Genomic DNA, 115,343 nt, shown 5'->3' with positions numbered 1-115,343 from the left:
AGCTACCCAAAGGGTGAGGTAGCGCTCAAAAAACCCCAGCGTTCTTGCTTCCTGAGGAGTATTCTGAGTGTTATTTTTCATCGGAAATCACCTCTTTTTGAGTGGGTTGGAGATTGCTTTTAGAATTGACGCTTGACTTGCCCTGATTTTCACAGGCTTTGCTTCTTTTGCATATTTCTTTTAGAAGACGGGCGTCCTTTCGGGCTTGCTCGCTTTTTCCAGCAAAGTTGATGACCCACGCCAGGGCTTCCCTCGATGTAGGGGAAGCTTCATTTCCCGAAAGGAAACAGCGAACCCATTTCCCATCTTTCCGGGTTTCAATCAGGCCGGCCTGCCTGAGGATGGATAAGTGTTTGGAAACCGTGGAAGGGGAGAGCTGCAGAAGCTCTGTGAGATGACAGATGCAGTATTCTCCCTGGCTCAAAGCCAGAACAATGCGAATGCGGCTTGGTTCAGCAAGTGCTTTGAAGATGGTTACCAGGTCGTATACTTCGTTTTTCATTTCGTCGTTTTCCCAAATATCGAAATGTTTTGCGAAGCATTTTAGCAGGATTCTTGCAGATGGTCAAGTGGGTTAAAGGTTTTTCAGGAGCCGTTGCGTAGGTTGGATACTGCACATTATTGCTCTAAATCACTTTTAGCAAAAGCTCAAGTAAGAGCCAAAGATGCAGTGCTCCTTTAAACACTGCGAAGTGAAGTAGTGGGAAGGGGGAAGTATGAGCACAAGTTCTGAAGGCTTGCCGAAAAGCTTTTTCCTTTGCTTGGGGAATGAGTTTTCGATCCTTGCAGGTATGGTGGGAAAGCTTAGATTTTAAAATAGTTTGTGCTTCCGCTTTGGAGAAGGTGATGGAGAAGAAAGTCAGGAATTCAAGGCAAGACAGAGAAAACCACTCCAGAGAATACAGAGCTTTGGTCCTTGATGGGATATGGTTTAAAGAGCGTAAGCGAAAAAAGGAAATGGAACTGGTAGCTTTGGGAGTGAGTCTGGTGGCAGCTCTGAAGTAGGGCATGAAGCGTTGCTCCTTCTCTGAGGGCAGCTCCTACCGGGAGAAACTCTGGATTACAGTTACAGTGTATCCTGAAGCAAAGAGAGATATATCTTTCGCATTTTGGAAGGACTCTGGAGGGAATGCTTTAGAAGATTTACTGGCAAATCTTTGAGGTGGAGAGCTTCCAAAAAGCACAAAGGAAACGGGAGCTTTTCTGCAACAAGTGGCAGTGTGAAAAACCCACAGTAATGAAGCACTGCAGAAACGAAAAAGAAGGCTCTTTACCTCTTGGAGTCTTCCCTATCACCCGAAGTAGAGAGTGATCTTCAACACTGTAAGTTGACAATGCCGAGTTTTGGCTTGAGCTTCCTGCTCATTGCTTTCATTATTTATAATAAGGTTATAATGGCAATTTCTCTCACCTTTAAAAGGCGGGCTCTCTTGCTTTTATCATCTGCAAAGGTAGCCCGAAAACTATCCGAAAGGATAGATACTGACCAAAGATGGCAATCTAATATGCTGGATGCGCATATAAAGAAGGAAAAGAAAGCATCAGTAGACCAAAACCTATTGATTACCAGCACCTGTATAAAAAGCGGACCTATCAAATAATAATGCATACGGATGTTTTGCTGAATCCAATGATTGAAAGCCTCTTTTATGAGGTGGTTGATTATTTGTTCAGCATAAGGAGCCTATCAAAGAGGGGATTGGTAACTACCATAACTGCAATTGATAGAAAATAAAGAAAGGGTGAAAGCATGGAACCCAAAATAGCTGTTACTGATATCTTGGACTTGTGCAGGTTGTTAGGCATAGAGGAAGCAGTAATGCGCGAAGAAGAACCGATACCGCCGAATGTATCACTTGAAATATATCTGGCAAAAATGGAAAACCTAAAGATGAACATATTAAGACGCTTGCTTGATGCCAACATTCTAAAGTTCGAAGTAGAAGAAGATAAAGTAGTGCTGGAGCTGGTTATACAATAGATTTTTTCTATCCAATCTTTACCGCAGAAAAACGAGGAAGGAGGTTTGAAGCGCTGCCCTTCACCCCGGAAGGAAACCATGAATTGGAAAACAAAATAGCTGCATTCTCACCACTTTCACAAATCACTTCTTCTGGAGAAACTGCAGGATGCAAAAAGCACTGCTCTGCACAAAGCAGGCACCCATTTCCAAGGATATGCAAAGAACTGTTGAGCAGCTTCCAGGCAACTTGAAAAAAGCTTCCTCTGTAGACCAGGCAGCTTCCTCCCACCTTTAAATGGTGGACTTTCCCTTTCACGAGGGAAGCTTACGTGAATGTAGAGATTACCCCCAGCGTCTCTGTGGCACCTTCTTCAGAGGCTTAATTTGGTTGGTCCGGTCCCGACAAAGGCGATCAAGCGCTTTCTGTTTAGTGCAAGGGCTTTGTTCGGCTCAAACCCCGGGTTTTTTCTCATTCCCCTTGCCGGGCTTTTGTTGCGCTTTGGGGAAAACTGGGTTGTGGGTTCATTCCTTAAGTTCTATTTTGAGGAATATCTGGTATTCCTTGGCATCCGGGGGTTCAGGTGAGGTTCGGGCAGGCAAAATGCGCAAAATCACCATCCGGTATGCTCCGAAAATCATCTCCTGGGGCAGCTGGGATTCAACGATTTCCACATCCATTTCTTGGTTTCCGATTTTGAGGCGGGCAATCACCCCTCCTTCCCAAAAACACTCCATCCCCTGCGGACAGCGGGAGTCCTCAACAATTCCTTGAAAAGAAACCCTTACGTTGCTTCCTTCAACCACCACCTGCTCGCCGACTTTAATGCTGAACTCCTCCCCGGGTCGCACCCGTGCACCCTGGGTGCAGCCTAAAGTCAGTGACAAACTGGCTACCAAGAGCAAGGCCATGCAAAACCCCGTAACGCGCGGGCTTTTGGCCTGCTTGCGCGCACGAAAAAGCCACTTGCGCACCAATTTCCCCCCTTGCACATTGCTGGTTTCGTGCTCAGGGATATTCCCAGCCCTCCTTTGCCTGCAAGTAGGCTTCCCGCAGGCTTTCGCTCATCAGGCACCAGGCAAAATAGTCTGCTTCCCGGTCTTCCCGGAGCAGTTGGTGTTCGTGTCCCAGCATGAGGGGGCGGAAGAAGTGGTTCCAGTGCAAAAGAAAATGCCCCAGCTCATGGAGGACCACCTGGGCCTGTTCCGGCTCGCTCAAGCGCTCGTTCACACAGATGTGGGGCTTGCCTCCCGGAATTTGCACCAGCATACCCCGCACTTCGGCAAGGTCCCACCAGTCAACCACAACTCCCTGACTTTCGGCAAGCATCACCGCTTCCGGGAGGGAGTTCACCTGGTCAAATTGTTTCGCCCGCTCTTCCACGATGTATCCAGTCCAGAACACCATTAGCCTTCTTGCTCCTTAACTCTGCGTTTTCTTCTTTGCTTTTTGCCTTTGCCTTCCTGCTCCAGCAGAAATTCGAGATACGAGAGAATGTTCTGCTTGGCTTGAGGCGAGAGCTCGGAAACCCGCGCAAAAAAGAGAGTGTCAAATTCTTCACTGGTTTCCTGGAGTTTGAAGTTTTCATCTCCGCACTCAGCAAGCAGTCTTCCCAGGTCGATTTTCAGCACTTTGGCGATTTTCTCCAAAGTTGCCAAGCTGATGTTTTCCATTTTTCCCCGCTCGTAAAGCGAAGTGGTGGTTCGGGAAACCCCACACAGCTCTTCCAGGTCGCGCAGAGAATAACCCCGCATTTTGCGTATTTCCTTAAGCTTTGCTCCCAGCTTCTTCCTGTCAAGCATGTTCATCAACTCCATAAAATTTTTCTGGTGCACACTTCCATTTTGGTCAAAGAACATTGACTTTTTGTATAAAAAATCATATAAAATTGATGAAAGCTGTTTTCAAATAAAGTATTTCATTCCCAAGACACAGTCAAGATTATAAGACCGAGGGTAGGGGAAGTCAACCACAAAGGGATAAACCTCGCCTTTTAGCCCCGAAAGGCACCCCTTGTCCCCAAAGTGTGCAGTTTTTGGAAGCTGTGTCGCTCTTTCTGAGTAGTTTATGGAGGAAGAAACTGCACTGTGCAGTGCACAAAGAAAGGAGTGCTCAAAAATGCAAACTTTTATCAAGCTACCCCATGAAGTAGTGGTGAGGCTGGGGGAAATTGCTTGTGAAAGAAAGTGTCCTTCCGTGTTTCCAGTTTACCTAGCCCTACTTTTTCATGCTGACCGGAAAGGCAAGTGCTTTCCCAGTTATGGGCGGATAAAGGAAGTGTCGGGGATAAGCTCTGATGCATCAGTGAGAAAAGCCCTGCGCATTCTTGAAGAGTGCGGCCTGATCAGGAGGGAGAAAAGGCACGGTATGCACGGAAACAGTATCTACTACCTCCAAACTTCACTCAATGAAGAAACACTCAGTGAAGAACACACTTCAATCAATGAAGAATGCACTTTGCTCAATGGAGAACACACTTCAATGAGTGAAGCGCCAAACTTCAATCAATGTAGTCCTAAACTTCAACCATTGAAGAGCCAAACTTCAATGGTTGAAGAGGAACTATATTCATTTAACTATAACCATTTAACTATCTCTCATTTAACTAAAGGGAAAAACGAGAATGAGAGAGAGAAAGCAAGAACTTACCAACCTTTTGCTGAACGAGAGAAATGGGAGAAGAAAATCAAAGAAGCGATGAGCGCTTTGCTCGGCAGAGATATTGTTCCCTTAGAGCAGTACTTCTTAGAGAAAGCCCTTTTTTCCATTCCCGGTGAAGAGCTTCTGCAGTTTCTGGAGGAGCGCTACCTCAGCCACCCCCAGGAATTCAAAGAGCAGGGCCTTTTCATCCTGGAGGAAATCAGCTGATGAGTACCCCTGTTTCCTCACCTCCATGCTGTATCTTCTGCGGCAGGCCTTTCAGGGAGCAGGCTCTTCCTGAGCATCTGCTTCGGCTTCCCGGAATAGGGGAGAAGTTGCGTTACGTTCCCCAGTGTGACTGCTACCGCAAGGAAAGAGAGAAAGAAGAGAGGAGGCGCAGAGAAGAGGAAGCCCGCCGGCTGCAAGAGGAGCACTTTGCGGAGCTTTTCAAAAGGTCTCGCCTAGCTCCTCGTTTTGCAAAAAGGACCCTGTCCAGTTTTCATCCCCGGGACGCCAGGCAAGAAGAAGTGCTCCAGGTCTTTAGCGATTACCTGTGCTCTTTTGGGGAAGTGCGGAGCAAAGAACTCAACGGCATTTACCTTTTCGGTGCTCCTGCCCGAGGCAAAACCCACCTTGCAGCAGGTCTGGTGAACGAGCTTTTACAGCAGGGTGTGTTCTGCATTTATGCAAAGTGTGCGGAGCTTCCGCCTTCCCTGCGTGCGCACTTTCGGGATGGCGAAAAAGAAAAGGTAATTACTCCCTTGCTGGAAGCAGAGCTTTTGGTGCTCGATGATTTAGGAGCGGAAGAGCGCCGGGACTGGTTTTTTGATGATTTATACCGCATCCTTGATCACCGCATGGAGTGGCTGCTTCCTACGGTAATTACCTCTAACCTTTCACCTGCGGAAGTGTGTGCGCGCTACGGAAAAAGAATTGCTTCACGCATTGAGAGAATGTGCAAAATCCTGGAGGTCTGAAAGGAGGATAAAGGGATGGAAAGAAGCTTTGAAAATCGGGTACAACTTGCCTGCCGGCTTTGCGTCCGTGCCCTGGTGATTGAGGGGCAGGGTCCGGAAATCAGGCTGTTTCTGGAGGGAAAGACCAGCCGGGGGACGGTTTTTGTCCCGGCCATCATCCGGGGTGAGCTTGCGGAGCGGATGAAAGAGGAAATCCTTTTCTGGCAGGAGGGAGACCAGGTGTTCCTGGAAGGGGAACTTGACTGGGAAAGCCGCTGGGACGGAAACCGGCCTCGCTACTTCCTCCTTGTCAACGTTTTCGAAGCCCAAAAGGTGGAAGCTTTTTGAGGTGTTCCGGTGCGCATTTTGAGCCTTGACCCGGGAACTCGCAACTGCGGTTATGCGGTTTTTGAGGAGAGTAAGCTCCTTTGCGCAGGCTGTATAAGGACTAATCCACCGGTGTATGCTGGACTTTTAGAGCGTGTTTCTGCTTTGTGCGGAGAATACACGCCAGAGGTTGCGGTAGTCGAGGGTGCTTTTCAGCGCTCTCGATACGCAAACCCACACATTGAAGCCGTAGGCATTATCAAGGCGGTGCTGGAGCAAAGAGGAGTAAAGAGAGCAACCTATGCGCCCTCTACCTGGAAAAAGCTCCTGCTTGGAAACGGCAGGGCGAAAAAACAGGAAGTGATGCGCTTTTTGAGCGAAAGGGGTTACAGCGCAAAGAACACTCACGAAGCCGACGCAGTGGCACTGGCACTTACCTACCTTGGGGAGGTTGCAGGAAGTGGATGAGCGGGAGGCTGAATATTTCGAAGAACTGCTCCGCAGTGAAGGTCTGTATTTAAAGCGCCACCGCAGGGAAGTGCAGGCTTTTTCCTGGGTGCTTGAGCAAGCAACATACGAAAAAGAGGACGCAGAGGACAGCGGTTGCGGGGAAATTGAGATTCCTTTTCGGGTGCTCTCACCCATGCAGCAGGAGGTAATTTACTGCCTGTTTTACGACATGCGCAGCCTGAACGAGACGGCAAAGCATCTGAACATTTCGCGAAGCAGTGTGAAGGTGCACCGGGACCGGGCGCTTAAAAAACTGCGGGAAGAGTTGGAAGAAAGAGGAATGACCGGCTTACAGGGAGCATTCGGAAAAGCCCGCTCTTTTGAAAGTGAATGAAGGGCAAATAAGTTGCCGATTTGACATTGTGCGACATAGGGTTTTTGGGTTGGACTGGTCCAAACTTAAACTTCTGGAGGAGGAAGTTGCTTACGCGGATGCGGGGAACAATCCCTGCATCCTTTTAGTTTTTCTTGGCAAAAGAAAAAACCCCGCTTTTAGAGGTGGGAGGAGGCTGCCTCAAGCGGGGGTGCTGAGTTGAGATTTTCGGCATCACTGCTTTAGGTAGAGTGGAGCTGATTCTGCCTTCCCGAACCAGAAAGCGCAGGTGTTTTCCCAGTCGGGGATTGAGTTCAAAGAAGGAGTACCCTTCCTGGGCCAGCTCCAGGAAAAAGAGCCGTCCTGTGGTCCCAAAACCCTCGACAACCACTTCGGCAGAACTGGGAACCAATTCCCGGAAGGTGGCGATTCCTTTTGCTGAAATGGGCAGGGAAAGGTTGCAGTAGACCTGAGAAGGAGAGCGGAGAGCAAGCTGAATGGCATATCTTCCGGGGTCAATTCCCCAGGCAAGAAGTTCCAGAGAGTGGGTCATGGGGATTTTCTCTTTTTGTCCTCGGGGAGAAGGAAGGGGGAAGGGGATGACAATTGACGCTATGGTCTCCAGGGAGCAACGTTGAGCCGGTCTTCTCCCCTTCCCACTGCTTAAGCATTTTTATTTGAAGGTAGAATAACCTATTCATCCTGAACCGGCACCGGTTCTGCCGGTGCCGCCCTGAACCGGCATCGGTTCTGCCGGTGCCGCCCTGAACCGGCATCGGTTTCGTCGTTGCCGCCCTAAACCGGTGTCGGCTTTTTCGACACCGCCCTGAACTGACCGAAATCAACGATTTCGGTCATCCCGAACTTGTTTCGGGATCTCTTTGTTTCAGGGTCTCATTATTTCAGCATCCCCTTATTTCAGGATCTCTTTATTTCAGCCTGCCTGGCTTTAATCCGAGCCCTGAGATGCCGAAATAAATTCGGCATGACAAACCTTAGATTCCCCTTGTTGTTTCGGCATCTCCTTATTTCGGGGTTTCATGGTTTCAGTATCCCTTGTTTCAGGATTTCAAAAGCCCGTCAAGCTAAACTGACAAATGACGTTCTCACGTCATGCTGAACTGACCAAAATCAACGATTTCGGTCATCCCGAACTTGTTTCGGGATCTCATTATTTCAGGGTTTCCTTGTTATTTCAGCATCTACGAGTTTCAATCCCTTATAGGGACGCTACAAACGTAGCGTGCGGGATTGTCAGCAACACGAGATTTTATTCGTTTCAATCCCTTATAGGGACGCTACAAACGGATACTATTTCATCAATATGTATCTTTCTGATTTGTTTCAATCCCTTATAGGGACGCTACAAACGCAAGAGTAGCTGCAGAAAGAGCTGCAAGGTATGCAATGTTTCAATCCCTTATAGGGACGCTACAAACCGTTTATATTAACGGTTTTTGGATTTGCTACACCCATGTTTCAATCCCTTATAGGGACGCTACAAACGCGTTGTCGTTGCCGAAGGTTCAAAAGCGTGGGCATAGTTTCAATCCCTTATAGGGACGCTACAAACAAATGTGGTGTCCCTGCTCGATAGCGGGCTTTCCCTGTTTCAATCCCTTATAGGGACGCTACAAACGCCTTGTGGTACTTCGCTCCTAAACTCATGCACTGGCGTTTCAATCCCTTATAGGGACGCTACAAACCGTAAAAGGGTTATAAATAAAGGCTTTTTAAAATCGGTATTCACTTGTCAAGGTGCGTATCTGAAAGCATTAAAACATGAACTAATCCCCATGTCAAGAGCCATAGAACCCATTTTCAATTTTCTGTCGATCCCCAGGGGTTTTCCGGTTACCGGACATCGACAGAAAAATCACTCTTCAACCACCCCAAAAATACCCGAAAACCCGCATAAAAAGCCATACAGAAAGCAAAAATGCCCTCAAACCCTCATCAAAACTCAATCATAAGCCATTCAAAGAACAAATCGAGAACCATTTTCTGTCGATGTATTAAAACACTCTACTTAAGCACCTTTCAGAAAGAGAAAAACCCCAGAAATCGTGAAAAAGATGCGAGGTCAGGTCTTTACTTTTTGGGTTTTAGGGGATGCTGAAACAGAGAGACCTCGAAATAAGGGGATGCTGAAACAAGTTCAGCATGACAAAAATGGGAAATTTGTCAGTTAAGTATGACTAAAACGTGAGATGCCGAAATAGATCCTGAAACAAAAGACCCTGAAGTCCCTCATGCTGAGCTGACGGTAGGTTCGTCATTCCGAACTTGTTTCGGAATCTCGGGGTTTGGGTTAAACAGTGAGACCCTGAAACAAACAGACCCCGAAATAAAGAGATCCTGAAATAATGAGACCCTGAAACAGACCCCGAAATAAGGGGATGCCGAAACGAGTTCGGCATGACCGAAATCAAAGATTTCGGTCAGTTCAGGGCGGTGTCGAAAAAACCGACACCGATTCAGGGCGACACCGACAAAACCGGTGTCGGTTCAGCGTGACCGAAACCTTCGGTTTCGGTCAATTCAGCACGGCCTTAATTGTATTAAGGCCGGTTCAGGATGACAAAAGCTCCGCTTTTGTCAGTTCGGAATGACTGAAATCAACGATTTCGGTCGCTTCAGGGTGACAGCTTCGCTGTCAGCCCAAGACGGCTCTGATTGTATCAAAGCTGATTCAAGGCAATGGTGCAGGGCGCTACCGGTTCAATGCAAGCATTAGAAAATTTCAGAACCCGGGAAGCCGAGTTTCAGAGTACCGGCGGCTCTTGAAAAATTTTTGCTCCCTCTTGCCATTCCTGAGTGTTTCTCTATACTTTACTTAATCGGTTTAGTAAACCGGTTCAGGAAGGAGGGAAACGGGTGGTAACCATAGCTGAAATTGCCAGATTAGCAGGAGTATCCAAAACCACAGTCTCCAATGTACTCAACGGGAAGACGAACCAGGTGAGCGAAGAAACCAGAAAGAAAGTCCTCAAAATCATCGAAGAGTCCGGGTATTTTCCCCATCAGGCAGCCCGGGCATTAAAGTCGAAGCGCACCCGGACCATTGGGCTCCTTTTTCCACACATGCCCCTGCGCCTTTTATCTAATTCCTTTTTCTTTCCAGGTTTTTTGACCGGGGTGGCTGAGGCCTGTGAGGAGTTTAGCTACCAGCTCCTGGTTACCACCAGTTTCAAAAACTGCGATACCGATTTTCACTATGAGCGGCTCCTGAAAACTCGAAGTGTTGACGGCTTAATCGTCAGCGACATTTTTCACCATGACTCCCGCTTTGCAGTGCTCAAGAAAGCCTCAATTCCTTTTGTAAGCATTGGTAAACCAGAAGGCGGGGAGATAGAGGAAATCTACTGGGTGGACCACAACCAGGAGAAAATAGCTGAGAGAGCCGTTGACTACCTAATCGGCTTGGGACATCGGGATATAGCTTTTATTGGTCTTTCCTTGAAGCGGGTTTACACCGCGCAGAGGTTGCGGGGTTACCAGAGAGCGCTCAGGAAAGCCGGCCTTCCTTTCCGGGAAGAGCTTATCCTTTGTGAAGAGATGTGGCACGAAGAAGCAGAACGCAAAATCAAGGCCTTTTTACGGAAACTTTCTTCTTTCACGGCTATTTTCTCAATCGGCGGCAACCTTACCCTCGACTGTTTGCGGGTGCTTGAAGGGCTGGGGCTTTCCGTGCCTGGGGATGTCTCGCTCCTTGGAAACATTGAGGTTGAAGGAAAGAGGTTCTTAGGGATTAACCTTTCCGGGGTGAGGACCTATCCCAGAAAGCTGGGCTACGAGACGGCGAAAAACCTTATTAACCTTATCGAAGACAAACCAGCCCCAAAAAGCCTGGTATTGGAAGCCGACCTGGTAGAAGGTGAATCCTGCAGGAGGATTGGGTAGCACCGGGAGGCCTTGCTCTGGCAAAAAGGAGTCAACTATAAATAATGTGTAACTGGAACAAATTTTTCACCTTTCCTGAGCATAGCAAAGATAACCCTCAACAGCTTGTTACAGAGGGCAATCATTGCTTTTCTGTGGGGCATTCCCTCACCTCTCTTTTTCAAGTAATAAGCTCTAAAGTACTCATTGCAGCGCATAACTCCACTTGCCATGAGGTAGAGACATCTCCGCAAAGACTTAGAGCCCCTCTTGCTGATTCCACCTCGAGCATACCGGGAACCAGACTGTTTGATAGAAGGGTCAATACCTGCATAGGCAGCCAGTTTCCTTCGGTTTTCAAACCTGTGTATATCCTTGACTGCAGCCAGAAAATGAGCCGAGGTGATATCACTGACTCCTTTGATGGATTTGAGGAGTTCCAAGTTGTCTTTCTGGTTCTTTTGGATTTCCTCGATGAACTGTTTGGTAATCTCCTGGAGCTTCTGGTTGAGGAACCGGAGCATCTCCACTTCATGTTTGATGATCAGGGCATAGTTGGTGGTGGAGATACCGATGGAATCTCTGGCAAGTTCCAAGAACTGTTCAGCACTGAGAGATGGTTTTCTTCCTCTTGCTTTGAGCTTTCTGAAGACAGCCTTCACTCTGCCTGGGGAGGCTTTGAGAACCGAATGGGGAGTGGGAAATTCTTCAAGTACCGAGAGCAGGAAATCGGTGAAGATGTTGCGGTGAGCCACCAGTTCCGGGAAGACCACCACCAGGTGTTGTTTGAGCTGGGTCTTGGTTCTGGCAATCTGTTGAGTGAGGCTTTCCCTCACCCTGGCCAGGGCAGCCAGGTCATCCAGCTTGTCAGGGATGAAGTGAGGAATCACTTCCAGGTTTTTGAGCAGAAACCTGGCGATGGTGAGGGCATCAATGCGGTCAGTTTTGGTATTGCGCAGGGTGATGCTCTGAGAGAACTTTTTGATGAGGGCGGGGTTGATGAGTGCCACCGGGTACTGGTTGGTAATCAGGAAGGCCAGGAGGTTGAGGTGGTAACTCCCAGTAGACTCCACACCAATCAGGGAGTTGGGATAGGAGCTAATAAGCTGGCTGAGGGCAGTGAATCCCTCCAAGTTCATATGCAGTTGACCTTCACTGAGCACCTGCAAAGAAGCATCGATGATTGCATAGGTGAACCTGTCCCTGGAAACATCAATGCCTATGAAATACTGCCAGGAGTTTTTGTTCATGGCCAGACCTCGCAAAAGTTATTTTTGGTTTTTCGTCCCAAGTCCTATCTCCCGCTTGACAGTGGCTTGGTAGCCAAATCAACCAATAGGGACTTTAGGGACGGGGGACAGACTCCTTTTGAAGCTCTAAGGCTTAGGGGAACATGGTCCTCTGTCCCTTTTAAGTTTATACCATAATTATTCGTAGGAGGTGGGAATGAGATTAAAGCTACGTTGATAACCGCTTTCGGTTTACTGGTATTGGTAAAAGATGAAAGGTTGGGAGATTGTTAAATTTTAAAATCCTGAAAGGGGAGAGGATAAAAATGAAGGCCTTGAAGATTGGGCTTATAGTTTTTATGTTGGTGCTTTGTGGCTCTTGGGTGCTGGCGCAGGAAAAAATTACCATTACCGTACAGGACTACTTCGACCCAGCAGGCGGCATGGCAAAGTTTATTGATGAAATGGCAGTGGAATTTGAAAAGAGCCATCCCACGGTTAAGGTAAACCACGTGTATATTCCTTTTGCTCAGCTTCTACCAACCATTTTGCAGCAGTCCCTGACCAAGACGGTACCCGAGCTGACCATGGCAGACAATCCCTGGGTTCCTCAGCTCATCAAAGCTGGCACTTACAAAGATATCACTGAAAAGGTAGAAGAGTGGGGTTGGGAAAATTGGGAAGACTTCTTTAGGGGGCACCGAGAAGTTACCAGTTCTGAAGGAAGAATTTACGCCTTTCAGATTACCACCAACAACCTGGCTCTCTTTTATCGCAAAGGTTTGCTTGAGAAAGCTGGCATTTCCCAGCCTCCAGCGACCTGGCAGGAACTCAAAGAGCAGTGCAAGAAAATTAAAGAAGCGCTTGGGATTTACGGCTTCGCTTTTTGTGCTACTGCTTCTGAAGAAGGTACCTGGCAGTTTGAGCCCTTCCTGTGGAGTAACGGCGGAAGCCTTCTCGAGCTGGACCAGCCTGAAGCCATTGAGGCATTGCAGTTTTTGACTGACCTGGTTAAAAACGACTATACCCCAAGAGACGTGGTGACCGTATCTGGCCAGGGCGATGTGACCCAGTGGTTCATCAATGCCGAAGTGGCCATGATGGTAAATGGAAACTGGGAGTTTGGCTGGCACCTTACCGAAGACGTGATGCAGGAGCTGGGCGATGTGGAAGTGGCTACCCTGCCTGTGCCCCAGGAGGGTATGAAGCCAGTAGTTCCTTTTGGTGGCGAGTGTTTTGGTATTAGCAGCAACATCGATCCTGCCAAATACGACCTGGCCTGGGAATTCCTGAAAGCTCTGGCTTCTCCTGAAAGCATGCTGCAAGCAAACATCAAGCACGGAGGTTTGCCCACCCGGGCTTCGGTAGCAGAAAAGATTTTAGCTGAGCGACCCATTCTTAAACCCTTCCTGGAACAGGCTCAGTACGCTTTGCCAAGGCCGCTGGTGGGTGGTATCGATAAATATCCCGATGTCTCCTCCACAGTCTGGGTGGCGGTTCAGAAGGCGTTAACGGAAATGCTTACTCCTGAGGAAGCACTTAAAGAAGCAGCGAAGGCCATTCGAGAGCTTTTCTCTCCTGAGGAATACGAGATGTACAGAAAAATGGCCCGGGAGCTTCTGAACGAGGCGATGGGCAAATAAACGCAGATAATCGCTTATCCCCCGGGGTTAGCAGCCTCGGGGGGAAAAGAAAGGAGCCGTTTTCATGAGGCTTTCCCCGTGGAAGTCGTATCTTTTCCTTGTTCCAGCTCTGGTATACGTCGGGGTTTTTGGCGTGTATCCTCTGGCTTACAACTTTCTGCTCAGCCTGAAGGACGTTACCCTGATTACCTACATAGGGGGCACGTCGCAGTGGACAGGTTTTGCCAATTATGTTGAGACTCTTCAGGACCCTGTGTTTCAAAGGACTCTTACCAACACCCTTATTTTCACCGGTTTATCGCTTCTTTTTCAGTTCATAATCGGTTTTTTGCTGGCCCTGCTTTTCAACCGCTCTTTTCCCTTGAAGGGCTTACTGCAGAGTTTGATAATGGTGCCCTGGGTTTTGCCCATCATCGTGAGTGGTTCCTTTTTCAGGTGGTTTTTCAGTGACCGAGGAATGGTTAACGGCTTTCTCCTGTCCTGGGGCTTGATCGAGAAACCTATTCCCTGGATTACCAGCCAGCAGTGGCCAATCTTTTCAGTGACTATGGCTAACATCTGGTTGGGTATTCCCTTTAACTTTGTGCTACTTTATACCGGGTTGAGAGGCATCCCCTTAGAGCTTTTTGAGAGCGCGGACATTGATGGTGCTAACTGGTGGCAAAGGGTCTTTTTTATCACCATACCCCTTTTGAGACCAGTCATAATCACTACCTTAACCCTTGGTTGCATCTTCACGGTCAAGGTTTTCGACTTGGTCTGGATTATCACCCAGGGAGGTCCGGGAGATGTTTCGCATCTTTTAAGTACGCTTTCCTATTCTCTGGCTTTCAACAAGTTCCACTTTGGGCGTGCCTCTGCGGTGCTGGTCATCATGCTGGTTTTGATAACCGGTCTCACCATGCTTTTGAATTCCATTCGAGCAGAGGAGGAAGGAAGCCTTGGCTAAAAAGAAGCGCAGGAAAGAATGGACATGGACCTTGATTGCCCTCATTCCAACCGTGCTAATTATTATGCCGTTGTACTTCATCGCTATTGGGGGCTTCCAGACGGTTGCTGAAATTTTCCACCGTCCCCCTTACTGGTTTCCTCCCCATCCCACCCTGGCTTTTTACAAGAGTGCTTTAGTTACTCTTGCCCCGTACCTTAAAAACAGCCTGATTATTGCTCTGGGAAACCTGGTTTTGACGTTGGCGGTGGCACTGCCTTCAGCTTTTGCTCTGGCCAAGTTCCGCTTGAAGTGGGGAAAAGCAACCTTTTTCTTACTGGCTTTTTCCCAGATGCTCCCTGCAACAGCGGTGATCATTCCTCTTTTTCTCATTTTTAATAATTTTGCTCTCATTAATAACTATCTCAGTGCTATACTGGGCATTGGAATATTCACCATCCCCTTTGCAACCATTATCCTGCGGGCTTACATGCAGGCCATTCCCACCGGTCTTGTGGAGGCTGCCTTTATTGATGGTGCAAGCCTTCTGCACGTTTTTCGCAGCATTATCATCCCCCTTTCCAGTCCGGCTATCGCTACAGCAGGCATTTTAACGCTTATCATGGGCTGGGGGGATTTCATCGTTTCTCTCTCTTTTTTGAAAGACCAGGCCATGCAACCCATGAGCATTGGCCTTTACAACTTCATCGGTCAGTATGGAGTACAATGGAATAAGTTGATGGCAGGTAGTATGATTTTTGCAGTGCCACCCCTTGTGGTGGCGCTTTTGGCTGGGAAGTCCATTGTCGCTGGCCTCACGGCTGGTGCTTTTAAAGAATAGCTGGAGGTGATACACGTTGATGCTTTTTAAAAAAGAAGGTAATAAGTTGATTGCCACTTCAGGAGGGGAACTCATCTGGATTGAGCCCTATGGCAAAGATTGCCTGCGTTTTCGTTCCTCAGCGCGGGGAAAAATTGACCCCCTTGACTGGACCCTGCTTCCCCAGGAAGAAGTCCCGGTGGAAATCCAGATAACCGAAGAGGGGGCAAGCATCAAAAACGGGAAAGTAACGGCTCGCATAGACTCCCAGGGCAGCGTGTGCTACCTGCGGGAAGATGGAAGGATGCTCCTTGAGGAGCTCTGGATAGACGGGCGAGTCAAAAATGCTGACCTGCTCAAGGCCCGCATCTACAAGGCAAGGAGTTCAGAGCTTTTCCGCACCTCACTTTACTTCAAAGCCCACCCTGAAGAGCACTTCTACGGCATGGGTCAGTATGCCAATGACTGCCTGGACCTCAAGGGTTGCGTTTTGGAGCTTGCCCAGCGCAATACGCAAATAAGCGTTCCCTTTCTCCTTTCTTCCCGGGGTTACGGCTTCATCTGGAATAACCCTGCTGTGGGAAGGGCAGAGCTTGCCAAAAATCACACTCTCTTTTATGCCGAAGCCACCCGGCAGATCGACTATCTGGTGATTGCCGGGGACACCCCAGAGGAAATAATGAAAAAATATACGGCAATAACCGGAAGACCACCCCTCATCCCCGACTGGGCCCTGGGTTTCTGGCAGTGCAAGCTCCGCTACCGCACCCAGAGTGAGCTGCTGGAAATAGCCCGAGAATACAAGCGGCGTGGCCTTCCCCTTTCGGTCATCGTGATTGACTTTTTCCACTGGACCAACCAGGGAGACTGGAAGTTCGACCCCCGCTACTGGCCGGACCCGGAGGGAATGGTAAAAGAGCTTAACGAGATGGGTATTCAGGTCATGGTCTCCATCTGGCCCACGGTGGACATTCACAGCGAAAACTACAAGGAAATGGTAGAAAAAGGTCTTCTTTTGCGCACCGAGCGCGGAATACCGGTTCTTTTCACCTTCCGGGGCATCACCAGTATCTTTGATGCTACCAACCCTGAAGCCCGCAAATTCATCTGGGAAAAGGTGAAAGAGAACTACTACCGTTACGGCATCAAAATGTTCTGGCTGGATGAAGCTGAGCCGGAGATGGTGATGCCCGGCTTTGAGTACGACAACGTTTTCTCCTACGATTACGATAACGTTCGCTATTTCCTGGGTAACGGCCTGGAAGTGAGCAACATTTATCCTTTCTTCTATGCCTTGGCCTTTGAACAGGGTTTGAAAGAAGCCGGGGAACAGGAGGTAGTGAACCTGGCCCGCTGTGCCTGGTTGGGGAGCCAGCGCTTAGGGGCTGTGGTCTGGTCGGGAGACATTCCTTCCACTTTTGAGTCCCTGCGCAAGCAGGTCAAGGCCGGGCTTAACATGGCGGTGTGCGGCATTCCCTGGTGGACCACCGACATCGGGGGCTTTTACGGTGGTGACCCTCAAGACCCCTCCTTCCGGGAATTGATTGTGCGCTGGTTCCAGTTTGGCGTTTTTTGTCCCATCTTCAGGCTGCACGGTTTCCGACTTCCCTATCCTGAAAGGCCCCACGACTGCCCGGCAGAGGAACTCACTGGAGGCCCCAATGAAGTCTGGTCCTTTGGCGAAGAAGCTTATGAGATTATCAAAGAATTGCTCTTTTTGCGGGAGCGCTTGAAGCCCTACATTGCCGAAGGAATGAAGAAAGCCCACGAAGAAGGAATTCCCTTCATGCGGCCGCTCTTTTTTGACTTCCCGCAAGACCGGGAGGCGTATCTTATCGAGGATGAGTATATGTTTGGCCCTGACCTTCTGGTAGCACCGGTCCTTGAAGAGGGGGCGCGCACGAGGCGAGTATACCTTCCGCAAGGAGCCCGCTTCCGTGATGCCGAAAGCGGCACCACCTACCAGGGTGGACAGTGGATTGAGGTTGAGGCTCCGCTTTCCCGCATACCGCTTTTTGTGCGCGATGGTGCCCAACTTCCCATCAAAGGGTAGCTGAAGAGCCGGAAGCAGGTACGCTGGAGTCCCTGTTTCCGGCTTATACTTCTCGAAGCCAAGCGGCCCTGAAACCCGCAAAACCCTGTTTGCAAGAGCAAGTTCCTCAGTGTCGAGTTTTTTTGACATGCAGCGCACGAGCTGGTAAAATAATTTATTCATTAGGCTAAGGAATTGCGGCTTTTGGGGTGGAAATGCTTGGAGAAAACCATTTTCGAAAATTACCGGCTTCTCATCCAGAATCTTCCCGATGGGTTTGCCTATCACCAGATAGTGCTTGATGAACAGGGACAGCCCATCGATTACCTTTTTCTCGAGGTTAACCCTGCTTTTGAGGAACTCACCGGCTTGAAGCGAGAAAAAATCCTGGGTAGGCGAGTGACCGAAGTCTTGCCTGGGATTGAACGTTCGAGTTTCGACTGGATTGGCACTTATGGTCAGGTGGCACTCACTGGCGAAACAATGCGCTTTGAGAGTTTCTCCGAGCCGCTTTCCCGCTGGTTTGAGGTTACCGCCTACAGTGATAGAAGAGGTTTCTTCGCTACCATTTTCCGAGATATTACCGAGCTAAAGAAAACTCAGGAACGGCAGCAAAAGCTCCTTGATGCGATACCGTATTCCGTTTTGCTCCTGAACCGGGAGCGGCGTATTTTGGCCCAGAACAAAGTCACCAGGGATGTAGCAGGATCGAAAGTAGGCGATCTGTGCTGGTTTTCTTTTCATGGTACGGAGACACTTTCGGAAGAAGAGCGCGAGGAATTCGAGAGAACTGGAGTTTTGCCCGCTTCTGCCCGTTGCATTTTTTGTCGGGCTGATGAAGCCCTGGAAAAACAGCAAACAATTGTTGAGGAAGTGGAAATTAGAGGAAGGGTTTATGAGACAGGCTGGGTACCCGTGGATGGGGAGACCTATCTCCACTACAGTATCGACATCACCAAATACCGGGAGATGGAGCGCACATTGCGCAGAGAGCGGGACCGACTGAGGGAGTATCTGCGAATTGCCGACATTATCTTTGTGGTGCTCAACCTCCAGGGAGAAGTGGTGCTTATAAATCAAAAAGGAGCGGAAATCCTGGGCTATCCGCAAGAAGAAATCTTAGGCAAGAACTGGTTTGATTTTTTTATCCCGGAGCGCTTGCGAGACAAAATCCGAAATGTTTTTCAAGGGGTGGTGGCTGGGGAAATAGAGCAATTCGGGTACTATGAAAATCCCATCCTGGACCGCTACGGGAGGGAGCGGTTGATCGCCTGGCACAATACACTCCTTAAAAACGAACAAGGGCAGATAGAGGAAGTTATCGCTGCTGGCCTGGACATCACCGAAGCCCGCAAGATGGAAGAAAAACTACGCTATCTTTCTTTCCACGATTCACTGACTGGCCTTTACAACCGTGCCTTCTTAGAGGAAGAGTTTCGGAGGCTGGATGTGGCCCGGCAGCTTCCCCTCAGTGTTATTATGGTGGACGTTAATGGCCTGAAGCTGGTCAATGACACCTACGGGCATCAGGTTGGTGACCTGCTTCTCCGGTCTGCAGCCCGGGTTTTGCAAATCGCTGTCCGTGAAGAAGACATCATAGCCCGCTATGGTGGGGATGAGTTTGTGATTTTGCTGCCTCAGACTACCTATGAAATGGCTCAGGAAATCGCTCTTCGAATCCAGAAAACGCTGGAGAGGACACGAGTGTGCGATGTGCCGCTCTCTTTGGCCCTGGGTGTGGCTACCAAAACTCGAAAGCGAGAAAGCGTAGCCGAGGTTTTGCGCAAAGCCGAAGATGAGATGTACCGTCAGAAGTTGGCTGAAACCAGGAGTACCCGCAGCACTATTATCAACACTTTGCTTAAAACTCTGGAGGCAAAGAGTCAGGAGACCAAGCAGCACGTTCTGCGCATGCAGGAAGCAGGAACTGCCCTGGCCCAAGCATTGGGGTTGCCTCACTCTGAGGTGAACCGCTTGAAGCTGGCCATCCTGCTCCATGATATTGGGAAAATAACCATTCCGGAAGAGATTTTGAAAAAGCCTGGGCCGCTTACACCCTCTGAGTGGGAAATGGTAAAGAAGCACCCTGAAGTGGGCTATCGTATTCTCCTGGCCACACCGGAGTTTGCTCAGGTGGCCGAGGAGGTCTACTCGCACCATGAGCGCTTCGATGGCACCGGATATCCCCGGGGTCTCCGAGGGGAGGAAATTCCAATTCTGGCACGCATCATCGCTGTTGTCGATGCTTATGACGCCATGCGCTACGGCCGCTCTTATAAAAACCCTTTAGAGCGGGAAGAAATCATTGCTGAGTTCCGGAGAAACGCTGGGAAACAGTTTGACCCCAAACTGGCCGATATCTTCCTCGTCCTTTTTGAGCAGGGGGCTTTTGACTGAGCTTTTTGGCTGGAGCTTTTCCGGGATTTCTGCACACTGATTTTTGCCTTCGCTGCCTTTCCAACACTTGCTTGCGCTTCGCTCAAAAAGCACCAGCTGGGGCTTGATGGCTTGTTTCCTTCTTGATTTACTATTATTCCAAGGGGGGTGAATAGTGTGAGGTAATTTCTGAGGATTTGCTCTCTGGCAGTGAGTCTGTGCCTTCTTGTTTTGGTCTTTCAGGGGTGTGTTGCCACGTATGAGGGAGAGACTCCGGCTCAAACAGAAACAGGAGTGGAATCCAGCGAGGAAATAGAGGCAGTCATCGCTGGGTACTTCAGCGCTCTTGCTGCCGGTGACCGCGAAGCACTCGCAAATTATCTTCATCCCTGGAGTCCTCTCTGGGATAACCTTGAAAACATTCTTGGGGAATCAACTGTGCTCCAAGCTCAGCTTCAGGCTCCGGGTTGCACCATGGGTGAAGTAAAGGTGGAACTTGGCAGTCTGGACGTCCAGGGTGATACTGCTTATGCAACACTTGAGTGAGTAAGCGTGTGTCTTTACTGTGGGAGCGACGAGTGCTAGGAAGAAGCTTGTCCGTCCCTTGCTGGTGAAGAAACAACTCTTCAAAAGTGGAACGGCCGGTGGTACGTCTACTGGGTTTGAATGTGGGCACCACACCAGGGAGGCGAGGACACTCTACCTCCCTGGTGTGGTAAGTGTATTTTGTTTACTGCACCGTCTTTCTTCCTTCCCGGAACGCTTTGAGGTTTTCTTCCTCTTTCTTGCCCCGGAAGACCTTGATGATTGCCTGTTCCCAGAGTTTTTCTTCCTGAATCGGGAAAACAGCGCTGAAAGCTCCAAGCAAAAAGGTATTTGTGAAACGCACGTCGCCGAGCTTCAAACTCATTTCAGTAGCCGGAACAGTGATCAGCGTAAAACCAGTCTCCTCAAGCAACGAGGGAATGTCCTGGGGGTACTCGGCGGCGCTGGTTCCTGGAGGGTAAAGGGATAGGGGATTTAGGATTATCGTCCCCCCGATTTTGAGGTAGGCAATGTAGCGCAGAGCTTCCATTTGTTCAAAAGCAATCATGAAGTCCGCTTCACCGCGCTGAAGGAGCGGTGCGTAAGCTTCCTCACCAAAGCGAAGATAGGTGACCACGCTTCCTCCCCGCTGGGCCATGCCGTGCACTTCCGATTGACAGACCATGAGTCCTTTTTGAAGCAGGACTTCAGCAATGATTTCGCTGGCTCTGAGAATGCCCATTCCGCCCACGCCGCAGAGAACGATGCTTCCCCGCATCAGGCGTTCACCTCCTCGATGGCCCCAAAGGGACAGAGCGTAGCACATACCCTACATCCTGCACAGCGCTCAAAAGCGATGCGTATAGTTTCTCCTTTTTCAATAGCCGGACAGCCAATGCTTGCACACAGACCACACAGAAGACAGTACATATCCTCTATGGCCAGGGGAGAGTTCCTGATTTTCTTTTTGAGCTGGCAGAGCCCCTCAGCCACAAGCAGGGTGGGATGGGGAGCTTCGAAGGCTTCATGAAGGGCGTTCTTCAGCCTCTCGAGGTGGTAAGCGTTGATTTTCTCGACCCGGGGAACTCCTATTGCTTTGCCCAGGGCCAGAAAGTCTAAGCGAACGGTTTCCTCTCCAGAGAGCGTTTTGCCCGTTGCCGGGTGTTCCTGACCCCCGGTCATGGCAGTGGTTCCGTTATCGAGAATGAGGACCACGATGGGGGTTTTATTGTATACCGCATCAATGAGAGGAGGGATGCCGTTGTGGACGAAGGTGGAGTCTCCAATTACTGCCACTACGGGAAGCTCGGGGTGGGCGCGCTTTATTCCCTCAGCTACCGATATGGATGCCCCCATGCAGATGCAGGTATCCATGGCCGAAAGTGGAGGTAGAGTTCCCAGCGTGTAGCAGCCGATATCTCCGCATACAGTGGCTCCCAGGTCCTTGAGCACCTTGAATACCCCACGGTGAGGACAGCCAGCGCACAGAACCGGTGGGCGGGGGAGCAGGCGTTCATCGAAAGTTACGTAGTCTCTCTTTTTTTCAGGAAACAGAGCTTCCACAATGATATCCGGGGTTATTTCCCCAATGCCTGGAAAAATCTCTCGACCGGTAACGGTTATCCCAGCAGCCTTGATTTCCCGCTCCCAGATAGGGTCAAGCTCTTCAAGCACTAGGAGTTTCTCCACCTTTTGGGAAAACTTACGGATTTTTTCAAGAGGTAGCGGGTGGCTAACTCCAAGCTTCAGAACCGAGACCGAAGGTGCCACTTCTCGCAGGTAGCTGTAGAGCACTCCTCCGGTAATCACCCCGATGGAGGGGTCTCGAAGTTCCATTCGGTTGAGGGGTGTTTCTTCTACCCACTGCCGGAGTCGCTCCATGCGCCGCTCAAGCTCGCGACGCCGGGAGCGGGCGTAAGCGGGGATCATCACGTACTTGGGCGCACATTTTGCATAAGGCCGTACTGGTATGGTCTTGCGTTCTCCCGGGATGACCACGCCCCGACTGTGGGAGATGCGGGTGGTGGAGCGGATTAAAACTGGGGTGTCGAACTCTTCGGAGATTTCAAAAGCCAGGCGGGCAAATTCCAGCGCTTCAGCGCTACTTGATGGCTCCAGACAGGGCACCTTGGCGAAGAAAGCATAATTGCGTGAATCCTGCTCGTTTTGGGAAGAGTGCATTCCGGGGTCGTCAGCCACAATGCATACAAAACCAGCGTTTACCCCGGTGTAGGCGAGGGTCATTAGTGCGTCACTTGCCACGTTCAGACCCACGTGCTTCATGGTGGCCAGGGCCCTTTTCCCTCCGATTGCGGCTCCTGCGGCCACTTCAAAGGCCACCTTTTCGTTGGGACACCATCGGGAGTGGACTTCGCGGTACTCGCTCAGGAACTCCAGGATTTCCGTGCTGGGGGTTCCGGGGTATCCGGCAGCGACCTCCACTCCCCCTTCATACGCTCCTCGGGCAAAAGCCTGGTTACCAAGCATTATTGTCCTGCACGTTTCTTTACCCAAGGTTTGAACCTCCTGACGATTTTTCTGGATTTTACAGGGAAGCGGAGGTAAAGTCAAATTCCTTGTTGCGTGAAGCGCAGAGCCCGATTTCTGGATAGGCGTAACCATATGCATTTCTGGTTTACGGGGTGAGCGAGATGAAATGCCCGGTTTGTGGTGTAGAACTGAAAATGGCAGAGTACCAGGGTGATTGAGATTGGCGCTGGAGACATGAATCACCTGGACGACCTGGAGGTTTTCTAAAAGAGGCAAGGTAGCTTTCCGGAAATCCCTGATTTCGTGCTTGAGGTCATTATTCGTGGAGGCAGTGTCGCGGGTGTCGTAGAAAAGGACGGTGATTTTACCCAAAAGATTTTTCTCGGTGAATGGTTCATTGTCCTGGGAGACGACTCAAACGGTACTATTGAAACCTCCAACCTCGAGCGCGACGAGTGGGAAAGCGAAGAGACAAAAGGAAAAAGAACAAAAAACCCAAGATCCTTCCTTGTGCCGAACATGGTTGAGACCTCCCTTTGAGTGGTGCGGTTTTCTTTCTATAGCCAGAAAAAAGGGCAGGGATTCTCGGGTAAATCGTTGAAACATTCAAGGCGGGGTCAGGTGACCCCGCCTTCTTTTTTTCACCATACTTCAAAGAGGCGCTTTTCCTGGTAGATCCTTCCATAACGATCCTTTACTGTGACAGTGACCGTATGGAAGCCGGCTTCGAGGGTGCTGGGAAGTGGAGCCGAGAAGGTATGGGTAGAACCAACTGGGCGCATCCAATCGGGTAGGTCGTTTGCGTACCAGTTCATCATGGGGTCAGGAAGAGAGCGACGAGTCATGGCCTGGGTTTCCTTGTTGTCGATGCTGCAGGTGACTTCCACGGCATCACAGAAAACGTTGGCCACCACATGGACACCCAGGAGGTCTCCTTTGAGGAAGATTCCCTCGGGGAGTGCTGGGTCCTTGAGCCGTCGTTCTACCCGGTCGGCGATAAAGAACGAGATATTCAACTGGTCATCAATGGCTCGGCCATAGATTTTATAGGTTTCTTTCCATTCGTTTCCTTGGAATTCGAAGATCATGTAGCCTTTGGGGGCTGCGTCCCGCTGGTAAGAGAAAGGTATTCCGTACTCATCTTTAGGGCCGCTCCACCAAGAGCCACATCCAGCGCCAGCGATAATCTGGGGGAAAGGAAGATTTGGGGACCAACCGTCGATGGTCGTATCGGGATAGAGTCGCTCCAGAGTATGAGTGTGGCCAGCAAGGAAAAGAACTTTGCGTCCTTCAAGGATTTTGAAAAGGTCTTCCCGGTTTTTCACCTGGTGTTTTTCAGCCGCGCGGTCCATGTAGGAAATGAGAGGAATGTGCATGGCGATAACGACGAGATTCTCCGCTGGCACCATGGCGAGGTCATTCTTGAGGAAGGTAAGCTGCTCTTCGGAAATACCACCGTAGTACGCCTTGCCATCCCAGATGATGCTGTCGAGGACCACGAAATGAACCTTACCCACGTTGAAAGCGTAGTAGGGAGGCATCACTTTTTTGGTAAAGGTTTCGGTGCTATAGGCATCGTTTTGAGAGTCATAATTCATGTCGTGGTTTCCCAGAACATAGAAGGTGGGGATTCCCATTTCTCCCATAACCGTGAGATAACGGTCATAGAGCCCCAGCACATCGTTGACGTTGTCTCCAAGCATAAGCGCAAACGAGGCATCGACACCCTGGAGTTCTTTGACCAGAGAATCCCGCAGGTATCCGATCTCCCGATGGTCGGTCACCTGGGTATCGCCGATGGCGATCATTTTGAAGGACTCGGTTTTTTGTCCGGGAAGAAGTTGAAAATCTACCGAGACGGGAAGGTTTCCTGTGGGAGCGAATCCTTTATACTCCTGGATAAAGTCAGGTGATCCATTGGGTCGGTGGACGTAAAAAAATTGGGGAATGTTCTTCTCATTCACCGGAAGAGTATACTCTGCAGGTTTGATCACAAAAACCACCATCTCGTTTCGCACGGGAAGGGTGTAACGCCCTGTTGCGTCGGTTTGGACTACCTCAATTCCATTTGACACACATACCCCGGGGATACCCTTTTCGCCAACATCAAAGGTTCCGTTACCGTTTGCATCCTCGAACACCACGCCCTGGAAGGTTTCCTGGGCTCCTGCCAGGTTCGCCCACAACACCACAACGCACACCAGAACAATCCACCATCCGACTCTGCGCTGCATTGCTATACCTCCTTTCTAAGGTTAGAAAGAGCATAAAACCAGTCCTTTAAGGGAATATGAAGGGGAGATAAAATTTTTTTTAACCGGATTCTTTGTTGTGCCGAAATGGATCTGGTAATTTTCACAATTTTGCCGTAAGTTATCCATTTTTTAGTCGAACCTTGCTGGTAGGATATTCGTAAAATCAAGAAAGAGGTGGTAGCGATGCGGAAAAATCTTTTTCTGGGAATGGTGTTAACCGGTCTTTTGGTGCTGGGGTTTTCGGCTTTGGCACTGGCACAGAACAACTGGGGGCAGAATCTCACCGGAAAAACCGAGTTGATTGCCGGCAAGGTCCTTGCGGTTGACCTTACTCCCCCGAATACCAGTTTACGCCTTCAGGTAGGTGAGGAGGTTCTCACGGTGGAACTCGGTCCGGCATGGTTTGTGGACGATTTCTCTATAAAGGCTGATGACGAGGTCACCATCGTGGGGGAACGGACCGGTGAAAATGTTCTGGTCGCTTACAGTGTGAGCAAAAGTCAGGATGGTAACGCCGTAACCCTGACCCTGCGCGATGCCAACGGGAAACCGGTCTGGAGTGGAACATCTGGGCCTCAATCGGGCAACCAGTATCAGAACCGGAATCGGGTCACCCTGCAGAACGGAGGGAATGGCAATGGTAACGGGAACGCCCCCGGCCAGGGTCGCCAGAGTGGCCCCCAGGATGGAAGCGGTAACCAGTGGGGCCAGAATAACCGGAACCAGTCCGGCCAGCAGGGTGGTAACGGCGGAAGAAGATAAACTCGGTTTGAAGTAGGGCCAGTCAAGCGGGAGAGGATGTCCTCTTCCGCTTTTTTATTTTTCCATCAGGAAAAATTCGAATGTACCGGCTGACTACGTCTTGGAACTTCTGCGACCATAGCTCCAGTCCATCGTGAATATTGTCTTTTCGGAGGGTGAGGGCGATAATAGGGTTTACCGGTCGATCATCGCTGTTTGAAAGAATGAAAAACGGGAGATTGATAGGTATAGAGTTTCTTTGCACTGGAAAAACCCTCCCCGAGAGACCAGGTCCTTTGCCATCCTCGTCGAAGGCCTGGACGTCCCATTTGTTGGGGTCATTACCCATTGGTTCTTTATAATATTCCTCCCGAAAAACGGGATTTACCAGAAAGGATTCCTGAGGAAAAGTTTCTCCCTGATGGAACAGTCCAGAGTTGAAACTTTTTCCGCCAGAATGCCTCTATGGGACCAAAGCCACCCTTTGGCACCCACCGCTACTGTTTCAGAATCTTTGCTCTGGGTACCATGGTCAGGCCGGATCCGAAAATGACTCGCAAAAGACTTTTCAAGGGAATGGACCAGCACGTTCTGGCTCAGGCCCAGTTGGTGGGTTTGTATGGGAAAAAGGAGCCGGCGCGAAGAAGGGATTCTTGCCGGGAAAAGAAAGGGTAACCGGGTTTACCAAATGGTTTAGAGGATGTGGGGAAACCTTTTGGTATGCCTTCTTGGTCCAGGTCTTTGCCTATATTGTTTCAGTCATCCCCGTTCTGACTGAATGTGTCCAGTAGTAATTCATGATTTCGCTTTCTGGCCCACTGTCTGGCGCCTCCGCGAAGAATTGGATTTTCCGACCGGAGCAACAGTTCGGCCATTTCGTCTTCCTCGAAGTGGTCGAGAACTTCAAGTAGATTTTCCTCCACACCTGGTGGACAGTGAACGACAAAAACTCGTATGCCCCGGCGATGATGACGATGTCTTTTTGCGATAGTGCTTCACACAGGACCTCAGGTACTCTTGGACCACCAATTTGACTCAGGACCCAGGCGGCGGTCTTTTCCAGGCCAAGGTTTTCTCCCCGAAGGGTCACAGGAAGGGGTTCCGCGGCCCGGATATCGCCGATTTCTCCCGGGGTATAGGCCGCACCCATCCGCACTTGAGGAATATCGTGCTGCAGCGCTTCACAAAAGACTTCCACCACCGCAGAATCCTTGGTGTGTAAAAGGGTTCAGGAAGCCTTCCACCAGAGGTCGGAATTTTCGGTATTCATTTTCCGGAAACTTCGATCAAAGGTTGTATTGCTCTGGGGTTTCCGATTTTGCCCAGAGCTTCGGCACTGTCCTCGCGCACAAAAGGGTCTTTACTCTCGTCCCGACGTGCCCCAAAAGGGGCCTCGCTCTCTTTAAGGAACTCATCACGAAACGCTATGCCTCGTTGCCCCCAGAGAACATTGGCGACCTCAAAGGAGATTCCAAGTCCTTGTCCAGGGCTTTGAGGGCCTCCCGGAGTTTCGCCCGCTCTCGATCTGCATCTTTGCCCGAGCATCCCTCAAGGCCGAGGACAGAGAATAGGACTCTCTCCGTTTCACCACGGGCACCTCCAAGGATCATGGAAAATGACTCAACGGGACTGTAGGGGGAGGGGAGGATGTTCCCTTTCTCCCTTTCAGCAACTTCTCCAAGGAGTCGAAAGGCAAACTCTGGAGACTAGAAAGCGGGAGGTTCTTTGGGGTTCCCGACTCCCTGTACGGGGAGGACTCCAAGGATTCCATCATTCTCGTTGTAGAAGAAGACCCCGATTCTATTGTACCGACTGAGGGTAAAGAAGCCCGGGGTGTAGTGCCTGAGGGGAAGCACCTGGGGATTTTCCTGGAACCCGGGACGGGCCCATCCCCCCACCTCCCACTGATAACAGGTGTTGTCAAAGCCGAAATGGGTGACCTCCACGGGTCCCCCCAGCGCTCTCACGAGAATGCGAGATCCCGAGAGACCCCGGACAGTACAGAGACCCGGAATCGTTTCTTCCCCAAGAACCCGGGACCCAGAAAGCACGATAGTCCCAATTCTCCCGTCGTTCTCATTTCCGATAATGACCCCAATCTTGCCATACCGGGCAATCATGAGCATGAAGAGCCCATAGTGTGGAATCGGGTAGTACTTTGGGTTTTGGGCAAACTCTGGACGAGCGAAACCCGCCACCTCGTCATGAAGGTACTTTCCCTTGGCCCAGAGGCCAACCTCAATCGGCTCCCCGAAAGAGAGAATCTCGAACTGTCCATCTCGCATGGTCACTCTCCCGAGTCCGGGGACCTCAAGGCCTTGGAAAGGTCCACCTTGAAGGACCTGAAACGTCACCTGCCCATCGTTCTCTCGCAGGAAAACAGCGTATATTTTCTCATAGCGGGCAAGAACCAGGAGAAGGGTTCGGTAGTGAGGAAAAGGGAAATACTGAGGATTCGCAGCAAATTCCGGACGGGCCCATCCCCCAACTTCAGTATGAAAGTAATACTGCTTCCCGGGATCCCATCCAGCGATGAAATCGTTCTCCCGCACCTCCACGCCTGAAGTCTGTAACTCGGGCGTCCCCGAAGAATCGAGGAGAAGATAGGAAACCTCCACGGGTTTTGCCGGGTCCATGGCTTGGACCTCAAGAACGTAGTCTGTGGCCCACATGAGGCGATAGTCTGGGTTTGGATGAGCGATGAGGCGAACAAAGGATGGATCGTCAATGATGACAACATCCTGAGACGATGCGAGGGCCATACCTCCTGCAAGGAACCCAAAAAGCACAAGAACAAGGGAAACGTATCTCATTCCTCGCCCTCCTTTGTCTGCACATTCTTACTCTGCATCATACTGGACTTCCCCCAAAAGGTGGAAGCACTGTTATTTTACTCTAACTCGTATTGTCTTTCAAATTCCTCTTTTCTCCTCTACCCCAGTGTGGAATAGTCTTTCTGAGTTATAGAATCCCTCAATGGAGACAAAGAGACTCAGTTTTACTTCTTCTTGGGTCTTGTATTTTCTTCCGATGAGTTCGGTCTTTAGGGTCTTAAAGAATGATTCCATCACCGCATTATCGGAACGGTTTCCTTTTCTGCTCATGCTGGGGATCACCCCGTGTCTTGTGGCAATCCTCGGATACTGGATAACTATACTGAATCCCCTGATGGGGTGATGGGGAAGGGGACAAGCCGGCTTTCTCCGTTCCAAAGCTTTTGAAGGACCCAAAGGAGGAATTCCTGGTTCAGTCTCTCGTTGGCATCTCAGCCTCCCACTTTCTGGGAGTAGAGGTCCATGATGACCGAAAGATACAGCCACCCCTCTTTCCTGGGGATACAGGCGATATCAAAACAGCAATAGAATCTGGTCTCTCAGCCTGGAATCCCTGGTGTACCGGATTGGGAGTTTTCTTGAGGGCATGAGCCGAATTGGTGGTGACCCGATACCGCTTCCGAGTTCGTGTTGCATAGTCATACTTCCTTATCAGTCGAATTATCCGGTTTCTCCCCACCTATAGCCCTTCTTCGTGAGGAAAGCAGTCATCCTGGGACTCCCATACATACTTTTCCTTCCCTCAAAAGCCTTCGTGGTGGCCGTAAGGAGTTCTCGATTGGCTTTAGCTTCCTTCGATTCGCCGCTCCTTCAAAAAGGCGTAATACCCCCTCTACCCTAACCTGCAAGACTTTGACTCAACCTCTCCACCGAAAAGGTAGCGGTGGGTATCCAGAAAAGAGAATTTCATTTTGGTGTCTTTGAGAAAAGTTCACGCGCTTTTTTGATAGTCTTTTTCTTCAGCAACCCTTTTGAGCTCTTTTTCTCATTAGCGCACATAGGCCTCATCCTTTCGAAGGTTTCCCTTTCCAGGAAAAGGGTCCTGTGGTTCTTCTCGGAAAGTCCTTTTCCACGTATAGATAAGACTTTCCCCAATACCAAAGTCCCTGGCGAAACCTGTGCTACACTCTACTTCCTTTCCTGAACAAGACGCAAAATCGAGAGCTTCACTCTCGGTCATACTTTCTTCTTTCCATTTTCTGACACCTCCAGTTCATGATGCTCTCCTTTTCTTTGCCTCCACTCAACCGGGGGAAGGTCATCTTCTGACTCAGGATTTGAAGTTATTGGAGGTTTTTTTGAGTCTTGGTACTAAGGAGGCAGAGAGGGAGATGATAGGTTTATGAACTGAGGATGGGAAGTTGGAGATTGGATTCCATTTTGGCCAAGGTTACAGTTTAGAGATTGATCGGGTGAAACAGTGCGGTCGGTCTGAAAAATAGGCTTCCTATATGGGTTGAGTTCTCAGCACTACGCTCCAGGAGGTAGGGTATATCTGGTCGTCTCGTCAAGCAGGGTAATATACGTGGCCGAGAGGGGCGATGGTGGAGCTTTCCTGATCGGCTCAGCGCTTTTCTCCGTATCTTCAGCTTTATTACCGAAAGTGCCTTTTGGAGGGGTGCAACACGGCAATTGTGGCTTGGACAAGGAGAATGTTAGAAATCCTCTGACACCCTTTCGACGAAGAAACGGTTTATGAGGAAAGACCGGTGAGGTTTTCTCTTCCGCCCTCGCAAAATTTTAACCACTGAGCTCTTGTCAAGGATAGGGGATGGAGGGTCAGATAGTTTCGATGTGTACTCAAAGGCATGGAGAGAAGTATAAGAATGACTCTCGACTGGCTATCTCATCAAAGATTCTTAGGATTCAAATTTTTAAAGGAAATTTTGGGATGAGAAACTCAGAGGATTAGCAAAAGGGTTACGACTCGTTTTTCAGAGAAGAGGTTTTGTTGCCCTTTGGGAGTTGCCGTAACACAAAATAGAATATGCCACCACAAAATACGTGTTTCTGAAAAAAGAATTCGGGTTTTGTGTAAATTTGAAGCCTCTCAACTAGTAAGTTCAGGAAATTCTCACTGAGGGGAGTGCTGAAAGGCTGGCGGTTTGGACCATTTGCAAGGTGGGGTGAAGGAGTTCGGGCGTGCCTGAGGTATGGAAAGGAGCCTTACCTGGCTATCCTTGATTTTTGCGAGATGACCCGTATCCAGGTTATTGCCGTATAGGGAGTTTTACCAGAGGTGTATCAACTTGGGTAGGATTTCCCACAAAAAAGGCTATGTTCCGCTGAGAAGGCATACGTTAATGAGAATGCTTCCAGTTTGAATGATGGTCTGGAGGAGCGGTTCGTAGACATCAAGAGCCGCATTGGTATCGGTAACTGGGTCATGGGGAAGGATGTTGAGAAGAGCATCCTGCCTATAGATGGAATGGCCGTTCTCTCGCCAGTTTTTGACATTGCTTGCGGCAAGAGAAAGGAGAATAGCTAGCGGATAATCAGGCCTTACGGGTTCACAGTCAGTAACTCCCAGGGCTTCATAATTCATAGCGTGGTCAGAAAGGGTGGGACTAAAGGGGTTGTTTCCCACTGTCAGTGTTCTCAGAGTGGCAAGCTTCCCTTTGCAGGAATCTGGGTCGTTAGATTCGAAACAACCGATGATTTCCTCCACCAGAGTTTTACTTCGCTCAAGGAGGAGAGTTATCTGCCGAAGGGTTGGGTCGTTTTGACCGAGTTCCTGAAGGAGAATGACTTTATATGCTTGCGCGACTGAACCCGATACCACTCCAGGGAGTTGCACCGACCAGTTGAGAGCGTCATAGAGGTAATCGAGGAGGTCAACGGTGCTTGAAGCCAGTCCCAGGGTAAAACCAAATTGCTGGATAAGGCTTTTCTGGTTGGTAAGGTAATCTCCAAGTCCTTCAGAAAGGGCATCAGTGAGGTAATCATCCGGAGAAACACCGAAAATGGAGAAAGCACTCACGCCATAATCGATCACCGGTAGGGAAGCATTCACCACATCGGGGTTTAGTCCGGCCAAGTATTCTCGAACGGTTTTCCCACACAGGAAGACCTCGGTTTTCCCTTCGAGGGCGGATAAGACCACTGCCTGGAGTGCTTCGTTTTTGTAATTGGCCCAGTTTGCAGGAAAAACCCAGACGGTTTTCTCCCTGACCTCGGTTCCCTTGCGGGTTCTTATGAGGAACCGTTCTGGACGGGTGAGGGTTGCGGCTTCAAAGGCTACTCCCCATTCATCTTCGGGAAGGTACGGTGGCTCCCGTTTCCTCCAGGCAGGATTGGCCGATTGTCGACCGAGGAAGCGGCCATCCTGACGGAACACTTCCATATCCCTCTGGCCATCGAGGCAGGTGAAGTAAAAACGGGTACAGTCCTCGGGAAGGATGAAAACCGTGTCACTTGCTTCGACGAGGTTGAGGGATTTTCGCTCACCTTCTGCAAAAATGCCAGCAGGGTAAAGGTCGGTTACTGGGGTGAACTTCCCATAGGTTTTTCTATCCCCTGTATCAAGAGCCAGCCACCGGTTGGGAAGGAATACCCATTCGGTCCCCGAGCGGGTGTCTTTCACCTTAAGTCCTAAGACAAACCAGCCGGGTTTATTTCCGGAATTGTCATGGAGAAGGACGATGTGGTCGAGGTTTTCGATAGCCCGTCCGGTAACTGAAAAGATATCCCGCCGTCCTCGTTCAAAGGGGTTACCGCTATGGAAGAGCCGCATAACCCCTGAGCCGTACCGTACACCTTCCCGCTCCTCGGGTTCATAGAGAGCAAGGAACACCTGGGCATCGGTACCAGCATTTTCCAGGTCTCCAGTCAAAACCTCCACTTCGTAGGTGGCGGAGTTTTGTCGCGCAAAGGCAGGAGGAATGGTGAGGCGCCTGCCGCCAATAGTTCGTCTTTGGTCCACAGCCACTTCTTTCGTGACACTTGTCGTTTGCCAACGGTCATCGGTAACCTTAAGAGTCACCGGCATGATCTGAGGCACAGAAAAGAAATGGGCAAATTCTCGTGCTTCAATTATGGCTGAACCAGGCCAGGACCACTCGTACTTGATGATCACCCCATCAGGGTCGGAGGAAGCGCTTCCATCAAATGCCACGCTCCTGAAATAGTGCATTTCATCTTCGGAAATGAGGAAGTCTGCTACCGGATGGGCGTTGGGCGGGAGGGTCAGGGTGAACCGGGGTGGAGTGAATCTCCAAGGTTCCACTACTTGCTGGATGGTATTCCCAGGAAAAGCAAAGGAGATATCCCAGCTCCCTCGAAGGAGTGGAGCAACGATCCGTGTTTTTGGACTCCCCAACCTTGCCTGGAATTCGAAAATCCGCCAGTCCTGCTCCCAGATAAGGCGAAGCGGAAGGGATGTACTTGGAAAACCGGGAGCGACTCCCTGTATCCGTACCACGTAGTCATCGCGTTTTTCTAAGGTTAAATTCCCGGTAATATTGTTTCCTGCGGCATCGAAGACCTGGAGGTGCCGGAGGATATCATCAGCGAAGAGGTACGACCATGGCCGCTCAGGATCCTGCTGGATCTGGATTTCGAAAGCATATTCCGGGTGCACGGTGTACGGAGTGTCAAAGGAAGCCTCGGCAGTACCGCGGCGGGAGGTGACCCGGAGTGTGCCAGAAACCAAGAAGGTATAGCCATTCCACAGGGGTTGGCACTCTGGTGTGCTCGGGAGGTATTTGAAAAAGATTTTTCCATGGATTACTTCTTTTTTGGCAATCCGTTCTGGCAATGGATCACCGCTAACAAACTGGAGGTTCTTAGTTTCAAGGTTGAAACGTAAATCGTCGATATCCACCGGAGCGTTGTTCCTGAGCGTCCAGTTGGCTACGAGGTGTTCCCCTTCGGGATACGTCTGAACTTCAAGGTAAAGAGGATTGGGAAAGGGAATAACGGTCATGGCGAAAGTTCTTTGAGCCGGCCCCAAGGAGGCGGTGACCGTGGTCACCTTGGGGGTGCTATCCTGGAGTTTGGGGGTAAGCCAGGTAAAGGTAAGGCGTTCCTCCTCTTTGGTGATAGAGACCTCCTTCACACTCACCGAGAGGAGTTTCTCGAGTTCCGGGAGGGTGTGAAAACGAAGCTCGGTGGGTAAATCTTCAAAAACCTCGGAAAGACTTTCCCCATGAGGAGACACTTCTACGAGTTCTATGGGGAGGGGCCAGCCTGGGCCAGAAATATCGAAAGCGACCAGCATCGGGTTTTCGATTCCTTCGTCCCGTTCGAAGCGATTACTGAGGAAGGTGCATCCCTTATCTCGGAGAACGAGGACCCTTTCACTCGGATCATATCCTTCGGGGAAGACGAAGACCCCGGTGAGTTCTCCCGGAGGAAGAGCATAGCGCAGCAGGAGATGTCCCTGGGTAGCAAGGAGTTCTTTTCCGCCCACCACCCGGCACCTTCTCGCGCTCAATCCCGGGGGCCAGAGGGTTTTTTCGGTAACTCGCCTTCCATCGGGGGAAAATGCATGGAGAACGGTTTCCTTAGGACCCTTTTCCTCGACGATGATTACGGTGTCGTCATCCAGGAAAGCACCATAGAGCGTGGTTTTACCACGAGGCGTAAATTGGCCCAGGGAAATTGGTGGTTCTCTGGTATCGGCAATAAAAAAATGGAACGTCTCAGTTTCATCCTCGATAGCGAGGAGCATCTTGCCAGAAAATGCATCGAAAAAATGAAGCGGTGAAGGAACAATACGTGGGGCAGGGACGATATCTGGAAGAGGGAACCGTTGCACCATTTCACCAGCTTCATCGAGGAATTCCAGGAACACTGCATCCCTCTCCTGGCAAAGAATGGGGAGGAATGTGCTCGGAATGGAATTCCGGCTCTCCCAGGTGTGACCACTTCGTTCGGGGAAAAAGAACCGCACTCCTGGGGAGAGGTGGGTAATGGGGAAGCGCTTGCGATCCTGAGGAAGGAAACCGAGATATCCGCCGAAATTCCGTTGTGCATCCTGGGTGGGCACAAGGATTACCTTCCCAAAGGCAATTACTGGCTGTCCTCCTCCAGGAACGGGCTCACTTAGAAGGCATTCTTCCGTTTCTACATCGAAGACGTGAACTACGCCCCGGTCGTTGGTTACCAAAAATCCACCCTCGGCAACCAGGACCAGGTTTCCAGGGAATACTTTCTCTTTTTGTGTTTCAAGGGAGAGTACCTGCGTGTCTACGGCTTCGCCAGCGTAGTAAAAGACATATCCCTCACACAGACCATGAAGGATGCACTGTTCAGGAAATGCCTTCTCGCAGATAACCTTTTGAGTCGCACAGTCAACGACCACAAGAACGTTCTTCCGCACTACAAAAGCCAGAAGGTTTCCATCCTGAAAAGGGCCACTGGTGGGGGTGTGGGAGGCATTAGCGATGATGCGTGACACTCCGTCAGATTCCTGCAGTGGTTCCCATTTGTAGAGAATTTGCAAGAAGTCTGTTTCTTTCCCAAAAACAGAGGAAAACCCAAGAAGAACCAGAAAAGCAAAAATCCCGGTAAGTAGAGATAAAGTTCTTTTCAGAATGGGAGTGAACACATCCTTCCCTCCTCAAGAGTATTTTACCACCCCAACCTGGAGGAGGAAAGAGGTGATGTAAGTTCATTGTAGGCGTCTCAAAGAAACACAAAGGACCTCACCGTCCAGTGTGGTATAAACCTTGTCTGTGTAACAACACACTTCTCTGGAGGTGAGGTCCATGGATATGGTACAGCATATTCTCAAAGGATGTCAGAGGATGCTGGAAACAGTGGACCACTTTCTGGAGGAGGGGGTGACCTTCCAGGAATTCGGAGAGGACCTCTGGGAGACCATGCACGGTGTGGGAAGGGAAATCCTCAAGGTGGTCCTGGACACCAAAGACCAGGAAATTAGAGAGGATAGAAGGAGAAAGAGAGCTTCGAGGTGGTGCGCAAGGACAAAAGGACCATCCTCACCCCCTTTGGGGATGTGACCTACCAGCGGACCTACTATGGGAAGAGAGGAACTCAAAAGTACATCCACCTCCTTGACTCTTCTACAGGGTGAAAGAAGGAACGGCGTATCAATCCCCTGCCTGAAGCTTTGCTCCTTGAGGAAGCGACCGATACCTCCCCTTCCCAGAGAGGGGAAGAGGAAAAGTCTCTCGCAGGTCTTGCCCCTACCTCTTCATCGAAGCCGATGAGGACCATGTCCCCAGCAGGAAAAAAGAAGCATCAGGAATACCCAGAAGCAAAGAAACAAGACGCCTCTTTGCCAAACTCGTCTATGTCCATGAGGGAAAGGTGCAAGATGGGGAAAGGACCAAGCTCCGCCACCCTCACTCCTTTGCTGGTCTCTATGAGGACACCGAAAACCCCTGGTTCGAGGTCTTCGAGTACCTGGAGGAACATGATGACCTGGACCGTTGGGAGTGCATTTTCCTCTGTGGAGATGGAACTTCCTGGATGCAGAAAGGCCGTGAAATCCTCCCCAAAAGCATCTTTGTCCTGGATCGCTTCCATCTCCTGCAGTATGTTCAAGGAACCTTTGCCCACTGTCCCCATCTTTTTCCTGAACTCCACCGAACTCTCCAGGAGGGAAACTGGGAGGGTGTCCAGGGTATCCTGAGAAACGCTCACACCCGAAACCCAGACCCCAAAAAGAGGAATCACCTCAGAGACCTCAAGACCTACCTGGCCCGGAGTCTGGGTATTGCCACCGTCTACCAGGAGCAGCAGTTGATTCCTGGTTTGACCGTAGCTGAGAACCTTTTTCTGGGGAGAGAGTGGCGAGCCAGGGGCGGCTGGGTGGATTTTGGAAAGATGTTTGCTGAAGCCCAGCGGGTTATTGACCTTTTCGGCCTTTCGCTGGACCCTCGGGCGAAAGTGGAGAGCCTTTCCGTTGCTGAAAGGCAGGAAGTGGCCATCTTAAAGGTTTTGCAGGAGAAGACCCGAGTGATTCTTCTTGATGAACCAACTGCAGCACTTTCCAGAGAGCAGGTCCAGTTTTTCTTTGACTTCGTCAACCGTCTGCGGGAACAGGGCATGGCCATTCTCTATATTTCCCATCACCTGGAGGAGGTGCTGACCATAGCTCAGAAGGTTACCGTGCTCCGGGATGGCCAGAAGGTAGGCACTTTCCAAAGTGGCGAGGTGGATAAAGAGGCGCTGGTAGAAAAGATGGCTGGGCATCGGCTGGCTCGAAAGCCCACGGGAGAGAAAAGTCCACCCCGGGAAGTGGTACTTGAAGTGGAGAACCTGGGAGACGGGAAAAACTTCCAGGAAGTTTCCTTTCTGCTGCGCAGAGGTGAAATCGTGGGTTTTCTGGGGGTTACAGGTTCGGGATGTCGCAGTGTGCTGCGTGCTTTGGCAGGCCTCCATAAATGGAGCGAGGGAAAAGTTACCATCCAGGGCAAGGTTTTCAAGCCTTATCAGGTTACCGACGCAGTTGAGCTGGGAATCTTTTTTATGCCTGAGGACATGCGCCGGGAAGGGTTGGTGCTTCCCCTGGGGTTTACTCAAAACATCACCCTTTCCCGTTTGAAGAAGGTTTTGTGGAGAGGGCTTATTCACCCGGGCAAAGAACATGCTGTGGGACAGGAGTACGTTCGTGCCCTGAACATTGCTGTCCCCGGTGAGCGGGCAGAAGTGGCAATTTTGAGCGGAGGAAACCAGCGTAAAGTGCTACTGGCCCGAGCTTTATTTTCCGATGCCTGGTGCTGGTTGCTTGAAGATCCCACTCAGGGGATTGATGTGGAAGCTCGGGCAGAAGTTCATCACCTCCTGCTCCAGGCAAGGTCGCTGGGGAAGAGTATTCTCCTTTTCTCTTCGGACTTTGACGAGCTGATCACGGTAACCGATCGCATTTTGGTTTTTCACCGGGGGAAGGTGGTGCAGGAAATTGACCGACCTGAGCAGACGACTCCTCAGGAATTGCTCCGACTCATGCTGGGAGGGTGAATGATGAAAGGTATGGCCTTACGTGGTCGTTGGGTGTTGCTTCTGGTGCTGGTGGCTATCGCTGTGTTTACGGGCATCGTGAATCCCCGTTTTCTGAGCGTACAGAACTTCCTGAACATTCTGCTTCAGATTTCCGTTCTGGGGGTAGTCAGCTTGGGAGCGACCATTCTTCTTGTTTCCGGGAACCTGGACCTTTCGGTGGGGAGTTTGCTCTCCCTCAGCGCCTACCTGGGAGGCTTGGTGATCATGCACAGTGCCTCTCTGTTTTTCGGGATTATTACCTGTCTGGGGGTAGCGGTGCTTTTTGGTCTTTTCAACGGGTTCCTGGCTTCTTTAGAGCGGGCTCATCCTTTCATTTTCACTCTGGGTATGATGACTTTTTTGCAGGGTATTGCCATCGTTATCAGCCGGGGTAGTCCCATAAACGGTATGGGAGGACTGTATGAGTTACTTGGCATACGGGACTTCTTCCGGGTTCCCATGCCGGTGGTCCTTTTCGTGATTTTACTCCTGGTGGTGCACCTGTTCCTAACCTATTTCCCCTTGGGAAGATACGCCTACGCCCTGGGTGGTAACCAGGAAGCCAGTCGGCTCTCAGGAATCAGAGTTGGACGGGTGAAGATTTTTCTCTACGGTTTGAACGGGCTTTTTGTAGGTATTGCTGCCTTGATGCTGAGTTCCATTCTGGATTCCGCCCTGCCTACCATGGGTACGGGTTATGAACTGCGCTCCATTGCCGCGGTGGTCATTGGGGGAATCCCTCTTTTTGGGGGACGGGGGAACGTGTGGGGTACATTACTTGGTGTTTTGCTTCTGGGATTGGTATCAAACAGCATCAACCTGATGGGCATAAGCGCCAATTTCCAGAACGTGGTTCTGGGTGCCATTATGGTGCTGGCAGTGATGTTTCAGGGCTCGCGTTGAGGGAGGTGATAGCGCGCTTTTTTATTTGATGTGGAAAGTTTAAGAACAAGAGATTTTTGAAGGGAGGTTAGAAGGTCATGAAAAGGAGTATTCTAAGTTTGGTTTTGATTATGTTTCTGGTGCTGGATGTGTGGGGTCTGGCGGTTGCTGAAGAAGAGCTGGAGATTGCGTTCATTCGAGCCACAGGTGAACCCTATTACCAGTATGGTTCTCAGGCGGCAGAGATGGCAGCAAAAATGCTGGGAGTGAAGATGATCATTTATACCTCCAACCTGGATCCCGCTCAGGAGCTTGCCAACGTTCAGGATGCCATCTCTCGAGGAGTAGATGGAATCCTTATTTACGCCGTGTCGCTCTCTTCGGAGCGAGCAGCCGTGGATGCTGCCAGCAAGGCTGGTGTCCCCATTTTCTTCCAGTACGGGTATCATCCTGACTTGCTTCCCAAGTCGGCCGGGTTCATGCAAATTGACCTCAAAGCGTTTGCCAGACCTCTGGGTGAATGGATGGCTGAAAACCTTGAAAGCGGCAAGGTAGCCATCATTGAGGGCACCCTGGGTCGGGGTGATGCTGAGGCATACAGTGAAGGCTTTAAAGAAGGCCTGGCTAAGAATCCCAACCTGAAAGTGGTGGCTCAGGTATCGGCAGAGTGGAACCGCCAGAAAGCCTATGAGGCGGCAACTAACATCATCACTGCTCACCCGGACCTGGTGGGACTCTTCGTGCAGAATGAGGACATGGCAGTTGGGGCCGCCAACGCTCTGGAGCGGCTGGGTAAGTTAGATCAGGTAAAAATCGTTTCTCAAAACGGCGCTCCATACGGCCTGGATCTTATCCGGGAAGGCAAGCTGCAGCTTACCAATGCCAATCCTCCTTCCATTGCTTCGGTCATGGCCCTGCGCATACTGCTGGGAGTTATCAAAGGCGAAATTGAGCCCGGACACTTTTACTGGGCTCCCACTCAGCTCATCAGTAAAGACAACCTGGAAGTTGCCTATCGCTGGGATGCTGATGAAAAGGATATCGAAGCCTGGTTGCAGTTGCCCCTTCCTGAGCCGGTTATCCCACCACCTGCTTCCTGAAACAGCGCCCCCGGGAAAACCCCGGGGGTGTGTCTGCGTTGTGTCCTGCGGTGAGTTTAAACCGTCTTTCATAGTTTTGGATTCGCAAAGCAGCCGGCTCACGGCTGTTTACTGGCGAATAATTGAGTTTCTCCTCACCAATGCTTTACAATGTAGAGGGATTTTGTGTTGCCTCCTTTGCAGGGTGCTTTTTACCGGGTGGGCTGAGGGCTTTTCTAAAGCCGGAAGAAGTGAGGGTATGGTGGGGCAAGTTTTAAAGACCCTCTCACGCTTTCTTGAGGTTCTGCCAGCAGAATGACGGGGGAAGAAGAATGACTGAACTACAAAAGGTTCTGAGGGATTTGAAGCAGGAGATCATAAAGGTTTTGGGTGAGAAGTTTCAGGAATTGATACTTTTTGGGTCTTATGCAAGAAAAGAAGAAGGTGCATTCTCAGACATTGACCTTTTGCTTCTTGTAAAGGGTGAGCTTTCTCGGGAAGAAAAAAGGAAAATGGACGAGGTCATAAGCAGATTTTCCCTTGAAAACGATGTAACCATTGCCTGTATTGATTACCCGGTGGAAATCTTTGAGCGATTTAACACGCCATTTCTTTTGAATGTCAAAGAGGAAGGGATAAGAGTGTGAAATATTCTGAAGAAGTGAAGGCTCTGTTGCACAAAGCCCGAAGAAGCTTGGATGCGGCAAAAGAACTGTTTTCTAAGGGTTATTACGACTTTGCTGTTTCACGTGCCTACTATGCAATGTTTTATTCCGCAGAGGCGGTTCTCCTCACCAAAGATTTTTAAAAAACATTCTGCGGCTATCTCTGGGTTTGGGAAAGAATTTGTCAAGACAGGAGAATTTGAAGAAAAGTACCACGGATATCTGCTCAATGCTTTTCGGGAAAGAGAGAAAGGGGATTATGATGTTTTCCTGTTCCAGGGTAAGGAAGACGCAGAAGAAGTGTTGAAAAATGCTGAAGAATTTATCTCTGCGGTGGAAAATTTTCTACTAAAGCTTGGATATGAGCGCAAAGGGAGTTGTGGGTAAGAAAAGGATTATTCCCTTCTGGTACTAAAAAGGCCTCGGCGAAAGACCTGCTCTATTTTCGGAAACTCCTTCGGGTCCGTTTTCCACCAACCCGCCTTGTTATGACAATGTCAGCCATTTTGCTCTTTCGGATTGCTTTTCCCTCTGGCTAAAGCAGAAGGTTATTTGACAAAGCTCTTTTTACGCTTTACTCTATTGTTAGGTAATACTCAAGAGGTGAGTAAGATGAAAACTGCTAAAATTACCAGAAAAGGGCAGATTACTATCCCAGTGGAGTTTCGCAAAAAACTTGGAACCGACCTGGTGGAAATCGAGATGCAAGAAGAAAAAGTGATCATCAAGCCGGTGAAAAAAATTGGTGGTATTTTCCATCGCTACGCCCTGAAAGATAAACCCATAGAAGAGATCCTGAAAATGGAAAAAGAGGCTGTGAACAATGCCTTCAGAGAGAAACACAGTAATCGTTGATGCTAATGTGATCCTTCGCTATCTTTTGAAAGACGACCCAAAGCTTTATAAAAAGGCAGAGGAGTTCTTTGACGAGGTGTTTTCTGGCTTGAAAAAGGCTCTCTTTTTACAGTCGGTTATCGCAGAAGTCATCTATGTCCTTCGAGGTCTTTACAATGTGAAAAGAGAGGAGATAGCAGAAGTTCTGGAGGAGTTTTCGAAGATGAAGGGGGTAAAGATTCAGGATAAGGATGTGGTGCTTGAGGCATTGCACATTTTCAAATCCAAAAACCTGGACTTTGTTGATTGCCTTCTCTGTGCCTATAGCAGAAAATACGTAATCTTTACCCTTGATAAAGGAGTTGAAAAATGCATAGAAAAATTATAGCTCCCGCGTTCTTTAAACCTTAACTGCGCCTTTTCCCTTCCTCTGCTTATTCTGCGTTCGCTTGAGGCGGCGCATCAGCGATTTGTACCCAGCGCTTTTCATTTCTGAGCTCTTGCGCTGTGGCGAGAAGAGAGAAGATTTTAAGTGATGCACCTACAACAGGTTAAGTTACTTGCTGAGGGTATGAAATTGATGCTTTGCGATGTAAACTGGTGCTTCTTGCAGCTTCTTTGAGCGCAAAAGAATGAAGCTTATGTGGGCTGGCACACCGAAAGACATGTTGGAATAGGTATAGGAGTATCTTTTTCCGAGTTCCCGCTGGTGGAGGTGTCAGCATGGAGACTTTGCAAGGAATAGAAGAAATACTGAAAGAAACACAAAGGAGAAATTGAAACCGAGTAAACTCATCGTCGAGGCAATCCAGGAATTACCCCACCCCAACAAGGGAATGGAAAGATGAGATACCATCCTGATATTCACCACCGCCGTTCTATCCGATTGAAAGATTACGATTATTCTCAAGCAGGCGCCTATTTTATCACCATCTGCACAAAGAATCGTGAGTGTTTGTTTGGAAGCATTGTTAATGGTGAAATGCTTTTGAGTGCATGGGGAGTGATTGTAAAAAATGAATGGTTGCGAACCTCCATTATCCGGCCCAATATCGTTGTTGATGAATTTGTATTGATGCCCAACCATTTGCACGGTATCTTGGTAATTGTTGATACCGATTGTAGGGGCACGTTGCAACGTGCCCCTACAGTGGAACGATTTGGAAAACCAACATCCAATTCAATACCCACCATAGTTCGGCTGTTCAAATCCACCGCCACAAAACAAATAAATGAATTGCGAAAAACGCCTGGTGAACCCCTATGGCAACGCAATTATTACGAACGTATCATTCGCAATGAAAGGGAATTAGAAAGAATCAGGAAATATGTAATAAACGATCCGCTGAAATGGTCGCTTGATATTGAAGATCCTGAAAGACAGAAAGATTACCAAAACACAGCAGAGTATTTTAAAAGGATGTTTGAAGAATGAACGCAATTGACCTGAATTCTCTTGGCAACCAGGGGCTTGAAGCCCAAAAAAACAACGAATGGAATCTTTTAAAAATTGTCTTTCCCGATGAAGCACTATACATAGAAATAATGCTTTCAGGGAGTTATCCTAAAAACCAGTTTCTTAGAACTTGCCTTAATGCTTCAAGGTTCCCCCCAACTCTTACCAGTAAATAAAGCCTGGTTGCGATTGCCGCTTCCCCAGCCGGTTATCCCACCACCTGCTTCCTGAAACTGCGCCCCCGGTGGGTTTGATGCCCTCTTTCATGGTCTTGAATTCGCAAAATGGCCGGCTTACGGCTATTTATTGGCAAATAATTGAGCTTTTCTTCACCAATGTTTTACAATGTAAGGGGGACTTTGCATTATTTCCTTTACAGGGTGCTTTTTACCGGGTATACCCGAAATTTGCCTTAAGTTGGGAGGGGTAAAAGGGTGATTAAAGAAGGAAGCCTTATTCAGGGTCCGTTTTGGAACGAACCGGTTCGGGTTGAAAGAATTGACGAAATCGGTGATTACCTGCATATTGTTGGCTACACTACTTCCACCCGGCAACACGTGGACCATCTTGTGCCCAGGGACCAGCTTGCCAAGTTGCAAGTAGTGGAAAGGGTGCTGGATTTTTCAGCTCACCCGGAGGAATTTTTCTTGGTGGCTGAGGCAACGCGGCTCCAGCATGCTTCACTTTTTGATCCTCTGCTTGCTATGTCGGTTTCCAGGGTGGACCCGCTTCCCTTTCAGATAGAGGCTGTGTATGACCGCGTCCTGAAGCAGCCCCGTATTCGTTTTCTTATCGCCGATGACCCGGGAGCTGGAAAGACCATCATGGCTGGCTTGGTCCTGAAAGAACTCAAACTGAGAAAACTTGCCCGGAGGATACTCATCGTGGTTCCCGGACACCTGAAAGACCAGTGGCGCAGAGAACTGAAAGATAAATTTGACGAAAGGTTCATGGTCATTGACCGGAACACTTTCAATGCTTCCTATGGGGAAACTCCCTGGGAGAGAGAAAGCCAGGTCATCACCTCCATCGATTTTGCCAAGCAGGAGGATATCCTGCATACCTTGCGCTCGGTTTCCTGGGACCTGGTGATTGTCGACGAGGCGCACAAAATGTCTGCCTACCGCTATGGCGAAAAGACCGCCAAAACCCAGCGCTACCGGCTGGGGGAGGTGCTCTCTGAAACTTCCAACCACCTGCTTTTTCTCACCGCAACACCCCACAAAGGGGATCCTGAAAACTTCCGATTGTTTTTGGATCTTCTGGTGCCCGGTTTCTTTGCCACTTCCTCGATGATTGAAGAGTCGCTAAAAAACAAAGATAACCCGCTTTTTATAAGGAGGCTCAAGGAAGACCTCCGAGATTTTGAGGGTAAGCCCATTTTCACCGGCAGGTTCCCAAAGACTATCAGGTTCCACCTTTCTGAAGCCGAAAAGGAGCTTTACAACGAGCTTTCTCGCTACGTAGCTGAGCAGTACACTGTGATTTCGGAGCGGTCTGATTCAAGAGAAAAGCGCAACGTAACCTTTGCTCTGATGATTTTGCAGCGCAGGATGGCTTCAAGCACTTATGCGCTCCTGCGCTCTCTGGAGCGCAGAAAGGCCAGGTTGGAGAAAATCCTCAAGATGGGTGAAAAAGAGGAGTGGAACGTAATACCTCAGATTGACCTGGAGGAAGTGGAGGACCTGGAAGAAAAAGAGCGCTGGGAAAAGGAGGAAGAGTGGGAAGCGCTGACCGCTGCTGAAAATCCGGAAGCGCTGCAGCAGGAAATCGGGGTCATTGATCTCCTGATTGAGAAAGCCCGCCGGGTTATTAAGAGCGAAGAGGAAGTGAAGCTTCGGGAGTTGAAAAAAGCCATTGAGGAAGGTTTTGAGAAGATAAAAGAAATGAACGGCAACCCCAAGATTTTGATTTTCACTGAGTCCAGAGATACGCTTGAATATCTGGTGGAGAAGATTCAAAGGTGGGGTTACCGGGTCAACTTCATCCATGGTGGAATGAACATTGAAGAAAGGGTCCGGGCGGAGAAAGAATTCCGGGATCAAACAGAGGTCATGGTGGCTACTGAGGCAGCGGGAGAGGGAATCAACCTGCAGTTCTGCCACATCATGATTAACTACGACATTCCCTGGAACCCCAACCGGCTGGAACAGAGAATGGGCAGAATCCACAGGTATGGCCAGCAAAAGGATGTTTACATCTTTAACCTGGTGGCTGATGATACCAGAGAAGGAAAGGTGCTCGCCCGTCTGCTTGAAAAACTGGATGAAATACGGAGAAAGCTGGGGAGCGATCGGGTTTTCGACATCATTGGTGAGATTTTTGAAGGCAAAAAACTGCACCAGCTCCTTTTGGATGCCGTGGTGAGCGCCAGAAACATGGACGAAATCCTGCAGGAGCTGGACATTCAACCCGACGAAGCTTATATTACCCGGGTCAAGAATATGCTGGGCGAGAGCCTGGCGACCAGATTCATCGATTATCAGCGTATCAGGGAAATGACTGAAAAAGCGAAAGAGCACCGGCTGGTGCCCGAGTATGTGGAGGCCTTTTTCAAAAAAGCCTTTGTGAAAGCAGGCGGGAAGTTCCGAGAAAGCGGGAAATTCCTGGCCATTGATTCTGTGCCCTACGTCCTGCGTAGAATTGCCGAAGATGTGAGCTTCAAAAATCGCTACGGCGAAATGCTCAGGAGCTACCCGAAGGTAACCTTCGATAAGAACCTGGCTTCCAAAAACCCGGATGCTGAATTTGTCTCCTTTGGTCATCCCCTGCTTGAAGCACTCCTTATCTGGGTCATCAGGGAATTTCAGGAACAAGCAAAAAAGGGCGCTGTGTTCAAAGATTCCTCCGGAAAGCTCGACGGCTATCTCTTTTTCTATCTGGGTGAGGTGCAGGACGGAAAGGGTGAGATTGCGGGCAGGAAGCTTCTGGTCATCTACGACGATGGGAAAACGCAGAAGGAGGTAAGCCCGGCTCTTCTCTGGGACCTTGCCTTTGCCTCAGTGGAGCGCTCCGATGGGCCTTCGTTTGCAGCTTCTGAAGAGCTGTTTGATGGGAAGCGCCTTCTGCCTTTTGCTCTGCAGGCACTTGAAAAATACCGGGAGGAGATTGCTTCGGAGCGCAAAAGGCAGGCAGAGATAAAGAGAAAATATGGGTTGCATTCACTTAAACACTTCATCCGCGAGCTCGATTCTGACCTCGCCGAGCTTTACGAGAGGCAAGCCCAGGGAGAAAAGGTGGACCTTCCTATACGGAACAAAGAAGAGCGGAAACGGCGCTATGAAGAGGCTGCGCGGGTACTTGAGGACGAAATAGAGAAAGAGCAGAGCCTCTCCATGCGTCTTCCGGAGCTTTTGATGGTGGCCAGGGTGGTTCCAGAACGGGCTTCGATGGTTGAAGATGCAGAAATTGAGCGGATTGGGATGGAAATAGCGATGAGATACGAAAGAAGGCAGGGCCGCAATCCAGAGGATGTTTCCTCTGATAACTCGGGCTACGACATCCGCTCTATCGGCGATGGTGAGGTGCGCTACATCGAGGTGAAAGCAAGGGCTGGGGAGGGAGAGGTGGCTCTGACTCCCAACGAGTGGTTCGCGGCTGAGCGCCTGGGGAAGGAGTACTGGCTTTACGTGGTGGCCAATGCCGCTACCAAACCAACGCTTTATCTTGTCAACGACCCGGCTTCAGGCCTCAACCCTCAGGAAAAAGTGGAAATCGTGCGCTTTGTGGTCCCAGCCAGCGAGTGGAAGGCTAAAGCCGGGGAGGCATGGAGAGAGTAAAAGTATAACACTGGAAATAGAGAGGGAGGGAAACCGGTGGAAAAAAAGCGCTTCATCGAGGAAAGCTTTCCAGTAAAAGAAATCAGCGAAATTTCAGCTAAAGAAAAGAACATCCGCCACGGGCACATCTCGACGCTCCACATCTGGTGGGCTCGCCGGCCTCTGGCAAGCTCAAGAGCCACTAACTATGCGGCTTTGGTTCCTGCACCTCACGATGCGCTTGAAGAGGAGAAAAGGCGGCAGTTCCTGGTGGAGCTTGCCGGGTGGGAAAACTCGCTCAATCGCCTTTTGCTTGATAAGGCAAGAAAGGAGATTCTGGAAGCCAGCGGAGGGTGCCCTCCCCGGGTGCTTGACCCCTTCTCTGGCGGCGGCTCCATTCCCCTTGAAGCCCTGCGCCTGGGCTGTGAAGTGCATGCGGTTGAGTACAACCCGGTGGCTACCCTTATTTTAAAGTGCACTCTTGAATATCCCCAAAAATATGGAAAAAATACAAAAAGCAAAAAGAAAAATAGCATAGGGCTTGAAGTGGAAGAAAAGGTGAATCCCCTGCTTGAAGATGTGAAAAAATGGGGGAAATGGGTTTTGAGCGAAGCAAAAAGGGAAATTGGGAGCTTCTACCCAAAAGACCCCGACGGCTCTATCCCGGTGGGCTACATCTGGGCGCGGACCATTCCCTGCCAGAACCCCACCTGCGGTGCTGAAATACCGCTTATGAGGCAGTTCTGGCTGGCTAAAAAGAGCAATAAAAAAGTTGCTTTATACTCTTTCGTGGAGGAAGGGGAAGTTAGGTTCAAAATCGTTGGCGACGGCTATGAGAAGATGCCGGAGGGCTTTGACCCTTCCAGGGGGACAGTTTCAGGGGCGATAGCGGTTTGCCCTGTTTGCGGCTCGACTGTGGATGCAAACACAACGAGAAAACTCTTCCAGACGGGAAAGGCAGGCCAGAGGTTAACTGCCGTGGTTTTAAACAAGCCCGGAACCCAGGGGAAAAGATACCGGCTGGCAACGGAGAAGGATCTGGAGGTTTTCAAAGAGGCAGAGGAGTATCTGGAAGAAAAAAGACGGAGGCTCTTGGAGGAGTGGGGCATGGACCCGGTGCCGGATGAGGAATTACCACCGAAGGAAACTCTTGGTTTTCGTGTTCAGCGGTACAGCATGCTTAAGTGGGGTGACCTTTTCAACTCCCACCAGAAGCTGGCTTTGATAACTTTCACCGAAAAAGTAAGGCAAGCCTATCAAAAGATGCTTGAGGAAGGGTATGAGGAAGAGTATGCAAAGGCAGTGGTGGGGTATTTGGGACTGATGTTAGGGAAGTTGGCTGATTGGAACTCAGTTTTATCCGTGTGGAGACCAGACCAAGAAAGAAATGAACACATATTTAATAGGCAAGCTTTACCTATGGTATGGGATTATGGTGAAAGGAATCCTTTGAATGGTGGACTCATGACTACAAAAGGTATAGATTCAATAATCTCCCACCTTTCCCAGATTACCCCAGTTGGAAAAAACAGCAACCCGGCAATCCCTACGGTGAAGCAGGCTTCTGCTACAGAACTCCCCTATCCCGACAGTTACTTTGATGCTGTTTTCACCGACCCGCCCTATTATGACAATGTGCCTTATTCTTACCTTTCTGACTTTTTCTATGTCTGGCTCAAAAGAAGCATAGGGGACCTTTATCCCGAGCTTTTTATGACCCCGCTTACCCCAAAGTCAAAGGAAATTGTTGCCTATTCGCATCAAGAAGGTGGATTTGAAGCGGGCAAAAAATACTTTGAAGAAATGCTTAAGAAAGCTTTCCAGGAAATGGCGAGGGTTTTAAAGCCAAACGGAATCGCCACCATCGTCTACACCCATAAATCAACCTCCGGCTGGGAGACGCTTATTAACTCTCTGCTTGATTCCGGGCTGGTGGTTACTGCTTCCTGGCCCATCGACACTGAGATGAAAGCCCGCCTGAGGGCAAAAGAATCCGCTGCCCTGGCTTCCTCCATCTACTTTGTCTGCCGCAAGCTGGAGCGAAAGGAGACCGGCTGGCTCAACGAGGTGAAAGAGGAGCTCGAAAGATATCTGCACGCCAAACTCGAGAAGCTCTGGCAGGAGGGAGTGAGCGGTGCCGACTACTTCATAGCAGCCATTGGTTCTTCAATCGAAATATTTGGAAAATATAAAAAGATCATGGACTACGAAGGAAGGGAAATCAGTGCTGAGGAAATGATTGAGCAGGTGCGCCGGCTGGTTACTGACTATGCCCTACGCCAGGTGTTTCACAACGGAATTGCCGGGGAGCTCTCTTCGCTTTCCCGCTTTTACGTCCTGTGGCGCTGGGGCTACGGTGAAGCGAGGGTGCATTTCGATGAGGCTCGCAAGCTCGCCCAATCCACAGGCTTTGAGCTGGAGCAGGAGTGGAATAAGGGCTTTATCAAAAAAGAGCACGAATTCATAAGGGTCCTGGGCCCCCAAGAGCGCAAGCTTGAGGAAACGGAAAACTCAGACGAACTCATTGATGTACTCCACCGGGTGCTTCTTCTCTGGAGGATGGGGAGAAAGGAGGAAATCAAAAAGGTGCTCCTTACAACCGGTTACGGTGCGAAAAAATCTTTTTACCGGGTTGCTCAGGCGGTGTCTGAAATTTTACCTCGAGAAAGCCAGGAAAAGCGCCTTCTCGATGGGTTTTTGAGCGGGCGAAGTGAGCTCGAGGCTGCAATGCGAAAACAGCCCAGGCAGGAACAGTTATTTTAACGGAAAAAGGGAGGGGTGAGCAATGAAAAACTTCACTCAGGTAGCAGTGCCCCATGAAGACATCCTCAGCGGAAAACTCGCCATGGATGTTTTTGCAGCTGACCTCTGGCAGGTGGCAAGGGGTGAAGCTCCCCTTGACTATCGGGATGCAGATTTGTTCTTCAAAAAGACCTATCTCACCGCAGGGTTGAAAAACATTCTGGAGATTGCCCGGGCAAGGCTTGAGGGAAGAAGCGGGGATTCGGTTATCGAGCTGCAGACCCCTTTTGGTGGTGGTAAAACTCACACTTTAATAGCGCTTTACCACAAAGCACGAGAATGGAATGCCCGTGTTGTGGTTTTTGATGGGACCGCACTGCATCCGGGAGAAATACGGCCCTGGGAAGAGCTGGAGCGGCAGTTGACCGGGAAGGTGGTTTTTACCCGGGGTGAGGTAGCACCCGGCAGGGAGAAGCTTATCGACCTTTTGTCGGAGCATTCACCGGCTCTCATCCTGATGGACGAGCTCCTTGAATATACAACCAAGGCGGCAGGGATTAGGGTTGGAGATTCCAACCTTGCTTCGCAAACTCTGGCTTTTATTCAGGAGCTCACCGGGGCAGTTTCGGCGGTGGGCAATGCCCTTTTGGTGCTCACTTTGCCCTCGAGCGTTCTCGAACACTACGACGAAAACGCCGAGAGGATGTTTCAACAGCTCCAGAAAATAGCCGGGAGAATGGAAAGGATTTACACACCGGTTGCCGATGATGAGATAGAACGGGTGGTGCGTGCAAGGCTTTTCAGTCGGGTAAAGGAAGAAGAAGTCAAGGAAGTTGTAGATGAGTTCGTCGACTATGCCAGGGGAGAAGGATTGCTCTCAAGCGATGAGCTTCCTCGTTACCGGGAAAGGTTTTTGAAAAGCTATCCCTTCAAACCCGAGGTTATCGACATATTGTACAAGCGCTGGGGTTCTTTCCCGACCTTTCAAAGGACCCGGGGTGTCTTGAGACTCCTTTCGCTGGTGATAAGTGACCTGCTTGACAAAAACCTTCCCTTCATCCGTCTTGGAGATTTCAATCTCAGCAACCAGGAGCTGCGTAGAGAGCTGATAAGACACTTGGGGCAGGAATGGGACAGCATCATTGCCCAGGATATAACTGCAGAGGATTCGGGGGCTTCAAAAGTAAACGAAGTTCTGGGGCCTTCTTACCGCTCTTTTCGTCTTGGCACAGTCGTGAGCACCACCATTTTTATGACTTCTTTTTCAGGTAGAGGAGAGAGCGAGAAAGGAATCAGCGTGCGGGATATCAAGCTGAGTGTATTGTACCCGGGGATTTCAAGCACCGTGGTTGACACCGTTATAAGCAACCTGAAGGAAAAGTTGTTTTATCTTTCTGACGAAGGATTGTTTTTCACCAACCAGCCCAACCTGAACCGGGTGATCGTGGAAAGGGAGGAGAGTTTCTCTGAAGAGGAACTTCGTGAGAAAGAGAGGAAAATACTTGAAGAAAGCATTTCCAGACCTTCGTTGTTCAGGGTGTTCCTGTATCCTCGTTCTTCAAGGGACATTCCCGATACTCCGGAATTCAAGCTGGTAATTTTGAACCAGAGCCAGCCGGAGCAGGGCTTTCTGGAGACCTGCGGTGAAATCCCCCGCGTTTACCGCAATACTCTGATTTTTCTCTGCTCTGATGAGGAACAGAGGGAGGCCTTTTACCTTTATTTGCGAAAACTGCTTGCTCTTGAGCACATTGAAAATGATTCAAGGCTGAACCTCAAAGAAGGGCAGAAAAGGGAGGTCAAGGTCAAACTTCGGAATCTAAAAGGAAGAGCCTATGAGGAACTGCGAAAGCTTTATCACAAACTCTTCCTTCCTGCTCGTGAAGGTTACCGGGAGCTTTCCCTGGGTTTGCCAACTTACGGTGAATCTTCGCTGGTTCAGGAAATCTACAATTACCTGAGAAGCCAGGGCGAAATTCTGGAGAAAATCGCTCCCCGGGTAATCAGAGAAAAGTACCTTGCAAACAGAAGCTATGTGGATATCAGGAGCCTTTATGAGGCATTTTTGAAGACCCCGGGAGAGATACGGCTTACTTCCCAAGAGGCATTTCTGGAAAGCATAAAGGAGGGCGTCAAGCAGGGGCTGTTTGGGTTTGCCCGGGCTACCGACCGGGATCTTGAAGATATCTGCATTGGGAAAACGCCGGAAGTGAGCTTCACCGATGAGGAAGTGATTGTGAAGCCTGATTTGTGCGTGAAAGAAGAGAAAGAGGAAGTGGAGTCAGGCACTGCAGGTGGTAGTGTATCCTCGGGTGGAGAAGAAACGGAAAAAGGCCCAGCACCGCACACTGGCTCGCCGCCTCAGTCGGGAACCACTACCGAGGGACCACCAGCTTCTCGGGAGTATTCGGAAGTTACCCTGGGCCTTAAGGCATCGCCCGGCAATCTATCAACAATAGTCAGGGTTGTCAATTATCTGCGCAATCAATTTGAAAACTGCACTGTGGAGGTGGTTTTGCGGGCAAAAGGTGGGAAGATTTCGGCTGCAGAGTATGAGGATAAGATAAAGGAAGCTTTAGAGCAGGCAGGCATCGAGGTCGAAGAGGAGTACCACGCCTGAGGTTTTCAACTGCCGGGATTGCTTTTTCTGTGGCTGGCCCGGGTATGCCCTGGCAGGGTAGTGGGTGGGGTATGCTGGAGCGAGACCCTATGTCTTCTCCCGGATTTTCTCTTTGGAAGAGGAGAAAAAATGAAAACGGTGGATGAGATAAAAAGTCTACTTGAAAAGCACAAGGAAGATATAAGGAGAGAATACGGAGTAAAGATGGTCGGTATATTCGGCTCCTGGGTAAGAGGGGAGCAGAGAGAAGGAAGTGATGTTGATATTCTCGTTGAACTTGAAAGACCTGTTGGATTGAAATTCTTTGAAGTCTGGGACAGACTGGAAGAAATTTTGGACACCAGAGTTGACCTGCTTACCGTTAATGCAGTGAGGCAAAAAAGTTGTTGTGGGAAAGCATAAAAGAGGATGTAGTTTATGTCTAAGAGAAACTGGAGATTGTTCCTTTCGGACATTTTAGAGAGTATCGAGAAAATAGAGAATTACACCTAAGGGGTTTCTTGTGAGGAGTTTATGGAAGATGAAAAAACAAAAGATGCAGTTGTAAGGGACTTCGAAATTATCGGTGAAGCTACTAAGAATATTCCGGATGAATTGAAGAGAAAATACCCAGAAGTTCCCTGGAAGCGCATGGCCGGAATGAGAGATGTGTTGATACAGGCTTATTTTGGCGTTGACTACCGGTGGTTATGAGATGCCATGAAAATCGAAATACCTAAGGTAAAGCCCAAATTAAAGAAAATTCTTGAGGAAGTAGAGGGAGAAAAATAAAGATAAAGAGACTTTGCCATCCAAAGTATGGTATAAAGTGTGGTTTGTAGATAACAAGCACAGCAAATACTGCTTGTGATTTGAAGTTCTATGAAAGCCAAGAAAGCATTTTCTTTTTGTAGAGGAAGTGGTTTTGAGATTTTACGCTGGCTGCTGGAAGATGTAAAATCTATTTCACAGTGGTATGGTTTTTGGATATTTCGCTTTTATAGAGGAAGTCGAGCAGGTAATTTAAAAGGTTGTGAAAAGAGAGGGTGGCGAAGTTAGAGTTTAGCTTTCGGGGAAACGGGGATTTTTATCCTTATCGGGAGGAAAGGACGATAGAGGGCATAATCAAAAGAATTATCGTGGAAGTCCTCACCGAATTTGGAGTGGAGGCTGATAAGATAATACTTTTTGGTTCCCGTGCCAGAGGGAATTTTGATGAAAAGAGCGATTGGGATATTCTGGTTATTCTAAAAAAGGAAGTTTCCCAAAAGGTTGAGCAGGAAATTTTCAAAAGAATTACAGTAAGGCTTTCGGAAATGTTAATTCCTTGCGATATCCTGATACGTACACCGCAGCAAGTGAAGAGGTTCGAGGGGTATGTTCACTCGGTGACCAAAACAGCACTCAGAGAAGGGAAGGTTCTGTGAGAGGCAAAGGAGTATTTTGGTATAGCCAGAACAGTAAAAGATTTCGTTTTTCAGAAATTAGGCTTCACAGAGGAAGATCTTAGAAAGTGGTTTAAGGAGCGAAAGCAAAAAGACCTGCAGGGTTAACTCCTTTCCCCGTCGCCCACCCCGCGTATTCTTTGAGAACACAAAAAGGGGTGGTCGTTTATGGATGCACAAAAAGCAATCACCGATATTTTAATTCTGGTTTTACCTGCGGTTTTAAGCTACATCTTCGCCCGCTTGGGAATTGACAAAATCAAGTTCCAGAAATACCAGCGCTTAATCCAGATTGCTGAAGAAGCCGTCCTCTGGGCAGAGGATTACTACCCGCAAAAACCCGGTGTTGAGAAGCTCAAAGAAGCGGTGGAATACCTCAAAAGCGCCTGCATCAAAGCTGGGCTGTGGGTGAGCGATGAGGAAGCAGAAAAGAAAGTGCGGGTTGCTTACCAGAAGCTCCAGAGGGAAGCACTCTCCAGATTGCTCCGAGGTGCGCTGGGGGAGTAGCAACCGATGCCCGCTTTCTCAAGCTCCTTGTGCGTTTCGGCGTTGCGGTTGATGAGGACTTGATGGGCAAGGCAGAGTACTTCAGCGCACAGAAAAAAAGAGAAACATTTGCCGAGAAACTGCGCAACCTAAAGCTCCAGCATATCCCGGGCTACAGAGAAATAGTGAAAAACTGAGCGAGTGCCCTTTCAGTGGGCGCTTTTTCTTTTCCCAACCTAACACCCCTTCACCTTGACCTTTTCCGTGAACGTTCCATATAATAGCGCAAAGTGCCTTAAGGCGAGCTATTTGGTTTTTACTAATTTACGTTAATTAGTTAAGAGGGGGTGTGGTAGTGAAAATTTTTTCTGAGCGTTTTTTTGGTGTTCTTTGCGGTGTCTTTTTTCCTGCTGGTTTTTGTGTCTGGTTGCTTCCAGAGCCCTGCTCCTCCACAGCCTGCGCCACCAGAGATTACCTCTATTTCTCCTGACCGGGGTTGTGCCGGGCGTACGGTGACCATCACCGGCAAAAACTTTGGAGAAGCTCAGGGAGAAAGCCGGGTTACTTTTGCGCCCTGCGGTGATCATCCCCGGGTGGAGGCCGAGGTCCTGTCCTGGTCCGACACCGTGATTGAGGTGAAAGTTCCTTGTGGAGCCTGTTCAGGAGACGTTGTGGTAACCGTAAACGGCCTGGACAGTAACGGCGTTGCATTCACCGTTTGTGTGTGTTTGCCGCCTCCTGAGTTGGTCTCTGGTCCTACTGACCTTGTCTACAACACCACTCAGAAAAAGTACTACACCACCATCCAGGAAGCTATCGATGAGGCCGAAGAGGGCGATGAAATTGTGGTTTCTCCAGGAACCTACCATGAGAACATTGACTTCAACGGAAAGAACATCACCCTGCGGAGTACTGACCCCGACCATCCAGAGCGCACCGTTATCGAAGGTAGCGGTGAGGGTCCGGTAGTTACCTTTGTAGCGGAGTCCGAGAAGAAACTTAGAGACACGTTGCCTTCCGCTGCCCTTCAAGGCTTCACCATCCAGAACGCCTCTGGTAATAATGGTGTAGGCGTTTACCTGGAGGGTGTTTCGCTCATCATCGAGCAAAACATCATCACCAAAAATGAGGATGGCGGGATTTATGTTGAAGACGGGTATGCCGAAATTTCTGGTAACACCATAACTGAAAACACCGGTAGCGGCATAGCCGTAACGAATGGCGCCTCTGCTTATATTCACGATAACACCATAACCGGAAACACTGGCGGCGACGGTGGTGGGATTTATGTTTCCGGCTCGGGCACCACAGAAAACCCGGTCCGGATTTCCAATAACACCATAACTGGAAACACTGCTGGCCTGGGTGGCGGCGGCATCTTTGTTGGTGGCGGTAGTGATGCCGAAATTTCTGGTAACACCATAACTGGAAACACTGCTGAGTCAGGACAGAATAACGGTGGTGGCGGAATTCTGGTGTTTGGCTCGAATAGCCATGCTTATATTTCCGGAAACACTATAAAGAATAACCAGGCTTCTTCTGGCCCGGGTGGCGGCATAGCCGTTACAGGTGGTGCTACTGCTACCTGTTGCGGTAATATCATTGAAAACAACACCCCCGACGATGTATCTGGCGTAACCTGTGATACTGGTTGCGCATCCTGACAGCTCTTCCCCACTGCCCCCTGCATTTTAGCAGGGGGCAGTTTTTTCACTACCGGCTGGTGCCTGCAATTACTGCTTATGCGTTTTTTCTTTTTGTGGTAGAATGGGAGTATTCTTGAGTGTTTAAAAGGTGAAGGAGGGGTACCATTATGCGTAAAGCAGTTTTTCTCACCGTGCTTTTTTTCTGCTTGGCGACGGCGCTTTCTGCTGAGGCCAGCGTCTCGTATGACCTGGCCAACGAGGTCATTGGTAATCCTGAAGCTTTCCCGCTTGAGCGCAGCTTTGTGGAGGAGAAGCTGGGCAAAGCAGATTTCGTAGAAAGCGTTGCCGGCTTTCCACAGCTGGTCGATTACTACTTGGTTGAAGATGGCGAGGAAATCAGCCATATTTGTCTGGCCTATGGAGCTGGGGACGATGCCCAGAAAACCTATGCTGTGGGTGTGGTCATGAGAGGCATTGACCTCCCAACCATGAAGGAAATTTTCAGGTCTCAGATGGGTGAAGATGCTGATCAGGCGGTTATCCTGGAGAGTGAAGATTTCCTGGTTCTTAACCTTGTTGGGCAGTCCACCCCCCGGGTGCTCTGGGTGCTTTTTGACGAGCGCACAGTCCAGGGCGAGAAAGCACTGGTTTCCACTCTGATACCTCCAGAAAACCTCATTTCCTACTTTGCTGGGGTATATCCCGGCTTTGAAGCTTCCCTGCGCGAGACCGCTGAAGAGCTCCTAAAGGAGTAGGGATTCCTTGCCCTGGGCAAAGGTTTACCCGGGGCAAGGCCCTTCTTTGAGCAAATATCCCGAGAAAGGAAGACTTCCAGGCTTCAGGCCCAATTGCTGGTTTTTCGCTTTTCTGGTAGTATTGGTTTTTGGAAAATGCAAAGAGTTTTTCAGCTTTTCGGGTTAGAGCCTGGAAAATTCTGTCTCAAGGTGCCGGAAAACTGGTCGGTGCCTTGAAAAAAGTTCTTTTTATTGCTTCGCGAGAAGGGGAGGATGCTCTTGAGTTTTTCGCAGGAAAGGAGTCCTTATCTTACAGTTCTCGATGACCTGGGTCTCCCTGCTTTTCTGGTTGAAGGCGACCTGGTGGTGGACCTCAACTGGAGGATGGAGAAACTCATCGGCTGGTCCCATGAGGAAGTGATTGGCAAGCGGAGCTGGATGAGCTTTCTTTCCCCAAAAGAGGACCTTGAGAAATTGAAGCAACGCCTGGAAGCGCATTTAAGCGGCTCTTCCAGATTGACTTCGGGTTGCGCCGCCCGCATCGAAGATCGAAAAGGGAGGGTTAAGGAGGTAATTCTCTGCGCAAGTCAACTTCCGGGTGATGAGAAGTTCATTTTGACCATGCGTGATGTGACGGCAGTGAAAAGGGCTTACGGGCTTTTGAAATTATTTTCGAAGGTTCACAGCAAGAGGATACTGGGCGTAAGGAGTCGGGATGAGTTCTTGGAAAGATTTGCTGAAATGCTCAGAGAAAAAGGCTATCCAGAGGTGCTGATTCACAAGGAAGGAGAAATTCCGGATTTTGCGAATGTTTTGAAGACCGAGGTTTTGAATGGGGAAAAAGTAAAAATCTTGAGGAGGTTTTCACGCATCCTGAACCACGGCCTACAAACTATGGGTTATCGTGAAGCTCTGGAGGAGGCTCTGCAAGAAACCATAGAGGTTATTTCTTACTTGGTTGAAGTGAGAGATCCTTACACTGCCGGCCACCAAAGAAGAGTTTCTGGTATTGCTTGTGCCATTGCCAAGAAGATGGGGCTTTCTGAGGAGCTAATTGAGAAAATTCGGGTGGCCGGTCTTTTGCACGATGTCGGGAAAATTGGCATTCCCATCGATATTCTCAACAAGCCAGTGCCTTTGAGCTCTCTGGAGTTTGAGATGATTAAGACGCATCCTGCGCTGGGGTATGAGATAGTGAGCCGGGTGCATTTTCTTGAGGACGTTGCCAAGGTTATCCTTGAGCATCACGAACGCATCGATGGCTCGGGCTATCCCCAGGGTCTCCGTAGAGAGGAGATTTCTCTTGAGGCCAGAATCCTGGCTGTGGCAGATGTTGCCGAGGCCATGTCTTCCCACCGGGCGTATCGACCTTTGCTTCCTAAGGAAGAAATTGTAGCCGAATTCCTGAATAACCGGGGTAAACTTTATGATGCGCAGGTGGTCGATGCTTTTTTAGAGTTTGCTGAGGAGCTGCCCGGTGTCTGGTGTTTGGAAATGGAGGAATTTGAATAGGTTCGCTTTCGAGTAGTCCGATTGCTGGATTGCTCTTTTTTCTTCCTTTTTACTTTCCCGCTGGCCCTCTGCCCGGCTATAATAGGGAGGGGTATGCGCGATGCTTTACGACTTTGTGAAGTCCTTTTTGCTTTTGACTTTCATCCTCGACCCTTTTCTGGGGGCTGTGGTTTTCATAGCGCTCACCAAAAACATGGAAGCCCGGGAGCGTTCCGCTCAAGCTTTCTTGGCGGTAAGTGTGGCTTTTATCCTGCTTTTTGTTTTCCTTTTCATTGGGAAAAGCCTTTTTGCGCTTTTGGGCATTTCCTTTTCAAGCTTTATGGTTGCTGGTGGTGTCATCTTGCTTCTTCTGGGTGTTGAGGAGATACTGGGGCTTGAGTTTTCCAAAAGGGGAGCGGACACCAAGGTTGCGGCTATTGTCATCGGTACCCCGCTTCTCTGTGGTCCAGGTGCCATCACCTCAATCATTATTCTTTCTCAAAAGCATGGATACCTGATTCCCTTTCTGGCCATGGTTTCCGCTCTCGCTTTGACCTGGCTGATTTTGTACTTTGCCAACCATCTGAGCCGCCTGCTGGGTGAGCGGATAATTGAAGTGCTTTCCAGAGTGATGGGGCTTTTACTGGCCGCCATTGCGGTCGAGTATATAAAAGAGGGCGTTTTGCAGATGATTTCAGAACTCGTTGCTCGCTGAGAGGAGGTTACAGGGTGGGAAACCTTTCCGCTCATGTGGCACTGGTTACCGGGGCAAGCCGGGGAATTGGTAGGGCCTGTGCCCTTGCTCTGGCTCGAGCTGGAGCGAAGGTGGCAGTAAATTACCGAAAAAACCGCGAACGGGCTGAGGCGGTGGTGGCAGAAATAGAAAAGCAGGGTGGTGTTGCTCTGGCGGTTCAGGCTGATGTTTCTGATTCTTCTCAGATAGAGAGGATGGTGAGCAAGGTTCAGGAAAAGCTGGGCATACCCGACATCCTGGTTGCCAATGCCGGGGTGGGAGATACTGCGTACTCCGGGGCTTGGAATCTTGAGGAGCTCTCTTGGGACAGGATGATTGCCGTTAATCTTAAAGGGGTGTACCTCTGCGTCCGCGCGCTGCTTCCATACCTGATTGAGAAGCGCTGGGGACGAATCATTGCCATTTCCTCCACTTCCGGGATAACCGGTGGAACTTCAGGCATCCACTATGCGGCTTCCAAAGGGGGCGTCATTGCCATGTGTCTGGCCTTGGCGCGGGAGTGTGCGCCGTTTGGGATTACTGTAAACGTTATTGCACCCAGCAAAATCGACACCGAGCTCCTGCATTCAGTAACTCCTCCTGAAAAACTGCCTGAGCTTTTGCGCAAGATACCGGTAGGAAGGTTAGGGAGACCCGAAGATATCGCCCGAGCAGTGCTCTTTTTTGCTGAGGAGGAAGCCGATTACATAACCGGTCAGGTGCTCACCGTATCGGGTGGGTATTGAAGCCGAGGGCCGTACTGTTTGTAGAGTGCAGCCCTCAGCTTTTTATCGCCAGGTTACTTCTTCTGCTTCGATGTAGAAGCGGTTCTGGCCGCTTTCCAGCTGTTCCGGATCCTGAAAATCGACTACTAAGGGGAAGTAGGTTTCTTTTTCAAAGAGAATACGGGCAACCAGCTTTCCGTCCTTTCTGGCTTCTACCCATAAGGCCTCTTTCCCAAAGCGAGTTTCTGAGGCAGGGACGATGATTTCCGTTTCTCCCTCTTCGTCTTTCTGCTTCCACTCAAGGCCTTCGCTGAGTTCTCCTCCACCCAGAAAAGCCGGAGCCAGAAAAACCTGTGCAGCCGAGAGGACACCCAGCGCCTGAGCGATGGAAGGGTTAGCAAGCATCAGTGGGAAAAGCGAGCCCTGGATATCATTGGCTTTCACTTTGAAGGTGGAAGAGAAACCTTCCTCACCCAGTGCATAGTCCACCTTAGCCTGGTAGTTTTCCTCATCAATTGGGGTGAACTCAACCTTAAGATACCCTTCCTTAACCCCTTCGTCTCCCTCAACCCGCAGGGCGTAATTCACTTTCTGCACGCTTTCTAAGTTGATGCAGGACGCAAGAAGGAAAACCACGGCAACCGCTATACCAAGCAAGAGAACCTTTTTCCTGTACATTGTTTCCGCCTCCCGTTGTTATTTAAAGATATACTATCACAAACCAGGTGGCTGCAGCACCCCCAGCGCAAAAAGCAGGCCCAAAATCACCGGCTGGTGCAAAAGATAAATGGTCAGCGAGTGTTTGCCCAGAAAACTGAGCGCTGCAAAAAGGGGAAAGTGCGAATAGTCCCCGAGCTGGACGCGCCTCCTGTAGCCAGGATAGAGGGTATGACCCAGAAAAACGCCCAGCAAAAAGACACCCAACCAGGGCAAAAGCGGAAAGTAGTCTACAGTGTAAAAGCGGTAAGGCTTGAAACCCAGCCAGAGGAGATACCCGAAGGGAAAATCCTTTCCATAGAACCACCAGCCCAGGGCAATGAGGACGACTCCCAGGGGCAGGGTGAACTTTGGAAAGCGCAAAAGGAAGGAGCCAATGATTATGGATGCTCCGATACAGTGGAGTATTCCAAAGCGCACATAGGCACCGTCCAGGAACAGGTAAGTGACCACGCTTATCACCATACCCCAGAGAAAGATGATCACCCCCCGGCGAATGAGGTGTATGAGTTGGGCGTTTCCTGTTTTCTGCTTCATGCGCTCATAGCTCAGGTGGAGGGATATGCCGGAGAGAGCCAGAAAGGATGTGGCAATATAGCGCTGGAAGTAGAGCCATCCCCCCCGGTAAAGTTCGATTTTCAGGTTTCCAAAAGCGGAGAGGTCATAAAGCAGATGGTAAATGACCATGCTCACTATGGCACAACCCCGAAGAACATCGATTTCGTAAAAGCGCTCTTTTTTAATCCTTGCTGGATTTTTTCTGTTCACTGCTTTTTTCCTCTTTCCTTTTTATGAGCAGCCACTGGTCATCGCTGGTGTGGATAAGCGCATATTTGCCTCGCATCTTCTCACCATGGGCTTCAAAGAGAATTTCTCCTGCTTCCCACTTCTCCGGGATATAAAAGCCCCGGTCCCAGATAACCACTTTTCCTTTGCCATACCCTTCCAAGATTTCGCCTTCAAAGTCGGCATACTCCAAAGCATGATCCTCAACAGCAATGGCTAACCTGCGCTCTCCGGGAGAAAGCGGTATTCCCTTGGGAACTGCCCAGCTTTTCAGAACCCCATCTCGCTCCAAGCGCAGGTCAAAGTGGTGGTGTGATGCCCAGTGTTCCTGAATGACCAGTAGGGGTTTCAGAAGTGACCCTCCTTTCTGCATCAGTGCCTTTTCTTTTATTCTACCTGTCTTTTACGCTTTCGGGGAATTTTGGAAGATTTTTTGTGAGCAATCTGGGAACAATCCTTGTTTTCACCTTTTTCTGTTTCCAGAGTCAAACAAAGTTTCTACCAGAACACTAAAGTTTTCTTACAAGATGCTGATAAATAATAGTAGATCAGGAGCGAAACCTGTATATGGTACTGTGATGAGCACATGATACTCAAGGAAAGGAGTGAGGCAGTGAAGTAGGAAATTTCCTGAGTTGTTCTTGAGCCCCTGGTGAGAGCCGGGGCATTCTCTCAAGGTGAAGGGACGTTGTTTCTTTAGCGTGACCACCTTTTTTAGCTTGGGAAAGAGTACCGTTTCTGTATAGTTTGCTCGGGAGAGGATAGCCCTCGAGGGTTTCTCTTTAATCCAAGTAGGTGCCTTTTTTGTGCTGAGGAAGCTCTAAAACGGCCTGTCTCCTCACTATTTTTCAGTGGCTGGGCTTCCTCATCAGAGTAAGGTATGAAAAAAGAAGAAAACGAAGTCAAAGAAGGGACGGTAAGAGAAGGAAAACCGAAAATGAGTGAAAAAAGAGTTCCAATACTATTTCTGGACACTCTGTCCGACGTTGGCTCATTGGAAAGGAGAGGAGTAAAATGGCGAAATCTGGCTTGCGAATTGGAACACGATTAATTTTGAGCTTTGTTTTAGTGGTTGCCCTCGCTGCGGTGGTTGGGTATCTGGGGCTTTCCCTTTCCCGGAGCATTATGGCTAATCTTGAAGACATCTCTCAAGACCACTTGCCCAGCATAGATTATATTCTGCAGATCGATCGCGACCTGTACCAGGCAGTGTTTGCTGAACGATCTCTACTCCTTGTTGATGTGAACTCCGAAGCTTTCCAGGAGTTTCTGGGGAGTTACGAGGAGAACCTCCAGCAGTCAGAAGAGCGCTGGAACAAATACAAGGCCCTTGCTGAAACACCAGAAGAACTAGAACTGATCGGGAAATATGAGGAGGCACGCCAGGAGTGGTTGCCCCTTTCTCGAAAGATTGTGGAGGCAAGGAAAGCAGCCAGTGAGGATTTGAGTTCCCTTGTGGCACTGAGCTTCGGTGATGCAGCAGAGAAATTTGAAACCATGCGCGATTATCTGGACCAGCTTACTGAAATCAGCTTGGTTCTGGCAGAGAACCAGCACCATGCAGCCCGAGCAAGTTTCAAGCAGAGCTTCTTTACTGTAGTCCTTTTGGTGGCAATTATTATTGTTGCTGCGCTGGTTCTTGCACTGCTCATCACCCGCGGCATCACCAGGTCTTTGCGACGTATGGTCAATCTGGCTAAGGAGGTTGCTCAGGGGAATCTGAGTGCAGATTTTGACCTCCGGGCTCACTCCAAGGACGAACTTGGGGAACTGGGCCGGGCACTGGAAGATATGGTGGGCAATCTCCGGGCTCTGGTAAACGATGTTTTCACCACCTCCTCCTCTCTGGCTTCATCCAGTGAGGAACTCTCCTCATCGGTTGCGGAGATCTCCAAAGCCACCCAAGAGATTGCCTCAACCATTGCCCAGGTTGCTGAAGGCTCCACCCGCCAGAGTGAAGAGCTGCAGAGAGTGAGTGAAGAAGCAGCCCAGATTGGTGAGCGAGCCCAGAGAGTTGCTGAAGCCACCCAGCGCAACCTGGAGCTTCTTGGGAAGATGCAGGAGAACCTCCAGAAGAACCAGCAAGCTCTGGAACAGATTGAAGCCATGATGCAAAAAACCAGAGAAGAAGGGACCACCACCAGAGAAGAAGCTCAGAAAGGGAAAGATTCTCTGCAGAAGCTCATCGAAAACGTCTCCTCCATTGCCCGGGTGAGTGAAGAAGTCGCCGGAAGCATCCAAATTCTCAACGAGCGCTCCCAGGAGATTGGAAAGATTGTGGACCTCATCACTGGCATTGCCGAGCAGACCAACCTCTTAGCCCTCAATGCAGCCATCGAAGCCGCCCGAGCTGGTGATGCTGGACGGGGCTTTGCCGTGGTGGCTGAGGAAGTGCGCAAACTGGCTGAAGAGAGTGCCCAGGCTGCCGAGCAAATTGGAAAGCTCATCGCTGAAATCCAGAAAGACACCCGCTCAGCAGTGGAGCGTATGCAGAAAGCCCAAGGTGAAGTGGAAGCAGGGAGCAGAGAGAGTGAACAAGTGGCCCAGAACTTTAACTCCATCCTCTCAGCCATTGAGCGCTTGGAAGGAAACATCGAAAACCTTGCTCAATCGCTCCTTGAAGCCCACCAGGCTCAGGAAGAAACCACCCGAAGTGCTCAGGAAGTGGTCAAGCTCTCCGAAGAGAGTGTTTCCCTCACTGCTCAGGCCACAGAAGGCGTCCAGCAGATCGCCGAAGAGCTCTCTTCAGTGGCTGCAGTGGCTGAAGAGAATGCGGCTTCCAGTGAAGAGGTCTCTGCGTCCACTGAAGAGCAGAATGCCTCACTGGAAGAGGTCAACTCTGCAGTGGAGCAGCTTGCCCAGATGGCCCAGAAACTACAGAAGCTGGTGGAGCGCTTCAGAATCTGAAAGAAACCAGGAAACACACACAGAAAGAGAAAGCGGGATGGACACCCCATCCCGCTTTTTTATTCTCAAGCATTGCTTTGGCCTTATCGATACCGCTTTAAGCCAGCCTTAACCCAGTTCGGAATGACAAATCCTCCGGACTTCTCAGTGTGGAATGGCAAACCTCAACACCCTTTATTTCAGCATCTCTATGTTTCAAGGTCGCAACAATCCACCACCCCGAACTGGTGCCGGCTTTTTGACACCGCCCCAAACCGGCAACGGCTTTATCGTTACCGTCCTGAACTGACGGCAAAGCCGTCACCCTGAACCGGCAAAAGCGGAGCTTTTGTCGTCCTGAACTGACGGCGGAGCCGTCACCCTGAACTTGTTTCAGGATCTCCTTGTTTCAGGGTCTCCTCATTTCAGGATCTCGTTTCAGGGTCTCATTTCAGGATCCCCTCGTTTCAGGGTCCCTTTCTGAACCACACTTCTTGCACTCTTCCTGGTTTAATCCCCTTTGAGATTCCAGAAGCCCGAGATGCTGAAATAAATTCGACACGACGAATCCTTTAAACTTACCGGTTAACAACGGTGAAACTCTGGATTCATCGCTTCGGAAGGGCTTTTCGCATTCCCTGGTTTCAATCCCTTATAGGGACGCTACAAACAGTACGAGATGGGAATTCTCAACAGGAAAGATGAGATGTTTCAATCCCTTATAGGGACGCTACAAACCATAGATGATTAGAGTAGAGATAGCTGGGGTTAGAGTGAGTTTCAATCCCTTATAGGGACGCTACAAACGAACGGACGACGAACAACGCGTGTCGCCCGTTCATAGTTTCAATCCCTTATAGGGACGCTACAAACTGGTGGAAAAACTGATAACAATCCCGGGCGAAGTAACGTTTCAATCCCTTATAGGGACGCTACAAACCGGCAATGTTTACGTTGAAGTATCTCTTGCCAAGTCTGTTTCAATCCCTTATAGGGACGCTACAAACTTTACCATGCCCGCCGGCACCACCAAAATAGTGCAGGGTTTCAATCCCTTATAGGGACGCTACAAACCTGCTGGGCTTCTTCATAGGTAAGGTCGCTCAAAATATCGGTTTCAATCCCTTATAGGGACGCTACAAACAGGCGGAGATTACAAGGGAAGATATACGGCTTTCGGGGTTTCAATCCCTTATAGGGACGCTACAAACTTTCGGATACTCGGTTGCCAAGGTGCCCTGGCGGGTGTTTCAATCCCTTATAGGGACGCTACAAACCTGAAGAAATAAAAGCCATAAGAGAAATTTATGGTTGTTTCAATCCCTTATAGGGACGCTACAAACTCCAAATCCGAGAGTCGGCTTTACACGTTTTATTCAGTTTCAATCCCTTATAGGGACGCTACAAACCCGTAAAAGGATTATAAATAAAGGCTTTTTAAAATCGCTATTCACTTGTCAAGGTGCGTATTTGAAACTATTAGAACATGAACTAATCCCCATGTCAAGAGCGAAAGAACCCATTTTCAATTTTCTGTCGATCCCCGGGGGTTTTCGGGTTACCGGACATCGACAGAAAAAACACCCCTCATCGACCCTCAAAATACCCCAGAACCCCCATAAAAAGCCACACAGAAAGCAAAAATACCCTCAAACCCGCATCAAAACTTAATCAGAAACCATTCAAAACCCAAATCGAGAACGATTTTCTGTCGATGTACTGGAAAACTCTGATGAAGCACCTTCCAGAAAGAGAAAAACCCCAGAAATCGTGAAAATAATGAGATACTAAAAAATTAAGTTTTTCTATCCTTGAGGTGTCCGAGGGGTAATGCTTTCACAGGGAAGAAAACTCAGTTACGGTATGGTGGATTTCTCAGCACAAAACTTTTCGTGTGTTGCATTGTGGGTCAGTGCATTGCAAATAGAGATTTGACCGCCCGCGAATTGCTATCATAGGTTTTCTGCAAGATTCGTTATCGCGCCCGGGACAGGTAATGTATGTCTTGACTCGCTCTCCATCTTCAAACTTACGGTAGTTTGAGCATTGAGGATAATTTTCACAACGCATAAAAAGGCTTTCGAATTCTTTGATGAGCAGCATCTTTGCTCCACATTGTTCGCACTCTTGTTCAGTTGGAATTCCAGATTCGAGTTCGTAATCAACGGCGAACTGGTGTATTGCAATGATTTCTTCACAAGCCTTGGGATAGGGAAAGCGGTGCATTAATGCTCCGTCGTGGCTTATTCCCGCAAGTATGTTCAGGGTTCCTTCCCAAATAATTTTACGGTCAATAAAGGCGAACTTCTGACTCAGGTTCTTCCTTTCTATAACCCGCACTTTTCTTTCTTTTAGTGCTTTGAGGATGCTATTATCTTCTTGCGTAAGGTTTTTGATGAAAATTCGTACCGTAACACCTGCTTTGACTTTTGCAGTGAAAAAATCGAGTAGTGGCCAGGTACAGTTGGGGGCAAGTAGTGGTGAAGTAATAATGATTTCCTCTTTGCTTTCGAGAAGGTCTCTGAAGAAGACTGCATAAAAGTTGGATTCGTTATCCAGCTTTGTATCTTCAATGTGAGCTGTTGCATCTTGTGTATTCAGCATGCTGAGCCAGCGCTCAAAATCGGTGCAGTGGTATGTTTCGACAATTTCCCGGGGGTCCACTGTTTGCGCTTTTGGATACACGTTTTCAATAACCCTCATCAAAATGGAATCTGGACTCAGCTTGGAAGCGAGGTAGTCTCTGTTGGCAACAATAACCAGTTGTGCTTTGGTGCGGGTTATGGCAACGTTGATGAGCTTGGCTGCCTGGCTGGTCAATTCAAACCCATTTACAAGAGGTGATGGCCCATGGTAGGGTAAGGGTCCTTCTGCTATGTCAAATATAATAACTTCTTCTTCCATGCCCTGGAAGCTGTGAACAGTTGAAGTTTTTATTGCAGAAGCAGTTTTTTTATCAGACTCGGCGATTATTTTCTTGATGAGCCGAGCTTGCAGGTAATAAGGTGAGATGACGCCGATTTGCTTGATACCTGCCTTTGCTAACCTTTTGGCCAGCTCCGCAGAGACTACTGCACTGTAGAGATTGTAGCGTCCACTCATGAGGTGCGAGCGATTGCTTCGGGGGTTTATGGATGACAGGTCGCAGAGGATAAGAGGCGCTTGGGCAAGCGGCGATCGCTTAATAACGCGGGTGATTTTTTTTAACCCTTGCGGGGCAAGCGCGCTGACAAGCTGGCCATGGTAGAAAATTTCATTGGGTATGCTGGCAATCTCCGGGTGCATGCGATACTGATGACGCAACATGGTCAGCCTGGGTTCTTTTTTCCCCTCGTCTATGGCTTGTTGAATTCCCGCCTGTTCAAATATGTCTCTTCCTAACCATTTTTGCGCCATTTTTGAAGAAGCGGTAACGATGGGGGGAAGTTGGCGAAAATCACCTACCATAATTGCTTTTTTCTGGCTAAGCCCAGCGGTGAAATAAAGGCTTGGTAGAGGGGCCATGCTCGCTTCATCGACTATGACGACATCAAATTTTTCATCCGCCAGTATTCTGTTGAGGGTTGCTTTGGTCAACGTGGTAGCGATTACTTTTGCATTCTTGATGATTTCTGTCGGCAAGGAGTCTTCTTTCTTGCGCCTAGTTCCAGAATTTCTTTTCGCCCGGCGAATTTCGTTTTCTATTTCTTTAATTTGCTTTACAAGTTCTTCTTTCCGGGTGTGTATGGTTACCAGGTTCAGGCCGTGCTTTTTCAAAGCTTTTCCCAGTTTTTCCACTTGCTGGGTGGCCTCTGTTTCTGCCTGTTTATAAGCAACTTGAAGCGAGTCCATACTTGCTAAAAGTTTTGTGCGTTCCTGAGCAATGTTTTGGAGCGCTTGTTCAAGCTGTGCTGCTTCTTTTTGAAAGCGTTCAGAGCTTAGGCTGAGGAAAAGCCTCTTCAGCTTCCCGGCAAGATGTATTTGTTGTAATCTGTGCTGCATTTGCTCGAGTTTTGTGCGCAAATCCTGTTCCTGAAGGTTCAGTACTTGAATCTTTTGTTCGGCTTGCTTAAGCGTTTCTTCCAGCTTGTGAAGTTCCTGCATTGCATGGTCACAGACACTTGACATTTTTTCTATGTTTTCAAGTTTTTTGAGTTCATCTTGTTTTCTTTTTTGCTCCGCCTTGAGTTCTTCAATGTGTTCCTGATGTTTTTTGACTCGAGACTCAATCAGTTTTTGAGGAATAACCAGGTCGGGGAGTTTTGAGGCAGGGTGGATATTCCCGTAGCGAATGATTTTGCCGCTTTGGTATTCCGCTGAATCTTCAAGAAACTTTACTGCACTGGCTATGGCCTGGTCAGTTGCGATGTTGGTGTGAGAGAGGATGAGAACCCGTAAACCCTGTTTGAGCAACGCAGCAACCAGCGCCCCAATGGTTCTGGTTTTTCCCGTTCCGGGCGGCCCCCAGATGAAATGCACGTCGCTGCCACAGGCGGCGCGAATTGCAGCAATCTGGTCATCATTTAGATTGTTCTCTGAAGGAGGGAGCTTGAGATCGCCATGGTAAAATCCGCTGCTGGCGGGGGTAAAGTTGAAGAGTTTTTTGCTCAGATGGGTGTTGAGGCTAACTTTTCCTTCCAGGAATTCATGGTAGCGCTTCTTGAGCATTTCAAGGAGATACCAGGGATTAATGATAATCAGCGCCTCTTCGACATGCTTACCCAAATTTACTTCGGTTAAGATGGTTATCTCGTCACCGGCAACGCTGACGATTTCTGCACCGTAGATTTCTCCCTTGACCTCAATTTCTACTGGAATATCTTCCTGGGGAACGAAAGAGGAATCGACATCGAAGACGTAGAGATAAACGTTATTCTCGCTGGAAATCAACTTTCCTTCTTTTACTTCTATTTTGGAGTGGCTCCTTTTTTTCTTGACAGCTTCTATTTCTTCTGACAGCGCTTGAAGAAATTCAGCAATCAAAGCGCTTTCTGAGTTTAATTTTGGCTCGCTGTTGCCAGGAGCTTGGGCAAGGTTTGCGGTGGGTTTCTCTTGCTTTTTTTTCTGGCGATGAAGCTTTCGGGTGCTTTCTCCATCATTTTCAGTGCCCGCCATTGGTGCTTGTGCTTTGCCCTCCTTTTGCGGTACAACATTGCCGGGTTTTTACAGGGTGTTTAGCTCATTCTACTATGAATATTTTTATAGCGTCAATTATTGCTCGATTAAGTGGGTGAAACTCTTCACAAATCCTCTTCTGGCGTTGTAAAATGGAAACGTCGGAAATACTGAAGAGGCAGAGCTCGCTTCCAGAGACGGGGAGGTCGGTCGCTTGGGGAATCTGACTTAAGCAGTGGCGATCTTTTGACCAGGATAATCAGTGAGCCCTTTCCCTTGAGCGAGGAGCAAGCTCAAATAGTCACCGCACGCGAGCGGTACATAAAGGTCATCGCTGGTCCGGGTACTGGCAAGACGGAAACCCTCGTTCGCAGGCTGCTTTATCTCCTTCTGTGTGAAGACGTGTCACCAGAAAATATTATTGCCTTTACTTTTACCGAAAAAGCCGCACAGAGCATGAAAAACAGGGTGTACTACCGTCTTCACGAGTGGGGTCTCGATGAGCATATTCAGAATTTGGGTTCCATGTACATTGGCACCATTCACTCTTATTGTTTGCATCTTTTGCGTCAGGAGTTTGGTTATTCCGATTTTAACGTGCTTGATGAAAACCAGGAATTTGCCCTCGTTTTCCGCATTGCCAACAGGTTTAATTTCCCGAAAGGGGCAACGGAAATAGACAAATATTATTACCGACAATGTGTTAACTTTATCGATTCGGTGAATGTGGTGCACAACGAGCTGATTGATGAACAGAAACTTCAAGAAAAAAGCCCTGAGTTTTATGAAGATTTTCGCGAATATGAGGACTTTCTCGATGAAAATCGCTTGCTTACTTTTGGCAGGATGATAAGTCTGACTGTTCGGAAACTTTACTGCGATAGAGAAAAGATTAATCACGTGCGTTACCTGATGGTCGACGAATACCAGGACATTAATAAAGCACAGCAGGAGCTAATTCAAATTCTGGGTGAGGGAGCAAACGTTTTTGTGGTAGGGGATCCCCGACAGAGTATTTATCAGTGGCGGGGTTCGGATAACCGCTTTTTTGAAGAATTCGAGCAAATTTTTCCAGGAGCAAAAACTTTTTACATGGTGCGAAATCGAAGAAGCACTCCTGAAATTGTTAACGTAGCCAACCATTTTTACCAGAAATTTCACCAGAAATATGAGTTAATACGTGCCGAGAAAAGTTCAAAGGGAGTTGCACTTCTCGCATCACTTCCAACAGCTGAGAGTGAAGCTCGCTGGGTGGTAGAGGAAATCACCAGAGCGGTTGAGGAAGGAAAATGCCGTTTTAAAGACTGTGCTATCTTGCTTCGAAGTGTAATCAGTAATGCTGGGCCGTTTATAAGGGAGCTACGTTCAAGAAAAATTCCCTATTTTTTGGGAGGCAAATCAGGACTTTTCAGCAGGGAAGAGATAAAGGCTTTAAAGGATATCTTTTTTCTGCTCTTAAAAGTGAAAGACGAAGGTCAGACGCCAAATGAAGAGGACGAGGTTGAGGATATTTCAAGGCTTCAAGCTTCTTTGGATTCCTGGGTCCAAGCCGCGGGGATAGAGCTTGATAAACAGGCAACGTTACAAAAGTTGCAACATTGGAGTAAAAAGGTTTTAGAGGGTAAATACTCAAATCTGACCCGGGCTTTTCATCGCTTGTTGGTGATTCTTGGTTATCGCCAGCTGAATCCCGATTTTCCCCTGCAGGCGGTCGTGATGGCTAACCTGGGGCGCTTTAGCTCTATGCTGGTTGATTTTGAAACTGCAATGCGTCTGGGAGGAAAGAAGCCAGAGTGGCCAGAAATAATCAAGTATTTGCGTCTATACGTTTTCTGGTATGCCGAACGTGTCTATGAAGAACAGTTGGCTGAAGATCTTCCAGATATTGATGCAGTTTTTGTCGGTACAGTACATCAGGCCAAAGGGCTTGAATGGCCAGTGGTTTTTGTTTCTTCAGTGGTTGGCCATCGGTTCCCTTCAATAAGAGCTGGAAAACCGAGGCCATGGCTTATTTCCAGAGAGCTTTTCGATGCTGAGCGTTATGAGGGAAGTCTGGAGGAAGAGCAAAATTTATTTTATGTAGCTATCACCCGAGCAAAAGAGGTGCTTTGTGTTACTGCTTTTGAGGGTTACTACAGGGGTTCTTTGTACTGCAGGCGTTCTCCCAGCGCTTTTTTCGAATGCTTGAGAGAAGTGGTGCCGGTTTTAGGAGAAAACCAAAAAATTCCGTTTCCAGAGATTCCCCAAAACGACGAACAAAAAGAACCGCGGGTGCTGTCGGTTCGTGAGGTTGCTGATTATTTACGTTGCTTTACGTTGCCCTCACTTTTACCGCTTGCGCAATGTGTGGAAGTACCCTCCAGGACTTGCAGAAGAACTTGGTTATGGAAGAAGTCTACGCAATTGTCTTTTCCGATTGCTGGAGCTTTTGAGAGAAGGCGAAGAAAAACTTGTTAATGCAGTTGAGCGTGCTATTGAGGAAAAGTTTTTCCTGCCCTTTGCTGACCAGCATACCTTTACGGTTTTGAGGAAAGAAGCCTTTTCATCCCTGCGCGAGTTCGCTCAGAAATACCTTGAAGAACTGCTCAAGATAGAAAACACCACCACTCAGGTGGAGGTATCTTTCGATGGTGTGGTGCTCAGGGGAGGCGTTGATGCCGTTATCAGAGAGGGCGAGAGGCTGACGCTCTGGATTTGCAGGGTTTCTTGGGGTGCGATTACTCCTGAGGAAGTGGCTTTCCAGTTGGGTGTTTTTATCAAAGCTTCGGGGTTGGACTCCACTTCTTCCTTGCCCCGTGCATTTTTTGCGAATCTCGGCGATTCCTTGTTAGAGGAGATAGTGATTGATGAAAGAGGCTTGCAAGATGTAGGTGAAAAGCTTAAGGAGGTGTTGTTGAAAATTAAGAGCGGTCAGTTTGATAAAGTTTTAGGAGGGGAGAGCTGTAAACGATGTGACTACTCCGAGATATGCCGATTTTGCTATCCTAATTTTTCTTAGCTTCCTGCTTTTTGGGAAGAGGAGGACCTGAATGAAAGAGTTTCATTTCATTAACGTTGGGGTTTCCATCGTCAGTAATCTGGGTAATGGGTGCTATGAAGTTGGCGAAAACTTGAGAGAGCACAGGCTTTCTGACAATGAGTACTGGCAGAGTCTTCTTGATAACCCTTCCTTTTTAAACCGTGCTTTCGGTGTCCTGCGCGAGCATCCTATGCAAATCAGTGCGGAGTTGAACGCTTTTCTTAAAAAGACTCAGCATTTATCACCTGAGGAAGTGGAAGTGTACCTTACTGCTACCAGAACTCCGGTTAACGAAATCTGTGCCAGGTTGCTGGAGCGCTTTTTTCTGGAAGAAGGGTATTCAGTATACATGCCTCGGGAGTTTCCCGGGTATTTTTTGAAAATACACCCCGGTGAGAACCGCGCGGAAAGCTTTGCCCGGGGAATTTCTGAACTCCTTGAGCATCTCCTGACCCTGGTGCGCAGAAAAAGAGAAGAAGGCTATGTGGTATATTTCAATGCAACTGGTGGTTTCAAGGCTCACATTATGGCTTATGCGGTGGCTGGATTTTTGACTTCCTCTTCGGTGTACTATCTGAATGAGGAATTTGATGACCTGATTATCCTGCCGCCCTTGCTTTACTTTCCAACTCCAAGAGAGCTGGAAGTCTTGCGTTTCTTGAAGCAAAAGGAAGAAGAACAAGTTACTCCCCATGACCTGGAAAAGCTGTGGACAGCGTATGCTGAAGAGATAACCAATCTGGAATGTCTGGGATTTGTAGCCTTCAGAGAGGGTGATGGCGATGCCTCTCTGGAGATTTGTCTCACCTCGAGAGGCCGGGAAATGGAGGAAAGATTACGATGAGGCACCTGATCATCAACGTGGGATTGGGCACAAGCGGAGGGTCAGAATCACTGGCTGGAGCCATAGTTTATTCAATCAACAGGCATAGGCCGGATGTGGTGCATTTTGTGGTTACTGAAAAAAGTGAGCAGGAGACGTTGCCGATTGTAAAGAGGTTGATGGAAGAAGAGGAAGTAGAGGCTGAGGTAAGGGTGCTGCGCTTGAAAGCAGGCAGTGAGTATGACTGCCGGGAAGTCTTTTCGGAAGTTAAAGACTATCTTGCAAAACTTAAGCGAGAGGATCAGAAAGCAAAAATAGAGGTGGATTTCACTGCTGGCACCAAACCGATGAGTGCAGGTGTGGTCCTGAGCGGTTGCGTGGTGGGTGCGGAAGATTTTTCCTATGTTCAAACCAAGATAGAGGATGGAAAACCTGTAAAGGGCAGCGAGAGCTTGAAATCGTTTCCTGAAATTTCCGAATACCGCATTGAAGAACTGAAAAAGCTTTTTATGTTCAGCTTCGACCACTATGCTTTTTTGTCAGCGCTGGAGATCCTGAAAAACATGGAAGAAATAAGCAATGCTTCCGATGTACTTCGGTTTGTCGAGCACTGGCGGGAAATCGTCAACTTTTACCTCTCCTGGGACCTCTTTGCGCATCCTTTTGAGAAGGTGAAAGGGACACCCGGTGTGCCTGAGTACAATAAGGCTTTCCTGGGCAAGCTTGGAAACCCGACTTTTCGCTACCGTGAGGTCTATTTCCTTGCTGATCTTCTCAACAATGCCGAACGGCGCATTCAAGAAGGAAAGTTTGACGATGCGGTAGCTCGGCTTTACCGGGCGGTGGAAATGATTGCTCAGATTAAACTTCACTCCTATGGTATAGAAACTTCTGATGTTGAAATTGAACGCCTTCCAGAGGGCATAAGAGAAAAATATGCTGTCCTGCGCAACGAGCGCGGCAAGGTTCAGCTTCCCCTTTATCGAAGCTATGAACTGCTTGGAGACTTGGGTGATGAATTGGGTAAGAACTTTTTTGAGGATCATGAGCTTCGCAACCTTCTTGAGCGTCGGAACAACTCCATCCTGGCTCATGGATTGAGCCCAGTTGCTAAGCAGGAATGCCTCTCTTTACAGGATAAAGTTTTGAGCCTGGCTTTTCTGCTGCGTAGGGATTTAGAGAAGATCATGGGAGAAGGTCAATTTCCCAAGTATCGGGAAATTGATGACGGCTTGCAAAAATTGGGGGTAGAGCTCTCGTGAATACCATAATAAGTACTGTAGGCACGTCACTGCTTGGGAAAGCCAGGAACTATTATGGAAAAAGCGAAGTTTCCGTGCTTGATGTGACCAACTTCCTGAGGTTGGTAAACAATGATACTGAAGCTTCAGCAGAGACGAATTCGTTGCAAAGAATCCTTCACCGCTTACAGAATGGAGAAAGCAAGTTGGTTTTTCTGCACTCGCAAACCGATGAAGGGCGCCTTTGCGCTGAAGTCTTGCAGAGTTATTACTCTGGCCGGGGTTTTGAGGTGGAATGTCGAGAGATTCAGTACCTTAACTACCGGGAGAGCCACTTCAAGTTCCGGGGTTTGCGCTCTTTGGTGAATGAGCTGGTGAACCTCATATCCAGCGAGAGGGAAAAGGGCAACACAGTTTATATCAACGCAACCGGTGGTTTTAAAGCTGAGATAGCCTATGCCACGCTGGTGGGCATCCTTTTTGATGTGCGGGTGTATTACATCCACGAGGCTTTTCAGGACATCATTGAGATGCCCCCCGTGCCTCTTGATTGGGACTATTCTCAGCTGGTGGAACACGAGGAAGCTTTGAAGTGGTTCAGTGAGGACCTGAGACCCAAAAAAGAAGCTGAATCCGTAATTAAAACCCTGCCTCAGGAAATTCGCCTTTTGCTCCTTGAAGAAGAAGGTTATGTATTTCTTTCGCCAGCTGGTGAAGCCTTTTTCAAGGCTTATCTCGAGAGATTGCAACAGGCGGATACTGTACCCCTTCTTCTTTCTACTTCTGCTTGGAAGGCTTATCAGGATTTTCCAATTGATGTGCGCCGGGCTTTTGAACGTTACCTGCGAAAGCTAAAGGTGCCGGTAATCCGCCTCAAGGGTTCTGACCTCACCCGTGTGCCTTTGGGTTGCCGGGTTTTCCCTCGGGGCCATTGCGATGAGCGAATTATTTTTTGCGAGGACCAACAAGGCAAAATCAGGGTTTGTGCCCTGCTACGTCACAGCGACCGGAGTTATGAGCGATACCTGAAGCGAAAAATTACCTGTCCTGATGAGCAGGAATTCAAGGTTTTGTGGTGAATGGGCTTGTTTCAGGGTTGTAAAAGTGCTATTATACATACAGCTTCGTTCCTCTTTGTGCCACTTTTGGGCGCCAGCCCTTCGTGCGATTTGTTTTTTTAAGGGGGGAATTCCATGCCTATGACTGAAGAGCAATTTCTTTTTGCTGCTTTTATTCATGATTTGGGAAAATTGCTGGAGCGCTCCAAATCGCTGAAACTTTCCGAAGACATTGCAGCAGCCAATACCTACGGACACGCTAAATATTCTGCACAGCTGATAAGAAGCGTGCGCAGTGGTAGTGAAGGAGCCAAGGGTGAATATGACCTTTCTTCCACCTACCTGGGTAGAGTGTGCTCGGAAGAAGTGGAAAAAGCAGTGCTTTCCCATCATCGTCCCCAGACGGTGGAAGAAAAGATAATCCAGCTTGCTGACTGGCTTCAGTCCTCAGAACGGGAGGAAAAGGAGGAAAAAGAGGAGGGAAAAGAACATTACCTCGATGTGCCCCTGGTTTTCCCTTTTGTCTGGGTGGATCGGAATATTGAGCCTCTTTTTTATTCCATAGCCCCGCTTGCGCTAAAAAGCAACAGTTTCTTGCCCACACAAAAGGAGAAAGCAAAGAAGGGTAGCCAGGAATACCAGAAGCTCGCTGCGCAATTTCTGGCCAAGCTTCGCTCGGTGAGAGATTTTGAGCAGTTGGTCAACGTTTGCGAAATTTACCTTTCTCAAGTGCCTGCTCAGACTGTAGGCTACGAGAGTGATATTTCACTTTTTGACCATTCCCGGTTGACCGCTGCCCTGGCGCACTGCCTTTACCGGGATTATCAGAGGGGTTTGTTGCGAGAAAAGGATCTTGACGATGGTAAAGAATGGTTGAAGAAAGATATTGACGATCCCTGGCGCCCTGCAGTGGTTGATAAAGAGCTTTTCTGGTTTGTAAAGCTGGACCTTTCCGGGATTCAAAGGTTTATATTCAACGTTACGTCCAAACAGGCAGCCCGGATGCTCAAAGGCCGCTCAGTTTATCTGGATCTCCTGGTTCGTTACGTAGTCAAACACCTCCTGAAAAAGGCAGGGGTTAGCTCGGTGAACATTGTTTACCTTGGTGGAGGCAACGCTGAGCTTCTGCTACCTTTGGTTGAGGAAAGCCTGCTTGAAGAGGTGCGCCAGAGAGTAAGCGAAATTCTGTGGGAGCTTCATCGTGGGGAAATCTACCTGGCTATGGAGTGGTTGCCGCTGACCCTTAAAGGCCTTTTAAACTTCATCGAAAAGCGGGAAGAGCTTCACGAACGTTTAGATATCCGCAAGAGAAAGCGCTTTATGGAGCTGGGAGAGGAGAAGCTCTATCAACAGCTTTTTGTTCCTCAAGGCGAAGGGCTGGGTGAAGGGGAGAGCTGTTCGGTTTGCCATCGCAGGAGAAAGGAAATTGTTTCCGAAGAAGAACGTCGTTGCGAGGTTTGCCAATCCTTTGTGGACCTTACTGACCAGGTTAGGGAAGCAAAATATTTGCTTGAGCGAGAGGTTGGACCCTCTGATGCTCTTCCGCGGACAGTTTTCGATATTTTCAGGTGTCTGGGGTTTGACGTTAAATTTGCCAGGAGTTTCACACACGATACCAGGGTGTATATTCTTGAGGACGTTTCTCTGAATATTGAGGGAGAGAAAGAACGGCTTGCCGATGGTTTTCTTCTAGGTAGCTTCCGGATTCCGGTTGGGGACTTCCGAAAACTGGCAGGGAAAGAAAACGAAACCGAAAGCGACTCCAGTGATGAGGCAGAAAAGGTTGGCGACGCGCGTCTTGGGTATCTCAAGATGGACGTGGACAACCTGGGGCGACTTTTCGCTGAACTGGCCCAGAGGGAAAAAGAGAGGAGCGAAAGACGCAGAACGACTGCTCTGTCCAGATACCGTGCTTTGAGTAGAAGAATAGAACTTTTCTTCGGTGGCTATGTGGTGAACTTGTTAACCGATAATAAAAACAAATCAAACGATGTATCAAGTAGGACCCTCTTTTATCCGGTTTTCAGTGGCGGTGACGACCTTTTTGTAATCGGCAAGTGGGACAACATCGTTAACCTGGCTGGGGAAATACGAAATAAGTTTGCAGAATACACTAACCACTCAAAGCGAGTTACCCTCTCAGGCGGAATTGCGCTTTTCCCTTACAACTTTCCGGTAATCCGGGCTTCCCATATGGTGGAAGAAGGGTTGGAACAGGCTAAAAACCGTTTTTACCCCGAAGACCGGGAAGACCCCTCTTGGATTTACAAAGATAAAGTAGGCATTCTGGGGGAGGTGTTGAGCTGGAAGGAGTATCAGTTAATGAAGGGACTTTACGAAGAGCTGGCTGCAGGGGTTAAAGAGGGGAAAGTGTCGCGGGCGATTTTCAAGAAGATAGAGCGCTCTCTTTCCGGGCTTACCCCCATTATTGAAGAGTCTCTGCAGGGCAAAATTCATCCACCCCGCATCTGGCGCTTTCTCTATTACTTGCGGGATTATCCTCAGATTGCTCAAAAAATCGAGCGCGTAGTGCTTAACAACCTTTTCGAGAAGGTCAAAATTCGCAATCCACGCCTGGTGCTGGTGGCAGGAAGGTTAGCTGCCCTGGCCACCAGGAAAGTACAGGATAAACAAAAAGCATGAGGAGGGAGGAAAATGCCTCAGGCAAGAACTAATCCAGGGAGAAGTGGCGCTTCAGGTGTCCCTCAGGAAGAACAGTGGAGAAGGGAGGTACGTGAGGACCTTGGCCCGGACTATGTAAAAAAAGTACTTAACTTCGACCGGCTGGATATCGAGCAGTTCAAGCAGTTTAACGAGAAGGTCAAGAGTTTTGTCCAAAAACGTAGTAAAATCAATTCCACCCGTATGCGCAAGATATACGAAATTATTCATCGAGCCAGAAGTCCCCAAGAATTTCTTTTGAGTATACCCCGTTTGGCTTACATGGTGGGTAGAGAGGATAATCCTTGGGAAAAAAAGCTTATAGGCGCTATTTTCATAGTGTTTAACGACTGTGCAGCGGGTGTCAAAACCCAGGAAGACCTGCGCAGCATCCAGCGCTTTGCTGAAGCCCTGGTTGCCTACCACAAATTTTATGGGGATAAATGAGTATCGACGCAAGAAGGAGGGATGACAAGATGAACCGTTTTCTGGGCAAGCTGTTTATCTACTTTGAAATCGAGGCGCTCACCGGTTTGCGCATTGGGGGTGCACGAGATAGCGCTGAGATAGGAGGCTTGGATAACCCGGTCATAAAGACTGTAGATGGCAAGCCCTATATTCCTGCTTCTTCGCTCAAAGGAAAGATCCGCTGCCTTCTGGATCGCAAAGATGGTGTGAGAGTCGCTCGGAGAGAGGGTGACCCCTGTGGTTGTGGTCAGTGCGAGGTTTGCCGGCTCTTTGGTGCTCACTCCGATAAGAACAAAACCCTGACTCGACTTTGCTTCCGCGATGCTTTTTTGAATTTTGAAAAATATCGAGAGTCTCTCAAGGACAGCAAACTGCTTGATGATGAAATCCCACTCACCGAGGAAAAAATGGAGAATATCATTGACCGCCTGAAGGGGACAGCGCAGCATCCCCGACCCATGGAGCGAGTTCCTGCAGGAGCGGTGTTTGATGGCGAGGTTGTGGTCAACTTTTACGAAGGGGATGACGTGAAAAAGCTTATTCGTAAGTTCTGGGAGGGCCTGCGTTTGCTTGTGGATGATTATTTGGGTGGCAGTGGTACCCGGGGTTACGGAAAAGTTACTTTTCGAAATCTCGCTTTTTCCTGGAAAACCCGCAAGGATTATCAGACCAAAAATCAGGCTCATTGGTTTTCCGATATTCCCTTTTCCAATTTCGAGGATGCTGACCACAAACTGGACGAGCTTTGCGAAAAGGTAAGCCAGGCTCTTTATGGAGCAGGTGAACACTAATGAAGTGCCGGGTGGTCAAACTTTTCTCGAAAAACGTAGTCTGCCTGCGTCCCGGGGCGGGACGCATGGACCGGACAGAGAGTATGATTCACGCTGATACGCTTTTCTCAGCATTGTGTAACGCCTTGTTGAAGCTCTACGATGAAGGAGTGCTTTTACAATTTGCAGAAAGAGTAGTGCTTTCCTCACTCTTTCCGGGCTTGCGCAGCGAAGACGGGAAAGACCTGCTTTTTCTGCCTCGCCCGGTAGCTCCATTTTCCACCTCTGATACGGATCTTTTACGGCGCAAGAAAGAAAAAAAAGTGAGCTGGTTTTCCTGGAAGGCTTTTGCAAAGGTAATTTCCAGATTTAACGCGAAGCAATTGCGATTTGACTGCAATTTACTTAATGAAGAAATTTTTGCCTTGGAAGGAAGGTTTGCCTTGCTTTCTGAGGAAAAAGAAATGCTGGGGGCTTTGCAGGGCTTTGGTTTTTTAAGCGGAGTGGAACCTCACGTTGCCATAGACCGTGTGAGCAACACCGCTTTTGAGGAGGGAGGCTTTTATTTTCAAGAAAACCTGGTGCTGACCACGGGTACGGAAGACACAACTCCTTTCCTGTACTTCCTGGTGCACTACGAGCGGTTTGAAGAAGTCTTGCAGCCGGCGCTAAATCTGCTGGTTGAGGAAGGCATTGGCGGAGAGCGCCATCAGGGAAAGGGAATTTTTGATCGGTGGGAAAGCGAGGAAATTGAACTTCCTGACCAGGGGAATTACTTGGCGCTTTTTTCGGTGGCTCTTCCCAACCGGGAGGAAACTGGCAATCTGATTTATTACGACCTGGTTTTGCGGAGGGGTTTCGTTTACCACGGTGGTCCAACCGCTTTTTACAAAAAACCAATTTTCAAGCTGGTTGAAGGCTCAATCGTCCGCCTGCCCTTTGCAGGCTGTAACATTGATGTTGCTCCTCGTGATGATTATAGGGTGATTTCTTACGGCAAAGCTCTGGGTTTTGCGTTTTCCTGAGGTGATGTGCGATGCAGTTAAAAGTTCAGACTGTAACACCGGTTTGTGTCAGTAGCGGAGAAACACTTTCTCCGGTGGTTGATTTTGTACTGGATGCTAAAAAGAATTGTTTGCATATGATAGATTACGAAAAACTTCAACGCTGGCTGGCGGAAAGTGGCGACCGGGAAGCGCTGGGCGAGCTAACCAGGATGGCTCTTGGTCAGTCGGGAAACATAGCTGACTTTTTCGAATCTCGTAAGCTTGATGCAGCTAACTTTGCCCGCGTATCCTGGAGTTGCAGCTCGGCAAAAGAATTGCAGGGGCATTCCCGCAACCTGAAGCTCTCGGTTCTCTCTGTAAAAGGTGCTTTTCTTCCCGGAAGCTCTGTAAAGGGTATGCTACGCACCGCTTTGATGTTTCACTATCTCCGGGATAAGGGTAGGGCAGCTCTCGATGAGATACTTGGTAATAAAAACAAGACTGAAAAGCAAGCCTACACTGGTGAAAATGTTTTCCGCAAGAGGAGCAACGCAGACGAGGGAAGACAGCCAGGAGCTGAAGGCGACGCTTTGCGGTTTTTGCAGGTCAGCGATTCTGATTTTTGCCCGCTTGAGAAATTACGGGTTTATCACCTGGGAAGACAAGGACGCGGAAACAGGCCCATACCTCTTTTTGCGGTGGCCATTCCTCCCGGGGTTGAGTTTAATTTTCAGGTGCGTATCGACCCCAATTTTGAAAAAGCGGATATTCCTGAATACTGGAAGGAGTTTTTTAAGAGAGAAAGAAGCCTTATTGAGGTGCTTAAAGAGTATACCTCGACACTCATAGAGCGGGAAATGCAGGTTCTGAGTATGCTTGGCAATTCTTATCAAGGTTTACTCGGTTTTTACAGGAAGCTGGCAAATTTCAACTTTCCCTTGTTCCGTTTGGGATTTGGAAAGACGTACTTTTTCAACTCCATCGGGATTTTGCTTAAGAATGATGAGATTTCTCACCTGATTAAGGATGCCAAGCGTTTTAAAAACGGCAAATTGGTTTTCCCGACCACCCGCTGGGTGATTCAAGACAAAGACCAGAAAGACAGGCCCTTAGGCTGGCTGGCGGTGAAGTCAGTCAATTACCAGTAAATACTACGAAAGAGGAGTGAAACCTTGAGAGCGAAATTAACCTTTACAGCTCGGGATGGAGAAGGCATTCTGCTGCCCCTTCACTATAACCACCTGCTTCAGCACCTGATTTATCACCTTTTACCCCCGGACTTTGCCGAAAACCTTCACGAAGAGGGCTTTCGCTATGGGAAGCGACGCTTCAAGTTGTTCACTTTTTCGAGAATTCTTCAGAAAGGGCATTTTCGGAAAGTTGATGGGCGCAGACGGTTATTCTTTCCTCATGGTTTTTCTTTTTGCTTTGCAACTCCCCGCTATGAGATACTGGAAAACCTGATTCGGGAAGCCTTACTTCGACGTTCAGCCGACCTTCTGGGTCAGGAAGTTTTTTTGTCGCGGGTCGAGGTGTGCCCGGAAGTGGAGCTGCGGGAAGTAATGTTTCTGCGCTTTCTTTCTCCGGTTACCGTTTACCGAACCACTCAGGCGGAAGGTAAAAGAAGAACTCACTTTTTCAGCCCCGCCGATTCTGAGTTTAATCAGTTGTTGCTTGAGAATGCCCGCAAAAAGTATTTCCTGGTAACCGGGAAGAGCGCGAATGGGTTAAAATTTGCCATTCATCCCTACCACTTTTCCCCGGAGCGCAACAAAGTGGTGGTGCTTTTCAAAGGAACGCCGATTGTGGGCTGGACCGGGGTTTTCAAGGTGGAGGGAGACCCGGAGCTTCTGGAAGTGGTCTATGAGACCGGGTTGGGCAACAAAAACTCAGCTGGATTTGGAATGTGGGAGGTGTGGGAAGATAAAAGAGAAGAGGAGCAAGCCGGAAAAGAGTAAAAGCAGGGACTACCGTAGCCTTTTCTCCCGGCGCTCTTTGCTTTTTCGACTTTACCGTATTACTCAGGAAATTCAACTTGGCAATTATCCCGGCATTTCGGATTTAGCATCCATTCTTGAAGTAAGCGAGCGTACCATTGACCGCTATATTGAGGCACTGCGGGACGATTTTGGAGCGCCCATTGCCTACGATAGGAAGCGCCGGGGTTATTACTTTGAATATCCCTGGTCTATGCCCTTTTCAGGACTCAGCGAGGGAGAGGCTCTGGCTCTGTTCATTTTTTTGAACGTTGCTGAACGCTTTAGAGGTACCCCCCTCGAAGAGGCATTCAACAGGTTGGGAGAAAGGTTGAGTCTGGCTCTTCCTGATAACCTGCAAATGAGCCGGGAAGAGTTTGATATGCTTCTTTCTCCTTTTTTGATGCCCCTTGCTATGCGGGTGGACGTAAGTGAGACTTTTAGTGCGATTTTCAGGGCTGTTACCGAGCGAAAAAGGGTTTTGATTCGCTACCATAGCCTCTCTTCAAGAGAAGTGAGCGAGCGGAAAGTTGACCCTTATCACCTCTACAATTTTGAAGGAGTGTGGTATTTCTGCGGTTTTTGCCATTTGCGGGATGAGGTTCGGGATTTTGCTTTGGACCGCATTGAGGAAGTAAAAGTGCTTGAAGAAAGCTTTGAACGCCCTCAGGACTTTTCGCCCCAGGAGTATTTCAACCGGGCTTTCCGTATGTACCGTGGGGACTTGGTAGAAGTGCGCGTTCGTTTTGACAGCTATCAGGCAGCCTGGATTAAAGAGCGCATCTGGCATCCCACCCAGAAGATAGAGGAGTTGCCCGATGGGGGAGTGGTTTTCACCGTTTGCGCCAATCCGGAAGAAATCAAGCGCTGGGTAATAGGCTATGGGGCTCACGCTGAAGTCCTGGAGCCCGAATATTTGCGGAAAGAAATCCAGGAAGAAATTGCAAAATTGCAAAAGATATATCACAGCGACAGAAAATGACCCTGTAAGGGTGTAAAATGAATTTGGAGAGAAAATTGTTAAAGTGAACGAGTTATTTCCTCGTAGATTACCGCGATGGTTCGGAGAAAGATTTGCATCTTTTATTCTCTAAGAAGGAGGTGATTTTTGAAAGAGCAACAGTCCGAAAATTTTTTCTTATAAAGTGCTTGCTTTAAAAGGGGGATTCGAGGAGGTGGGGAGATTTGCGTTTACGGGTTCAGTTTGCAATCGAGAGGGTTCCCCTTCTTTACCGCAACGCCTTTATGAGTTTCCTCAAGGAAGCTTTGAAGGCCACTCCATCTGGAAGTCATCGCTTTTTCCGTCTCTTTCATTTTGATCAAAAAAGAAGCAACAAAGCTCCCAAGCCTTTCTGCTTTGCGGTGCGTTTTGTCCATGACCTGAAAAGTTTTCAGGAGAATAAAGAGTGGTTTGTGCTTAAATCACCGTTGAGTTTATACTTCTCAACTGTTGATCCCAGCTTGCTGGTGGATTTTTATAACGGGGTAATTTCAAAGCAAATTTATCCCTTTGAAAAAGGCGAGTTTTCTATCCCGTATCCTGAAGTGGTTGTTCCCCTTCGGGAAAAACGAATTACGGGAAATACCGTTATGTTTCGCACTCTTTCTCCGGTTCTTATCGAGGACGCTCAGGGTAAGCCTTTGTTGCCTGATCGAGATGGGGAAAGATTTGCGAGAGAATTCAATTACTACGCAGATGCGCTGCTTTGGGGGATACGGGGAAATGGCCTTCGTGAGAAGCTGGTTTTTCAGCCCTTCAGGATTAAAAAGGAAGTCGTCAAGCATGCCATAAGGGAAAGAGAAGAGACTTCCCGAATTTATACCTTTACCTGCTTTAGCGGTCAGTTCGTTCTCAGGGGGAATCCTGCTGATCTTGAATATATTCAGGCGCTGGGTATAGGCAGACGACGTTCTCAGGGTTTCGGCATGCTGGAGGTGGTTTGGGTTGAGTGAAATTGTCCTTTATCCGAGTAACTGGTTGTATAACGCTGGAGTGGTGGGATTTTTGCATTCCCTGCAGGAAGTAGAGAAAATCCAGGTAGAAGGATTTTTAAAAGAAGATGGAACAGTAGTTTTGCCTGCAAACCTTTTTGCACAACTTAATTGGGATTTGAGATATTTTTCGGAAACGAGACTTGCAGCAATCACAGGACAGGCGAAAATTTACAGAAATTACTGGCAGCCCTCCTGGGATAAAAGTGCTTTTGGAGCCTATGTTGCTGCCCTTGAAAACCTTCGGGAATCGTCTTTGCACTCTTGCAGCGTATGTGGGAGGAATTTTGAAATTCCTGAACCTCATTTGCAGGCACTGGTACAAAGGTTTTCATTTCTGAAAACTTTCTTATCTGGGGTAAGCACCTTCGATGTTCGCCTTAATATGATGCTAGCCCCTTCTATAGGAGAATTTCCAAATAGCTTGTGGAACTTGAGGAGTGGTAGCTGCGTTTGCCCTCTTTGCTCCTTTTTGCTTGTTCATCAACACCTATCATTTTTGGAGCTTATCGATTCGGATGGTAAGGCCAGTACCTCGGTTTTTGTAAACGCTCCTTCTTTTAAGGTGATGTGGTATCTTAACCGTCTGGTCAAGGAGGTTTACAGCAGAGAGAAAATCTCTTTTGTCCGGGAGCTTTTGGGTGTGAGCCTCATAGAGTTTGCGATGCGCGTCAATGCCCAACTTGGAATGTGGACCAAAATGAACATAGAGGTGGTGAGCTGGAAGAGGGATGGCACGATCGATTTTTACGTCCTTCCTTATCAGGTAGCTGACCTTCTCCTTGATTGGCGAGTGGCATCGCTCCTTTCAGATATTGGTGAATTTTCGGTTTTGAAGATGGTGCTTGAGGAGCGTTTTTATGAAATCGTAGAACTTGGAGAAAAGATTATGGCCATCGGTATAAAAAGGAAAAACGAGTGGGGAAAACAGGAAAAGGCATACATCAATCAGCATCTTCGCCTTTCCCGTAACAAGGATCGACCGGATAACTTGGTTAATTTTGCTTCCAGGCTTTTTTCTCTCTATGCCCTTATTCAGGAAAAACAGGGGGTGAAGGGTAATGAGCGATAGAGAGCAGTTGTTTTCAGAACTTGAGAGAGTGTGGGAAGAAATTCTTAAATCACTATCCATGGCGGGAGCAGGGGCGGAAGAATTCAGTAGGGTTGTGAACTTGCTTTCTGATTTCAGCTTGCAGTTGCAGGACGCTTTGGAGTATGCGCTAAAGAATGCCGATGCTTCTCAAAGGGTAGCGCTTGAGAGGCTCTACAATGCTTTAACCAGGGAAAGCGCAAAGGCACTTTGCGATAAGCTTCACAGGTATGGCTTCGGCTTGCGGGGTACTGAAGTCCATGGACGGATTTACGATTCTGAGAAAAAATCGCCTAAGGGTCTGGCTTATCGGATTCTTGAGCTGACCAGAATGGGTAAAAGAGATGAAGTTTTCTTTTCGCTGCTCAATGTTTTTCAGGGACATCCGATTAATCCGGACTTGGCCAAAGTTTTCAATCCCGCTTATTCAGATGACCTTTTCAAGGTGTTCATATATTCTTTTCTGAGTGGTCTTTTAGGAGAAGGCTATAGACAGAGTGAGGAGGGATGAAAAAATGAAAAACATTACCATTACCGTTATTTATGAAGCGCAGGCCTTGAATCGTGATGAGAAGCTGGGAGGTAATATTCTCTCTATCAAAAAGCTGACTCGGGGAAAGGAAACTTTGAGTTTTATTGGTAAACCTGCTCTGCGTCACTATCTCTTTTCGGCTCTTCAGAGGGCTTATCCCAGCGACTGGTGCCCAGCTCCGGTTACCGGGCAGGGGGAGGTGGTGCAGTTTGACATTCTCCAGGCTGATATTCTGACCTATGCCGAGCTCGACGCTTTTGGCTATATGTACACGATAGGTGAGCAGGCTTCAATCACTCGTCGGGCTCCAGTGGGAATAACCAAAGCTTTGTCCTTTTCCCCTTATCAGGGAGACATGGCGTTTTATGCTAACCATGACCTGGTAAACCGGGGAATAAAGAATGGTCTTTCAGTAACACCTAATCCCTATAACAAAGAGGAACATTGCAGTTTTTACAAAGCGAGTTTCACCATAGATACTCAGATTTTGGGCCAAGACGTGTGGATTGTTAGTGGGGTGAGTTTTCAAAATGGTACTTTGACTCTCACTTTATCAGGTGGGAACAAAAAAAGTATCACGAAAGAAATAACCCCCGTTAAAGAGCGGGAAGATACTGAGGGCTGCTATGAGTGCTTAAACGGTGAAGGCGAAAAGGTGGGCGAGATTAGGGTTCAAAAATTGAGTTCAGGCAAATGGGAAGTAACCTTTCTGCTGGAACCAGATATAAAGCAAAAAAGGATAGAGCAGCTTCTCGAGACCATAAAGAATGGACTTTATGCCCAATCGAGCAACGAGCTTAACACCTTGATCCCAATTTTCTTGGTTGCTTCCGGGGTAAAAGTTCCTTCTCCAGTCTTTCACTCTTATCTTGTGTTGGGTTCGGATGAGGACAGAGAAGGGTCTGATTTTCAAGTTTCTGGACTTCTTGATGGACTGAGTAATTCCTGGGTGGAAGGCCCTGTCTTTGTCTTTGAGAGCAAGAGGGTCAGATGGGACAGAAGAGAAAAGGAAGAAGCCTCGAAAAAGTGGAACGCCCGGCTTAAGGCGGAGTGGAATGACTTTAAAAAAGAACTCTTTAGCTTTGGTGATACAAGAGAGGGGGAAGCGGAATCGTGAAGGGTGAACCTGTTAAAGCTTTGCGAGTGGTCCTTTATCAACCTCACGCTCACTACCGACTTCCCTTTACTTATCGCAGGAGGCACAGTTATCCTATTCCCCCTTATTCCACGGTGCGTGGTTTTCTGTGCAATGTTTTGAACATTCGAGGTCATACTCTTGGGAGAGATCCCGAGGCAAACGAGGATTTTCAAAGACTCAAAGCGGCCAAAATAGGAATTGCTGGGCGGTTTGAGACCAAAACCACCGAATATATGTGGTTTCGCAATTTGGGCAAAAAGCAGCACATTAGCCGTTTTGGTTCTGCAGAGGGACGCACAATGTGGGGGGTGGGAGAGCACCCCGGGGGCCAATTGCCAGTCTGGGTTGATGTGCTCAATGAAGTCAGGATTGTTGTGTATCTTGTGCACGAAGACTATGCTTTTTTGGAGCGCCTTTGCGAGAAGATTCAAAACCCTTCAGAGCGTTTTTATCCTCTCTATCTTGGACGCTCTGAAGACTGGGTAGTTGTGGAGGATGTAAACAAAGATGTTTCACTTGAGTTTAAGGCAAAGGATGCTGATTTTGAGCACTTTTTTTGGGTGCCCGAGAAATTGTTTCTGCCGCCTGGTGGTAGTTTTGACTTCACTCAGGTAGAGGGGATTTTTTACCGGGTACCCTTCTTCTGGGAATTGCGAGAGGGGAGTCGGGACTTTCGGTATGTTCTTGCCAAGCTCAGCGATGGTCGCATCAAGAATATCAGCTTTTTGTTTGACAGCTCTTTTGGCCGAAAGGGTCTCCCGGTGTTTTTGCTAAATCCGGGTGTGTGAGGAGAGATTGCAATGAATATGGTGCTTGCTAAATCCAATCAGGTACGTTTGAGAGACCATATTCAGGATTTAAATATGGTGTTTGAGAGCTTCAGGGAGAAGCTTGCAGAAAGCGCCTTCTGGGCTGAAATTGAGCAAACCTTGCGCCTTGCGATTTTGTGCCATGACCTTGGAAAGGTTTTACCTTCTTTTCAGCTTAAGGTCTTGGGGAATGAGGGGTATCAGCCGTTCGATATTCATTTTAACATTCCACACTCTCTGGCTTCGCTATTTTTTGTTGACCCGACGTTTTTGGAAAAAGAAGTTGGAAGGGAAAGAGCAGATTTTCTTTTGACCACAGTGGCTTTTCACCACTTCCGAGAGAATTTCTTTGAGTATCTGGGAGGAAGAAACGACCAGCTGGTTGCCTTTTGTAAAAAATTGCTACAGGATGAAGAGTGGCGAGAAGGTCTTTTGCAGAATCTCAAGCAGGAGATGGAGGGAATAACAACCCTTGCAGAGCATCCCGGGCTTTTAAGCTTTAACCGCAAGCTGGCAGAGGCTCTGGCAAATGGCCTGACATTGCTCGATTTTGTATTCCTTCCTTATCGTGCTGAGGGCTTACCAGCGAGGTTGGGGTTTAAGGGGGAACGGGAGCGCTTTTTTGTGCTTTTGAGCGGTTTTCTCCAGCGCTGCGATCATTTTGCCTCTTTTTGTGAAGAAGAAGGGCGATTTTTTAATCCTGAAGAAAAAGGCTTGACCGGTGAAGAGGTGTGGAATAAGCTGACCAGTTCTCTAAGAGAAAAAGCCGGGGTTAGCAAGCTGTGGCAGGAAGAGATATTGGAAGGGAAACGTGAGCAGAACTTTATCCTGATTGCTCCGACAGGTTGTGGAAAGACTGAATTTGCTTTTCTGTGGGCGGGAGGTAGTAAGCTTTTTTATACCTTACCCCTGCGCGCTGCCGTTAACCAGATGTACAGAAGAGGCAAGATGCTGTGGGGCGATAGCTTAGGATTGCTTCACTCCGATGCCGACCTGGTTTTTCTGGAGGAAGCATTAGGAAAAACCGGTTCTGAGTACGAGGATAACTACACCGCTTATCACTTGTCTCGGCAGCTGGCCTTTCCAGCCTGTATATCTACTGGTGACCAGTTTTTCCCTTATGCTTTGCGTCCGCCTGGATACGAAAAAATTTATGCCACTTTCTCTTACGCGCGTCTGGTCATTGATGAAGTGCAGGCTTATTCACCGGAGGCTGCTGCTATAGTTGTGAAATTCACCGAGGATTTGACAAAGATGGGTGGTAAATTTCTCCTCATGACTGCTACACTTCCAGAGTTTGTAAAAAGAGAAATCATGCAGCGCACTGGTGTTCCAGAAGCTTCTTTCATCAACTTATATGAGAAAGAACGAGCCAGGTTTGAACGTATTAGGAAGCACCGGGTTAAGGCTTTTAGGGCTGAAAACCCTTCTTTTCTTACGGAAAGAATTCTTGAAGAAGCAAGGCGCGACGGTGGACAACGAGTGCTGGTGGTTGTAAACACCGTTCCCAGAGCCCAGGAGCTTTATAAAGAACTGCGCAACTTAAAGAGTCAGGATATAGAGCTTTTGCTTCTTCATTCGCGTTTTACCGTTTCGGATCGCCAGAGCCTGGAGGAGGAAGTAGAGAGGAGTTTCAGGAATCCCAAGGAGGTTCCCGATGGTGCTAAAATACTTGTTGCCACTCAGGTGGTAGAGGCTTCTCTTGATATGGATGCCGATATTCTGTTTACAGAGCTTGCTCCTTTGGACTCTCTGGTGCAGAGGATGGGCAGGGTTTTGAGACGCATCGGCCCTCAGTTTGATAGCCCTGGAGAAGGGGTATATCGCGCTCCAAGCGGGAAAGAATACAGGATTACTTTAAATGTGCCCAACGTATACCTTTTTTCCACAGAAGAAACCATCAAAAGTTCTCCCTACCCCTGGGAATTGCTTGCAGGTAGCATCCTTATTTTCAACGGGCTCTTTGCGGGTAAAAGTGAAGAGGAAATCAAAGAAGAGATTGTAAACGCTGTGAACGAGCAAGGTAAAAATTCTCTGGAAATTGAAGAGGGTGAAATTTTGCTCTCTGAGTACGATAAATATCGCCTGGTTTGGTTTTTCTATCAGGCAATGGAAGAAACAAATACAGAGTACATTAAGACCTTCTTTAATACGCTTTCGATTTTGGATGCTGGATATGTATCTTCAAGAAAAAGCGAGGCACAAAAGGTTTTCAGGAGAATTACCGACGTATCAGTTGTGCCAGAGAATCTCCTACAGGCTTTTTATAGGGATGTTGTTGCTTTCGTAAGTGATGACCTTTGTGAAGAAAGGAAAAGCTTTGCGGCCTTTAAGAGGGATATCCTGTCGAAATACGTGGTTTCCGTTTCCTGGGCGGTGGCTAAGGAAGCGGTGACGAAGGGTGCTAAAGCTTTTCACAGGCTTTTCAACTTGGCTTCAAGCTACGAACAGGAACTTTTCGGTAAGTATCCTCTCCAGAGCTGGCTGGACAATGTTTTTGTTGTTCCTGGCGATTATAGCGATTTGGGTTTCACAAAAGTGAAAGCAAAGGAGCAGAAAGCAATGGCGGATGATGGAAACATCCTTTGATTCTCTACGCATTACTGGCGTTAAAATAAACTACTTTTTTATTTGCAAGCGAAAACTCTGGCTGTTTGACCGTGGTATACAGATGGAACAGGAGTCGGAGCGGGTTTTGCTGGGAAAACTCCTTGATGAGTACAGTTATCCCAGAAAGAAACGCCGGAGAGTCACCATTGATGACCTTATAGCTATCGACCTGGTTGAGGGGGATACTGTAAGGGAAGTCAAATACAGTAAGGTTTTCGAAAAAGCAAGCATCATGCAGATTGGGTACTATCTTTTTTATTTAAAGGGCCTGGGTATTAACAAAAAAGGCATCATTTCCTATCCGAGGCTACGAAAGAGTAAGGAAGTGGTTCTTACCGATGAAATGATAAGCGAACTCAAAGAGGCTATGAAGGGTATCGAAGAGGTTTTGACAATGCCCTCTCCACCGGTTGCGGAGAAAAAGCCCTATTGTAGGAAGTGTGCTTATTTCGAGTTTTGCTTTGGATGAACCCATGCAGTCTTATTACCTTTTATGTAGTGGTACTCTGAAGAGGAACGAAAACACTCTTTTGGTTGAAAAGAGCGATGGGGAAAAGAAAGTGATTCCCATCGAGAATATTGATTCTATCCATGTTTTTGGCCAGATGAACTTTAATAAAGAACTTCTAGTGTTTCTGGCCCGGGAAGGTAAGCCCCTGCATATTTATAATTATTACGGTAACTATAGTGGCACCTTTTTGCCCAGAGACAAAAATGTTTCCGGAGAGCTTCTGGTGCGCCAGGTTGAACATTATCTTGACCCCCAAAAACGCTTCTTTTTGGCCCTGGCGTTTGTTGAGGGGGCCATGTTTCACGCCAAGCGTAATCTTCGAGAGTATTCCGGGACTGAACCTTTCATTCAAAAAATTGAGGAAGAGCTTGATAAGGCTTACTCTGCAACTTCTATTGCCGAACTGATGGGTTGTGAAGGTAGAGCTAAGGAGATTTATTATCAGGCTTTTAATCTCTTTTTAAAAGAGGAATTTTATTTTGAGAAAAGAGAAAAACGTCCACCCTCCAACCCGGTAAATGCGCTTATCTCATTTGGTAATTCACTCATTTATACCACCATTCTTTCTGAGTGTTATCGGACCCAGCTTAATCCTACCATAAGCTATCTCCATGAACCACGAGAAAGGCGTTTTTCTTTGTGTCTCGACCTTGCCGAAATATTTAAACCTTTAATCGCTGACCCACTGGTTTTTCGCTTGATTAATACCGGTTTGATTACCAAGGATGACTTTGACCAAGACCTCAATGGTTGCTACTTGAACGACAGGGGGAAGGAAAAGTTTCTTAAGGCTTTTGACCAGAAGCTTAAAACTACCATTAAACACCGCCGCCTTAAAAGAAAGGTTTCCTACCGTACTATTTTGAGGCTTGAGTGTTACAAACTTATCCGGCATCTTTTGGGAGATGAAGTATACGCTCCTTTCAAGGCGTGGTGGTGATGGCTTACTGCATTGTGACTTATGACATTGGAGAAGAGCGGGTTAATCGGGTTAGGAAAGTGCTTAAGCGCTATCTTAACTGGGTTCAGAATTCGGTTTTTGAGGGGGAAATTAGTGAGGGAAAGCTTGAGAAATGTTTGCAAGAACTAAAGAGTGTTATCAACGCAGATTCTGATTCGGTTTATGTGTATTGTTTCGAGATCAGGGAGTATTGTAGGAAACGGGTTGTTGGTTGCGAAAAGGAGAACACTTTTAACCTTATTTAATATTTTTGGTTACTGCATCGGGGGGCCTTACTTGTCCAGGTGTTTAAAACGAGTTTCTTATAAAGGATTGAGTGCATTTTTGGGATGTAGCGTCAAACACTACTCCAGCTTCGATGCAAAAATATCGCTTTCAGCTTCCATTTTTATTCTTTTTGCGAGGTTGTGCAGCTCTTGTGAGTTGCACAACATAAGTCTATTTTCTTTTTTAGAGAATGACTGGGTTTTATCTGAACTATGTGGGATTTAAACGGCTCAAGTAGCCTCTTTAGCTCATTGATAAGGTCGGTTTTATCTGAACTATGTGGGATTTAAACGCATCGTATTCATCATAGACAATCAAAATATCACCATAGTTTTATCTGAACTATGTGGGATTTAAACTATCCTATCACCAAGCCACTTAAGCGCATCAGTTACTGTTTTATCTGAACTATGTGGGATTTAAACGGACCGATATAAAAAAAGGCTGGGCGTTCAAGCCCAGTTTTATCTGAACTATGTGGGATTTAAACGGACAAGGCGCTTTTGATATTCATCGGTAACAACAAGAGTTTTATCTGAACTATGTGGGATTTAAACAGCAGAAAGGCAAGTGTAGGTATATGTTTCACCGTGTTTTATCTGAACTATGTGGGATTTAAACGCGCAGATTTTAAGCTTTTTCCTCTTGACCATATCAGTTTTATCTGAACTATGTGGGATTTAAACGCAACATTCCAGCGCCCATCAACACTACCGAAATAAGTTTTATCTGAACTATGTGGGATTTAAACGCAGGAGTATCGCAAATATAGCGCAAGCGAGACCAAAGTTTTATCTGAACTATGTGGGATTTAAACACGAGGGATAGACAAAACGCCAGCAGAGCTGGCGGGTTTTATCTGAACTATGTGGGATTTAAACAAGTCTTTGCGGTTTCAGCCGCACCAGCGAGACCAGTTTTATCTGAACTATGTGGGATTTAAACTAATATCCCCACCAATCCATCGGAAAGCCGCCACATCGTTTTATCTGAACTATGTGGGATTTAAACGACGTTCCTGATTGGGTCCTGGATATGCACACCAAAGTTTTATCTGAACTATGTGGGATTTAAACATCCCTTCTGGCATAACGGTGTCGTCGAGTTTCCCAGTTTTATCTGAACTATGTGGGATTTAAACTTGTTAAAATATTTACCAAAGAAAAAAATGACTATTTGTTTTATCTGAACTATGTGGGATTTAAACGCTTATAGAGCACAGAAAATCTTGTCTCTTGTTCCAAGTTTTATCTGAACTATGTGGGATTTAAACTTTTTGGTATTTGTCTTTTGTAATGCCGAGTTTAGCGTTTTATCTGAACTATGTGGGATTTAAACTAATCATTAGCACAATAACTCCACGTGTGCTTGAGAGTTTTATCTGAACTATGTGGGATTTAAACATTTCGAAAAGCCTCTTATCAGATATTCAACCGTATGTTTTATCTGAACTATGTGGGATTTAAACTATTATAGGAGCGGTCACCAAGCTATGCCGCTTCTGGGTTTTATCTGAACTATGTGGGATTTAAACGAGCTTTCCGATATGCATATTCATTATAGGGCGCTGGTTTTATCTGAACTATGTGGGATTTAAACACTGCTCTTGTAGAGGTTATTTTCGGTGATGACGCATATGTTTTATCTGAACTATGTGGGATTTAAACTTACATTGTCGGGAATGAATTTATCAGAAAGGTAATGTTTTATCTGAACTATGTGGGATTTAAACCCGCTACCGCCGTCAAGGTTTACATCAAGAAGGGGGGGTTTTATCTGAACTATGTGGGATTTAAACTACTGATTGTTGCAGGAAGCGGTTTGGTCGGCCTCAGTTTTATCTGAACTATGTGGGATTTAAACTCACCAAGCAAGTTGCCCCTTTTCACTTCACGCCCAGTTTTATCTGAACTATGTGGGATTTAAACGCTGGTAAGAAGGCGCTTATTGCTCGTTCTAAAGGGGTTTTATCTGAACTATGTGGGATTTAAACGAAAGCGCCTCCTGGACCTTTTCGTCTTCAAGTATCGTTTTATCTGAACTATGTGGGATTTAAACGCTGACTTGGCGGGGATGGTTGCGGGTAATACTTATGTTTTATCTGAACTATGTGGGATTTAAACTATAATAACGTTACGGTTAATATTGCTCGCTATGTTTGTTTTATCTGAACTATGTGGGATTTAAACTTGTCATTCCTGCCTTTTCACGAAATTCCACTATCGTTTTATCTGAACTATGTGGGATTTAAACTTACGTATCTTTAGATAAGCCTTTTCCATAAAAAACAGTTTTATCTGAACTATGTGGGATTTAAACTGTGGACAATTGATAAGGTTATTACTATTGTGATGAGGTTTTATCTGAACTATGTGGGATTTAAACAAACAACGCCGTCCAGACCTTGCCCCACTGCCTTATGTTTTATCTGAACTATGTGGGATTTAAACCAAGCTGTTGATAACGGTGTTCCTATATCTACTCCAGGTTTTATCTGAACTATGTGGGATTTAAACCGCATCGAACGCCTAAACTCTGATATCATGTACCTTGTTTTATCTGAACTATGTGGGATTTAAACGTTATTCTCTTTGCTCATAATTATGCTGCGCTTCCGGGTTTTATCTGAACTATGTGGGATTTAAACTACACATAGAAGCGGAACGGGCACAAAAACAGCAGAGTTTTATCTGAACTATGTGGGATTTAAACTTTCTTCTTTTCTTCTTCGGTTTTCAGGTATTTTGCTAGTTTTATCTGAACTATGTGGGATTTAAACTCCCTTTTATTACAAAAACAAATGCTTTCGCATATTGTTTTATCTGAACTATGTGGGATTTAAACCGTCCCCAGCTCCAGAAACGACCCCGTCATCAACAAGTTTTATCTGAACTATGTGGGATTTAAACCACGCATCGGCACTGCGGATGCACAGGAATAATCCCAGTTTTATCTGAACTATGTGGGATTTAAACGGTTGCTTGCCCGGGAGCAACACGACATCCACATTCGTTTTATCTGAACTATGTGGGATTTAAACTAATACCAGACGCCCCTACGATATAATACAAATTCGAGTTTTATCTGAACTATGTGGGATTTAAACGTGACTGTGCGTGAGGTAGAAGTAGAAGTAGAGAACGGTTTTATCTGAACTATGTGGGATTTAAACTCATTCTCCACTCACCTCCGGCTTTACAATCGTTATCTGTTTTATCTGAACTATGTGGGATTTAAACTATCGATTGGCGGCAGAGAAATGAGGCTCTACAAAGGTTTTATCTGAACTATGTGGGATTTAAACCTGAAGGCTACGGTAAGTTTGAGGGAATATGAGGGGAAGGTTTTATCTGAACTATGTGGGATTTAAACATCACTTCACCTCCCAAACATTCGTGTCCCACCCAGCGTTTTATCTGAACTATGTGGGATTTAAACTTTCCATAAAAAACACCTCCCGCTACATAATATAGCGTTTTATCTGAACTATGTGGGATTTAAACTCTCAATTTTCTCTTTCAGCTCATCGAATTCAGAGCGTTTTATCTGAACTATGTGGGATTTAAACGCGTCATACTCATACTCAACACGCCTTGCCTCCCTCAGTTTTATCTGAACTATGTGGGATTTAAACACCGGATTGCAAAAGGAGTAGTTGTCATATAGCCACGTTTTATCTGAACTATGTGGGATTTAAACACATTCATACGCTCGTCTCTTACCTCACGATAGTCCTGTTTTATCTGAACTATGTGGGATTTAAACTTGTTGTTAACAGCCTGCCGTTGGTCGTCTCGACCAAGTTTTATCTGAACTATGTGGGATTTAAACGTGAGCTTTCTTAGGCCCTCGATAAACTTTTTACCAGTTTTATCTGAACTATGTGGGATTTAAACGGGGGAAACATCAACAGATAAGGAACAAGCGTTCAAAGTTTTATCTGAACTATGTGGGATTTAAACACCCGGGAGGAAGCCGAGGAGTGGCTCAAAGAACACGAGTTTTATCTGAACTATGTGGGATTTAAACCTGAAGGCTACGGTAAGTTTGAGGGAATATGAGGGGAAGGTTTTATCTGAACTATGTGGGATTTAAACATCACTTCACCTCCCAAACATTCGTGTCCCACCCAGCGTTTTATCTGAACTATGTGGGATTTAAACTTTCCATAAAAAACACCTCCCGCTACATAATATAGCGTTTTATCTGAACTATGTGGGATTTAAACTCTCAATTTTCTCTTTCAGCTCATCGAATTCAGAGCGTTTTATCTGAACTATGTGGGATTTAAACAAAACTGCTTTGTGGAAAAGGGAATTGGGTTCTGTGTTTTATCTGAACTATGTGGGATTTAAACGTCAAAAAAGAAACCACCAGTCTGGTCAGCATTAGTTAGGTTTTATCTGAACTATGTGGGATTTAAACACTACAACCACAAGTTTTGTCCATTCTGTTATGCTCGTTTTATCTGAACTATGTGGGATTTAAACGGAAGTAATTGCAATAGGGCTTGTGAGCAGTGAAAGTTTTATCTGAACTATGTGGGATTTAAACACCTATAGGTGGTGGGTTCCCAAGCATAATTTATAAGTTTTATCTGAACTATGTGGGATTTAAACGTTATTTGTTCAGAAGCATTTATCTTTCCGACAATTGTTTTATCTGAACTATGTGGGATTTAAACAGACTTTGCTCAATTTTACTACGCCGATGAACCAACAGTTTTATCTGAACTATGTGGGATTTAAACATTTTTCTTGATTTTTATGCTTATTTGTCTGTCGCGTTTTATCTGAACTATGTGGGATTTAAACGTTCTTGAGACAGGTAAGGTTCTCCCTTCTTTTTTTGGTTTTATCTGAACTATGTGGGATTTAAACCTCTTGCAAGAGCTTCTGCTTCTTCATCGGTGATATAAGTTTTATCTGAACTATGTGGGATTTAAACGTAGGACAATGCTCTTCTCAAACAAAAGGGCCTTGCCGGTTTTATCTGAACTATGTGGGATTTAAACTTTCGGCATAAATGGTATTGAGGTGGGAAATCCTAATGTTTTATCTGAACTATGTGGGATTTAAACACGAACCAACGAGCCGTTCTTAAACCAAGTCTACTTGGTTTTATCTGAACTATGTGGGATTTAAACCTTTCCTGTATTTTCTCTTGTTTTTAGTGTAGACAGTTTTATCTGAACTATGTGGGATTTAAACAGAGGGCATGTGAGGAGCATTTTTGGACGGTATAGGTTTTATCTGAACTATGTGGGATTTAAACCGACAAGATCTAGGCTCGACAAGATCTAGGCTCGACGTTTTATCTGAACTATGTGGGATTTAAACGTGAAAAAGCAGGCAGGGAGAGAGAAAACTATCATAGGTTTTATCTGAACTATGTGGGATTTAAACGCGTAAAGCCAGCGGTGACCCGTTCTCTGAGCACTGCGTTTTATCTGAACTATGTGGGATTTAAACTTGATAGTAATAACCCAAGTGCATTCGCCGCAAGTATGTTTTATCTGAACTATGTGGGATTTAAACGGATATAGAATTTGCGCTTCATTGCTTTTGCTCCGCGTTTTATCTGAACTATGTGGGATTTAAACGCGAATGGGGAGCTTTGGAGCCAGCAAAGAGAGCGTGTTTTATCTGAACTATGTGGGATTTAAACAAAAACAAGGAGCGGAGAGCAAATTGAGGAAGTATTGTTTTATCTGAACTATGTGGGATTTAAACTTTTTCTCTGGGTAGTAATCCTCTGCCCAGAGGACGGTTTTATCTGAACTATGTGGGATTTAAACAAAAAGAAGATGGAGTATAGAATTGCAGTAGAGATAAGTTTTATCTGAACTATGTGGGATTTAAACGCGATTGCAGGTTGCGAAGGGGATGGAAGTAGCTTAGGTTTTATCTGAACTATGTGGGATTTAAACTTCTTATCTCTGGTTCTGGGTGCGGGTATCTTGCTGGTTTTATCTGAACTATGTGGGATTTAAACAAAGCCCATCTTCAGTTATCCCTATTCTCGTTTCCCCGTTTTATCTGAACTATGTGGGATTTAAACCACGCGGGACCGCAACCTTCCTCAGCACATCATCAGCGTTTTATCTGAACTATGTGGGATTTAAACAGGCCGTGCAGGGGGCAAGGGATAGTGTCCAGTCTCTGTTTTATCTGAACTATGTGGGATTTAAACAAATCCGAGCTTATCGGGGATAAGTGCATCTTCCGCGTTTTATCTGAACTATGTGGGGGTCTGTCAAGTTTTTTGTGTAAACCCCTTAATTGGTAACTAGTTTAGAGGTAAGGCTCAATCCTTTCTTTGAACAGAATTATCAACTGGGATAGAATCAGTCCCCAGTTTTTCACTGACACTGTCCACTTTTCGGTCACATCCATGGTGACCAGGTACAGGATCTTGATAAGGGCATCGTCATTGGGAAGCGCCGCTTTGCTTTTAGTTGCTTTTCGCAGTTGGCGGTGAAAAGCCTCGATGATGTTGGTTGTGTATATCAACCTCCGTATCTCGGGAGGATAATTGAAGCAGGTGGACAACTCGTCCCAGTTTCTAATCCAGGATTTTACCGCCAACGGGTACTTGGCTTGCCACTTGTCTTCTAGAGCTTGCAAGGCGCTGAGAGCTTCTTCCTGGTTCACTGCCTTGTAAATGGCTTTGAGATCTTTGACAAACTGAGAACGGTCTTTGTAGCTGACGTAACGCACAGAGTTTCTTATCTGATGGACTACGCATTTTTGCACTTCTGCTTGAGGAAAGATGGCTTTGATGGCCTGGCTTATCCCGGCAAGGTCGTCAGCCGAGATAATCAGTATATCCTCAACTCCGCGGTTTTTTATGTCGCTTAATACCGACAGCCAGAACCTGGCACTTTCGGCTTCGCCAATCCATATACCCAAAACATCTTTCCGGCCGTCAAGATCGATGCCTATTACTACGTAGGCTGCTTTTTTAACAACCTGGCCGTCTTGCCGCACGCTGTAGTGCACTGCATCAATGAAAATGAACGGGTATATCGGCTGCAAAGGCCTGTTCTGCCACTCCCTGACAACCGGAAGTATCTTGTCTGTAATGCTTGATATCAGGGATGGCGAGGCGTGAACCCCGTATATCCTTTCCAGGTGCTCCTGTATGTCGCGGGTGCTCATTCCCTTGGCATACATGGACAGTATCTGGTCTTCTATGCTAGAGATATCTCTCTGGTATTTCTTGACTACTATCGGCTCGAATTCGCCGTTACGGTCGCGGGGAACGCTTATCTCTAAGGGTCCAAGTTCAGTCTTTACCTTCTTTTTGCTGTGACCGTTTCTTGCGTTGTCTGTCTTTTTGTTGCGGTAGTCATAGCGGCTGTAGCCCAGTTCGTTTTCGAGCTCAGCTTCTAACATTTCTTCGATGAGCTCGCCCATGAGGGACTTAATAGCGTCCTGGGCGTCTTGGGCCGTGACCAGGTTGTTCTCTTTGATGAACTCTCGAAGCTGTTTTCTTAATAGTTTTTCCTTTTTCATTTTCATAACCCCCTTGGTAAAAGTTTATCTTTTTCCCAAAGGGGTTTACACAGTTTATTGTACAGTCCCCTATGTGGGATTTAAACCATTTGGGCGGCCAGGTGGGACTTCTGACAGGGCTCCCAGTTTTATCTGAACTATGTGGGATTTAAACCGAACTTACATTCGAACCCATCCCGGAAGGTTGCGTGGTTTTATCTGAACTATGTGGGATTTAACGGTGCTGATTTGTAGTGGTTAAGACGTTTTATTCATGCTAAAATAACTTTGTGAGCACTTAAAGAGCAGTTTTTCTTAGCATAAGATGAGGGAGTTATTGCGCGCCGATGCTTGCGGAAAACCTTTTCAAGATAGGTTTGTTTTTCGCTTTCTGTTCTTCGCTCTCTCTGGCGGTTTACGTAACCGCTCATTTTCGGAATGGGCTAAGAGTTCACATTTTGCACACCATATGTACTTTTCTCGGTTTGTGGTCGCTGGGTCTTCTGCTGGTGAGAGTTGCTCCCACTTACCAGGAAGCCCTTTTCTGGCAGCGTCTCTCTGCCCTGGGTTGGACAACCATCTACAGCTTACTTCTCCATTTTTCTCTAACTTTGACCGAGAGCCACCTTCTCAAGAGATGGTGGCTCTACCCCCTGGTTTACTTTCCGGCTTTTTTGAATCTCTTGATTTTTTCTCTTTTGCCGGGCTTTGCTGGGACGGCTCAACAGCTTTTGCAGGGTAATTCCGGGTGGGTAGTCCTGCCCCGGGCTGATTTCTGGAACTGGTTTTTCAACCTTTATTGTGTTTCTTTCACTGTGATTTCCGGAGCTCTGTTCCTGCGCTGGGCAAGAAGGCTCCACAAGGCGGGGCAAAGAAGGATGGGATTTACGGTTGCTTTCTCTCTTTTTTCCTCCGTTGCACTAGGTGTTTTTCTGGACCGAGCTTTTTCCCCGGGGCACTTTACAGAGTTTTCCAACCTGGCACCAGCCATCGCCCTTTTTCCAGTGACTGTGCTTTCTGTCTTTTCCAGGACCCAGCAAGAATTTCTGGGAATGAAGCGGCAGGGCTTTTCTCGTGAAGTCGCGAGGGGTGAAGTGCTGAGCGAAGCAGATAAGCTGGCTCTTTATGCTCATCTGGCTGGAGTACACATTCTGGGAGGTTTCCTGTATGTGGTAATTTCGGTATTACTGCTTGGCCGTTCTCTGGAGGCTCAGGCTTTTCTGTGGGGAGCTTCGTTTATCCTTCTGGGAATGGGGATTTACTACCTCTGTGCCTGGAAAACTCCTGAAAAGCGTCGGGATCTGGGACTTGCCGTGGCTTTATCACTTTCGGCTCTTCTTATTTTCTTGAGGGTTGTTTCTCTTTCGAAGGAGCAGCCTTTGCTTTTCCTACCTCTTTTGTCTTTTCTTTTGCCCACCATTCTTGTGGGAAATTTTGGGGCTTTTGCGATCATCAGCGTTACTCTCTCGCTGATGCAAGTCTGGGCCTGGTTTAATTTGCCTCTTTCTGGGGTATTTTCTTCATCCATGCTTTTCGTTGCCCAGCTTCTGGTAACGGTTGTTTTTGCGCTCTTTGTACTGCTTGTTTTCTATATTCGCAATGTCTACCTGAGGCGCCTTGAAGAAAATCGTGCCCAGCTGGAAGCTCAGCAAACTGTGGCTCGCCTTTCCGCGCAGCTTGTGGGGATGCAGCCTGGCTCCTTAGAGAGAGAGTTGGAGTCTGTTTTAGGTGAACTGCTTAAAAGCCACGATATGGACTATGGTTGCTTTTTTGTTTTTAACAGGGAAGGCGATCTGCGCTGCAGGGTACATCTTGGTGGTGAGGTTTCTGGTTTTACCTGTCGCGATTCTCAAGAATCTCAAGCGAAGTTCCTTTCTGCTTTAAAGGAAATTGCAAAAAATGAGGAAATTTTTGTAGTTGGTGATATCAAAAAGCTTCCCCTCGGCCAGGAACAGTTTGCGGAGTTTTTTGAAAAAGCAGGCATGCGTTCTGTGATTGTTCTTCCCATTCGAAGGGGCGAGAGATTGCTGGGTATTCTGGCCCTGGGAGCTTTGCACAAAAGGTCCTTCTCTGCCTATCAAGAGGAATCGCTGAAGATTTTGAGCAGCGTCCTGGCTGATGTTCTGGAAAGGGTGGAAGCGGAATTAGAACTTCGACATATGGCTTTTTACGATGCACTCACTGAGTTGCCTAATCGCACGCTTTTCATGGACCGCCTGCAGAAAGCGCTCCAGCTTGCCCGACGCACTGGCAAGCTGGTTGCGGTGGTCTTCGTCGACCTTGATGCTTTCAAGGTGATCAACGATTCGGAAGGTCATGAAATGGGCGACCGGCTCCTTAAGGAAGTGGCTCGGCGCTTTGTCAATTCCATCCGCGAATACGATACCGTTGCCCGCTTTGGCGGGGATGAATTTTTGCTCTTAGTCGATAACCTTGGTGACCCTCAGGAAGTGGTGCCCATTGCAGAGCGGCTTTTGCACAGGCTTCAGCAGCCATTTTTCGTTGGGAAACAGGAATTTTTCCTTACGGCAAGCTGTGGGGTTGCCATTTATCCTCTGGATGCCGAAAATCCAGAGGAGCTCATACGATTTGCAGATTTAGCTATGTATGCCGCCAAAGCGAGAGGTGGTGGTTGCTATGCTTTTTGTTCGCAAGAGCTCCGAGAAGAAGCCCAACAAAAGAAAGTGCTGGTTTCCGGTCTTTACAGGGCACTGGATAAGGGAGAATTGGTTGTTTATTATCAACCTCAAGTTGATGCTGCAACGGGCAACATTGTAGGGGTTGAGGCTCTTCTGCGCTGGGTGCATCCTGAACTGGGTTTTTTGCTTCCTGATTCCTTTATCCCCCTTGCCGAGCAGACTGGGCTCATCATCCCCATTGGGGAGTGGGTGTTGCAAACTGCCTGCTCCCAGCTTGCTGCCTGGAAGAAGAAGGGCCTCAGAATTCACCGGGTGGCGGTTAACCTTTCTCCGGCGCAACTCAGAGACCCTCAGCTTACAGATAAAGTGCACAAAGCAGTAGAAAAGGCAGGTATTTTCCCGGATAACCTGGAGCTCGAAGTTACTGAGAGTGCTGTTTTTCAAAACCCTGATGAAGTAATTGCTTTGCTTCAGGAGTTGAAGAAGCTGGGAATGCGGGTGGCCCTGGACGATTTTGGCGTGGGTTATTCCTCGCTTATAAGGCTCAAGATGCTCCCGGTTGACCGCATCAAGGTGGACCGTCGCTTTTTCAGGGAGATTCCTTCCAACCGTCGGGATGTAGCAATAGTGGAAAACATAATTCAACTGGCACGGTCTATAAACGCTGCGGTCATTGCCGAGGGAGTGGAAAACGGTCAGCAACTTGAATTTGTCGTGGACCGGGGGTGTTACGAGATACAGGGTTATTACTACTACCATCCCCTTCCGCCTGAAGAGATAGAAGCTCTCCTGCTGAGAACGCAGGACAGGAAAGACTGAGTTTTACGGGTAATTTGGGGCTGCGAAGCGATTGCAATTTCCCTTTTTTGAGCGTATGATGTTCTATCATTGAATTTACTGAAGCAGCAAAGGAGGTAAGGCACAGGGTTCATGGCATTCTCCCGCAAGTATCTCACCATGGTTGGAGTTCTTTTCTCCTGGGGTCTTTCCTGGCCGCTTATGAAAATCGTGCTCCAGTTCATGTCTCCCTATATGCTCTCTCTGATCAGGTTTTCTGTTGGGGCCGTTTTCTTCTTGCTTCTTTCAAGAAAACCTCTTTTGAGTTCCCGGATGCTGATTGCGGCTCTTCTAAACGGTGCCTTATTTGTTACTGTGGTTAACATAGCGGTGAACCTGACTGTGAACCCAGCTCTTGCTTCTTCACTGGTTTATGCCCAGCCGCTTTTTGTAATTCTCATTTCAGTTTCTCTGTATCAGGAGAAACTGCACCCTCTCCAGATTGTCGGAGCGTTGCTTGCTTTTCTGGGAATTATCACTGCAGTGGGGAGTGTTAATTTTGATGCCGGGGCGTTGCTTGCGGTTCTTGCAGGTTTTATCTGGGCGGTGGGAGTGCTTTATTACAAGCGCAAAATGGCCTCTGAGGATATGCTCGGTTTTAACGCTTCGGTGAACTTTTTTTCCGCACTGTTCATGGTGCCAGTGGTGTTTTTGCTGGATACTAACCTTTCAGTACCGGTAGAGGGTATGTTGTGGGGATTACTACTTGCTCTGGTTGCTCAAGTGATTGGTTTCTGGTTGTGGTTTATGAGCGTGCGAGACCTGGGACCGGTCACAGCGGGCACCATCTCTTTGCTGGTTCCGGTGGTAGCCTACTTTTTCACCTACCTTTTGATGGATAAAGTTCCCACTTCGCTACAGCTTCTGGGTTCTTTGCTCACCCTTTCGGGAGTCTTCCTGGCCCAGGCTTTCAACAGAAAACCTGTAGTGGTTGAAGACTGAACAAAACCCTTAGAAGATGAAGGAACCTGATAGTTTTCGGTTGTTTTGGTGTGGATTCGATTCGGGAAATTCTCCGTGGTGTATCCAGGTAACTCTTCATCTGGTGGAGTTTTTGTGGTGAGCATCGTTTTCCTCCTTTTTGAAACCTGGTGTCCAACGTGCTTACTTTTGTGAATTTTTAGCCTGGGGAATAGAAGGGATAGGGTACAGTTCTAATAAATAGTTACTAAATAGGAAAAGTAGAGAATAGAAAGGAGCGTTTGCAGTGCATAAGTGGCTGGCAGTTCTGGTCGGGTTGTTTTCGGTGTTTTTCGGCGGTATTGTTCTGGCAGATGTTGAATATGGTGGTTTTTGCCCGATTTACGGGGCTATTATGGGCTGGGGGTGGGGTGGTATGTTAATTGGCCTTCTGATAATCGTGCTCCTTGTTTACTTGGTGTTTCGCTTTTTTAGTGAGGGTGCTGGAAGAGCCAGAGACGACAAAAACGGAGCCCTGGAAATTTTAAGAAAGCGTTATGCTCGCGGTGAGATAAGCGAAGAGGAATACCGACGCATGAAAGAGGAACTTGAGGGGTAGAGAAGCTTGGCTTCAGGTAACTACTTTGTTTCTTGAAAGTTGAATTTTAATCCCCCACCTTCTTGCGCTAAAATAGCATAAGAAGGTGGGGCAGGGTGAAGGAAGAAAAGCGGCTGGCGTTTGGGCTGTTTCTGGTTTCTTCAGGGGCTCTGGCTTTCGAAACGATTCTCTTCCGGGTATTCACCTTTATTTTTGGCTATCATTTTGTTTCGCTTTTGGTGGCTTTGGCTCTTTTGGGATACGGCATCGCCGGGAGCTTTGCTCCTCGCTTTCCAGACTGGTTCAAAAATGATGTCCTTTTTTATTTCGGGTGTTTTGTAATTTCTTTCTGGACAGCTCTGGTATTTTTGCCTTTCGATGTGTATGAGCTTTTTGTAAAGCCCTATTATTTCCTTTCTCTTTGCTCCCTGATCCTTCTGTCCCTTTTTCCTTTTCTGGCCCACGGCCTTTTGCAGGTGGTTACTTTTGAGCGTTTTCCCCGGCGCTTTCCTCACTTTTATGGTTTGAATCTGTTAGGTTCTGCATGTGGAGTAGCTTTAGCCCTTTTACTTCTTTCGGTGCTCAGTGAAGCCAAGGCTTTGCTCATCCTTGCCCTTTTGGGTTTTCTGGGAGGTCTATCCAGGTGGAGGTGGCTTTGTTTCGCTCTGGTGGTTTGTCTTTTACTTTTACCACTTGGTATGCGTCTCTCTCCTTACCTTCCCTCAAAGAGCTTGTTGCTTATTCCAGAAAGCACCTTACTCCGTACTTACCGCAATCCCTTTGAAGTGCTCGAGGTCTTTTCGGTTCCTTCAATGCGGGTGGGCTCTGGTTTGAGCACGCACTTTCAGGGTGTTCCACCTTCGGCTTTTGCGCTGGTTTTTGATCATCACCAGCTTGAGCTTTTCCCCCGGGAGGTTGCTGATGATTTTCTCGAGGCGCTGCTTTTTGGCCTGCCTCTGCGGAGTGGAAAGCACGAGAAGGTTCTGGTTATTGAAGGGAGAGGAGGCCTTGAGGTCTATGTTTCCCGGCATGCTGGGGCGCAGGAGGTTACACTGGTAACCGCTTCCCGCGCCTTCCCAAGATTTATTGATGATTTTGTTCCTTCGTTTCCTGCTCGGATGGTGGTTGCTTCTCCCCGGCATTTCCTGGAGCGCAGTGAAGAAACATATGATGTCATTTTTGTGAGGGTTCCTGTGGGAAGAGCCTCGGTATTTCCGGGTAGCTTTTCTTTTGTTGAGGACTTTTTGTTCACCGCAGAAGGTGTGAAATCCTTGCTCGAGCGCATCCGGGAAGGAGGAGTGGTGGTTTTCTCCTTTTTCCTTCAGAACCCGCCTTCACTGCTTCCCAAGCTTGTTTCCTTGCTCGACAGTGCCTATGGAAAGGAAGAGCTTGCTCGTAACTCAGTGGTGGTTAAGAACCTGGATTTTGCATTGCTGGTGCTGAAAAAGGGAGGCTGGGCAAAGGGTGAGGTAAGCTTGCTTTCCGAAGAACTGGAAAAGCATCGCTTTGACTGGGTGTATTTCCCCGGTGGCGAGTTGGAAGAGATGGAGCGGGTTTTTGACACTGGTAAGCGCTATGCCCGGGTGGTGGAAGGGTTGCTTTTTAAAGGAGAGGAGGGAAGCGTTTTTGATATAAGGCCAGCCACAGATTTACGTCCTTATTTTCGGAATTTTTTCCGCTTTTTGCAGCTCAGGGAAACCTGGAAAAATCTGAGAAAACGCTGGTTGCCGTTTGGGGGTGCTGGTTTTTTACTGGTGCTTGTGGTGCTTTTTATGGTTGTGGTTTTTGCTCTGGTTGCCCTTTTTTATCCTTTGTGGAGAAAAAGAGAAAAACACCTTCCCGAAAAGGCGAAGCTTTTTATTTTAGCCAGCATTTGCACAGCTACGGGATTCATGTTTCTCGAGATATCTCTTTTTGTTCTTCTTTCGCTTTTTGTGGGTATTCCTCTTTATACTTTTTCGCTGCTTCTTCTGGTTCTTCTTGTGGGTTCGGGTTCGGGAAGTACCTGGGTGCAATTGCAACTGGAGAGGGGAAAAACCAGGAAATTTGCACTTTCCCATCTTTTGAACCTGGGTGGCTGTTTATTCCTGTTGGTATTTTTCAAAGAAGGATTGCTTACTTTGCCTTTTCTGGTTCTTGTTCCCCTTTTTGTAATTTCTTTTACAAGTGGTATGCCCTTTCCTTGGTTATCTCAAAAAGTGCACCGGACTGATCCTTCTCTTTTCCCGCTGATTTTTGCCTACAACGGTTTCTTTTCAGTGGTTTCTTCGTTGCTTGCTCATCTCCTGGTTGTTTTCTGGGGTCTGAGTTGGGCTTTTGCCGTGGCTTTTCTGGCGTATCTTGTCTTCTGGTGGGCGATAGGTAAAGGCAAAGCTACTTTTCCCGCAGTGTCCGGGTGAGAGGCACAAAACGCACTGCTCCCAAGTCCTGAGTGCGAATGCCATCAGGGGTTTTTTCAACCAAAAGCAGGCTCTGGATGCTCCAGGGAGGGCCAACTGGGATTACCATTTTGCCTCCCTCTTTCAGTTGCTCGATGAGGGGAGGAGGTATGTGGTCTATGCTGCAGGTGACGATTATGGCATCAAAGGGAGCAAATTCTTTAAGGCCAAAATAGCCGTCTCCCCAGAAAACCTTTGCTGAGTAGCCGAGCCGCTCCAGTGTTTCCCGAGCTCGTTCTGCCAGGGCTTTGATGATTTCCACACTGTATACTTCACAACCCATGGCACAAAGTATCGCAGCTTGATAACCAGAACCAGTACCCACTTCAAGCACTCGACTTCCAGGTTTCACTCCAGCTTTTTCAGTCATCAGGGCTACGATATAGGGTTGAGAAATGGTTTGACCGTAACCAATGGGAAGCGGTGTATCCTCATAAGCAAAGGGTTTCATGTTTTCAGGTACAAATTCGTGACGAGGAACGCTGCGCAGAGCAGAAAGCACGAGCGGATCAGTTATGCCTCTTTGCTCGATTTGTTCCTGAACCATGCGGAGACGCGCTTCCTGGAAATTATCTTTGGCAAGCACTTCTGGGCTCAGCAGAAAGAGAAAACCTACCAGGATGAAGATGATGCTCGTAACCTTTCTCATCCTCATTCACCCTCTACAGGATAGAACATTTTTGGGAAGAAAGGAAAGGGGGGAGGAGAGTTCTTGACTTAGCCTCTTTCTGTTTGAGTGACTCTTGACAAGCTGGGATAGAAATTATGTGCTTATTACTAAGCGATAAAGTATTATCACTATATGATGTAGAAAAGTTTGGGAGAGGTTAAGGGTTTAGGCAACGATAAAGTCAGAGGAGGTGGTGGCTTTTCTTCGACGTGTTCCGCGTATCTTGTTTTTCAGAGCTTGTTTCAATAATTTTTGAGAGGAGGGTTTAGAGTGATTTTCGGAAAAACCTGGAAGGTGGCATTAATTGGTGTGTCTTTAGTGTTGATGCTCTGTGGAATGGCCTGGAGCCAGATCAACTGGAATGCTCCCAAGCCCTGGCCTGAGAGGTTGCTTGCGGATAAGTATATCCTTCCTGAAGGCTGGAAGGAAGCTGTAAAAGGCGTAGAAAAAATTGTGTTTATTAACTCTGGCTCACTGGCAGGGGATATTGCTACTTGCATGAACATGTTGCGCTTTGAAGAACTAACCGGGATAAAGGTTGAAGCAATCCCAGCCACACCTGGAGAAGCGCTGTCTAAGGGGTTAACAGTACTTACTACTGGTGACACTTCGGTGCATGCTGTGCTTGCTAACAATCCGACCTTTGATCTTGCCACTCTTGCCGCAACAGGAAAGCTGAGCCCTGTGGATGATTTCTGGCCAGAGGAAGTGAAAGCTCTTTACAACCCGAACATGGCCAATTATCTTGGCTGGGATGGCCATTACTACCTTTTGCCCATGACTTATATTGGTCACCCCATTTTCTACCGCAAGAGCTGGCTTGAAGAAATTGGGGCAGGACTACCTTCTTCTTTTGCTGAACTTACCCAGATTGGCGAAAAACTCCGTGAGGTGAAGCCTGAAGGTTACTATCCGTTGATTTTCACCGGAACCAATCCCGATATTTTTGAAACTTTCTTGCCTCTTGTATACTCTCAGGGACGCCTAATGTTTGAAAATGGAAGGTACCATTTTGACAGTCCTGAAGCCAAAAATGCTCTTTCCTGGCTGGTTGAGATTATCAAGAAGGGACTTGCTCCGCCTGAATCAATTACCTGGAATTTTGCTGGAGCTGGGGACTTCTTCTCGACCGGAAAAGCAGGATTTGTGCTGGGGTTATCTTCAGGAACTGCTTATGGGTTCAAGGTATCTCCCGAAGTTGGGACTGACTTCGGCGCCATAGCTCCTCCAAAGTGGGCTCCAGATACCCCTGATGAACATGCTGGTAAAGGCACGGTTGGTTGTAACTCCATGGTAATTAATAGTGCTATAGCTGACAATTACAAGGCTGCTTTGAAGCTCTTTGGTGATTATCTACGAAGCCTTGAGGCTCAGCGCAATGAGCTATTTGTAGAAGGTAATGATTCAGGGTTGTTGTACCTCTGGGAGAATGCCGAGGAGGAGATTAAGAAGGTAGATTGGAATTTGGCAAAACGGGCTGCGGAAGAACTCGGCATTACTGCTCCCACGCCTGTAGACAGCACAGCCGATATTCCAGGATTTGAAGGGCGTCGTGAAGCTGCTCTGAAAGCCGCCTTTGAAATTTATCCACCCGGATTTAACGAAATCGCGGATGTTTTTGTGGAAGTTCTCGCTCAAGCTATCCAGGGCGAAATTACGGTTGATGAAGCTCTCCAGATGGTACAAGAAAAAGCTGATGAGACTTTACAGTAAGCGCATAAGTTGTGGGAGACGCAATAACCTCCCACAACTTATTTTCTGGTGGGAGAAATGCGGCTAAAAAACAGCACTTTTGGTATTCTGTGTTCGGTTCCGGGCTTGATAGTGCTTCTTGCTTTTATAGCTTACCCCCTGGCTTACAACTTTGTGGTTAGCCTGATGAAGTACAAATATACCATGGGAGGATATGTTGGATTTAGCAACTATCTACGGGTTATTTCCTCTCGAGACTTCAAGATTGGCTGGCGAGTTGCTTTTTACTACAGCGTGGGTTCATCAGGGTTGGCCTTTCTGGTGTCTCTGGTTATGGCAGAGTCTCTGCGTAGAATCAAACGATTGAGGGCTTTTTTCAGGACGCTGGTTATCCTTCCCTGGTCTGTGCCTTTGGTGCTTTCCGGAATCGTTTTCAAGTGGATGTTTGATGGCCAAATTGGTATTGTGAACTATGTTTTGCGCCTTTTGGGAATTGTTTCTGACAATATTGCTTTTCTGTATCACCCCACCTGGGCTCTGGCCACGGCGATGGTTGGTACGGCCTATGTGTATGTGCCTTTCATGACGGTTTTGATTCACGCTGGCATGGAGAGTGTTCCGGCTGAAGTTTATGAAGCAGCGTCGATAGACGGTGCTGACGAGCTACAGAAGTTCAGGTATGTTACACTACCTCTCGTTGAAAAGCAAATGCTGATAGCCTTTTTCATAGTGTGGATGTTTACCTTTAGGACTCCAGACCTTATTTACGCGCTTACCAAGGGAGGACCCGGCAAAGCTACCTTTCATGCTGGTCTTTATTTAATGCGGACTATTTACTCTTATCTCAATTTCGGCCACGGTGCAGCAATAAGTGTTTTGATGTTTATAACTGTGGCTCTGGTCATAGGACCCGTGCTGTATTTTGTTTTCGTGAAAAGGGGGTAATCCGGGGTGGGCTGGATTAGAGAAAAGATTGATGCAGCAATAAGGTGGAAAGCGACGCCCTATATAGTTTTGATTATCGGCTGTTCCATTTTGCTTTTTCCTTTATACTGGACAGTCATAACTTCTTTTAAGTCTGTAGGTGAAATTTTCACCTGGCCGCCCACGCTTTTTCCAAAGGACTGGACTTTGTATAACTATGTGAAGGTTATCTTGAATAGCCCTATCCCTTTAAACATTCTTAATTCTGTTATATACGCTCTGGTGGTAACCGCCTTTGTGCTGGTGGTGGGTGTTTTGACCACCTATGGTCTGGTGATGTATCCTTATCGCGGTAGTGAAAAGATAGCTTTTACCTTTTTTGCTACCAGAATCATACCTCCTCAGAGCCTCTGGCTGCCTTTTTTAATTATGCTGACCAGGTTGGGTTTGGTGAATTCTCGACCTGGGGTTATATCTTTTCTGGTGGTCCTGGTTTATCCTCTTTCTATCTGGATGCTGAGAGGGATTTTTGGAGCTTTTCCCCGGGAGTTGCTCGATGCAGCAGAAATTGATGGCGCTACCAGGCTTCAGGCTTTAATTCGAGTTGTGCTACCGGTTGTAGCCCCTGGAGTAGGAGCGGTAGCAATCATTTCTTTTCTGTGGTCCTGGAACGAATTCATGTTCCCTCTTCTTTGCCTTAATTCCCCGGAACTTTATCCCATCACTCTGGGAATCTTCCGTTTTGTGTCTGACGAAGGCATTCAGTGGGGTTCTATATGTGCGAGTGGTGTTTTTGCAATACTGCCCGGGATGATATTTTTCATCATTGCCCAAAGATACATTGTTGAAGGATTGACAGAAGGAGCTTTAAAAACTTAGCAGGATTTCACCCTGTAAGAAGGGAAGGAGGACGAAATGTATAAAGTTGCCCTGGTTTTCCCGGAGTCATTCATTCGTTTTGTGGAGGGAATGAAGAATAGGTTAGAAAAAGAGGGCTTTGAAGTTGAAGTTGTGCTTTCTGAGGGTCCAATCACTCAGGAGAAGAAAAGGTCGCTACTTGCTGGCTCTCACGTTTATGTTACCGGAGGTGTTGAAAAGGTTGTTGCTTCCGATCTTGAGGGAGTTACGCAACTGAAGCTGATTCAACGTTTTGGGGCTGGATACGAAAATGTGGATTGCGAAGCAGCCGCCAGGTGGGGGATTTATGTTGCCAACATTCCAGGAGCCAATGCCGATTCGGTGGCAGACCTCACCATAGGGCTCATCATAGCTTTGCTGAGAAATATAGTGAAGGCTGATGCCTTTTTGAGAAAAGGTGTATGGCGTTTCTGGCTCGGGCGGGAACTTGCCGGCAAGGTACTGGGCATTTTGGGATTGGGTGCCATTGGGAAAGCCGTGGCGCTCAGAGCCCGTGCTCATGGTATGAAAGTTATCGCCTTTGATATTCAACCCAACCTGGATTTTGCGAAAAGGCACGACGTAAGGCTGGTTTCCAAAGAAGAGTTGTTGCAAGTCTCAGATATAGTTACCATTCACATGCCGCTTACTGAGAGGACTCAGAACTTTATATCTGAGCGAGAGTTTGAGCTTATGAAGCCCGGAGCTTATCTTGTGAACACTTCTCGCGGTGGACTGGTGGATCACGCTGCTCTCATCGCTGCCTTGCAGAGAAAACGTATTGCTGGAGTGGCTCTGGATGTTTTTTACAGAGAGCCACTACCTGAGGGGGACAGAATTCTTGAGTTCGATAATGTGGTTTTAACTCCTCACATTGGAGGGAGCACAGTGGAAGCTCTGGAGAGGTTGGGCGAAGTGGTGATTGAAAACTGCTTGCGGGTTAAGCGAGGAGAAAGACCGCTTTATGTGGTGAATGGAGTTATTTGATGCTCACGTTCTCGTAGCCATACTCTTAGCTTCCTACGTAGCCAAGGCTACGGGAGACCTTTTTGCAGGTTTCTATAACTTTCTGAGCAAAAAGGGGGATTTTTTCGTCGGTAATTCTCATAGAGGGTCCGGAAATGCTCATGGAGGCAATAACCTTGCCTGAGTAATCTCTTATTGGAGCAGCAACACAGCGTATACCAGGTTCATTTTCTTCGTTATCTACTGCGTATCCCCTTTCTCTGATGGTTTTGATTTCCTTCCACAGTGCTTCTTTGGTGCTTATGGTATTGGGTGTGAAAACTGGAAGCCCCTTCTTCTCAATTATTTCTTCAATTTCTTCATCACTCAGGAAAGCAAGAATAGCCTTACCAATACCTGTTGAATGGAGACAAACTCTTTTGCCAACCGGGAGGGCTATTCGCAAGGATTGGTCGCTTTCTGCACCCTCTATAGACACTACCTCATGTCCATCCCGGACTCCAAGGTGTACTGTTTCTCCGCTCCAGCGGGAGAGCTCTTCCATGAGGGGCAGAGCCACTTGCCTCAAGCTCATACCCTTCCAGACAATGCTCCCCAGCTCGAAGACCTTGATTCCCAGTCGGTATTTGCCGCTCCGGAAATCACGAACCAGGAAACCCTTGTTGAGCAGTATTTTTAAAAAGCGATAGATACTTCCTTTGGGAAGGGCGGTTTTCTGAGCGATTTCTGCAGCGCTCAGTTCATTATGGTCCAGAGTAAAAGCTTCCAGTATTTGAAGTGCTCTTTCCACCGATTTTAAGGTGTCATTTTTTCTTGAGTTACGCATCATATCCTCTCTTTTGTGATAGAACTCAAACTCTGGATGAAAAACAATAACCCGCCAGTTATTATACTACACTGTGGGGAAATGCTAATCTGTTTCCAGATAACAACCTTCGAGCCTCTGTAGTTTTTCAAAGAATTCTTGAGGGATTGGAATGCCCTTTTTCAGGCGCTCTTCTTTTGTTTTGAATTCTCTTTCGCCGGGTAGCAGAATTTCATCAAATCCTGGAGCGGGAGGAAGACTTTTTATTTCGGATATCATTTGGTCTACTCTGTGTTTAAACTTTGCTGGGTCACAGAAAGAAGCAACGTTGATTGCTCCTACAAGATGTCCCAGTTTTTCAGGTTTGGAGAAATCGTCTCCCCGGTGGATGTGATTACCAAAGTTTGACTCGGTAAGGATACCGCACAGAATGTCAATGATAATTGCTAAACCGGAACCTTTAGGTCCACCGACAGGAAGCAAGGCGGCGACTCTTTTGGGGTCAGTAGTTGCATGACCATTTTCATCGATAGCTAAACCTTCTGGTATTTCTCTCTCCTCCATGGCTGCAAGTATTATGCTACCCATTGAAGTCACGCTGGTTGCCATATCGAGTACTATTGGAAAATGTTTTTCAGCGGGTATTGCAATGGCCAGAGGATTGGTTCCCAGGTAGGCTTTTCTGGCTCCAAAAGGAGCTACCCGGGAATCTGCATGGGTCATGGCTATGCCTATCATGTCTTTTTCCAGAGCTTTCATCGCAAAGTAGGCTGCCATACCAAAGTGACTGCTGTTTTTAATGGTTACTAATCCTATTCCGCTGTGTTTAGCCATTTCCATGGCCAGTTCCATCGCTCCCAGAGTGGCCACCTGTCCTGGTCCATCGTCTGCATCGACCACTGCAGTACTGTGAGACTTTTTGATGACCCGGTAATCAGGGTCGGTATTGATGAGCCCCTTTTTAATCCTCTTTAAGTAGTAGAGAGGCAACCTGACAATACCGTGGGTGTCCACGCCACGCAGGTTTGCTTCCACCAAGGTATCAGCGACTATGCAGGCATCCTCTTTTTTTCAGGCCTGCTTTTATAAGAACGCATTGGGCATAATCGCTCAGCGCTTTCGCCTTAACTATGATGGCTTCCATTTTTCAACCTTCTCTATATAAAGATAGAGTAGCAAATAGGGGAGCCGATGTGGCTCCCCAGCTTGCGCGGAAAGTATCGCACATTTTTGCTTGATAGGATTCACTTTTTATTCCATGGTTCAGGCAAGGGGTATTCATCCAGAAGTTTCTTAGCCTGTTGTTTGATTTCTTCACTGGCAGGAAGAAGCGGCAGTCTGGGAATGCCACCGGGTAACCCCACCAGATTCATTGCAGCCTTTATTCTTATGAGATAAGAGGCGCCATGCTCTCCAGCAAAGAAGAAGTCAAGCAGAGGTTTAGCCTTAAGCAGTATGTCTTTGACTTTTTCATAATCTTTCTGGATTTCCGCTTGGTAGATGGCCACACAGGTTTGGGGGATAATGCAGGCTTCTCCAGTAACGAATCCCCTGGCTCCCATGAGGGCTGTGTATGGTTCGTGAGGTTCTCCTGAACCATTGATAACTGAGATTTTGTCTCCGATGGCGTTAACCACTTTCCAGAATTTTTCGATGTAAGGGGTATTTTCTTTGAGGGCCACTATGTTGGGTACTTCATCGACCAGTTTTGCCAAGGTTTCTACTGGAATGTCCCACTGGGAGGCGAACCAGTTGTTGTAAACCATGATACCCATTTTGCTTTCTCGGGCTATTGCTTTGTAGTGGGTGAGAATGATTTCTTCGTTGGGTTTCCAATAATAGGGTGGGCTGATCATAACGCCGTCAAGCCCGGCTTCTTCGGCATATTTGACCAGTTTGATAACCGTTCGCGTGTCGGTATGATTGCATCCCCCGAGAACAGGTACCGCATCTCCGGCTTCTTCTTTAACTATTTTAAAAATTCTTGCCCGCTCTTCATCGCTGAGCATGGGGCATTCGCCTGTGCTTCCAGTTGGTACCAGCACTCCGGTTCCCTTCTTGATGCCGCTTTCGATGAGGAATCTGGTTAACTTGCGCACTCCTTCTTCGTCCACTTCGTAGTTGTCTTTGAAAGGTGTGGTCATTACCACTACGACTCCCTTGATGTTTTCTCTTAATTCATCAAAACTTTGCATAGCCGGTCCTCCTTTATCGTATTTTGATAACATAACATCACTTTGTGAAAATAATAGACCTTATTATCTGACTTGTCAAGTGGGGTGGTATCCTTTTCGTTTTGCGGCTTCTTTGGGTTTCTGGTAAACGCATGGTTTGCTTATCCCGGTAAAAATCATTTTATACCTCCTGCTGCCAGACCAGAGACGTAGTAATCTACCAGCAGAGAAAAGGTGAGTACCACCGGTATCGCAGCGAGTAATCCTCCGGCCATTAAGGGTCCCCAGAAAAACATGTCTCCCCTGATAAGCTCAGTTGTGGTGCCTATGCTCAGGGTTTGCTTCAGGGAGTCGGAAATGAAAGCCAGGGCGTATATTAGCTCTCCCCAGGAAAGAGTGAAGCAGAAAAGGGTTACGGTTACCACTGCTGGCAAGGACATGGGGAAAACGACACCCCAGAGAATCCGAAGCCGAGAGGCACCATCAACCATGGCCGCATCTTCTATTTCTCTGGGTAGATTGCGGAAATAGCCCATGAGCAACCAGGTGCTGAAGGGTATCTGGAAGGTTGGATAGGTGAGTATCAAAGACCAGAGAGAATTAGCTACTCCGAGAGAGTTCACGACCTTGGCAAGGGGAATGAACAGCAGAGTTTGTGGTATCAGGTACACCACAAATATGCCTGTCCCCATGGGCTTTGCCCCCCTGAATCGTAAGCGAGACAGGGCATAGGCTGCCAGAACGCTTGAAAATATGGATATGCTGGTGGTTACTGCCGCCACCAGTGCCGAGTTGAAGTACCACTTGAGGTAATTGGTTTTGGTAAAAAGGTGTAGATAATTTTCTAAGGTGGGTTTTGAGACCCACAGTGGATTGGAACGTATGTTGTACAGCTCACGAGTGGTTTTAAAAGAGCTTAAAATCATGCAATAAAAGGGATAAAGCACAAAGATCAGCACCACAACGAGTAACGAGAGAGCAAGCATTCTGTTTAACTTGTATTTTTTTCGGCTTTGCTTCCGCATGGTTATATCCTCAATAAGTTTCTCCTTTGCTTATAATTCCCAGCATAATCGCCGCTGAAACAAGTAGGAAGGGAAACATGAACAAAGAAATTGCCGCACCCATCCCCAGTTTCCCCCCGCTTAGACCGTACTGGTAAGCTAAGGTAGCAAAGACCTGAGTGGCGTTCACAGGCCCTCCCCGGGTAAGGATGTAGACGA

General features: G+C 47.8%; 103 protein-coding genes and 3 CRISPR repeat arrays (2 of these 106 only partly in view). Of the genes, 75 read left to right on the top strand and 28 right to left on the bottom strand.

Annotated elements, in window-relative coordinates:
* Together arsB and QBE54_RS08290 are read right to left on the bottom strand one after the other, a co-directional pair.
* Nucleotides 1-81, bottom strand: partial view of an ACR3 family arsenite efflux transporter gene (gene arsB / locus QBE54_RS08295; RefSeq protein WP_369017728.1) — the start only. 1,149 nt of this gene lie to the left of the window's left edge; only the first 81 of its 1,230 coding nucleotides appear in the window; the start codon lies at nt 79-81; the stop codon falls past the left edge of the window.
* Entirely contained in the window at nt 71-502 is a 432-nt protein-coding gene (locus QBE54_RS08290) for an ArsR/SmtB family transcription factor (protein ID WP_369017727.1), read from the bottom strand. The genes arsB and QBE54_RS08290 overlap by 11 nt, the downstream gene beginning before the upstream one ends.
* A gap of 266 nt (nt 503-768) precedes the next feature.
* Between QBE54_RS08290 and QBE54_RS08285 the strand changes: the two genes are divergently transcribed.
* Nucleotides 769-1,005: a hypothetical protein gene (locus QBE54_RS08285; protein WP_369017726.1), complete on the top strand. Its 237-nt coding sequence runs from the start codon at nt 769-771 to the stop codon at nt 1,003-1,005.
* Nucleotides 1,006-1,750: 745 nt separating this feature from the next.
* Nucleotides 1,751-1,981: a hypothetical protein gene (locus QBE54_RS08280; RefSeq protein WP_369017725.1), complete on the top strand. Its 231-nt coding sequence runs from the start codon at nt 1,751-1,753 to the stop codon at nt 1,979-1,981.
* A 504-nt stretch (nt 1,982-2,485) separates the two neighbouring features.
* On the opposite strand, the gene QBE54_RS08275 is transcribed toward QBE54_RS08280, so the two are convergent.
* Genes QBE54_RS08275 through QBE54_RS08265 form a run of 3 tightly spaced genes read right to left on the bottom strand, consistent with a single transcriptional unit; the run spans nt 2,486 to nt 3,820 of the window.
* Nucleotides 2,486-2,935 carry a hypothetical protein gene (locus QBE54_RS08275; protein WP_369017724.1) on the bottom strand — a complete coding sequence of 150 codons (450 nt, stop codon included), beginning with the start codon at nt 2,933-2,935 and terminating at the stop codon, nt 2,486-2,488.
* A gap of 34 nt (nt 2,936-2,969) precedes the next feature.
* The gene (locus tag QBE54_RS08270; protein ID WP_369017723.1) at nt 2,970-3,365 is read right to left on the bottom strand and encodes an ImmA/IrrE family metallo-endopeptidase; all 396 of its coding nucleotides are present in this window, start codon (nt 3,363-3,365) and stop codon (nt 2,970-2,972) included.
* Between the two features lie 2 nt (nt 3,366-3,367).
* Nucleotides 3,368-3,820: a helix-turn-helix domain-containing protein gene (locus QBE54_RS08265; RefSeq protein ID WP_369017722.1), complete on the bottom strand. Its 453-nt coding sequence runs from the start codon at nt 3,818-3,820 to the stop codon at nt 3,368-3,370.
* Nucleotides 3,821-4,079: 259 nt separating this feature from the next.
* Between QBE54_RS08265 and QBE54_RS08260 the strand changes: the two genes are divergently transcribed.
* Genes QBE54_RS08260 through QBE54_RS08240 form a run of 5 tightly spaced genes read left to right on the top strand, consistent with a single transcriptional unit; the run spans nt 4,080 to nt 6,728 of the window.
* On the top strand, nt 4,080-4,829 hold the full coding sequence (locus tag QBE54_RS08260; protein ID WP_369017721.1) for a helix-turn-helix domain-containing protein: 750 nt from the start codon (nt 4,080-4,082) through the stop codon (nt 4,827-4,829).
* Nucleotides 4,829-5,578: an ATP-binding protein gene (locus QBE54_RS08255; protein ID WP_369017720.1), complete on the top strand. Its 750-nt coding sequence runs from the start codon at nt 4,829-4,831 to the stop codon at nt 5,576-5,578. Before QBE54_RS08260 ends, QBE54_RS08255 begins: the two co-directional genes overlap by 1 nt.
* A 15-nt stretch (nt 5,579-5,593) precedes the next feature.
* Nucleotides 5,594-5,905, top strand: a complete 312-nt coding sequence (locus QBE54_RS08250) for a hypothetical protein (RefSeq protein WP_369017719.1) — start codon at nt 5,594-5,596, stop codon at nt 5,903-5,905.
* 9 nt (nt 5,906-5,914) lie between these two features.
* Complete coding sequence (locus tag QBE54_RS08245; RefSeq protein WP_369017718.1) at nt 5,915-6,352, top strand: crossover junction endodeoxyribonuclease RuvC; 438 nt, start codon at nt 5,915-5,917, stop codon at nt 6,350-6,352.
* Entirely contained in the window at nt 6,345-6,728 is a 384-nt protein-coding gene (locus QBE54_RS08240) for an RNA polymerase sigma factor (RefSeq protein WP_369017717.1), read from the top strand. The genes QBE54_RS08245 and QBE54_RS08240 overlap by 8 nt, the downstream gene beginning before the upstream one ends.
* Nucleotides 6,729-6,852: 124 nt before the next feature.
* On the opposite strand, the gene QBE54_RS08235 is transcribed toward QBE54_RS08240, so the two are convergent.
* The gene (locus QBE54_RS08235) at nt 6,853-7,260 is read right to left on the bottom strand and encodes a hypothetical protein (RefSeq protein WP_369017716.1); all 408 of its coding nucleotides are present in this window, start codon (nt 7,258-7,260) and stop codon (nt 6,853-6,855) included.
* Between the two features lie 655 nt (nt 7,261-7,915).
* A CRISPR array of direct repeats spans nt 7,916-8,413; the repeat unit is 30 nt; unit sequence GTTTCAATCCCTTATAGGGACGCTACAAAC.
* 1,171 nt (nt 8,414-9,584) lie between these two features.
* Between QBE54_RS08235 and QBE54_RS08230 the strand changes: the two genes are divergently transcribed.
* Nucleotides 9,585-10,610 (top strand): LacI family DNA-binding transcriptional regulator, encoded by a 1,026-nt coding sequence (locus tag QBE54_RS08230; RefSeq protein ID WP_369017715.1) that lies wholly within the window; start codon nt 9,585-9,587, stop codon nt 10,608-10,610.
* Nucleotides 10,611-10,645: 35 nt separating this feature from the next.
* Here QBE54_RS08230 and QBE54_RS08225 read toward each other — a convergent pair whose 3' ends face one another.
* The gene (locus QBE54_RS08225) at nt 10,646-11,839 is read right to left on the bottom strand and encodes an IS110 family transposase (RefSeq protein WP_369017714.1); all 1,194 of its coding nucleotides are present in this window, start codon (nt 11,837-11,839) and stop codon (nt 10,646-10,648) included.
* Nucleotides 11,840-12,144: 305 nt separating this feature from the next.
* On the opposite strand from QBE54_RS08225, the gene QBE54_RS08220 reads away from it, so the two are divergent.
* The 6 genes from QBE54_RS08220 to QBE54_RS08195 all read left to right on the top strand — a co-directional run bounded on the left by QBE54_RS08220 (nt 12,145) and on the right by QBE54_RS08195 (nt 20,163).
* The gene (locus tag QBE54_RS08220) at nt 12,145-13,461 is read left to right on the top strand and encodes an ABC transporter substrate-binding protein (RefSeq protein ID WP_369017713.1); all 1,317 of its coding nucleotides are present in this window, start codon (nt 12,145-12,147) and stop codon (nt 13,459-13,461) included.
* Between the two features lie 64 nt (nt 13,462-13,525).
* Nucleotides 13,526-14,410, top strand: a complete 885-nt coding sequence (locus QBE54_RS08215) for a carbohydrate ABC transporter permease (protein WP_369017712.1) — start codon at nt 13,526-13,528, stop codon at nt 14,408-14,410.
* A complete protein-coding gene (locus QBE54_RS08210; RefSeq protein ID WP_369017711.1) occupies nt 14,403-15,230 on the top strand; it encodes a carbohydrate ABC transporter permease in 828 nt (275 codons plus the stop codon). The genes QBE54_RS08215 and QBE54_RS08210 overlap by 8 nt, the downstream gene beginning before the upstream one ends.
* Nucleotides 15,231-15,249: 19 nt before the next feature.
* Nucleotides 15,250-17,262 carry a TIM-barrel domain-containing protein gene (locus tag QBE54_RS08205; protein ID WP_369017710.1) on the top strand — a complete coding sequence of 671 codons (2,013 nt, stop codon included), beginning with the start codon at nt 15,250-15,252 and terminating at the stop codon, nt 17,260-17,262.
* A gap of 198 nt (nt 17,263-17,460) precedes the next feature.
* The gene (locus tag QBE54_RS08200; protein WP_369017709.1) at nt 17,461-19,638 is read left to right on the top strand and encodes an HD domain-containing phosphohydrolase; all 2,178 of its coding nucleotides are present in this window, start codon (nt 17,461-17,463) and stop codon (nt 19,636-19,638) included.
* A 273-nt stretch (nt 19,639-19,911) separates the two neighbouring features.
* Nucleotides 19,912-20,163 carry a nuclear transport factor 2 family protein gene (locus QBE54_RS08195; protein WP_369017708.1) on the top strand — a complete coding sequence of 84 codons (252 nt, stop codon included), beginning with the start codon at nt 19,912-19,914 and terminating at the stop codon, nt 20,161-20,163.
* A gap of 184 nt (nt 20,164-20,347) precedes the next feature.
* Here QBE54_RS08195 and QBE54_RS08190 read toward each other — a convergent pair whose 3' ends face one another.
* A complete protein-coding gene (locus tag QBE54_RS08190) occupies nt 20,348-20,920 on the bottom strand; it encodes an indolepyruvate oxidoreductase subunit beta (protein ID WP_369017707.1) in 573 nt (190 codons plus the stop codon).
* Entirely contained in the window at nt 20,920-22,629 is a 1,710-nt protein-coding gene (iorA, locus tag QBE54_RS08185) for an indolepyruvate ferredoxin oxidoreductase subunit alpha (protein ID WP_369019422.1), read from the bottom strand. The genes QBE54_RS08190 and iorA overlap by 1 nt, the downstream gene beginning before the upstream one ends.
* Nucleotides 22,630-22,935: 306 nt before the next feature.
* On the opposite strand from iorA, the gene QBE54_RS08180 reads away from it, so the two are divergent.
* The gene (locus QBE54_RS08180) at nt 22,936-23,172 is read left to right on the top strand and encodes a hypothetical protein (RefSeq protein ID WP_369017706.1); all 237 of its coding nucleotides are present in this window, start codon (nt 22,936-22,938) and stop codon (nt 23,170-23,172) included.
* A 101-nt stretch (nt 23,173-23,273) separates the two neighbouring features.
* Here QBE54_RS08180 and QBE54_RS08175 read toward each other — a convergent pair whose 3' ends face one another.
* A complete protein-coding gene (locus QBE54_RS08175; RefSeq protein ID WP_369017705.1) occupies nt 23,274-24,866 on the bottom strand; it encodes a calcineurin-like phosphoesterase C-terminal domain-containing protein in 1,593 nt (530 codons plus the stop codon).
* 204 nt (nt 24,867-25,070) lie between these two features.
* Between QBE54_RS08175 and QBE54_RS08170 the strand changes: the two genes are divergently transcribed.
* Both QBE54_RS08170 and QBE54_RS08165 read left to right on the top strand, forming a co-directional pair.
* Nucleotides 25,071-25,649, top strand: coding sequence for a hypothetical protein (locus QBE54_RS08170; RefSeq protein WP_369017704.1), 579 nt, complete (start codon nt 25,071-25,073; stop codon nt 25,647-25,649).
* 444 nt (nt 25,650-26,093) lie between these two features.
* A complete protein-coding gene (locus QBE54_RS08165; protein WP_369017703.1) occupies nt 26,094-26,303 on the top strand; it encodes a hypothetical protein in 210 nt (69 codons plus the stop codon).
* A gap of 70 nt (nt 26,304-26,373) precedes the next feature.
* Here the strand turns inward: QBE54_RS08165 and QBE54_RS08160 are convergent, their stop codons facing one another.
* The 5 genes from QBE54_RS08160 to QBE54_RS08140 all read right to left on the bottom strand — a co-directional run bounded on the left by QBE54_RS08160 (nt 26,374) and on the right by QBE54_RS08140 (nt 28,732).
* Nucleotides 26,374-26,826, bottom strand: coding sequence for a HEAT repeat domain-containing protein (locus tag QBE54_RS08160; RefSeq protein WP_369017702.1), 453 nt, complete (start codon nt 26,824-26,826; stop codon nt 26,374-26,376).
* Nucleotides 26,827-26,894: 68 nt separating this feature from the next.
* Nucleotides 26,895-26,978, bottom strand: coding sequence for a hypothetical protein (locus QBE54_RS08155; protein ID WP_369019421.1), 84 nt, complete (start codon nt 26,976-26,978; stop codon nt 26,895-26,897).
* Between the two features lie 74 nt (nt 26,979-27,052).
* The gene (locus QBE54_RS08150; RefSeq protein ID WP_369019420.1) at nt 27,053-27,277 is read right to left on the bottom strand and encodes a hypothetical protein; all 225 of its coding nucleotides are present in this window, start codon (nt 27,275-27,277) and stop codon (nt 27,053-27,055) included.
* 57 nt (nt 27,278-27,334) lie between these two features.
* Nucleotides 27,335-28,441 (bottom strand): hypothetical protein, encoded by a 1,107-nt coding sequence (locus tag QBE54_RS08145; protein WP_369017701.1) that lies wholly within the window; start codon nt 28,439-28,441, stop codon nt 27,335-27,337.
* A gap of 99 nt (nt 28,442-28,540) precedes the next feature.
* Nucleotides 28,541-28,732: an IS3 family transposase gene (locus QBE54_RS08140; RefSeq protein WP_369017700.1), complete on the bottom strand. Its 192-nt coding sequence runs from the start codon at nt 28,730-28,732 to the stop codon at nt 28,541-28,543.
* Nucleotides 28,733-28,845: 113 nt separating this feature from the next.
* On the opposite strand from QBE54_RS08140, the gene QBE54_RS08135 reads away from it, so the two are divergent.
* On the top strand, nt 28,846-29,052 hold the full coding sequence (locus tag QBE54_RS08135; protein WP_369017699.1) for a hypothetical protein: 207 nt from the start codon (nt 28,846-28,848) through the stop codon (nt 29,050-29,052).
* Nucleotides 29,053-29,450: 398 nt separating this feature from the next.
* On the opposite strand, the gene QBE54_RS08130 is transcribed toward QBE54_RS08135, so the two are convergent.
* Nucleotides 29,451-29,642: a transposase gene (locus QBE54_RS08130; protein WP_369017698.1), complete on the bottom strand. Its 192-nt coding sequence runs from the start codon at nt 29,640-29,642 to the stop codon at nt 29,451-29,453.
* A gap of 1,095 nt (nt 29,643-30,737) precedes the next feature.
* Nucleotides 30,738-35,012 (bottom strand): PLAT/LH2 domain-containing protein, encoded by a 4,275-nt coding sequence (locus QBE54_RS08125; protein WP_369017697.1) that lies wholly within the window; start codon nt 35,010-35,012, stop codon nt 30,738-30,740.
* 160 nt (nt 35,013-35,172) lie between these two features.
* Between QBE54_RS08125 and QBE54_RS08120 the strand changes: the two genes are divergently transcribed.
* From QBE54_RS08120 to QBE54_RS07995, 26 genes are all read left to right on the top strand, one after another.
* Nucleotides 35,173-35,427, top strand: a complete 255-nt coding sequence (locus QBE54_RS08120; RefSeq protein WP_369017696.1) for a UPF0236 family transposase-like protein — start codon at nt 35,173-35,175, stop codon at nt 35,425-35,427.
* Complete coding sequence (locus QBE54_RS08115) at nt 35,379-35,501, top strand: UPF0236 family transposase-like protein (protein WP_369017695.1); 123 nt, start codon at nt 35,379-35,381, stop codon at nt 35,499-35,501. The genes QBE54_RS08120 and QBE54_RS08115 overlap by 49 nt, the downstream gene beginning before the upstream one ends.
* 122 nt (nt 35,502-35,623) lie before the next feature.
* Nucleotides 35,624-37,393, top strand: a complete 1,770-nt coding sequence (locus QBE54_RS08110) for an ATP-binding cassette domain-containing protein (RefSeq protein WP_369019419.1) — start codon at nt 35,624-35,626, stop codon at nt 37,391-37,393.
* A 3-nt stretch (nt 37,394-37,396) separates the two neighbouring features.
* Nucleotides 37,397-38,317 carry an ABC transporter permease gene (locus QBE54_RS08105; protein WP_369017694.1) on the top strand — a complete coding sequence of 307 codons (921 nt, stop codon included), beginning with the start codon at nt 37,397-37,399 and terminating at the stop codon, nt 38,315-38,317.
* A gap of 77 nt (nt 38,318-38,394) precedes the next feature.
* Entirely contained in the window at nt 38,395-39,396 is a 1,002-nt protein-coding gene (locus QBE54_RS08100; RefSeq protein ID WP_369017693.1) for a sugar ABC transporter substrate-binding protein, read from the top strand.
* A 311-nt stretch (nt 39,397-39,707) separates the two neighbouring features.
* On the top strand, nt 39,708-40,022 hold the full coding sequence (locus tag QBE54_RS08095; protein WP_369017692.1) for a nucleotidyltransferase family protein: 315 nt from the start codon (nt 39,708-39,710) through the stop codon (nt 40,020-40,022).
* Nucleotides 40,019-40,183: a HEPN domain-containing protein gene (locus QBE54_RS08090; RefSeq protein WP_369017691.1), complete on the top strand. Its 165-nt coding sequence runs from the start codon at nt 40,019-40,021 to the stop codon at nt 40,181-40,183. Before QBE54_RS08095 ends, QBE54_RS08090 begins: the two co-directional genes overlap by 4 nt.
* Nucleotides 40,134-40,427, top strand: a complete 294-nt coding sequence (locus QBE54_RS08085; protein ID WP_369017690.1) for a HEPN domain-containing protein — start codon at nt 40,134-40,136, stop codon at nt 40,425-40,427. The genes QBE54_RS08090 and QBE54_RS08085 overlap by 50 nt, the downstream gene beginning before the upstream one ends.
* A gap of 225 nt (nt 40,428-40,652) precedes the next feature.
* Nucleotides 40,653-40,895 (top strand): AbrB/MazE/SpoVT family DNA-binding domain-containing protein, encoded by a 243-nt coding sequence (locus tag QBE54_RS08080; RefSeq protein ID WP_369017689.1) that lies wholly within the window; start codon nt 40,653-40,655, stop codon nt 40,893-40,895.
* Nucleotides 40,864-41,262 carry a PIN domain-containing protein gene (locus QBE54_RS08075; protein ID WP_369017688.1) on the top strand — a complete coding sequence of 133 codons (399 nt, stop codon included), beginning with the start codon at nt 40,864-40,866 and terminating at the stop codon, nt 41,260-41,262. The genes QBE54_RS08080 and QBE54_RS08075 overlap by 32 nt, the downstream gene beginning before the upstream one ends.
* Nucleotides 41,263-41,718: 456 nt before the next feature.
* A complete protein-coding gene (locus tag QBE54_RS08070) occupies nt 41,719-42,309 on the top strand; it encodes a transposase (RefSeq protein ID WP_369017687.1) in 591 nt (196 codons plus the stop codon).
* Nucleotides 42,306-42,506, top strand: a complete 201-nt coding sequence (locus tag QBE54_RS08065) for a hypothetical protein (protein ID WP_369017686.1) — start codon at nt 42,306-42,308, stop codon at nt 42,504-42,506. Before QBE54_RS08070 ends, QBE54_RS08065 begins: the two co-directional genes overlap by 4 nt.
* A 258-nt stretch (nt 42,507-42,764) precedes the next feature.
* Nucleotides 42,765-46,109 (top strand): helicase-related protein, encoded by a 3,345-nt coding sequence (locus QBE54_RS08060; protein ID WP_369017685.1) that lies wholly within the window; start codon nt 42,765-42,767, stop codon nt 46,107-46,109.
* 36 nt (nt 46,110-46,145) lie between these two features.
* Complete coding sequence (locus tag QBE54_RS08055) at nt 46,146-48,851, top strand: DUF1156 domain-containing protein (protein ID WP_369017684.1); 2,706 nt, start codon at nt 46,146-46,148, stop codon at nt 48,849-48,851.
* Between the two features lie 22 nt (nt 48,852-48,873).
* A complete protein-coding gene (locus QBE54_RS08050) occupies nt 48,874-51,450 on the top strand; it encodes an ATP-binding protein (RefSeq protein ID WP_369017683.1) in 2,577 nt (858 codons plus the stop codon).
* A gap of 138 nt (nt 51,451-51,588) precedes the next feature.
* Nucleotides 51,589-51,852, top strand: a complete 264-nt coding sequence (locus tag QBE54_RS08045) for a nucleotidyltransferase family protein (protein ID WP_369017682.1) — start codon at nt 51,589-51,591, stop codon at nt 51,850-51,852.
* A 111-nt stretch (nt 51,853-51,963) separates the two neighbouring features.
* The gene (locus QBE54_RS08040) at nt 51,964-52,143 is read left to right on the top strand and encodes a DUF86 domain-containing protein (RefSeq protein ID WP_369017681.1); all 180 of its coding nucleotides are present in this window, start codon (nt 51,964-51,966) and stop codon (nt 52,141-52,143) included.
* Nucleotides 52,144-52,311: 168 nt separating this feature from the next.
* Nucleotides 52,312-52,488 carry a hypothetical protein gene (locus QBE54_RS08035; RefSeq protein ID WP_369017680.1) on the top strand — a complete coding sequence of 59 codons (177 nt, stop codon included), beginning with the start codon at nt 52,312-52,314 and terminating at the stop codon, nt 52,486-52,488.
* Nucleotides 52,476-52,856: a nucleotidyltransferase domain-containing protein gene (locus QBE54_RS08030; RefSeq protein WP_369017679.1), complete on the top strand. Its 381-nt coding sequence runs from the start codon at nt 52,476-52,478 to the stop codon at nt 52,854-52,856. The genes QBE54_RS08035 and QBE54_RS08030 overlap by 13 nt, the downstream gene beginning before the upstream one ends.
* A 186-nt stretch (nt 52,857-53,042) precedes the next feature.
* On the top strand, nt 53,043-53,381 hold the full coding sequence (locus tag QBE54_RS08025; protein WP_369017678.1) for a phage holin, LLH family: 339 nt from the start codon (nt 53,043-53,045) through the stop codon (nt 53,379-53,381).
* Nucleotides 53,382-53,410: 29 nt separating this feature from the next.
* Nucleotides 53,411-53,557, top strand: a complete 147-nt coding sequence (locus QBE54_RS08020) for a hypothetical protein (protein WP_369017677.1) — start codon at nt 53,411-53,413, stop codon at nt 53,555-53,557.
* 198 nt (nt 53,558-53,755) lie between these two features.
* Entirely contained in the window at nt 53,756-55,024 is a 1,269-nt protein-coding gene (locus tag QBE54_RS08015) for a right-handed parallel beta-helix repeat-containing protein (RefSeq protein WP_369017676.1), read from the top strand.
* 149 nt (nt 55,025-55,173) lie between these two features.
* On the top strand, nt 55,174-55,761 hold the full coding sequence (locus QBE54_RS08010; protein ID WP_369017675.1) for a hypothetical protein: 588 nt from the start codon (nt 55,174-55,176) through the stop codon (nt 55,759-55,761).
* 258 nt (nt 55,762-56,019) lie between these two features.
* Nucleotides 56,020-57,252, top strand: coding sequence for an HD domain-containing phosphohydrolase (locus tag QBE54_RS08005; RefSeq protein WP_369017674.1), 1,233 nt, complete (start codon nt 56,020-56,022; stop codon nt 57,250-57,252).
* A gap of 100 nt (nt 57,253-57,352) precedes the next feature.
* On the top strand, nt 57,353-57,946 hold the full coding sequence (locus tag QBE54_RS08000) for a MarC family protein (RefSeq protein WP_369017673.1): 594 nt from the start codon (nt 57,353-57,355) through the stop codon (nt 57,944-57,946).
* A 14-nt stretch (nt 57,947-57,960) separates the two neighbouring features.
* Nucleotides 57,961-58,710, top strand: a complete 750-nt coding sequence (locus QBE54_RS07995; RefSeq protein WP_369017672.1) for an SDR family NAD(P)-dependent oxidoreductase — start codon at nt 57,961-57,963, stop codon at nt 58,708-58,710.
* 42 nt (nt 58,711-58,752) lie between these two features.
* Here the strand turns inward: QBE54_RS07995 and QBE54_RS07990 are convergent, their stop codons facing one another.
* From QBE54_RS07990 to QBE54_RS07980, 3 genes are read right to left on the bottom strand one after another with little or no spacing between them, the layout of a single operon-like run.
* Nucleotides 58,753-59,367 carry a hypothetical protein gene (locus QBE54_RS07990; protein ID WP_369017671.1) on the bottom strand — a complete coding sequence of 205 codons (615 nt, stop codon included), beginning with the start codon at nt 59,365-59,367 and terminating at the stop codon, nt 58,753-58,755.
* Between the two features lie 36 nt (nt 59,368-59,403).
* Nucleotides 59,404-60,174, bottom strand: a complete 771-nt coding sequence (locus QBE54_RS07985; RefSeq protein WP_369017670.1) for a heparan-alpha-glucosaminide N-acetyltransferase — start codon at nt 60,172-60,174, stop codon at nt 59,404-59,406.
* The gene (locus QBE54_RS07980; protein ID WP_369017669.1) at nt 60,146-60,565 is read right to left on the bottom strand and encodes a DNA polymerase ligase N-terminal domain-containing protein; all 420 of its coding nucleotides are present in this window, start codon (nt 60,563-60,565) and stop codon (nt 60,146-60,148) included. The genes QBE54_RS07985 and QBE54_RS07980 overlap by 29 nt, the downstream gene beginning before the upstream one ends.
* A 507-nt stretch (nt 60,566-61,072) precedes the next feature.
* On the opposite strand from QBE54_RS07980, the gene QBE54_RS07975 reads away from it, so the two are divergent.
* Together QBE54_RS07975 and QBE54_RS07970 are read left to right on the top strand one after the other, a co-directional pair.
* Nucleotides 61,073-61,243 carry a hypothetical protein gene (locus QBE54_RS07975; RefSeq protein WP_369017668.1) on the top strand — a complete coding sequence of 57 codons (171 nt, stop codon included), beginning with the start codon at nt 61,073-61,075 and terminating at the stop codon, nt 61,241-61,243.
* Nucleotides 61,207-63,099 (top strand): methyl-accepting chemotaxis protein, encoded by a 1,893-nt coding sequence (locus QBE54_RS07970; protein WP_369017667.1) that lies wholly within the window; start codon nt 61,207-61,209, stop codon nt 63,097-63,099. Before QBE54_RS07975 ends, QBE54_RS07970 begins: the two co-directional genes overlap by 37 nt.
* 620 nt (nt 63,100-63,719) lie before the next feature.
* Nucleotides 63,720-64,487: a CRISPR direct-repeat array (repeat unit 30 nt; unit sequence GTTTCAATCCCTTATAGGGACGCTACAAAC).
* Between the two features lie 466 nt (nt 64,488-64,953).
* Here QBE54_RS07970 and QBE54_RS07965 read toward each other — a convergent pair.
* On the bottom strand, nt 64,954-68,172 hold the full coding sequence (locus tag QBE54_RS07965) for an AAA domain-containing protein (RefSeq protein WP_369017666.1): 3,219 nt from the start codon (nt 68,170-68,172) through the stop codon (nt 64,954-64,956).
* A 246-nt stretch (nt 68,173-68,418) separates the two neighbouring features.
* On the opposite strand from QBE54_RS07965, the gene QBE54_RS07960 reads away from it, so the two are divergent.
* From QBE54_RS07960 to cas2, 21 genes are all read left to right on the top strand, one after another.
* The gene (locus tag QBE54_RS07960; RefSeq protein WP_369017665.1) at nt 68,419-70,629 is read left to right on the top strand and encodes an ATP-dependent helicase; all 2,211 of its coding nucleotides are present in this window, start codon (nt 68,419-68,421) and stop codon (nt 70,627-70,629) included.
* A complete protein-coding gene (locus QBE54_RS07955) occupies nt 70,517-71,170 on the top strand; it encodes a PD-(D/E)XK nuclease family protein (RefSeq protein ID WP_369017664.1) in 654 nt (217 codons plus the stop codon). Before QBE54_RS07960 ends, QBE54_RS07955 begins: the two co-directional genes overlap by 113 nt.
* Before the next feature lie 31 nt (nt 71,171-71,201).
* A complete protein-coding gene (locus tag QBE54_RS07950) occupies nt 71,202-72,035 on the top strand; it encodes a putative CRISPR-associated protein (RefSeq protein ID WP_369017663.1) in 834 nt (277 codons plus the stop codon).
* A complete protein-coding gene (locus tag QBE54_RS07945; protein WP_369017662.1) occupies nt 72,032-73,276 on the top strand; it encodes a TIGR02710 family CRISPR-associated CARF protein in 1,245 nt (414 codons plus the stop codon). The genes QBE54_RS07950 and QBE54_RS07945 overlap by 4 nt, the downstream gene beginning before the upstream one ends.
* Entirely contained in the window at nt 73,273-74,334 is a 1,062-nt protein-coding gene (locus QBE54_RS07940) for a putative CRISPR-associated protein (protein ID WP_369017661.1), read from the top strand. The genes QBE54_RS07945 and QBE54_RS07940 overlap by 4 nt, the downstream gene beginning before the upstream one ends.
* Nucleotides 74,335-74,448: 114 nt before the next feature.
* The gene (gene cas10, locus QBE54_RS07935; protein ID WP_369017660.1) at nt 74,449-76,956 is read left to right on the top strand and encodes a type III-A CRISPR-associated protein Cas10/Csm1; all 2,508 of its coding nucleotides are present in this window, start codon (nt 74,449-74,451) and stop codon (nt 76,954-76,956) included.
* A 12-nt stretch (nt 76,957-76,968) separates the two neighbouring features.
* Complete coding sequence (csm2, locus tag QBE54_RS07930; RefSeq protein WP_369017659.1) at nt 76,969-77,421, top strand: type III-A CRISPR-associated protein Csm2; 453 nt, start codon at nt 76,969-76,971, stop codon at nt 77,419-77,421.
* A gap of 29 nt (nt 77,422-77,450) precedes the next feature.
* On the top strand, nt 77,451-78,233 hold the full coding sequence (gene csm3, locus QBE54_RS07925; protein ID WP_369017658.1) for a type III-A CRISPR-associated RAMP protein Csm3: 783 nt from the start codon (nt 77,451-77,453) through the stop codon (nt 78,231-78,233).
* Entirely contained in the window at nt 78,233-79,237 is a 1,005-nt protein-coding gene (gene csm4, locus QBE54_RS07920) for a type III-A CRISPR-associated RAMP protein Csm4 (RefSeq protein WP_369017657.1), read from the top strand. Before csm3 ends, csm4 begins: the two co-directional genes overlap by 1 nt.
* Nucleotides 79,238-79,248: 11 nt before the next feature.
* Nucleotides 79,249-80,346 carry a type III-A CRISPR-associated RAMP protein Csm5 gene (csm5, locus tag QBE54_RS07915; protein ID WP_369017656.1) on the top strand — a complete coding sequence of 366 codons (1,098 nt, stop codon included), beginning with the start codon at nt 79,249-79,251 and terminating at the stop codon, nt 80,344-80,346.
* Between the two features lie 24 nt (nt 80,347-80,370).
* A complete protein-coding gene (gene cas6, locus QBE54_RS07910; RefSeq protein WP_369017655.1) occupies nt 80,371-81,156 on the top strand; it encodes a CRISPR-associated endoribonuclease Cas6 in 786 nt (261 codons plus the stop codon).
* 37 nt (nt 81,157-81,193) lie between these two features.
* Nucleotides 81,194-82,156 (top strand): helix-turn-helix transcriptional regulator, encoded by a 963-nt coding sequence (locus QBE54_RS07905; RefSeq protein WP_369017654.1) that lies wholly within the window; start codon nt 81,194-81,196, stop codon nt 82,154-82,156.
* Nucleotides 82,157-82,359: 203 nt separating this feature from the next.
* The gene (gene cas6, locus QBE54_RS07900) at nt 82,360-83,127 is read left to right on the top strand and encodes a CRISPR-associated endoribonuclease Cas6 (RefSeq protein ID WP_369017653.1); all 768 of its coding nucleotides are present in this window, start codon (nt 82,360-82,362) and stop codon (nt 83,125-83,127) included.
* Nucleotides 83,120-84,238: a hypothetical protein gene (locus QBE54_RS07895; protein WP_369017652.1), complete on the top strand. Its 1,119-nt coding sequence runs from the start codon at nt 83,120-83,122 to the stop codon at nt 84,236-84,238. The genes cas6 (QBE54_RS07900) and QBE54_RS07895 overlap by 8 nt, the downstream gene beginning before the upstream one ends.
* Nucleotides 84,228-84,767, top strand: a complete 540-nt coding sequence (locus QBE54_RS07890; protein WP_369017651.1) for a hypothetical protein — start codon at nt 84,228-84,230, stop codon at nt 84,765-84,767. Before QBE54_RS07895 ends, QBE54_RS07890 begins: the two co-directional genes overlap by 11 nt.
* Before the next feature lie 4 nt (nt 84,768-84,771).
* Nucleotides 84,772-85,905: a type I-B CRISPR-associated protein Cas7/Cst2/DevR gene (gene cas7i, locus QBE54_RS07885; RefSeq protein ID WP_369017650.1), complete on the top strand. Its 1,134-nt coding sequence runs from the start codon at nt 84,772-84,774 to the stop codon at nt 85,903-85,905.
* Complete coding sequence (cas5b, locus tag QBE54_RS07880) at nt 85,902-86,714, top strand: type I-B CRISPR-associated protein Cas5b (protein WP_369017649.1); 813 nt, start codon at nt 85,902-85,904, stop codon at nt 86,712-86,714. The genes cas7i and cas5b overlap by 4 nt, the downstream gene beginning before the upstream one ends.
* A gap of 12 nt (nt 86,715-86,726) precedes the next feature.
* Complete coding sequence (gene cas3, locus QBE54_RS07875) at nt 86,727-89,324, top strand: CRISPR-associated helicase Cas3' (RefSeq protein WP_369017648.1); 2,598 nt, start codon at nt 86,727-86,729, stop codon at nt 89,322-89,324.
* A complete protein-coding gene (gene cas4, locus QBE54_RS07870; RefSeq protein ID WP_369017647.1) occupies nt 89,305-89,814 on the top strand; it encodes a CRISPR-associated protein Cas4 in 510 nt (169 codons plus the stop codon). Before cas3 ends, cas4 begins: the two co-directional genes overlap by 20 nt.
* 4 nt (nt 89,815-89,818) lie before the next feature.
* Nucleotides 89,819-90,796, top strand: coding sequence for a type I-B CRISPR-associated endonuclease Cas1b (gene cas1b, locus QBE54_RS07865; protein WP_369019418.1), 978 nt, complete (start codon nt 89,819-89,821; stop codon nt 90,794-90,796).
* Nucleotides 90,796-91,062 carry a CRISPR-associated endonuclease Cas2 gene (cas2, locus tag QBE54_RS07860; RefSeq protein WP_369017646.1) on the top strand — a complete coding sequence of 89 codons (267 nt, stop codon included), beginning with the start codon at nt 90,796-90,798 and terminating at the stop codon, nt 91,060-91,062. Before cas1b ends, cas2 begins: the two co-directional genes overlap by 1 nt.
* Nucleotides 91,063-91,282: 220 nt before the next feature.
* A CRISPR array of direct repeats spans nt 91,283-97,341; the repeat unit is 29 nt; unit sequence GTTTTATCTGAACTATGTGGGATTTAAAC.
* Nucleotides 97,342-97,377: 36 nt separating this feature from the next.
* Here cas2 and QBE54_RS07855 read toward each other — a convergent pair.
* A complete protein-coding gene (locus QBE54_RS07855; protein ID WP_369017645.1) occupies nt 97,378-98,601 on the bottom strand; it encodes an IS256 family transposase in 1,224 nt (407 codons plus the stop codon).
* A gap of 326 nt (nt 98,602-98,927) precedes the next feature.
* Between QBE54_RS07855 and QBE54_RS07850 the strand changes: the two genes are divergently transcribed.
* The 4 genes from QBE54_RS07850 (at nt 98,928) to QBE54_RS07835 (ending at nt 105,953) form a co-directional block, all read left to right on the top strand.
* Complete coding sequence (locus QBE54_RS07850; protein ID WP_369017644.1) at nt 98,928-102,038, top strand: EAL domain-containing protein; 3,111 nt, start codon at nt 98,928-98,930, stop codon at nt 102,036-102,038.
* A 111-nt stretch (nt 102,039-102,149) separates the two neighbouring features.
* Nucleotides 102,150-102,998: a DMT family transporter gene (locus tag QBE54_RS07845; protein WP_369017643.1), complete on the top strand. Its 849-nt coding sequence runs from the start codon at nt 102,150-102,152 to the stop codon at nt 102,996-102,998.
* Between the two features lie 265 nt (nt 102,999-103,263).
* Nucleotides 103,264-103,575 (top strand): SHOCT domain-containing protein, encoded by a 312-nt coding sequence (locus QBE54_RS07840; RefSeq protein ID WP_369017642.1) that lies wholly within the window; start codon nt 103,264-103,266, stop codon nt 103,573-103,575.
* A 95-nt stretch (nt 103,576-103,670) separates the two neighbouring features.
* Complete coding sequence (locus QBE54_RS07835) at nt 103,671-105,953, top strand: hypothetical protein (protein WP_369017641.1); 2,283 nt, start codon at nt 103,671-103,673, stop codon at nt 105,951-105,953.
* Here QBE54_RS07835 and QBE54_RS07830 read toward each other — a convergent pair.
* Entirely contained in the window at nt 105,928-106,641 is a 714-nt protein-coding gene (locus tag QBE54_RS07830; RefSeq protein WP_369017640.1) for a protein-L-isoaspartate(D-aspartate) O-methyltransferase, read from the bottom strand. The two genes, QBE54_RS07835 and QBE54_RS07830, sit on opposite strands and share 26 nt — an antisense overlap.
* A gap of 291 nt (nt 106,642-106,932) precedes the next feature.
* Between QBE54_RS07830 and QBE54_RS07825 the strand changes: the two genes are divergently transcribed.
* Genes QBE54_RS07825 through QBE54_RS07810 form a run of 4 tightly spaced genes read left to right on the top strand, consistent with a single transcriptional unit; the run spans nt 106,933 to nt 111,162 of the window.
* Nucleotides 106,933-108,375: an ABC transporter substrate-binding protein gene (locus QBE54_RS07825; RefSeq protein WP_369017639.1), complete on the top strand. Its 1,443-nt coding sequence runs from the start codon at nt 106,933-106,935 to the stop codon at nt 108,373-108,375.
* Nucleotides 108,376-108,432: 57 nt separating this feature from the next.
* On the top strand, nt 108,433-109,299 hold the full coding sequence (locus QBE54_RS07820; RefSeq protein ID WP_369017638.1) for a carbohydrate ABC transporter permease: 867 nt from the start codon (nt 108,433-108,435) through the stop codon (nt 109,297-109,299).
* Nucleotides 109,300-109,305: 6 nt separating this feature from the next.
* Entirely contained in the window at nt 109,306-110,157 is an 852-nt protein-coding gene (locus QBE54_RS07815; protein ID WP_369017637.1) for a carbohydrate ABC transporter permease, read from the top strand.
* Between the two features lie 36 nt (nt 110,158-110,193).
* Nucleotides 110,194-111,162 (top strand): phosphoglycerate dehydrogenase, encoded by a 969-nt coding sequence (locus tag QBE54_RS07810; protein ID WP_369017636.1) that lies wholly within the window; start codon nt 110,194-110,196, stop codon nt 111,160-111,162.
* A 25-nt stretch (nt 111,163-111,187) separates the two neighbouring features.
* Here QBE54_RS07810 and QBE54_RS07805 read toward each other — a convergent pair whose 3' ends face one another.
* The 5 genes from QBE54_RS07805 to QBE54_RS07785 all read right to left on the bottom strand — a co-directional run.
* The gene (locus tag QBE54_RS07805; protein WP_369017635.1) at nt 111,188-111,967 is read right to left on the bottom strand and encodes an IclR family transcriptional regulator; all 780 of its coding nucleotides are present in this window, start codon (nt 111,965-111,967) and stop codon (nt 111,188-111,190) included.
* An 84-nt stretch (nt 111,968-112,051) separates the two neighbouring features.
* Nucleotides 112,052-112,981 carry an Ldh family oxidoreductase gene (locus tag QBE54_RS07800; protein ID WP_369017634.1) on the bottom strand — a complete coding sequence of 310 codons (930 nt, stop codon included), beginning with the start codon at nt 112,979-112,981 and terminating at the stop codon, nt 112,052-112,054.
* 209 nt (nt 112,982-113,190) lie between these two features.
* On the bottom strand, nt 113,191-114,141 hold the full coding sequence (locus QBE54_RS07795) for a dihydrodipicolinate synthase family protein (RefSeq protein WP_369017633.1): 951 nt from the start codon (nt 114,139-114,141) through the stop codon (nt 113,191-113,193).
* Between the two features lie 155 nt (nt 114,142-114,296).
* The gene (locus QBE54_RS07790; RefSeq protein WP_369017632.1) at nt 114,297-115,145 is read right to left on the bottom strand and encodes a carbohydrate ABC transporter permease; all 849 of its coding nucleotides are present in this window, start codon (nt 115,143-115,145) and stop codon (nt 114,297-114,299) included.
* A gap of 10 nt (nt 115,146-115,155) precedes the next feature.
* On the bottom strand, nt 115,156-115,343 hold the 3' end of the coding sequence (locus QBE54_RS07785) for a carbohydrate ABC transporter permease (protein WP_369017631.1). It continues 685 nt past the right edge of the window; only the last 188 of its 873 coding nucleotides appear in the window; the start codon falls outside the window, past its right edge — the gene reads right to left on this strand; the stop codon is at nt 115,156-115,158.

Origin of the sequence: Thermatribacter velox (assembly GCF_038396615.1) — a bacterium.
Classification (GTDB): domain Bacteria; phylum Atribacterota; class Atribacteria; order Atribacterales; family Thermatribacteraceae; genus Thermatribacter; species Thermatribacter velox.
This window is presented reverse-complemented; position numbering and strand designations above follow the sequence as displayed.

What these genes read in the sequence shown, in the direction of transcription:
- csm4 (WP_369017657.1), top strand. Translation starts at nt 78,233, where the DNA reads ATGAAGTGCCGGGTGGTCAAACTTTTCTCGAAAAACGTAGTCTGCCTG.
- QBE54_RS07805 (WP_369017635.1), bottom strand. Translation starts at nt 111,967, where the DNA reads ATGCGTAACTCAAGAAAAAATGACACCTTAAAATCGGTGGAAAGAGCA.
- QBE54_RS08145 (WP_369017701.1), bottom strand. Translation starts at nt 28,441, where the DNA reads ATGAGATACGTTTCCCTTGTTCTTGTGCTTTTTGGGTTCCTTGCAGGA.
- QBE54_RS07810 (WP_369017636.1), top strand. Translation starts at nt 110,194, where the DNA reads ATGTATAAAGTTGCCCTGGTTTTCCCGGAGTCATTCATTCGTTTTGTG.
- QBE54_RS08225 (WP_369017714.1), bottom strand. Translation starts at nt 11,839, where the DNA reads ATGAACAAAAACTCCTGGCAGTATTTCATAGGCATTGATGTTTCCAGG.
- cas2 (WP_369017646.1), top strand. Translation starts at nt 90,796, where the DNA reads ATGGCTTACTGCATTGTGACTTATGACATTGGAGAAGAGCGGGTTAAT.
- csm3 (WP_369017658.1), top strand. Translation starts at nt 77,451, where the DNA reads ATGAACCGTTTTCTGGGCAAGCTGTTTATCTACTTTGAAATCGAGGCG.
- QBE54_RS07950 (WP_369017663.1), top strand. Translation starts at nt 71,202, where the DNA reads ATGAAAGAGTTTCATTTCATTAACGTTGGGGTTTCCATCGTCAGTAAT.
- cas7i (WP_369017650.1), top strand. Translation starts at nt 84,772, where the DNA reads ATGAAAAACATTACCATTACCGTTATTTATGAAGCGCAGGCCTTGAAT.
- QBE54_RS07990 (WP_369017671.1), bottom strand. Translation starts at nt 59,367, where the DNA reads ATGTACAGGAAAAAGGTTCTCTTGCTTGGTATAGCGGTTGCCGTGGTT.
- QBE54_RS08220 (WP_369017713.1), top strand. Translation starts at nt 12,145, where the DNA reads ATGAAGGCCTTGAAGATTGGGCTTATAGTTTTTATGTTGGTGCTTTGT.
- QBE54_RS07890 (WP_369017651.1), top strand. Translation starts at nt 84,228, where the DNA reads ATGAGCGATAGAGAGCAGTTGTTTTCAGAACTTGAGAGAGTGTGGGAA.
- QBE54_RS07790 (WP_369017632.1), bottom strand. Translation starts at nt 115,145, where the DNA reads ATGCGGAAGCAAAGCCGAAAAAAATACAAGTTAAACAGAATGCTTGCT.
- QBE54_RS07820 (WP_369017638.1), top strand. Translation starts at nt 108,433, where the DNA reads ATGCGGCTAAAAAACAGCACTTTTGGTATTCTGTGTTCGGTTCCGGGC.
- cas4 (WP_369017647.1), top strand. Translation starts at nt 89,305, where the DNA reads ATGATGGAAACATCCTTTGATTCTCTACGCATTACTGGCGTTAAAATA.
- QBE54_RS08285 (WP_369017726.1), top strand. Translation starts at nt 769, where the DNA reads ATGAGTTTTCGATCCTTGCAGGTATGGTGGGAAAGCTTAGATTTTAAA.
- QBE54_RS08165 (WP_369017703.1), top strand. Translation starts at nt 26,094, where the DNA reads ATGGGACCAAAGCCACCCTTTGGCACCCACCGCTACTGTTTCAGAATC.
- QBE54_RS07850 (WP_369017644.1), top strand. Translation starts at nt 98,928, where the DNA reads ATGCTTGCGGAAAACCTTTTCAAGATAGGTTTGTTTTTCGCTTTCTGT.
- QBE54_RS08085 (WP_369017690.1), top strand. Translation starts at nt 40,134, where the DNA reads ATGCAATGTTTTATTCCGCAGAGGCGGTTCTCCTCACCAAAGATTTTT.
- QBE54_RS08170 (WP_369017704.1), top strand. Translation starts at nt 25,071, where the DNA reads ATGCGGAAAAATCTTTTTCTGGGAATGGTGTTAACCGGTCTTTTGGTG.
- QBE54_RS07845 (WP_369017643.1), top strand. Translation starts at nt 102,150, where the DNA reads ATGGCATTCTCCCGCAAGTATCTCACCATGGTTGGAGTTCTTTTCTCC.
- QBE54_RS08035 (WP_369017680.1), top strand. Translation starts at nt 52,312, where the DNA reads ATGAAAGCCAAGAAAGCATTTTCTTTTTGTAGAGGAAGTGGTTTTGAG.
- QBE54_RS08025 (WP_369017678.1), top strand. Translation starts at nt 53,043, where the DNA reads ATGGATGCACAAAAAGCAATCACCGATATTTTAATTCTGGTTTTACCT.
- cas3 (WP_369017648.1), top strand. Translation starts at nt 86,727, where the DNA reads ATGAATATGGTGCTTGCTAAATCCAATCAGGTACGTTTGAGAGACCAT.
- csm2 (WP_369017659.1), top strand. Translation starts at nt 76,969, where the DNA reads ATGCCTCAGGCAAGAACTAATCCAGGGAGAAGTGGCGCTTCAGGTGTC.
- QBE54_RS08040 (WP_369017681.1), top strand. Translation starts at nt 51,964, where the DNA reads ATGGAAGATGAAAAAACAAAAGATGCAGTTGTAAGGGACTTCGAAATT.
- QBE54_RS08075 (WP_369017688.1), top strand. Translation starts at nt 40,864, where the DNA reads ATGCCTTCAGAGAGAAACACAGTAATCGTTGATGCTAATGTGATCCTT.
- QBE54_RS08120 (WP_369017696.1), top strand. Translation starts at nt 35,173, where the DNA reads ATGGATATGGTACAGCATATTCTCAAAGGATGTCAGAGGATGCTGGAA.
- iorA (WP_369019422.1), bottom strand. Translation starts at nt 22,629, where the DNA reads ATGCTTGGTAACCAGGCTTTTGCCCGAGGAGCGTATGAAGGGGGAGTG.
- QBE54_RS08255 (WP_369017720.1), top strand. Translation starts at nt 4,829, where the DNA reads ATGAGTACCCCTGTTTCCTCACCTCCATGCTGTATCTTCTGCGGCAGG.
- QBE54_RS08105 (WP_369017694.1), top strand. Translation starts at nt 37,397, where the DNA reads ATGAAAGGTATGGCCTTACGTGGTCGTTGGGTGTTGCTTCTGGTGCTG.
- QBE54_RS08190 (WP_369017707.1), bottom strand. Translation starts at nt 20,920, where the DNA reads ATGCGGGGAAGCATCGTTCTCTGCGGCGTGGGCGGAATGGGCATTCTC.
- QBE54_RS08070 (WP_369017687.1), top strand. Translation starts at nt 41,719, where the DNA reads ATGAGATACCATCCTGATATTCACCACCGCCGTTCTATCCGATTGAAA.
- QBE54_RS08080 (WP_369017689.1), top strand. Translation starts at nt 40,653, where the DNA reads ATGAAAACTGCTAAAATTACCAGAAAAGGGCAGATTACTATCCCAGTG.
- QBE54_RS08235 (WP_369017716.1), bottom strand. Translation starts at nt 7,260, where the DNA reads ATGACCCACTCTCTGGAACTTCTTGCCTGGGGAATTGACCCCGGAAGA.
- QBE54_RS08010 (WP_369017675.1), top strand. Translation starts at nt 55,174, where the DNA reads ATGCGTAAAGCAGTTTTTCTCACCGTGCTTTTTTTCTGCTTGGCGACG.
- cas10 (WP_369017660.1), top strand. Translation starts at nt 74,449, where the DNA reads ATGCCTATGACTGAAGAGCAATTTCTTTTTGCTGCTTTTATTCATGAT.
- QBE54_RS08140 (WP_369017700.1), bottom strand. Translation starts at nt 28,732, where the DNA reads ATGAGCAGAAAAGGAAACCGTTCCGATAATGCGGTGATGGAATCATTC.
- QBE54_RS07975 (WP_369017668.1), top strand. Translation starts at nt 61,073, where the DNA reads ATGAAAAAAGAAGAAAACGAAGTCAAAGAAGGGACGGTAAGAGAAGGA.
- QBE54_RS08280 (WP_369017725.1), top strand. Translation starts at nt 1,751, where the DNA reads ATGGAACCCAAAATAGCTGTTACTGATATCTTGGACTTGTGCAGGTTG.
- QBE54_RS07980 (WP_369017669.1), bottom strand. Translation starts at nt 60,565, where the DNA reads ATGCAGAAAGGAGGGTCACTTCTGAAACCCCTACTGGTCATTCAGGAA.
- QBE54_RS08065 (WP_369017686.1), top strand. Translation starts at nt 42,306, where the DNA reads ATGAACGCAATTGACCTGAATTCTCTTGGCAACCAGGGGCTTGAAGCC.
- QBE54_RS07945 (WP_369017662.1), top strand. Translation starts at nt 72,032, where the DNA reads ATGAGGCACCTGATCATCAACGTGGGATTGGGCACAAGCGGAGGGTCA.
- QBE54_RS07795 (WP_369017633.1), bottom strand. Translation starts at nt 114,141, where the DNA reads ATGCAAAGTTTTGATGAATTAAGAGAAAACATCAAGGGAGTCGTAGTG.
- QBE54_RS07970 (WP_369017667.1), top strand. Translation starts at nt 61,207, where the DNA reads ATGGCGAAATCTGGCTTGCGAATTGGAACACGATTAATTTTGAGCTTT.
- csm5 (WP_369017656.1), top strand. Translation starts at nt 79,249, where the DNA reads ATGCAGTTAAAAGTTCAGACTGTAACACCGGTTTGTGTCAGTAGCGGA.
- QBE54_RS08175 (WP_369017705.1), bottom strand. Translation starts at nt 24,866, where the DNA reads ATGCAGCGCAGAGTCGGATGGTGGATTGTTCTGGTGTGCGTTGTGGTG.
- QBE54_RS08250 (WP_369017719.1), top strand. Translation starts at nt 5,594, where the DNA reads ATGGAAAGAAGCTTTGAAAATCGGGTACAACTTGCCTGCCGGCTTTGC.
- QBE54_RS07965 (WP_369017666.1), bottom strand. Translation starts at nt 68,172, where the DNA reads ATGGCGGGCACTGAAAATGATGGAGAAAGCACCCGAAAGCTTCATCGC.
- QBE54_RS08000 (WP_369017673.1), top strand. Translation starts at nt 57,353, where the DNA reads ATGCTTTACGACTTTGTGAAGTCCTTTTTGCTTTTGACTTTCATCCTC.
- QBE54_RS08205 (WP_369017710.1), top strand. Translation starts at nt 15,250, where the DNA reads ATGCTTTTTAAAAAAGAAGGTAATAAGTTGATTGCCACTTCAGGAGGG.
- QBE54_RS08265 (WP_369017722.1), bottom strand. Translation starts at nt 3,820, where the DNA reads ATGTTCTTTGACCAAAATGGAAGTGTGCACCAGAAAAATTTTATGGAG.
- QBE54_RS08130 (WP_369017698.1), bottom strand. Translation starts at nt 29,642, where the DNA reads ATGACCGAGAGTGAAGCTCTCGATTTTGCGTCTTGTTCAGGAAAGGAA.
- QBE54_RS08050 (WP_369017683.1), top strand. Translation starts at nt 48,874, where the DNA reads ATGAAAAACTTCACTCAGGTAGCAGTGCCCCATGAAGACATCCTCAGC.
- QBE54_RS07855 (WP_369017645.1), bottom strand. Translation starts at nt 98,601, where the DNA reads ATGAAAAAGGAAAAACTATTAAGAAAACAGCTTCGAGAGTTCATCAAA.
- cas1b (WP_369019418.1), top strand. Translation starts at nt 89,819, where the DNA reads ATGCAGTCTTATTACCTTTTATGTAGTGGTACTCTGAAGAGGAACGAA.
- QBE54_RS07830 (WP_369017640.1), bottom strand. Translation starts at nt 106,641, where the DNA reads ATGAGAAAGGTTACGAGCATCATCTTCATCCTGGTAGGTTTTCTCTTT.
- QBE54_RS08290 (WP_369017727.1), bottom strand. Translation starts at nt 502, where the DNA reads ATGAAAAACGAAGTATACGACCTGGTAACCATCTTCAAAGCACTTGCT.
- QBE54_RS08095 (WP_369017692.1), top strand. Translation starts at nt 39,708, where the DNA reads ATGACTGAACTACAAAAGGTTCTGAGGGATTTGAAGCAGGAGATCATA.
- QBE54_RS08260 (WP_369017721.1), top strand. Translation starts at nt 4,080, where the DNA reads ATGCAAACTTTTATCAAGCTACCCCATGAAGTAGTGGTGAGGCTGGGG.
- QBE54_RS08100 (WP_369017693.1), top strand. Translation starts at nt 38,395, where the DNA reads ATGAAAAGGAGTATTCTAAGTTTGGTTTTGATTATGTTTCTGGTGCTG.
- QBE54_RS08215 (WP_369017712.1), top strand. Translation starts at nt 13,526, where the DNA reads ATGAGGCTTTCCCCGTGGAAGTCGTATCTTTTCCTTGTTCCAGCTCTG.